The 82267-nt window shown below is 66.8% G+C and carries 69 protein-coding genes and 2 pseudogenes (1 of these 71 only partly in view); 48 read left to right on the forward strand and 23 right to left on the reverse strand.

Translation table 11 applies throughout. The features are described 5' to 3' along the window. The 5 genes in view from QX051_RS18755 to QX051_RS18775 are tightly spaced (at most 30 nt apart) and all read left to right on the forward strand, a layout consistent with a single transcriptional unit that may run on beyond the window. On the forward strand, positions 1–1724 hold the 3' portion of the coding sequence (locus tag QX051_RS18755; RefSeq protein WP_315777147.1) for an amidohydrolase. The gene continues 154 nt to the left of window position 1, outside the view; the window shows 1724 of its 1878 coding nt (coding positions 155–1878); the start codon falls outside the window, past its left edge; it ends in the stop codon at positions 1722–1724. Between the two features lies 1 nt (position 1725). After that, positions 1726–2151 (forward strand): DoxX family protein, encoded by a 426-nt coding sequence (locus QX051_RS18760; protein WP_315738866.1) that lies wholly within the window; start codon positions 1726–1728, stop codon positions 2149–2151. A 26-nt stretch (positions 2152–2177) separates the two neighbouring features. Then, positions 2178–3068, forward strand: a complete 891-nt coding sequence (locus QX051_RS18765; RefSeq protein WP_315738865.1) for a glyoxalase — start codon at positions 2178–2180, stop codon at positions 3066–3068. A 30-nt stretch (positions 3069–3098) separates the two neighbouring features. Further along, entirely contained in the window at positions 3099–4502 is a 1404-nt protein-coding gene (locus tag QX051_RS18770; protein WP_315777148.1) for an alginate export family protein, read from the forward strand. Between the two features lie 19 nt (positions 4503–4521). Then, positions 4522–5214 (forward strand): YoaK family protein, encoded by a 693-nt coding sequence (locus tag QX051_RS18775; protein WP_315777149.1) that lies wholly within the window; start codon positions 4522–4524, stop codon positions 5212–5214. 8 nt (positions 5215–5222) lie between these two features. Here the strand turns inward: QX051_RS18775 and QX051_RS18780 are convergent, their stop codons facing one another. Further along, positions 5223–8546, reverse strand: coding sequence for a CHAT domain-containing protein (locus tag QX051_RS18780; RefSeq protein WP_315777150.1), 3324 nt, complete (start codon positions 8544–8546; stop codon positions 5223–5225). A gap of 314 nt (positions 8547–8860) precedes the next feature. Between QX051_RS18780 and QX051_RS18785 the strand changes: the two genes are divergently transcribed. Both QX051_RS18785 and QX051_RS18790 read left to right on the forward strand, forming a co-directional pair. Next, complete coding sequence (locus tag QX051_RS18785; RefSeq protein ID WP_315777151.1) at positions 8861–10126, forward strand: HlyD family secretion protein; 1266 nt, start codon at positions 8861–8863, stop codon at positions 10124–10126. Positions 10127–10139: 13 nt separating this feature from the next. After that, a complete protein-coding gene (locus QX051_RS18790) occupies positions 10140–11720 on the forward strand; it encodes a DHA2 family efflux MFS transporter permease subunit (protein WP_315777152.1) in 1581 nt (526 codons plus the stop codon). Positions 11721–11843: 123 nt separating this feature from the next. Here QX051_RS18790 and QX051_RS18795 read toward each other — a convergent pair whose 3' ends face one another. Genes QX051_RS18795 through QX051_RS18810 form a run of 4 tightly spaced genes read right to left on the reverse strand, consistent with a single transcriptional unit; the run spans position 11844 to position 16530 of the window. Beyond that, a complete protein-coding gene (locus tag QX051_RS18795; protein WP_315777153.1) occupies positions 11844–12695 on the reverse strand; it encodes a fumarylacetoacetate hydrolase family protein in 852 nt (283 codons plus the stop codon). A gap of 9 nt (positions 12696–12704) precedes the next feature. Continuing rightward, positions 12705–14027, reverse strand: coding sequence for an MFS transporter (locus QX051_RS18800; RefSeq protein ID WP_315777154.1), 1323 nt, complete (start codon positions 14025–14027; stop codon positions 12705–12707). Positions 14028–14061: 34 nt separating this feature from the next. After that, on the reverse strand, positions 14062–15612 hold the full coding sequence (locus QX051_RS18805; RefSeq protein WP_315777155.1) for a bifunctional 3-(3-hydroxy-phenyl)propionate/3-hydroxycinnamic acid hydroxylase: 1551 nt from the start codon (positions 15610–15612) through the stop codon (positions 14062–14064). Positions 15613–15636: 24 nt separating this feature from the next. Next, positions 15637–16530: a VOC family protein gene (locus QX051_RS18810; protein ID WP_315777156.1), complete on the reverse strand. Its 894-nt coding sequence runs from the start codon at positions 16528–16530 to the stop codon at positions 15637–15639. A 174-nt stretch (positions 16531–16704) separates the two neighbouring features. Between QX051_RS18810 and QX051_RS18815 the strand changes: the two genes are divergently transcribed. Further along, positions 16705–17421 carry a GntR family transcriptional regulator gene (locus QX051_RS18815; protein WP_315777157.1) on the forward strand — a complete coding sequence of 239 codons (717 nt, stop codon included), beginning with the start codon at positions 16705–16707 and terminating at the stop codon, positions 17419–17421. 2 nt (positions 17422–17423) lie between these two features. On the opposite strand, the gene QX051_RS18820 is transcribed toward QX051_RS18815, so the two are convergent. Next, positions 17424–18080, reverse strand: a complete 657-nt coding sequence (locus QX051_RS18820) for a TetR/AcrR family transcriptional regulator (RefSeq protein ID WP_315777158.1) — start codon at positions 18078–18080, stop codon at positions 17424–17426. A gap of 189 nt (positions 18081–18269) precedes the next feature. On the opposite strand from QX051_RS18820, the gene QX051_RS18825 reads away from it, so the two are divergent. Further along, positions 18270–18698 (forward strand): CHRD domain-containing protein, encoded by a 429-nt coding sequence (locus QX051_RS18825; RefSeq protein WP_315738854.1) that lies wholly within the window; start codon positions 18270–18272, stop codon positions 18696–18698. A 30-nt stretch (positions 18699–18728) separates the two neighbouring features. On the opposite strand, the gene QX051_RS18830 is transcribed toward QX051_RS18825, so the two are convergent. The 5 genes and pseudogenes from QX051_RS18830 to QX051_RS18850 all read right to left on the reverse strand — a co-directional run bounded on the left by QX051_RS18830 (position 18729) and on the right by QX051_RS18850 (position 22942). Then, complete coding sequence (locus tag QX051_RS18830) at positions 18729–20303, reverse strand: EAL domain-containing protein (protein WP_315777159.1); 1575 nt, start codon at positions 20301–20303, stop codon at positions 18729–18731. A gap of 161 nt (positions 20304–20464) precedes the next feature. Further along, complete coding sequence (locus QX051_RS18835) at positions 20465–21652, reverse strand: MFS transporter (protein WP_315777160.1); 1188 nt, start codon at positions 21650–21652, stop codon at positions 20465–20467. Positions 21653–21679: 27 nt separating this feature from the next. Continuing rightward, positions 21680–21989, reverse strand: a pseudogene (locus QX051_RS18840) (hypothetical protein); the annotation flags it as partial. A 59-nt stretch (positions 21990–22048) separates the two neighbouring features. Next, complete coding sequence (locus QX051_RS18845; RefSeq protein ID WP_315712726.1) at positions 22049–22366, reverse strand: metalloregulator ArsR/SmtB family transcription factor; 318 nt, start codon at positions 22364–22366, stop codon at positions 22049–22051. 96 nt (positions 22367–22462) lie between these two features. Further along, positions 22463–22942 carry a hypothetical protein gene (locus QX051_RS18850; RefSeq protein WP_315777161.1) on the reverse strand — a complete coding sequence of 160 codons (480 nt, stop codon included), beginning with the start codon at positions 22940–22942 and terminating at the stop codon, positions 22463–22465. 76 nt (positions 22943–23018) lie between these two features. Between QX051_RS18850 and QX051_RS18855 the strand changes: the two genes are divergently transcribed. The 4 genes from QX051_RS18855 to arsB all read left to right on the forward strand — a co-directional run bounded on the left by QX051_RS18855 (position 23019) and on the right by arsB (position 25676). Beyond that, positions 23019–23669, forward strand: a complete 651-nt coding sequence (locus tag QX051_RS18855) for a Crp/Fnr family transcriptional regulator (RefSeq protein WP_315777162.1) — start codon at positions 23019–23021, stop codon at positions 23667–23669. A 91-nt stretch (positions 23670–23760) separates the two neighbouring features. Next, a complete protein-coding gene (locus QX051_RS18860; RefSeq protein WP_315738847.1) occupies positions 23761–24123 on the forward strand; it encodes a metalloregulator ArsR/SmtB family transcription factor in 363 nt (120 codons plus the stop codon). Continuing rightward, positions 24116–24643, forward strand: coding sequence for an arsenate reductase ArsC (locus tag QX051_RS18865; RefSeq protein WP_315773333.1), 528 nt, complete (start codon positions 24116–24118; stop codon positions 24641–24643). The genes QX051_RS18860 and QX051_RS18865 overlap by 8 nt, the downstream gene beginning before the upstream one ends. 4 nt (positions 24644–24647) lie before the next feature. Continuing rightward, complete coding sequence (gene arsB / locus QX051_RS18870) at positions 24648–25676, forward strand: ACR3 family arsenite efflux transporter (RefSeq protein ID WP_315777163.1); 1029 nt, start codon at positions 24648–24650, stop codon at positions 25674–25676. A 34-nt stretch (positions 25677–25710) separates the two neighbouring features. Here the strand turns inward: arsB and QX051_RS18875 are convergent, their stop codons facing one another. After that, positions 25711–25992 carry a hypothetical protein gene (locus QX051_RS18875; RefSeq protein ID WP_315777164.1) on the reverse strand — a complete coding sequence of 94 codons (282 nt, stop codon included), beginning with the start codon at positions 25990–25992 and terminating at the stop codon, positions 25711–25713. A gap of 344 nt (positions 25993–26336) precedes the next feature. Here QX051_RS18875 and QX051_RS18880 point away from each other — a divergent pair, with 344 nt between their 5' ends. The 8 genes from QX051_RS18880 (at position 26337) to glgX (ending at position 33909) form a co-directional block, all read left to right on the forward strand. Then, the gene (locus tag QX051_RS18880) at positions 26337–26642 is read left to right on the forward strand and encodes a PepSY domain-containing protein (protein WP_315738841.1); all 306 of its coding nucleotides are present in this window, start codon (positions 26337–26339) and stop codon (positions 26640–26642) included. Beyond that, on the forward strand, positions 26643–27308 hold the full coding sequence (locus QX051_RS18885) for a response regulator transcription factor (RefSeq protein ID WP_315773329.1): 666 nt from the start codon (positions 26643–26645) through the stop codon (positions 27306–27308). It begins immediately after the preceding gene. Continuing rightward, positions 27305–28723, forward strand: a complete 1419-nt coding sequence (locus QX051_RS18890; RefSeq protein WP_315777165.1) for a HAMP domain-containing sensor histidine kinase — start codon at positions 27305–27307, stop codon at positions 28721–28723. The genes QX051_RS18885 and QX051_RS18890 overlap by 4 nt, the downstream gene beginning before the upstream one ends. Before the next feature lie 107 nt (positions 28724–28830). Next, positions 28831–29379 carry a cytochrome b gene (locus QX051_RS18895; RefSeq protein WP_315738837.1) on the forward strand — a complete coding sequence of 183 codons (549 nt, stop codon included), beginning with the start codon at positions 28831–28833 and terminating at the stop codon, positions 29377–29379. Positions 29380–29439: 60 nt separating this feature from the next. Further along, on the forward strand, positions 29440–30135 hold the full coding sequence (locus tag QX051_RS18900; RefSeq protein ID WP_315758349.1) for a VIT1/CCC1 transporter family protein: 696 nt from the start codon (positions 29440–29442) through the stop codon (positions 30133–30135). 300 nt (positions 30136–30435) lie between these two features. After that, positions 30436–30684: a DUF3551 domain-containing protein gene (locus QX051_RS18905; RefSeq protein ID WP_409998115.1), complete on the forward strand. Its 249-nt coding sequence runs from the start codon at positions 30436–30438 to the stop codon at positions 30682–30684. A gap of 649 nt (positions 30685–31333) precedes the next feature. Continuing rightward, on the forward strand, positions 31334–31606 hold the full coding sequence (locus QX051_RS18910; RefSeq protein WP_315738834.1) for a DUF3606 domain-containing protein: 273 nt from the start codon (positions 31334–31336) through the stop codon (positions 31604–31606). A 65-nt stretch (positions 31607–31671) separates the two neighbouring features. Further along, complete coding sequence (gene glgX, locus QX051_RS18915; RefSeq protein ID WP_315777166.1) at positions 31672–33909, forward strand: glycogen debranching protein GlgX; 2238 nt, start codon at positions 31672–31674, stop codon at positions 33907–33909. Between the two features lie 264 nt (positions 33910–34173). Here the strand turns inward: glgX and QX051_RS18920 are convergent, their stop codons facing one another. Continuing rightward, the gene (locus tag QX051_RS18920; RefSeq protein ID WP_315777167.1) at positions 34174–35091 is read right to left on the reverse strand and encodes a LysR family transcriptional regulator; all 918 of its coding nucleotides are present in this window, start codon (positions 35089–35091) and stop codon (positions 34174–34176) included. 125 nt (positions 35092–35216) lie between these two features. Here QX051_RS18920 and QX051_RS18925 point away from each other — a divergent pair, with 125 nt between their 5' ends. The 5 genes from QX051_RS18925 to QX051_RS18945 all read left to right on the forward strand — a co-directional run bounded on the left by QX051_RS18925 (position 35217) and on the right by QX051_RS18945 (position 41223). Next, on the forward strand, positions 35217–36512 hold the full coding sequence (locus QX051_RS18925) for a D-galactonate transporter (RefSeq protein WP_315738831.1): 1296 nt from the start codon (positions 35217–35219) through the stop codon (positions 36510–36512). A 21-nt stretch (positions 36513–36533) separates the two neighbouring features. After that, the gene (locus QX051_RS18930; RefSeq protein ID WP_315777168.1) at positions 36534–37607 is read left to right on the forward strand and encodes a tartrate dehydrogenase; all 1074 of its coding nucleotides are present in this window, start codon (positions 36534–36536) and stop codon (positions 37605–37607) included. Between the two features lie 155 nt (positions 37608–37762). Beyond that, the gene (pyk, locus tag QX051_RS18935) at positions 37763–39181 is read left to right on the forward strand and encodes a pyruvate kinase (protein ID WP_315738829.1); all 1419 of its coding nucleotides are present in this window, start codon (positions 37763–37765) and stop codon (positions 39179–39181) included. Between the two features lie 192 nt (positions 39182–39373). Next, positions 39374–40186 (forward strand): UDP-2,3-diacylglucosamine diphosphatase, encoded by an 813-nt coding sequence (locus tag QX051_RS18940; protein WP_315777169.1) that lies wholly within the window; start codon positions 39374–39376, stop codon positions 40184–40186. A gap of 47 nt (positions 40187–40233) precedes the next feature. Beyond that, on the forward strand, positions 40234–41223 hold the full coding sequence (locus QX051_RS18945; RefSeq protein ID WP_315777170.1) for a threonine/serine dehydratase: 990 nt from the start codon (positions 40234–40236) through the stop codon (positions 41221–41223). Between the two features lie 10 nt (positions 41224–41233). Here the strand turns inward: QX051_RS18945 and QX051_RS18950 are convergent, their stop codons facing one another. Together QX051_RS18950 and QX051_RS18955 are read right to left on the reverse strand one after the other, a co-directional pair. Beyond that, positions 41234–42967 (reverse strand): caspase family protein, encoded by a 1734-nt coding sequence (locus QX051_RS18950; protein WP_409998112.1) that lies wholly within the window; start codon positions 42965–42967, stop codon positions 41234–41236. Positions 42968–43121: 154 nt separating this feature from the next. Beyond that, complete coding sequence (locus QX051_RS18955) at positions 43122–44729, reverse strand: hypothetical protein (protein ID WP_315777172.1); 1608 nt, start codon at positions 44727–44729, stop codon at positions 43122–43124. A 75-nt stretch (positions 44730–44804) separates the two neighbouring features. On the opposite strand from QX051_RS18955, the gene QX051_RS18960 reads away from it, so the two are divergent. Continuing rightward, positions 44805–45992, forward strand: a complete 1188-nt coding sequence (locus QX051_RS18960) for an MFS transporter (RefSeq protein WP_315777173.1) — start codon at positions 44805–44807, stop codon at positions 45990–45992. On the opposite strand, the gene dgcA is transcribed toward QX051_RS18960, so the two are convergent. Further along, positions 45974–46969 carry an N-acetyl-D-Glu racemase DgcA gene (gene dgcA, locus QX051_RS18965; RefSeq protein ID WP_315777174.1) on the reverse strand — a complete coding sequence of 332 codons (996 nt, stop codon included), beginning with the start codon at positions 46967–46969 and terminating at the stop codon, positions 45974–45976. The genes QX051_RS18960 and dgcA overlap by 19 nt on opposite strands. Before the next feature lie 158 nt (positions 46970–47127). Between dgcA and QX051_RS18970 the strand changes: the two genes are divergently transcribed. The 3 genes from QX051_RS18970 (at position 47128) to QX051_RS18980 (ending at position 50065) form a co-directional block, all read left to right on the forward strand. Next, positions 47128–48261, forward strand: coding sequence for an ABC transporter permease (locus QX051_RS18970; RefSeq protein ID WP_315777194.1), 1134 nt, complete (start codon positions 47128–47130; stop codon positions 48259–48261). Position 48262: 1 nt separating this feature from the next. Further along, a complete protein-coding gene (locus QX051_RS18975) occupies positions 48263–49033 on the forward strand; it encodes an ABC transporter ATP-binding protein (RefSeq protein ID WP_315738822.1) in 771 nt (256 codons plus the stop codon). Positions 49034–49189: 156 nt separating this feature from the next. Beyond that, positions 49190–50065 carry an MlaD family protein gene (locus QX051_RS18980; RefSeq protein WP_315738821.1) on the forward strand — a complete coding sequence of 292 codons (876 nt, stop codon included), beginning with the start codon at positions 49190–49192 and terminating at the stop codon, positions 50063–50065. Positions 50066–50355: 290 nt separating this feature from the next. Here the strand turns inward: QX051_RS18980 and QX051_RS18985 are convergent, their stop codons facing one another. Continuing rightward, positions 50356–55836: a methyl-accepting chemotaxis protein gene (locus QX051_RS18985; protein WP_315777175.1), complete on the reverse strand. Its 5481-nt coding sequence runs from the start codon at positions 55834–55836 to the stop codon at positions 50356–50358. Between the two features lie 384 nt (positions 55837–56220). Between QX051_RS18985 and QX051_RS18990 the strand changes: the two genes are divergently transcribed. Together QX051_RS18990 and QX051_RS18995 are read left to right on the forward strand one after the other, a co-directional pair. Beyond that, on the forward strand, positions 56221–56595 hold the full coding sequence (locus QX051_RS18990; protein ID WP_315774086.1) for an Hpt domain-containing protein: 375 nt from the start codon (positions 56221–56223) through the stop codon (positions 56593–56595). 83 nt (positions 56596–56678) lie between these two features. Beyond that, entirely contained in the window at positions 56679–56999 is a 321-nt protein-coding gene (locus QX051_RS18995; protein WP_315707114.1) for a 2Fe-2S iron-sulfur cluster-binding protein, read from the forward strand. A gap of 50 nt (positions 57000–57049) precedes the next feature. On the opposite strand, the gene QX051_RS19000 is transcribed toward QX051_RS18995, so the two are convergent. Then, on the reverse strand, positions 57050–57514 hold the full coding sequence (locus tag QX051_RS19000) for a thioesterase family protein (protein WP_315738818.1): 465 nt from the start codon (positions 57512–57514) through the stop codon (positions 57050–57052). Between the two features lie 174 nt (positions 57515–57688). Between QX051_RS19000 and QX051_RS19005 the strand changes: the two genes are divergently transcribed. Both QX051_RS19005 and QX051_RS19010 read left to right on the forward strand, forming a co-directional pair. Next, the gene (locus QX051_RS19005) at positions 57689–58717 is read left to right on the forward strand and encodes an NAD(P)/FAD-dependent oxidoreductase (protein WP_315777176.1); all 1029 of its coding nucleotides are present in this window, start codon (positions 57689–57691) and stop codon (positions 58715–58717) included. Positions 58718–58888: 171 nt separating this feature from the next. Next, positions 58889–59500, forward strand: a complete 612-nt coding sequence (locus tag QX051_RS19010; RefSeq protein WP_315738816.1) for a DUF2147 domain-containing protein — start codon at positions 58889–58891, stop codon at positions 59498–59500. Between the two features lie 666 nt (positions 59501–60166). Here QX051_RS19010 and QX051_RS19015 read toward each other — a convergent pair. Next, positions 60167–62113 (reverse strand): hypothetical protein, encoded by a 1947-nt coding sequence (locus QX051_RS19015; RefSeq protein WP_315777177.1) that lies wholly within the window; start codon positions 62111–62113, stop codon positions 60167–60169. Between the two features lie 103 nt (positions 62114–62216). Next, positions 62217–63308 carry a YbhN family protein gene (locus QX051_RS19020; protein ID WP_315758329.1) on the reverse strand — a complete coding sequence of 364 codons (1092 nt, stop codon included), beginning with the start codon at positions 63306–63308 and terminating at the stop codon, positions 62217–62219. A 384-nt stretch (positions 63309–63692) separates the two neighbouring features. Here QX051_RS19020 and QX051_RS19025 point away from each other — a divergent pair, with 384 nt between their 5' ends. Continuing rightward, a complete protein-coding gene (locus QX051_RS19025) occupies positions 63693–64199 on the forward strand; it encodes a ferritin-like domain-containing protein (protein WP_315777178.1) in 507 nt (168 codons plus the stop codon). Positions 64200–64273: 74 nt separating this feature from the next. On the opposite strand, the gene QX051_RS19030 is transcribed toward QX051_RS19025, so the two are convergent. After that, positions 64274–64708: a hypothetical protein gene (locus QX051_RS19030; protein WP_315738812.1), complete on the reverse strand. Its 435-nt coding sequence runs from the start codon at positions 64706–64708 to the stop codon at positions 64274–64276. Positions 64709–64816: 108 nt separating this feature from the next. Between QX051_RS19030 and QX051_RS19035 the strand changes: the two genes are divergently transcribed. The 3 genes from QX051_RS19035 (at position 64817) to QX051_RS19045 (ending at position 66754) form a co-directional block, all read left to right on the forward strand. Then, a complete protein-coding gene (locus QX051_RS19035) occupies positions 64817–65347 on the forward strand; it encodes a hypothetical protein (protein WP_315777179.1) in 531 nt (176 codons plus the stop codon). An 86-nt stretch (positions 65348–65433) separates the two neighbouring features. Then, complete coding sequence (locus QX051_RS19040; protein WP_315777180.1) at positions 65434–66021, forward strand: YdcF family protein; 588 nt, start codon at positions 65434–65436, stop codon at positions 66019–66021. A gap of 109 nt (positions 66022–66130) precedes the next feature. Then, on the forward strand, positions 66131–66754 hold the full coding sequence (locus tag QX051_RS19045; protein WP_315777181.1) for a class I SAM-dependent methyltransferase: 624 nt from the start codon (positions 66131–66133) through the stop codon (positions 66752–66754). Positions 66755–66807: 53 nt separating this feature from the next. Here the strand turns inward: QX051_RS19045 and QX051_RS19050 are convergent, their stop codons facing one another. Both QX051_RS19050 and QX051_RS19055 read right to left on the reverse strand, forming a co-directional pair. Next, on the reverse strand, positions 66808–67233 hold the full coding sequence (locus tag QX051_RS19050; RefSeq protein ID WP_315777182.1) for a universal stress protein: 426 nt from the start codon (positions 67231–67233) through the stop codon (positions 66808–66810). Between the two features lie 53 nt (positions 67234–67286). Further along, a complete protein-coding gene (locus tag QX051_RS19055) occupies positions 67287–67829 on the reverse strand; it encodes a histidine phosphatase family protein (RefSeq protein ID WP_315777183.1) in 543 nt (180 codons plus the stop codon). Between the two features lie 105 nt (positions 67830–67934). Between QX051_RS19055 and QX051_RS19060 the strand changes: the two genes are divergently transcribed. From QX051_RS19060 to QX051_RS19105, 10 genes and pseudogenes are all read left to right on the forward strand, one after another. After that, complete coding sequence (locus tag QX051_RS19060) at positions 67935–69365, forward strand: FAD-binding oxidoreductase (protein ID WP_315758325.1); 1431 nt, start codon at positions 67935–67937, stop codon at positions 69363–69365. 97 nt (positions 69366–69462) lie between these two features. Continuing rightward, positions 69463–69966: a peptide-methionine (R)-S-oxide reductase MsrB gene (msrB, locus tag QX051_RS19065; RefSeq protein ID WP_315758324.1), complete on the forward strand. Its 504-nt coding sequence runs from the start codon at positions 69463–69465 to the stop codon at positions 69964–69966. Between the two features lie 296 nt (positions 69967–70262). Further along, entirely contained in the window at positions 70263–72065 is a 1803-nt protein-coding gene (locus tag QX051_RS19070) for a flagellar hook-basal body complex protein (protein WP_315777184.1), read from the forward strand. Positions 72066–72109: 44 nt separating this feature from the next. Continuing rightward, positions 72110–73972 (forward strand): flagellar hook-associated protein FlgK, encoded by a 1863-nt coding sequence (gene flgK / locus QX051_RS19075; protein ID WP_315774081.1) that lies wholly within the window; start codon positions 72110–72112, stop codon positions 73970–73972. Positions 73973–73987: 15 nt separating this feature from the next. Next, positions 73988–75859, forward strand: a complete 1872-nt coding sequence (locus QX051_RS19080) for a flagellar protein (protein WP_315774079.1) — start codon at positions 73988–73990, stop codon at positions 75857–75859. Positions 75860–75951: 92 nt separating this feature from the next. Beyond that, positions 75952–76758, forward strand: a complete 807-nt coding sequence (locus tag QX051_RS19085; protein WP_315777185.1) for a hypothetical protein — start codon at positions 75952–75954, stop codon at positions 76756–76758. Between the two features lie 11 nt (positions 76759–76769). Continuing rightward, entirely contained in the window at positions 76770–78398 is a 1629-nt protein-coding gene (locus QX051_RS19090; protein ID WP_315777186.1) for a hypothetical protein, read from the forward strand. A 52-nt stretch (positions 78399–78450) separates the two neighbouring features. Beyond that, positions 78451–79641, forward strand: coding sequence for a hypothetical protein (locus QX051_RS19095; protein ID WP_315777195.1), 1191 nt, complete (start codon positions 78451–78453; stop codon positions 79639–79641). 68 nt (positions 79642–79709) lie between these two features. Continuing rightward, positions 79710–81146, forward strand: a complete 1437-nt coding sequence (locus QX051_RS19100; RefSeq protein WP_315777196.1) for an aspartate aminotransferase family protein — start codon at positions 79710–79712, stop codon at positions 81144–81146. A 347-nt stretch (positions 81147–81493) separates the two neighbouring features. Next, positions 81494–82267: pseudogene (locus QX051_RS19105) on the forward strand (flagellar protein); the annotation flags it as partial.

The raw sequence follows: 82267 nt of genomic DNA on the forward strand, positions 1-82267 counted from the left end.
AGATCATCGACCTGAAGGGCCGGCGCGCGCTGCCGGGCCTGATCGACAATCACCTGCACATCATCCGCGGCGGTCTCAACTTCAACATGGAGCTGCGCTGGGACGGCGTGCGGTCGCTCGCTGACGCAATGGCGATGCTGAAGGCGCAGGTCGCGATCACGCCGCCGCCGCAATGGGTGCGCGTGGTCGGCGGCTTCACCGAGCACCAGTTCGCCGAGAAGCGCTTGCCGACCATCGACGAGCTCAACGCGGTCGCGCCGGACACGCCGGTGTTCCTGCTGCATCTGTATGATCGCGCCATTCTCAACGGCGCCGCGCTACGCGCCGTCGGCTACGACAAGGACACGCCAGAGCCGCCCGGCGGCGAGATCGCGCGCGATGTCCAGGGCAATCCGACCGGATTGCTGCTCGCGAAGCCGAACGCCGCGATCCTCTATGCGACGCTCGCAAAGGGCCCCAAGCTGCCGTTCGACTATCAGCTCAACTCCACGCGCCATTTCATGCGCGAGCTGAATCGGCTCGGCGTCACCGGCGCCATCGATGCCGGCGGCGGCTTCCAGAACTATCCGGACGACTATGCCGTGATCCAGAAGCTCGCCGATGACGGCCAGCTCACGATCCGGCTCGCCTACAATCTGTTCACGCAGAAGCCGAAGGGCGAGAAGGACGACTTCCTGCGTTGGACGCAGAGCTCGTCCTACAAGCAGGGCAACGACTATTTCCGCCACAACGGCGCCGGCGAGATGCTGGTGTTCTCTGCCGCGGATTTCGAGGATTTTCGCGTACCGCGGCCGGACATGCCGGCCGAGATGGAAGGCGAGCTCGAGGAGGTCGTGCGCATCCTGGTCCAGAACAGGTGGCCGTGGCGGCTGCACGCGACCTATGACGAGACCATCTCGCGCGCGCTCGACGTGTTCGAGAAGGTGAATCAGGATACCCCGCTCGACGGGCTGCACTGGTTCTTCGATCATGCCGAGACCATCTCGGACCAGTCGATCGACCGTATCGCCGCGCTCGGCGGTGGCATCGCCGTGCAGCACCGCATGGCCTATCAGGGCGAGTATTTCGTCGAGCGCTACGGCTTTGGCGCGGCGGAGGCGACGCCACCGGTGAAGACGATGCTCGACAAGGGCGTCAAGGTCTCCGCCGGCACCGATGCGACGCGCGTCGCCTCCTACAATCCGTGGGTCTCGCTGTCCTGGCTGGTGACCGGCCGCACCGTCGGCGGCCTGCGACTGTATCCGCAGCGCAACTGCCTCGATCGCGAGACGGCGCTTCGGATGTGGACCGAGAACGTCACCTGGTTCTCCAACGAAGAAGGCAGGAAGGGCCGCATTGCGGTCGGGCAGTTCGCCGATTTGATCGTGCCGGATCGCGACTTCTTCTCCTGTGCGGAGGCCGAGATCGCCGACATCACCAGCGACCTCACCATGGTCGGTGGCCGCATCGTCTACGCAGCCGCCGCGTTCAAGCCGCTGGATGACGCCGCTCCGCCGCCGGCGATGCCCGAATGGTCGCCGGTGCGCCGCTTCGGCGGCTATGGCGCCTGGCTGGAAAAGGGCGACGATGGCACCGTCCGCGCCCAGGCGATGCAGATGTGCGGCTGCACCAGCGCGTGCGGCATGCATGGCCACGACCACGCGCGGGCATGGTCCTCCAGCCTGCCGGTCTCCGATCTCAAGAGCTTCTGGGGCGCGCTCGGCTGCGCCTGCTGGGCGGTCTGAGATGGCGGGGATGTCCGACACGCCGCGGCCGATCGCCGCGGTGCTCGACTGGCGCTGGCTGTGGCCCGCGGCGCGGGTCGCGCTGGTTTCAGCCTATCTGATCGGCGGCGTCCAGAAGTTCATGGACTTCCCAAGCGCCATCGCTGAGCAGGCGCATTTCGGCCTGCAGCCGGCGGCGCTGTGGGCGTCGGCCGCGATCGCCGTCGAGCTGATCGGCTCGGTGCTCGTCATCGCGAACAGGTTCGTCTGGCTCGGCTCCGGCGCGCTCGGTGTGCTCACGCTCGTTGCGATGCTCACCGCCAATGATTTCTGGCACATGGCCGGCCATGAGCGCTTCATGGCGCTGAACGCCTTCTTCGAGCATCTCGGCCTGATCGCCGGCCTCGTGCTCGTCTCGATCATCTCCTGGCGCGCGCGCCGCGCTTGATCCACATCTGCTCATTCGAGGTCGTCATGGTCCGTTCCCGTCATCTGCTCGGTGCCGTCATTGCCACCACGCTGCTCGCCGCGCCCGCTCTCGCCAAGGACGCGGCGCCGCTGATCGGCGTGGGCGCGCAATACGACACCACGCATGTCTATGTCGCGCCCGACGACGTCGAGAAGTTCGCTACCTCTTTCCTCGCCACCTTCGGCGGCCTGAGCACCAAGCAGGTGGTTGCGACGGTGACGCCTGCTCCGAGCAGCACGACCTCGCAGCTGCTGCAGACGCCGGTCGGGACCGTCTCGCTGTTCGGCTTCAAGACACCAATCCCGTACCCATTCGGCGCCGAGCGCACCGGTTATCTCGTCACCGATCTGGACGCGGCGATCAAGGCGGCCAGGACCGCCGGCGCCGACGTGGTGGTTGCGCCGTTTCCCGATCCGATCGGCCGTGATGCGGTGATCCAGTGGCCGGGCGGCGTCAACATGCAATTGTATTGGCACACGACGAAGCCGTCCTACGCGGCGTTCCAGACCGTTCCCGACAACCGCGTCTATGTTTCGCCCGATCGCGTCGAGGCCTTCACGCGCGCCTTCCTGCGCTTCTCCAAGGGCAAGGTCGTCTCTGAGGACCCCAAGGCGCCTGGGGTCGAGATCGGTCGTCCCAACGATCACTATCGGCGCCTCCGCATCGAGTCGGTGTTCGGGCGGATGACCGTGCTCGTGACCGACGGCCATCTGCCATATCCGTTCGGGCGCGAGATGACCGGCTACGAGGTCGCCGATCTCAAGGCGACCCTCGACAAGGCGAAAGCAACAGGCGCGACCGTGCTGGTCGAACCCTTCACCTCGGATAAGCGCGAACAGGCGGTGGTGCAGTTTCCCGGCGGCTATGTCGCGGAGATTCATGCGCCGTCGAAGTAGGGTATTGCTGCGATTCCCGAGAGGTGACGGATGGCGCGGGTCCTGAGAAAGACGGTGGTCGCGAGCGCGCTGCTCGGCGCGCTATGTGCGGCCACGTCAGCTCTCGCCGAGGACAACGCCTCACGTCCGGCGATCCGTACCAACCGCTGGCAGGAGGACTGGTCGGTGCTCGCCGATCCCGCGCTGCGCACGGCGCCATCAGATCCGATCAAGTACATCCCGCTGCAGCAGGATCATCCGCAGAGCTACGTCTCGTTCGGCATGAACCTGCGCGAGCGGTTCGAGAGCCTGGATGCCGCGAGCTTCGGCATCGGTGGAACGAAACCCGATCAGCATGTCCTGCAACGGCTGCAGATCCATGCCGACGCACATCTCAACGAGCACTGGCAGCTGTTCGTCCAGCTGGAGGACGACCGTGCCTTCGGCAAGGCCAAGATCACGTCCGTCGACCAGGACCCGCTCGACCTCCGGCTCGCCTTCCTCGCCTATGTCAATGCGACGGAGAAGGGCACCTTCAAGGCCCGGGTCGGGCGCCAGGATTTCGACTTCGACCTGCAGCGCTTCGTCTCGTCGCGCGACGGGCCGAACGTGCGCCAGTCCTTCGACGCGCTGTGGGCCGACTGGGAAAGCGGCCCATGGCGCTTCATCGGGTTCGTCAGCCAGCCGGTGCAATACAATCTGGTGCGCCCGTTCGACGATACGTCGAACGGATCGTTCCTGTTCCACACCTTCCGAATCGAGCGCCAGGTGCTCGGCACCAACGAGCTGTCGTCGTATTATTCCTACTATCAGCGTGACAATGCGCGCTTCCTCGACGCAGCGGGTGCCGAGCAGCGCCACGTGCTCGACATCCGCTTCGCCGGCAAGCTGGCGGGCTTCGACTGGGATCTCGAGGCGATGGGGCAGGCGGGCTCGGTCGGGACGAAGCAGATCCGCGCCTGGGGCGCCGGGGCGCGCGCCGGCTACACCTTCGCCGATTTGGCTTGGCAGCCGCGCATCGGCCTTCAGCTCGACGGCGCCTCCGGCGACCGCCATCCCGGCGACAGCAGGATCGAGACCTTCAATCCGCTGTTCCCGAACGGCTATTACTTCACGCTCGCGGGCTTCACCGGCTACACCAACCTGGTCCACCTCAAGCCGTCGCTGACGGTGAAACCCGCGACCGATCTGTCGTTCATGGCGGCCATCGGCCTGCAATGGCGCGCGACGACGGCGGACGCGATCTACGTCCAGCCCAATGTCGCAGTGGTCGGCACGGCCGGGCGGGGCAGCGCATGGTCCGGCGTCTACGCGCAGCTGCGCGCCGACTATCGCTTCAGCGCCAATCTCACCGGCGCGCTGGAAGCCGTGCACTACAAGATCGGTGATGCGCTGCGCCGCGCCGGCGGCCACGATAGCGATTACATCGGCATCGAGCTGAAATACGCGCTCTGAACAACGAAGGTAGGACCACATGTCGCAATTCGTGTCACGCAACGTTGTGCCGCTGCTGCTCAGCGTCAATGCCGGCTATGTCGACACGGCCGGCTTCCTGGCGCTGCAGGGCCTGTTCACGGCGCACGTCACCGGCAACTTCGTGACGCTCGGCGCGGCGCTGGCGCTCGGGACCTCGGGCGCGGTCGCCAAGCTGCTGGCGCTTCCGGTGTTCTGCGTGGTCGTGATCGCGACACGCCTGACCGGCACCTTGCTGTCGCGGCGGGGGGCGCGCGCCTTCGAGATCCTTGTCGCGGTCAAGCTCGTGCTGCTGATCCTCGGCGCCGCGCTCGCGGTGCATTTCGGCGCGTTCCATGATGGCGACAGCCGCGAGGCGATCATCACCGGCATGGTGCTGGTCGCGGCGATGGCGATCCAGAACGCCGTGCACCGGATCCATCTGCCGACCGCGCCGCCCTCGACCCTGATGACCGGCACCACGACGCAGGTGATGATCGATCTCGCCGACAGGATCTATGTCGGTGACAAGGGCCAGGCGCCGCCGCCCGCGCGGCTCATGCAGATGGCCATCAACGTGCTCGCCTTTGCGCTCGGCTGCGGCGGCGCCGCGCTGCTGTTCGTGCGCCTGGGCAGCTGGTGCTTCGTCGTGCCACCGGTCGTTGCCGCGCTGGCTCTCGTCGTGCGTCTCGCCGGGCCGGAGCCGGCGCGCTGAGGACGCTGTCAGGTGCCGGTGCCGAGCGCCGGCTGCACGTTCGGCGCGGGGGTCGTCGGCGGCAACCGCGGCAGTGATGGCGCGACCTGGGTGTCGCCGTCGCAATGGACCGCGTAGAGCAGTCCGAGCGGGTTGCCGTGCTCGCGGAGAAATTCCCGGCGCAGGCTGAGGAACGTCTCACCCAGCGGTACGCCGTCGAGAAAGCTTTCGAAGAAGCGCTTCGCCCAGGCCGTGGCGAAGATCGCCGGCGTCTTGCATTCCGTTCCAACCACGCCGCGCGCGCCCTTGGCCATGAAATACGGCACGAAGCCGTCGTAGAACGCCGGCGACAATTCGGCCGACTCGCAGGCGTTGATGAAGACGAGGGGATTGCCGGGAAGCAGCTTGCTGGTCGGGGCGTCCAAGCTGAGCTCGCCCAGCGTGATGCCGGCATCGGTCAGCACCAGGCTGGAGCCGTCGGGACCGCCGGGATCGTCGAGGCCGGTCGCCCGGGCGTGACAATAGAGGTAGAGGATCTGGTCGTTGGTGGTCTCGTCGGCCAGCGCCTTGACCAGCTCCTTGCTGGTCGTGCGCGAGACCACGTGGACGTTGCGGCGTGCCGCCTTCTCCGCGACCCAGAAGCGCTGCTGCTGGGCGACGAGGTCGGCGCCCATCTGCCGGTCGATGTTGTCGTTGACGTTGACGCTGATGCTGAGTTCGGGCTTGTCGCTGGGGATCAGGCAGTCGGAGATGCGCGGCGTGTTCTGCATCGGGATCTGCTCGATCACGTGGCGCATGCCGATGAAATTGTCCCAGTCGAGCTTGGCGCCGGCCGAAGCATCGCCGACATAGAGCAGGCCCCACGGCACCGTGGTCGCCTCCGCCACGATCTGCAGCTTCAGCCGCCTGGAGCGGTCGCTGGTCAGCTTGCGCAGGAATTCGCCGATGTCCTTGGAATCCTGCGCGGCGGCGGGGCCGAAGAACAGCTTCGTGAACAGCGCCGCTCCCGCGCGCGCCATGATCTTGAGCGCGGCGTCGCGGTCGGCATCGGCGATGTCGATCCCGCTCTGGAAGACGAAGCTGCCGGCCGCGTTCTGATAGGTCACGACCTTCATGAACTCCTGACGCGCGATCTCGATCGACTTGGCGAGGTAGTCCGGCAGCAACGGCAGCCGGGCGCGCACCGTGACGGGCTTCCAGACGAGACAGTCGTAACCGCCCGCGATCGGCATGATCGACAGGCCGACGTCGCGGGGATTGAGCACGCTGGCGGAGGAATAGGGCCGGCCATGCGCGCCCTCGACGCGGGGCGAGGGCGCTGCGCCGACATCGATGACGAGGTCCATCTGCTGGACGAAATTGCCGTCCTTGTGGACCGTCGCCCGCAGCGCCGACGGGCCGAATTTCTTCGGCGACAGGTCGAACCGCGCCTTGTTGCGCGACTTGCCTGTGCGCGGCAGCCGCAGCGGGCGGCTCTTGTCCGACAGCTCGAAATCGTCGCTGTCGAGCTGGATGGTCAAGGTGACATCGGACGTCCCTTCCGGGAACAGTTGCTCGTCGGCGAGCGGCACCGACGAGACGCCGCTCTGCTGGATGTCGACGTCGAAAGCAAAGGTGTACCACTGGCCCGGCTTCAACGGCGCATCGAGATCCTCGAAGCCGGCGTTGATCCAGCGCCGCTCGCCGGGCGGATAGGCTTTGCGGTTCTCGAACGGGGGTGGCTGCGCGACCGGCGGCGCCGGCACCCATTGCGGATATTGCAGCTGAACCTGCTGCTGCTGGTCTTCCTGCTGCCGTTGCTGCTGCTGATGCTGACCCTGACCCTGCTCCCGCTGCTGCTGCTCGCGTTGCTGCCGCTGGGCCGGCTCGACCTGCTGCTGATCCTGCTTCTGCACCTGCTCCGAAGTCCGCTCGAACGTCCGCTGCCGCCAGAGCTGCTGATCGAAGTGGCGGATGTCGCTGCCGAGCAGCCCGCCGCCCAGGCCGGGTTGCGGCTTGACGGCTGCGGGTGCAGCCAGGATCGCAGCCCAGAAAGCGTGCGCCACTTCGGGGTGGGCGATGTCGCTGTGAGCGCCGGCCGCGCCGCCGCCGTTCCGGATGATGCGGCTCGCCTCGATGTTGTAGACCCGGCCGCTGCCGAAATTGTAGCTGAAACCGACATCCTGGATCGGCATGTCGACGATCCCCAGGGGATGCGTGCCGCGGACGCCGAAGCTGCCGATGGCGCCGTACAGCGGATAGTCGGTATCGAGCAGGTATTGCTGCTTGAGCCGCGCTCCGAGCGGGTAGAACCATCCGTTGGCCCGGTCGTAGCTCGAGCGGGTGGTCACGAAGGCGCCGCGCACGAGCCCCTTGAGCAACGTGCGCCGGAAGTAGCCCTGCGCCGGCGCGGCCTGCGGAATGCTCTCGGCATAGCACCACAGCGACAGCGCACCCTGGACCAGGAACATCGTCTCGACCGGTCGCGGCAGCGCGCGGCCGTCGGGCGTGCCGGCGACGGCCGCCGACACGACGATGCAGCCGAAGCTGTGGCCCATCAGGTGAACCCGGGCCGTGGGCGCCGCCTGCTGCAGTCTGACGAGGACATCATGAGCGCCGGCCTCGCCGAACTGACGCGCGCGATCCTTCATCTTCCAGAACGACAGGATGCGGAGCGGCGCCAGCAGCGCGTCGCGCAGATCATCGCCGAGGCCCAGCGTCCCGGCGGTTGCGTCGGCCGGCGCGCTCCGCACCTCGCTCACGATCACGGACGGATCGAACCGGTCCTGCTCGGCGCCGGGGCGTCCGCTCGCATCGCCCATCGCAAGGCCGGCCGCGGCGAACAGCCTGAGATAGGCATCGCGCATCGCGTCCGGCAACGTGGCCGCCGCCGGCGCAATGCGCGCCTGCTCGAGGATCGAGCGGATGTCGGCGCGTGCCGCCGGGGTGTCGGCAATGCGGGCCGCATAGCGTTCCACCTCCGCCTCGAGCGATGCCGCCGACGTGTCGGCGGACAGCAACCCGCCGCCGCCCGATGGCAGCGTCTCGTCTCCGAACGGCAGGCTCGGCCAGTGCAGTCCGATGATGACGGGGGCAAAGCCGGGACGCTGCCGCGCGGCGGCGAGCCGATCCGCTTCGAGCGCCGCCATGGCGGCAAGCCAGCGATCATACTGTTCGATCGCCGCAGGGACATCGCCCATCCAGCCATGGCTCAGCAGAAGAATATCGGTGACCGCCCCGCCCAGCGTCTGGAGGCGGTTCACCACCATCTCGCTCGCGAGCGAACCGTCGGCCTCTCGCCGCTCCTGCCCCGTCGCGTCGAAGGCGATGAGCACGTATTGCAGGTCTGAGCCTGGTACCTGACGGACGGGCATGCGCGCCTCGCAATATGACCATGTCGGCACCTGCTGTGGTGCTTGGTTGCCGACCCTAACAATTTCTTATTATGCGTGTGTTGTATTTAGCCGAGTTCATCGAGTCAACGCGATGACGTGAGGCTGCAACCCCGGCTGCGTCACGCAGTTGGTCCTGCTGACGGCGGACCGCGGTGAAGGTGCAGGGGATCGCGCGCCGGCGGCCTCCGATGACGAAAAGTTTAGCTGTCCGCATCGCGGTCCGCCATTGCATCCCATCTGCATAACCCCCAATTCTAGAAACGAAACGGTTCCGTTCTATTCAAGGAGACGTGATGACACAGCAAGCTCTGTCATCGGCTGAGGTCCCATCGGCGGCCAACGACGGTCCGGCGGTCTCGGCGCGCGATCGTGCCGTGCGGCAATGGCGCGGGGATGCCTCCGGCGAGACTCCGCAGCAGATCGAGGCCAAGGCGCCGGCTGCGGAGCCCGGCCCGTCGCCGACGGAGCACGGGCAGCGCCAGGAGGGGTCCCGGAGGAGCCTGATCCGGCGGCATCCGCTTGGGGCAGCGCTGGGTCTCGTGCTGCTGCTCGCCGTCGGCGCCGGCGGCTACGTCTACTACGATGCGGCCGGTCACTATGAGACCACCGACGACGCCTTCATCGCGGCCCGCCAGTTCTCCATTGCGCCGAAGGTCTCCGGCTACATCACCGCCGTCCCGGTCACCGACAACCAGCACGTCAAGGCCGGCGACGTGATCGCGCGCATCGACGATCGCGACTACAAGACCGCGCTGGCGCAGGCCGATGCGCAGGTGAAGTCGGCGCAGGCGGCGATCCGCAACATCGATGCGCAGATCGAGGTGCAGCAGGCGCAGATCACCGCGGGCCAGGCCCAGGTCGAGCAGGCCCAGGCCGGGCTGACCTTCGCCGAGCAGCAGGCCAAGCGCTATCAGGACCTCGCCCGCACCGGCTCCGGCACGGTGCAGAGCGAGCAGCAATACACATCGCAGCTCCAGCAGCAGAAGGCGGCGCTGACCTCGGCGCAGGCCAACCTCTCGGTCGCGCAACGCCAGTTGGAGTCGCTGAAGGCGCAGCGCGAGAGCGCCGACGCCAATCTTGCCCAGGCGCAGGCCCAGCGCGACCAGGCCCAGCTCAATCTGTCCTACACGACCGTGACCGCGGCGCAGTCCGGCCGCGTCGTCAATCTCAGCGCCGCCGATGGTCAGTTCGCGGCCCAAGGGACGGCGCTTTCGATGTTCGTGCCCGATGAGGTCTGGGTCAGCGCCAATTTCAAGGAAACCAAGCTCGACCAGATGCGCCCCGGCGAGCCCGTGACTCTGGAAATCGATGCCTATCCTGAGCGCGAGATCCGTGGCCATGTCGCTAGCGTGCAGTCCGGCTCGGGCCCGGCCTTCTCGTTGCTGCCGCCGCAGAATGCGACCGGCAACTATGTCAAGATCGTGCAGCGTGTGCCCGTGAAGATCGAGATGGACGATCCGCCGACCGACGTCGCACTCGGGCCGGGCATGTCGGTGGTGCCGACCGTGCGCGTCGATCCCAAGCCGTCGCTCTATGAGCGGCTTAAGGCTGCGCTGTGAGAAGGCTGATGCCATGAGCGAGGCCGCCGCTCTCTCCGTGCCGCGCGCCGGCAGTCCCTGGATCATCGCCGTGCTGGTTGCGCTCGCGACCTTCATGGAGGTGCTCGACACCACCATCGCCAACGTCGCGCTGCCCTATATCGCCGGCGGCATGGGCGTCAGCCAGGACGAATCCTCCTGGGTGGTGACGACCTATCTCGTCTCCAACGCGATCATCCTGACGGCGTCGAGCTATCTCGCCAAGCGTTTCGGCCGCAAGACCTTCTTCCTGCTCTGCCTCGGCCTGTTCACCGTGAGCTCGGTGCTGTGCGGCTTCGCCTGGAATCTGCAGGTGCTGCTGCTGTTCCGGATCATGCAGGGCCTCGGCGGCGGCGGCATGGTGCCGGTGGCGCAATCGATCCTGGCCGACTCATTCCCGCCGGAAAAGCGCGGCCAGGCCTTCGCGCTGTTCGGCGTCGCCGTCGTCGTGGCGCCGGTGGTCGGCCCGACGCTCGGCGGCTATCTCTCCGACAACGCGTCGTGGCACTGGTGCTTCCTGATCAACGGCCCTGTCGGTGTCGCGGCAATGATCCTGATCGGACTGATCCTGAAGGAGCCGGCCGCAGTCACAGCCGAGCGTCGCAAGCAGGCGCACGGCTTCGACCTCGTCGGCTTCGTGCTGGTGGCGACGTTTCTCGGTGCGCTCGAACTGATGCTCGATCGCGGCCTGGAGGACGACTGGTTCGACTCGCGCTTCATCATGGTCACCGCCGCGGTCTGCGTCGCGGCCTTCATCGCCATGATCCCGTGGGAGATGAACCGGAAGAATCCGACCGTGGACGTCCGCATGCTGGCCTCGCGCCAGTTCGGCGCCAGCTTCCTGGTGATGCTGGCGACCGGTGCGATCCTGCTCGGCACCACGCAGATGCTGCCGCAGATGGTGCAGCAGGATTTCGGCTACACCGCCACCTGGGCCGGCCTCGTGCTGTCGCCGGGCGGCCTCGTGACGATGGCGATGATGTTCGTCGTCGGACGCCTCTCGGGCAAGGTGCAGCCGAAATACATGATCATGACGGGCGCGGCCGTCGTGGCGTTCGCGATGTACGACCTCACCCGGGTCTACGCCAATGTGGATTTCTGGTTCTTCGCCGAATCCCGCATGCTGATCGGAATTGGCCTGCCGCTGATCTTCCTGTCGATCACGACCGCGTCCTACAACGGCATTCCGCCTGAGAAGACCGACCAGGCCTCGGCGCTGATCAACGCCGCGCGCAATACCGGCGGCTCGATCGGCGTGTCCTTGGCGGCCAACATCCTGGCGCACCGCGCGCAGTTCCACCAGAGCCGGCTGGTGGAGAATGCGATTCCGTCCTATCCGACCTATCAGGACACGCTGCACCAGGTGACCAACTACTTCACCGCGCATGGCAGCTCGCTGGTCCAGGCGCAGCAGCAGGCGCTCGCCTGGATCGGCCAGACCGTGCAGATGCAGTCGTCGCTGCTCGCTTATGTCGACGTCTATTGGGCCTTGATGCTGATTTCGCTGTCAGCCATTCCGCTGGCGCTGACGCTCCGCAACGTCAAGCTCGGCGGCGGGCCGGCGATGGCGCATTGAGTAGGCACTGTGGTTCGGCTGTCATTCCGGGGCGATGCGCAAGCATCGAACCCGGAATCTCGAGATTCCGGGTTCAGCCCTGGCGGGCTGCCCCGGAATGACGGTCAAGAACATCAGGGGCGCTCACACCGTCTCGTCCGCGATCCCGTTCCGCAGCAGACCGATCCGGTCGATCTCGACCTCGACGACGTCGCCGGGCTTCATCCACAGCGGGGGCGTGCGGCGGGAGCCGACGCCGCCAGGGGTGCCCGTGGCGATCACGTCGCCGGGCTCGAGCCGGGTGAACGACGAGCAATATTCGATCTGGCGCGGGATATCGAAGATCATCTGGCTGATCGTCGCGTCCTGCACCACCTCGCCGTTCAACCGCGTCTGCAGCCGAAGCGGACCGAGATCGTCGATCTCGTCCGGCGTGACCAGCCACGGGCCGAACGCGCCGGTCGCGGGAAAATTCTTCCCCGGCGTGAACTGGTGGGTGTGGCGCTGGAAGTCGCGGACGCTGCCCTCATTGTAGCAGGCATAGCCGGCGATGTGCTGCCAAGCCTCGCCGCGCGGGATGTAGCGGCCGGGCTTGCCGATGACGATGGCGAGCTCGCCCTCGAAATCGAGATCGGTCGAGACGCGCGGGCGGATGATGTCGGTGAGATGCCCGGTCTGGCTGTTGGCGAAGCGGCCGAACACCGTGGGGTTCTCGACCTCGGAGCGGCCGGTCTCCTTGCGGTGCGTCTCGTAGTTCAGGCCGATGCAGAGGATCTTGTCCGGGTTCGGGATCACCGGCAGGAAGCTGATGGCGGAGAGCGGATACCGCCTCGCGCCCGAGGCCGCTGCGGCCGCCTCCTTCAGCGCGTCCGCTGCGATCGCCGATTTCAGGTCGGGGAAGCGGTCGCGCAGGATAGCACCGAGATCGGCGATCTCAGTGCCCTCGACCAGTCCCCAGGTTGACGCATTGTCGATGGTGAAGCTTGCAAATCTCATCCGATGTCCTCAGGTCGAAACCGCCGCTACGGCGGAGGGAGAAGCCGGTTCTTGCGCCGATTTCGCGAAGCGCGCGATGGTGCGCTCCGGGAAGATCAGCGCGAAGGCCGAGATGGCGCCGACGATCAGCACGCCGGCGGTGAATGTCATGGCGTGGGCGTAACCGAGTGGCGCGTTGCTGCCGGCCTCGCCGACGATCCAGCCGGTGAGCGCATTCGACACCAGCGCGGATGCCGCGTTGCCGGAGTAGATCACGACGATGAGCCGGCCGCGCTGGATCGCCGGCGCCACGGCGCCGAGCGCGACGGGGCCGAAGATCGTGGTGAGGCTCGGTGCGGCGAAGGCGATCGCGATGCAGGCGAGCTGCAGCGGGCCCGTCGTGACGATGCTGAGCAGCAGCGCACAGCCGGCGGCGAGCAGCGCGAGGCCGGAGGCGTGGCCGAGGCAGGCGCGCAGGCTGAAGCCCTTGCGCTGCAGAACTTGCGTCAGCCAGGAGCCGCCGAGCAGCAGCGGCGACTGGAACAGGTAGATCCCTGAGATGATCCAGCCGACATCGACCTGCTTGTAGCCGAGCCCGAGCTGCAGATAAGGCGGCAGCCAGGTCGCGGACATGCCGACGATCCAGTACGACGCGGTCGACATGATGATGACGCCGATCACGGTCGGATCGGCCCACAGCACGCGCGCCGGCAACGCCTTGTCCTTCGCCGCCGAAGCCTCCGGCGCAAGGGCGGAGTAGGGTCCTTCGCCGCCGACCAAGAACCAGCCGAGCATCCAGGCCAGCCCGAGCAGGCCGCAGAACAGGAAGCCGGTGCGCCAGCCATAGCTCACGATGACATAGGTCAGGATCGGACCGCCGGCCAAGAGACCGACGCTGATGCCCTGCAGCACCACGGCGCTCGGCACGCTGCGCCGGTCGGCGGGAAACCAGTTGTGGCAGGCGTGCAGCGCGGTCGGCAGTCCCGGCCCTTCGCCGGCGCCGAGGATGATGCGGCAGATCACCAGCACCGCGATCGAGCCGGAGAAGAAGATCGGGATCTGCGTCGCCGACCAGACGCCGGCCATGATCAGGAGCAGCCATTTCACCGGGAAGCGGCCGACGACGAACATGCCGACCGCCATGCCCGACAGCGAGAACAGCAGGAAGAAGCTGCTGCCGATCAGGCCGAACTCCTTCGGGCTCAGACCCAGCTCCTTCATCATCGGCACGGCCGAGAGGCCGAACACCAGCTTGTCGAAGAAGTTCAGCGTCTGGAACAGGAACAGCATGACGAGGACGGCGATCGCGCGTCCTCCCACACTGGGTCTGGCGGTGTCGGATGATGTCGTCATGGCGTTTCCCCGTTTTGATAGTCTCTTGTTTTGATTAGTGCAGTCGTTCGTTCAACTCGCTCAGCAGCGCGGCGAGCTCCGGCGCGTCCGTCGCGACGCCGTAGACATAATGGTCGGGTCGCACCAGCGCGGCGCTGCAGCCGTGGCGTTCGAACCAGCGTGCGACGACGGCGCTCTCCTCGTGCAAGCCGTGACCGCCGATGGCGATCACACTGATCCCGGCGTCGCGGGTGGCAGCGTCGATCGAGCTCGAGTTCAGCGCACCCCGCCCGTCGAGGACGAGCCGCCATCCGGTGCCGGCGACGGTATCGAGCAGGGCACGCCCGCCATCACCGACGATCCAGGGCTGCGGAAACAGCGTGCCATTGGCCGCGTTTGCCTTGGTCGCGAGCAATCCCTGCGTCAGCGGCGGCACGATCTCCTGCCGGGTGATGGTGCGCGGCACGCCGCCGCCTTCGGCAAGGATACGCGCATCGCGTGCCGCTGCGGCCTCCGGATCCTGCTCGCAGATGACGCGGCCGATCGCCTTGATGCGCGTGGTCAGCTCGCGCACATGCGTGCTGCGCTCGATCTCGTAGCTGTCGAGCAGGGCCGCGGTCGATTGTCCGCGCAACACGCGCGCGAGCTTCCAGCACAGATTGGCGGCATCGCGCAGGCCCTGGCACATGCCCTGGCCGATGAAGGGCGGCTGCTGATGCGCGGCGTCGCCGGCGAGCAGGACACGACCCTGGCGCCAGCGGCGCGCGACCAGCGCATGGAAGCGGTAGCTCGCCGCGCGCCACAGCTCGCCATCATCCGGAGAGAGCCAGGGGGAAAGCAGCTGCCAGACCTGCTCCGGCTGCTCCATCGCCTGGCGGTCTTCCCCCGCTCGCAGCATGATCTCGAAGCGACGATGGTCGCCGGGACCGATGATGTAGGTGGTCGGACGCGCGGGATTGCAGAATTGGGCTGCGGTGGCCGGGAGCTTGCTGACGCCGCCGTCATTCACGAGAAGATCGACCACCAGCCACGGCTCGTCGAAGTCGAGATCGTCGAAGCTGATGCCGAGCTGCTGGCGCACGGTGCTCGAGGCACCGTCGCAGGCGATGACATAGTCCGCGGTGACCTCGCGCATCGTGCCGTCCGCCCGGTGCAGCGTGATGGTCGCCGCCGTTGCATCCTGCCGGATTGCGACGAAGGTCGTGCCAAGCTCGACCGTGACGGAAGGACAGCGGTGAACACGATCGCGCATCACCTGTTCGACCGGCGGCTGCGTGAACACCATGCTCGGCGTGTAGCCGAGGGGATAGGGCTCGCCGACCATGTCGATGCGGCGGATCAACTGCCCTTGCGCGCCGAAATGCTCGGACGCGGGGAACGGCGCGACGTAGCGGCTGACTTGTTCGGCGATGCCGAGATTGTCGAACAGCCGCATGATCTCGTGATCGAGCGCGATCGCGCGCGGCTTGTCATAGATGTCGATAGCGCGGTCGATCGCGAGCGTTTTGATGCCCTGCGTGCCGAGCAGGCTCGCGGCGATGGCGCCGGTCGGACCGAAGCCGATGATGACGGCCTCGAAATGCTTGTGATCTGACGTGGCGGACATGGAAACTCGGAGTTGGAGAATGAGTCAGGCGGCGTAGCCGACCGCGAGCTGCGCGGACTTGACGTGCTCGGCCTTGGGCGGAGCGATGCCCCATTGATCGGTGCGGCCGGGCGGCCAGACCCAATGCTCCGGCCCGCGCACGACGTAGTCGTCGTCGACCTGCAGCACCTCGGCGGTGTATTCGATCACGGTGCCGACAGGATCGATGAAGTAGGCGAAGACATTGTCGCCGGGGCCGTGGCGTCCGACACCCCAGGCGATCGGATGACCGGCATCGATCATGCGGCCCGCGCCGCGCATCACGCCCTCCCAGGTCGGCATCAGGAAGGCGACGTGGTTGAGCCCGTTGACCTTCGCCGCAGCGATCACGACGGCATGGTGGTCCGAATTGCAGCGAACGAAGGCCATCGCCGCGGAGCGGTCGGTCAGGCGGAAGCCGAGCGCCTTCTGGTAGAATGCCGCCGAACGATCGACATCGGTGCTGTTGAGGTTGACGTGGGCGAGCCGCTCCGGGAGCTCGGGCCGCGGCGGCTTGGCGTCGTGCCTGATGTCGCCATGCACGAAGCGCAGCACGCCGCCTTCGGGGCCGCGCAGGCTCATGATCACGCCGCCGTCGGGGCCGAGGTTCGGCGCTGGCGCTGCGATCAGCGTCGCGCCTTCATGGATGGCGTTGCGGCCGACGGCATCGAATTCACTGGAATCGGCGAGGCGGAATGTCACCGCCTGCAGCTCGGTGCGCTCGCTCCGGTGCAGCGCCACGACGTGATGGTCGCTGCCGGTTGCACGGAGGTAGACGATGCCGTGGGCCTCAGCGACGCGCTCCAGCCCCCAGGTCTGTCGATAGAACGCTTCCGAACGCGCGAGATCTGGCGTGCCCAGATCGACGCTGCGGAGAGCCGCGACCGGAAACCGGGTCATGAGCGTGTCCTCCTGCGCGATGCCCGGGTGAGGACGCGCGACGTTTCTGTCCCTGGCCGGCGAAACCGGCTCGTCCCTTTTATTACAGAAAAAATCGAAATCAATCAGAATTTATAAATTTTATGTTCTGTGGCCCGGCTCTATATATGTCGTCTGATTCAGAGGAGATCGGACGTGGATGCGGTTTTGGAGGCCGAGGGGCAGGGCCCGTCGACCCAGGCGAGTCATGTGTATGACCGGCTGCGCGAGGACCTGCTGTCCGGCCGGCTGGCGCCGTCGCGCAAGCTGCAGATGCGGTTCTTGACCGAGACCTATGAGACCGGGCAGACGCCGCTGCGCGAGGCGCTCAACCGCCTGACTGCCGACGGACTGGTCGAGGTGCGCGAGCAGCGCGGCTTCTACGTCAAGGACATCAGCCGCGCCGAGCTCGCCGAGCTGACCAAGACGCGCTGCTGGGTCGAGGCGCTGGCGCTGCGCGAGTCGATGGCGGCGGCGACGCCTGATTGGGAGGAGCAACTGGTGCTGGCGCAGCATCGGCTCAGCCGCGCGCCGCGCTCGCTCAGCGCGACGACGTTCGAGGACAATCCGGAGTGGGAGAGGCTGCACCGGATCTATCATCGGGTCCTGATCTCGAACTGCGGCTCGCAGTCGCTGATCGCGTTCTGCGGCCAGCTTGCCGACCAGCTCTATCGCTACCGCCGGCTGTCGATCCGCAAGGCGTTTCCGTCACGCCCCGTCGGCGACGAGCACGCCGACATCGTGAGCGCCGTGCTCGACGCCGACACCGAACGCGCGGTTGCGCTGCTCACGGCGCACTATCAGCGCACCGCGGACGTGATCCTGCAGGACGAGACGATCTTTCCGGAGCTGCGCAAGGACAAAAAGATTTAGGATCACGTTGTCGCGGCGAGGAAGAAGTCGACGCGCTTCTCGACATGCGCCTGGGCTTCCTTCTTCAGGGCGCGCATGTCCTCGCCGAGCAGACTGCGGATCAGCACGGCGAACACGACGAGATCGAGGAAGATCCGTGCGCTGTCCTCGATGCGGTCGGCCGAGAAGGCGCCCTTGCCGGCGAGACCTTCGGCGCGCGCCAGCTCGCCGATCGCGTGGCTCACATTGCAGGTGGCGCGCTTGCGCGCCGTGTCCTGGATCTCGAGCGTCAGCTCGGGAAAGCGCGGACTCTCCGCAATCGCGGTGCGCATCAGGCCGATCGTGTCCTCGACGAAGGCGCGCTCGATCAAGGTGAGCCCGAGGCTGATCAGCCGGGCGCGGAAGGTGCGGCCCTGCGGCGCCAGGTTCTCATACTGCGTGTTGCGCGCGGCCTGGCGGCCGATGACGGCCGCGAACAGCGCGGCCTTGCTGGGAAATCGCGCGTAGATGGTCGGCTTGCCGGCGCGCGCGGTCTGCGCGATCTCGTCGACGCTCGCGCCTTCGAAGCCGTTTGCGAGGAACACCGTCTTTGCCGCGTCGAGAATGCGCTCCTCGACCTCGCCGGCACGTTCGAGCGGAGGCCGCCCCACCTTGCCGCGCGCCGTCTTGGAAGCAACCATTCGATCCGCCATGGCTTTCTTTCGAGGCCTTTGTGTTCCCGTCCTGTTTGGCACAGGGGTCGGGATTGTTCAATCAACGCGGCCTGGGCCGCTGCCCATGCCTGGGCTGTTAACGCGTTCCACGGAATATCGGCTTGCCCCTGGGGTCTCGAACACCGAGACTGCACAAAACGATTTAGGAGGAAAACCATGGGACGGACATTCGTTCATTTGGCGTTGCTCGCCGTCGCCTGCGTCGCGGCCGCGCCACTCGCTCATGCTGAAACCGTCGTTCTGAAGTCTGAACTCAAGGCCGCCAACGAGGTGCCGCCGAACGCGTCCGCCGCGTCGGGCGCGGCCGAAGCGAGCTTCGATACCGCAACCAAGACGCTGAGCTGGAAGGTTACCTTCTCCGGCCTCAGCGGCCCGCCGATCGGCGCGCATTTCCACGGGCCCAGCGAGCCCGGCAAGAACGCCGGCATCGTGCTGCCGTTCAAGAGCCCGGAGCCGCCGATCACGGGCTCCGCCGTGATCACCGATGCGCAGGCGGCCGATCTGCTGGCCGGCAAATGGTACGCCAACGTCCACACTCAGGCGAACCCGGGCGGCGAGATCCGCGGACAGATGACCAGGCAGTGAGGCGTGTGCCCGACGCGCGCGGGCTCCCCGTCACGCGGCCAGTTCCGGCTCGCCGGCCTGGCCGGGAAAGGCCGAGGCCCGGCGCACGTCGAGAAACTGCTTGAAACGGCCGAGCGACAGCGGCGGCGCGACCAGATAGCCCTGGCCCTCCTCGACGCCGCAGGCGATCAGCGCGTCGACCTGCTCCTGATGCTCGATGCCCTCGGCGACCACGGACATGTCGAGCTCGCGCGCCAGCGCCACCAGCATCTGCACCACCACGATGGCGGACTGGTCGCGGGTGATCGCGTCGACGAAGAACTTGTCGATCTTCAGGATACGCGCGCCCAGCCGCTGGATATAGGACAGGCCGCTATGGCCGATGCCGACGTCGTCGAGCGCGACGCGGAAGCCGAGCTCGCTGAGCTCCTTCACGACATCAGTCGCCTTGGCGAGATCGGCGAGCTCCTCGCGCTCGGTGACCTCGAGCACGACCTGGCGGGGGGAGACCGATGACGACGCGACCGTGTTACGCAGATCGTCGATGAAGCGGTCGCCGAGCAGATGGCGCGGGGTGATGTTGACGGACAGCTTGAACAGTTTGTCCTGCTTCATCTCCGGCTGCAGCTCGCGCAAGGCGGTCTTGAGAAGCTGCCAGGTCAGCTTCTCGATGCGGCCGGTGCTCTCGGCGAGCGGGATGAAGCTCATCGGCGGGATCAGCCGGCCGTCCGGCTTCTCCCAGCGCGCCAGGATCTCGCAGCCGACGATGTCGCCGGTCTTCAGTCGGAAGGTCGGCTGCACATAGGGCTTGAACTCGTTGGCCGCGAGCGCGCGATCGAGCTCGGCGACCGGGTCCACCGGACGGCTGAGATAGCTCGCCAGCAGCAGGCCGAACATGCCGCCCAGCGTGCCGGCGGCGAGCATCGTCAGGAGATAAGCGAGGTCGCGGCGCGCGCTCAGGCTCTGCGGTCGCACATGGATCGTGGCCTGCAGCGGATAGCGGTCAGACACGGTGGTGAAGGCGACGGTCTGCGCCGGCGTCTTGGCTAATGTATCGGGTTGATAGCCGGCCACCTGCTCGCCATCGGGCAGGGTCAGGGTGACATTGCTCTCGGCGCGCAGGCCGACCGGCATCACGTCCAGCAGGTTGCCGTCGATGCGCAGGATCGCCGCCAGCGACCGTTGCGCGTCGATGTCGCGCATCACGCCGAACGCGGCGCCGGTGAACTGCTCGACGCGGAACAGCCGCAGCTCGCCGTCGGCGGACTTGAACATCTCGTCGCGCCGCGCCCAGCCATTGTCGAATTCGAGCGTTTCGGAATAGGCGGCGCACTCGACCGCACCGTCGCGATCGACGGTGCGGATGTCCTTGATGATGGTGCCTTGATAGACGTGAAGGCGCAGCGCCTGTAACGCGACGGCGCTGCAATCCATCGGTCCTTTCGCGATGAGACGGTTCAGGATCGATCCGGCCGAGTCGATCGCGGTCTCGGAACGGCGCAGCGCCACCTTGCTGAGCTCGCTGAGCTGCCGCGCGGTCTGGTTGCCGATCAGCGCGGTCACGGCGAAATCGGCGCCGGCCAGGAAGATCCCGACGCAGGCGGCCACCGCCCCGACACGAAGCATGTGTTTGCGCTGCAATGCCATCGTGTGGTGAACACCCCCGTATGACCACGGGTATCCTTCAATCCAACCTTCAACTTTCCGTATATGCGCCCCAGGATGCCCGTCCGCAGCGGCAAGGTGGGCTGTGCGCGCAGCAAGCTGGTTAAGGAAGTGCTACCGGCTCAGGCCGCCTTGTCGGTCGTGCTGCGTGGCACCGCCGCCTCGGCGCGCCCGGCCGGGAGCAGCATCAAGGCGGCGAGCGCCGACAGGCTGAGGCTCGCCGACACGATCAGCACGCCGCGGCCGAGCCCGTCGATCAGCAGGCCGAACAGCAGCGGCGCGAAGGCCTGGCAGATCCGTGACGGCGCCCCGATCAGGCCGAGCCGGTAGGCGTAGTTGACGGGGCCGAAGATCGCGAGCGGCAGGGTGCCGCGAGCGATCGTCAGGATGCCGTTGCCGGAGCCGTGCAGCAGCGCGAAGGCCGCCGCGGCGCCGCCGCCGAACAGACCGATCGTCACGGCGGCGATCGGATGGGTGATGCAGGCGAGCCGCGCCGAGGCGAGCGGATGGAAGCGGCTGAGGAAGCCGGCCTCGAACACCCGCGCGGCGACCTGCGCCGGCCCGATCATCATGCCTGCGAACAGCGCCTGCGCCGGCGTCGCGCCGAACGCCTGCATCAGCCGCGGCAGATGCACCGCCATCGCCGCGGTCACCGTCCAGGCCGCCGCCATCGCGAACGCGATCAGCACCATCGGGCGGTCGAGCGGGATGTTGGGCTTGCCCGTCGGCACCTCGCCGGGTGCCATCTGCGTTGCACGCGGCAGCGACAAATTGAGCGGCAGGCCGATCACGAGGTGCGCGATCGCCCAGGCGAAACAGGTCTCGCGCCAGCCGATCGTCGCGAGCCCCAGCGTGCTCAGCGGCCAGCCGACGGTGGAGGCGAAGCCCGCGATCAGGGTGATGCCGGTGATCGCGCCGCGTGCATCCTTGCCATAGATGCGCCCGAGCGCGCCGAACGCGGCGTCATAGAGGCCGAGCCCCATGCCGACGCCGAGCCACAGCCACGCCAGCGCCATCACCCACAGCGAATGCGACAGGCCGAGCAGCGCCAGCCCGATCGCCAGCACGATGTTGGAGGCGCACAGCACCTGACGGCCGCCGACGCGGTCGATCTGGCGGCCGATGCGCGGACCCAACAGGCCGGAGATGATCAGCGAGGCCGAGAACGCGCCGAAGAACCAGTTGTTGGACAGGCCGAGATCCCTGGCGATCGGGTCGGCGAGGATCGCGGGAAGATAGTAGCTCGATCCCCAGGCCAGCGTCTGGGCGGTGCCGAGAGCGATGACCACGCCCAGCCGTCGTGCCTGCATTCCGTTAGACCTCTGCTTGGCTCTACGTCACGAACAGCCGCAGCCGCTGCGGCCAGCCTCCTTGGCCTTGGCATCATCGGCACAGCAACTGTCTACGCCGGACGGCGCCGGTCCGCCACAGCAGCCGGACAGGGCTGCAATGCTCTCCAGTCCGCCGCGGGTGCAGACGCCGGTCTCCGGCAGCTTCAGCGGCGCTGCCGCCGCCGAACGCCTTCGCCGGATCGTCGCTGCGCAACAGCCAGATCGCCTGCGTGCCCGGCGCGTCCTCGGCCAATGCGGCCAGGTCGATCAAGGTGCCGATCGCCGAGTGGCCGGCGCCGATGATCGCGACCGTCTTGGCGTCCGTCATTTACTCCTCCTATATTTCTAGAAGTATCGAATTAAAAGGCGAGATCATCAAGCGGCCGGCCTCGCGGTGCCGCAGTCGCGCTCCTCGACGCAGCATTCGGAAACCAGAAAGCCGAGCAGGGACCGCATCACGTCGTATTCGGCATGGCAGACCAGCGTCGTGCCCTCGCGCATCTGCGAGATCAGCCCGACCGCGACCAGCGTCTTGACGTGGTGCGACAGCGTGGACGCCGGGACCTTCAGCCGCTCCTGCAGCCGGCCGACCGGCATCCCGGCATGCCCGGCGCGCACCAGCGCGCGGTAGATCTTCAGGCGCGTGGTGTTGCCAAGGGCTTCCAGGCGGGCAGCGGCGTCATCGAGCTTCATGGCGTGAAGGATGCGGCCCGCCGGAGTCAAACGATATTTCTAGAATATTGGAAATATATATGAGCGCGCGCCGCGCGCGGTCGGTTGTCCGGCGCGCTATCTCAGCCGGTAGCCGGCATGGCAGCCGACGCAGGCGGCCATCGTCTCGCCGAGCGCCTTCAGCGCCGGCTTGAGGTCTCCGGTCACGCCCGCGTTCTGCGCTTCGATGGCGAACCGGCTCGCCGCCTTGTGCATCGTCGTTCCGGCCTCCTGCATGCCCTGCGGCATGAACCCGGCGACCTCAGCGGCACCGTGCAGCCGCAGCGAGCTCATCCCCAGGCGTTGCTCAGCGATCTGGCCGGCCTTGTCCGGCTCGCCCGCCGCCAGCGCGTCGTTGATCTGCTGCAGCGCCAGCAAATGGTCGCGCATGTTGGCGAGGGTGTGCTCGGCGAGATCGGGCGGAAACGCCACCCGCTCGCGCGGGTCTGGCGGAAGCGCCCCGTGGCTGCCGTGGTCGTGATGGCCGTGGTGCTGCGCCGTGGCGATGCCGGCGGACGCAACGAAGGCCAGCACAATGGCGGCAAGACGCAGGCGCATGAGGACCTCCATTTGAGCGAACGCGGTGACGTCTTCCCTAGACCGCGCAGCCGGCGGCACATATGATCCTGATCATATGCCGAGGATCATCCATCTCCCGCCCGAGGGCACGCGCCCGCCGCTCGACTGGCGCGCCCTTGCACGGCTGTCGCCATTGCTTGCCGCTCTGCCGGCGGCCGCGCGGTTGCAGACCCGGCGCGTCCAGGTGCCGCGCCAGGGCACGGTGTTCTGTCGGGGCGATCGACCGCGGGCGATGTTCTTCGTGCTGACCGGCGAGGTGCGATTGCTGCGCCGCTCGCGCGCCGGCGACGACATCATCCTGCAGCGTGCGCGGCGGGGCTTTCTCGCCGAGGCCAGCCTCGATCAGGCGTCGTATCATTGCGACGCCGTCGCGGCGCAGGATTCAGCGCTGCTCGCGATCGACCGCAAGGCCTTCGCCGAGGTGCTGCGCCGTCCCGAGATCAGGGACCGATGGTACGACCATCTCGCCCGCGAGTTGCGCACGGTCCGGGCACAGTCGGAGCGGCTCAGCCTGAAGACGGCGCGCGAGCGGATCGTCCACTTCATCGAGACCGAAGGGGAGGGCGGCGAGGTCGAGCTCGGCCGGTCGAAGAAGGACTGGGCCGCCGAGCTCGGCGTCACCCATGAGGCGCTCTATCGCGCCCTGGCGCGCATGGAACGGGACGGCGAGCTCATCGTCGACGGCACCCGCCTGCGCTTGCGATGAGCCTTCGGGCGCGTCGTCTCCGTTCGTCGACAACGACCATTCGAGCTCGTCGGCCTTGACGCCGACTCTATATATCGATAATTCTGGATATATGGAAAACGAACAAGCCGTTCTGGCCTTGGCGGCGCTGGCGCAACCGACGCGCCTGCAGGCCTTTCGCACCCTGGTGCAGCACGAGCCCGACGGTCTGCCGGCCGGCGAGCTCGCACGTCTGCTGGAGGTGCCGCAGAACACGCTGTCGGCGCATCTGTCCGTGTTGGCGCGCGCCGGCCTCGTCAGCTCGATCAGGCACAGCCGATCGATCGTCTACCGCATCGACCTCGCGCAATTTCAGAAGGTCGCGCTGTTTCTGCTGCAGGACTGTTGCGGCGGCCGACCGGAGGTCTGCGCGCCCGTCGTCGCAAGCCTTACCCCCTGCTGTCCGCCCAAGCGCAAGGAGAAGAATCGTGTCTGACTGCGTCTACAATGTGCTGTTCCTCTGCACCGGAAATTCGGCGCGCTCGGTGCTGGCGGAGTCGATCCTGCGCAAGGACGGCGCCGGCCGCTTCCGCGCCTTCTCGGCCGGCAGCACGCCGAAAGGCGCGGTGCATCCGTTGGCGCTCGAGACGCTCGTGCGCATGGACTATCCGACCGACGATCTGCGCTCGAAGAGCTGGAGCGAGTTCGCCGTCGCCGGCGCGCCGGCGATGGATTTCGTCTTCACCGTCTGCGACAACGCCGCCGGCGAGGCGTGTCCGATCTGGCCGGGGCAACCGATGACCGCGCATTGGGGCATCGAGGATCCGGCGGTGGCCGAAGGCACGGAGCTGGAGAAGCTCGCGGCGTTCACGACCGCCTTCCGCTATCTGAAGAACAGGATCGACGCCTTCATCAATCTGCCGCTCGGTCGCATCGATTCGATGTCGCTCGGCACGCGGCTGCGCGAGATCGGGACGGGCGAGGGGGCAACGTCGTTCCGCTCCGACGTGGCCTGATCTGATGACGATCTTCGAGCGCTATCTGACGGTCTGGGTCCTGCTCTGCATCGTCGCAGGCATCGGTCTCGGCCATCTCATGCCGGGGCTGTTCGCGGCTGTCGCGTCGGCGGAGGTGGCACGGGTCAATCTGCCGGTCGCGGCCCTGATCTGGCTGATGATCATTCCGATGCTGCTGAAGATCGATTTCGCCGCACTCGGCAACGTGAAGGAGCATTGGCGCGGCATCGGCGTCACCCTGGTCGTGAACTGGGCCATCAAGCCGTTTTCGATGGCTCTGCTCGGCAGCGTCTTCATCGGCCATGTGTTCGCGCCGATGCTCCCCGCAAGCCAGTTGTCGTCCTACGTGGCGGGTCTGATCCTGCTGGCCGCGGCGCCGTGCACGGCGATGGTGTTCGTCTGGTCGAATCTGTGCGAGGGCGAGCCGCACTACACGCTGAGCCAGGTCGCGCTCAACGACGTCATCATGGTGTTCCTGTTCGCGCCGCTGGTGGGCTTGCTGCTCGGCGTCGCCTCGATCTCGGTGCCATGGGCCACCCTGCTGCTGTCGGTGCTGCTCTACATCGTTGTGCCCGTCATCATCTCGCAACTCTGGCGTCGCTCTTTGTTGCGGACGAAGGGCGGGGCATTGGAGCGCACCTTGCGGGTGCTGCAACCGGTCTCCCTCGCGGCGCTGCTCGGTACGCTCGTGCTGCTGTTCGGCTTCCAGGGCGAGCAGATCCTGAAGCAGCCGGTCGTCATCGCGATCCTTGCCGTGCCGATCCTGATCCAGGTCTATCTGAACGCGGGGATCGCCTATTGGCTGAGCCGCCGGCTCGGCGTGGCCTGGTGCGTCGCGGCTCCGGCCGCCTTGATCGGCGCCAGCAATTTCTTCGAGCTGGCGGTTGCCGCCGCGATCAGCCTGTTCGGGCTCGACTCGGGGGCCGCGCTCGCGACCGTCGTCGGGGTTCTCGTCGAAGTCCCCGTGATGCTCTCGGTCGTGCGCATCGTCAGGGCGACGCGTCGCTGGTACGAAGCGGGACTGCCGGCCTAGCTCCGGTCGGTGCTTCGCCAGGGGCCGGTTCGCCTCACCGCCGCGGCTCGTCCTGATCGTCGTCGTCGCCTTCGCGCTCGCGGCGGGCCGGCTCGTAGCTCAGCGGCGGGCTTTCGGCCCGCGCATGCAGCGCCGCAAGATGCGGGTAGGCCCCAAGACCAGCTCCAAGACCGGCTCCAAGATCAGCTTCAAGACCGCCGTCCACGGCACGGGCTACCGGCACCAGCGTGGGCGCCGTCTCCCGGCTGGCTTGTGACATGGCCAAGATGCCGCCCAGCCCCGCCAGCACGGCTGCCAATGTCATCGTCTTACGCATGCTCGTCTCCGAACTCACCGCCCCCGGCTCGCTCCGTCCTGAAGCGATCATGCTGCAACGAGACTGACGGCATCCCGTCGGGTCGTGTCAGCGGGGAGTCAGCTTGCCTCGGGCAGGATGCCGATCCTGTGCGAGTTTCCACCCCCGCATCTGTCTGATGCGCAATTCCGACATCGGAAGTTCAAACTATCATCCGCACCACCTCGGTAGCATTTGCGAATGCTCCGCAATTCGTGCCCCGCAATTCGAACCAGTGGCGAGAGCGCAACGAATGACGACGATCTCTGAAGATGACGGCGTCAGGCCCCGGAAGGATCATGCATTTGCCTCAAATTGGACGGTTCATGCGCATCACGGCATCTGCGATGCTGATCTCTACGGCTGCGTCCGCGGCGACGGTGGCGCGCGAGGATGATCGTGAGCGCCGTGATGCCATGCGTCATGCCGTGGAGGCGGGCGACGTCTTGCCGCTGTCGCAGATCCTGCCGAGATTGCGTGGCCGGGTCGCCGGCGACGTGATGGGGATCGATGTCGAGCGCCTGCGTGGCCGTTGGCGCTATGAGTTTCGGGTGATCGGCCGCGATGGCCGCGTGCGTGAGGTCTATGTCGATGCGCGCAGCGGCGAGATCGAACGGATCGAGGAAAAGTAGATGCGTGTGCTGCTGGTCGAGGATGATCCGCGGCTGGCGTCCGACCTGGTGCGGACGCTGCAGGCGGCGGGCTATCTGGTCGAAACGTCCGACAACGGCGAGCAGGCCTGGTTTCTCGGCGACACCGAGGATTATGGCGCCGTGATCCTCGATCTCGGCCTCCCCGGCATGGACGGCCTGTCGGTGCTGAAGCGCTGGCGCGGCGCGGGGCGACACATGCCGGTGCTGATCCTGACGGCGCGCGCGAGCTGGGCGGAGCGGGTCGACGGCATCGATGCCGGCGCCGACGACTATCTGCCGAAGCCGTTTCGCAACGAGGAGCTGCTGGCGCGATTGCGCGCGATCGTGCGGCGGTCCGCCGGCCGTGCGGCGCCGGTGCTCTCGTCCGGCGACCTGACGCTCGACGAGCGCCAGATGAAGGTCAGCCTGTCCGGCGTGCCGGTGACGCTGTCGCAGCTCGAATACCGGCTGATCGCCTATCTGCTGCGGCAGAGCGGCCGCGTCGTGCCGCAGCATGAGCTGGAGGAGAACGTCTACGGCCTCGGCCACGAGCACGATTCCAACGCGCTCGAGGTGCTGATCCGGCGCGTCCGCAAGAAGCTCGGCGCCGACATCATCGAGACCCGCCGCGGCTTCGGGTACATGATCCCGGAGACGGCGGAATGAGGCTCGGCTCGCTGCGGCTGCGGCTGGTGGCGGCGGGCACCATCGCGCTGCTGGTCGCGCTCGGCGTCGCCGGCTTCGGCATGGTCGTGCTGTTCAAGCGCCACGTCGCGCGGACGCTCGCCTCCGATCTCGACATTCACCTGCGCCAATTGCTGAACGGCCTCGAGGTCGATGCGGAAGGGCGCATCGTGGTCGCGCGGCCGCCGGCCGATCCGCGCTTCGTGGTGCCGCTGTCGGGGCTGTACTGGCAGATCTCGGACGATCATGGCCAGTTGCTGCGCTCGCGCTCGCTGTGGGACACCATCCTGCCGCTGCCGATCGACGAGCCCGGACCGAGCGACGTGCATCAGCATGAGCTCGCCGGGCCGGATGGCGAACACGTGCTGGTCGCCGAGCGCGGCATCCTGATGAATCCGGAAAGCCAGATCCGCGTGCGCGCGGCCGTGGCCTACGGCCTCGACGGTGCCACCAGCGCGGTGCTGACCTTCGCCAAGGATCTGTCGATCGCGCTCGCCGTGCTGGCCGTCATCCTCGCCGTCGGCACGTCGGTTCAGGTCACTCTCGGCCTGCGTCCGCTCGGCGTGCTGCGCCGTGGCGTCGCCGAGATCCGCAGCGGTCGGCGCCAGCATCTTCCCGTGGACGTGCCGACCGAGGTGGCGCCGCTGGTCGAGGAGGTCAACGCGTTGCTCGATGCGCAGCAGCGCGAGATCATGCGCTCGCGCAGCCGTGCGGCCGATCTCGCTCACGGCTTCAAGACGCCGCTCGCCGCCCTCACGGCCGACGCCGCGCGCTTGTGGGAGCTCGGCCAGCTCGAGCTGGCGCGCAACATCGAGGATGTCGCCGAGGCGATGAGCCGGCAGGTTGATCGCGAGCTGGCGCTGGCGCGGCTGCGCGGCAAGGCCCGCGGCGGGCCGGAGGCCGCGACCGAGCTCGCGCCTTTGGTGAATGCGCTGCTCGGGACGCTCGGCCGCACGCCGGCGGCCGCCCATGTCAGCTTCGATGGCGAGGTGCCCCCGGGCCTGAGCGTCGCCATGGATCGGACGGATCTCGCCGAGGTGCTCGGCAATCTGCTGGAGAACGCCGCGCGTCATGCGGCGAGCACGGTTCGCATCGTCGCGAATGCGACCCCTCTGATCGTCATCGTCGAGGATGACGGTCCGGGCATTCCGGACGCGAAGATCGGCCGCGTGCTCGAGCGCGGCGGCCGCCTCGACGAGCAGGGGCCGGGCAGCGGGCTGGGGCTCGCGATCGTGCAGGACGTGCTCGAAGCCTATGGCTGGCGGCTGCAGATCGGCCGTTCCGAGCTGGGCGGCGCCAGGATCACGATCGCGCCGGCCATCGTCTCGGCGCTCCGCTGGCCGCAGCCCGCGATGTCCCAGGCGACCCCGGCGCCGTCCATTCTGACAGCAGGCTGACATCCCGCGTCAGCGGCGCGACGCCCCCGGTCAGCTATTGCCTCAGGTCATGACGCCCCACGCGGCTTGCCACCGCGGGGGTGCCCAATGGTCGAAGGAAGCTGATCATGCGTATTCGAAATTCCGCCAAGGCGTATGGGTCCGTCGCGATCGGGCTGCACTGGATCGTCGCCGTGCTGGTGCCGGCGGCCTGGATCTCGGGTCATCTCGGCGACATCCTGCCACGCGGCTCTCATGACACGGGCCTGTTCATGCACGTCTCGCTCGGGCTGGCGATGCTGGGCTTTGCGCTCGCGCGCTTGGCCTGGCGTCTGGCCGATCCGCCGCCGGCGCCTGAAGCGACCAAATTCGGCGCGTGGACCGTTCACGTCGGCGAGATCACGCATCTGCTGATCTACGGCATCATGTTCGCCATTCCGGTCCTCGGCATCGTCACCCAGTTTGCCCGCGGCTACGGCTTGCCGGTGTTCGGCCTGTTCGAGATCGCCTCACCCTGGGTCGGCGACCGCGGCTTCGCCCACGACTTGAAGGAGATGCACGAGGCGCTGGCCAATGGCCTGATGATCCTGATCGGCCTGCACGCCGGTGCGGCGCTGCTGCATCATTACTGGCTGCACGATCGCACCCTGCGGCGGATGGTGCCGGGACTGCGGTGATCGGTCCTGTCATCCGGGCCTGCTAAGAGGCTTCCGTCGATCACGCCATCGGAGGCCGTCATGCCGGCAACGCCGCACATCGAAAAGCACTTCACCGCGTCGGAAGTCGTCCGCGACGTCGTGATCGGCATGGCCGACGGGCTCACCGTGCCGTTCGCGCTCGCCGCCGGTCTCTCGGCTGCGGTCGCCAAGACCGACGTGATCGTCACCGCCGGCCTTGCCGAGGTCGTCGCCGGCGCGATCGCGATGGGGCTCGGCGGCTATCTCGCCGCCCGCTCCGACGCCGAGCATTATGCCGCCGAGGAGAAGCGGGAGCACGACGAGATCGAGCACCTTCGCGGCCGCGAGGTCGAGGAGGTTGCGGCGATCTTCCGCGGCTATGGTCTCGAAGGCCAGGCCTTGACCACCGTGGTCGACGCCATCGCGTCCGATCGCAAGCGCTGGGTCGACTTCATGATGCGCTTCGAGCTCGGTCTCGAACGCCCGGATCCGAAGCGCGCGCCGGTCAGCGCCGTGACCATCGGCGGCTCCTACGTGATCGGCGGCCTGATCCCGCTGATCCCCTACATGCTGGCGCCTGACATCTCGTCCGCACTCCGGATCTCCGTGGTCGCAACCGGCATCGCGCTCTTGATCTTCGGCGCCATCAAAGGCCACTTCACCGGCGTCAACAAGATCAAGTCGGCGCTGCAGACTGCGCTGGTCGGCGGCCTCGCCGCCGGCGCGGCATTCTGGCTGGCGCATCTGTTCGGGTAGGGCGGGACAGGATTGCGGTCGAGGCCATTCGGAAGAAGGTCACCGGGCCGGTCATGATTGACGAGGGACCGTAGGGTGGGCAAAGGCGCGCCGGGGCGAGGCCTTGTCGGGCGAGCTTTCGCGCGCGCCGTGCCCACCGCCCGCACCCAGCGCCGCCGATGGTGGGCACGCGCCGCCTTTGGCGTCGCTTTGCCCAGCCTACGGCAGCGTCGTCCGCGGCAAAGGGCTTTACCCGAGTTCGAGATCGCCGCGCCGGCAGACCCTTTCGGATTGATCAGCCTCGTGCCATGATGTGTGATGATGCGCGCGCTTCTCCTCATGACTTCGATCACAGTGCTTGCAACCGCTCCGGCCGCAGCTCAACGGTTCGATGGCATTGATCCGGTGTGCCTCCAGACATGGGAGTGGGGCGGTTCCAGCACAATCTCGTGCCAGTACAGGTCGTGGGAGGCGTGTAGAGCGGGGGCTGCGGGCATTTCGGCCATGTGCTTGCCGAACCCCTATGCACAACGCCCGTCTGAGCCAAGCCGCCGTCGGCCTCCCCGGTAGGCGCCGATTGCGATCTGACAAGACCCCAATCGTCAACGGAGCGGGCACGCGCCGCCCGATGCTTGCTCGGGCTGATCGGAACTAGTCTGTATTTCTGAGAAAAATAAATCTGTTGCCATTTTTCGGAAATCGTGCTTGATTGTCTCCATCCCGTGCTCCTCGAGAGGGGCGCTTCGCGATCGTCACGGAACGTTGGGCGCGGGATGCGGTGGCTGCAGGGTGCCGCAGCGTGGGGCGACTCGCGCGGACGAACGGCAGCTTGCGGACGCGAAGTCGCGTGGTCCTGGCGCCCCGATGCTGGCGCCAAGTCTTCGGGCGATGATCCCGAGGGCGACGGTGACTAACAAGCCGGTACACCGGGGAGATCGCGAAGTAAGCGTGAAAACCATCGCGCGGGGAATGCCGGGATGTCTCGGCTGAACCTGTGGTGACTGCCGCCTGCTTTTTTTCTGCAGGCGGGCCATGGGGGCGGCCAGCTCCCGGCATTCCCTGCGCCCTCTGCCTGATCGGGGGGCAACACCGATGACATCACTTGGGCGCCTAGCGCCGCGAGAGCAGTGACGCACGTCTTCACGGCGATGCCCAGGGGGAGGGAGCGCGGGAACCAAATTCCGCACTCAAGGTTAGCTGGCATGCAGGAGGACTCCCGATGCGCCGTCCGAAGATTCAGCCGTCCCGCAACAAGCTCGACATGACCGATCAGGCCCAGGTCCGCGTGGTGACCAAGCGGCTGAAGATGTCGCCCGGGGAATTGTCCGAGATGGTCGAACGCATCGGCAACTCCATCGCTGCCATCACCAAGGAAGTCGCGCAGCAGCGAGCCGCGAAGGCAGCGCCGGAAGGAGCTGTGATCGCGTCGGTGACGGTGACCGAGACCAAGGCGGAAGTGATCGTGCCGGACGAGACGCCAGCGGCAACCTAGCAATCGACGCTGATCATCGAGACCCCCGGCAATCGATCTGGGGAATCGGACGAAGGGGGCAAAGGATGGACCAACGCACCGACCTCGGTGACGCGTTGACGCGGGCCGCATTCAACCTGCGCAGGACCAAGATCAGCGAAGGCCGGCCGTTTCCGCTCGGCGCCACCTGGGACGGGCTCGGCGTCAACTTTGCGATCTTTTCCGCCCATGCGACCAAGATCGAGCTGTGCCTGTTCGACGACACCGGCGAGTTCGAGCTCGAGCGCATCGAGCTGCCCGAATACACCGACGAGGTCTGGCACGGCTACCTGCCGGCCGCGCGGCCCGGCACGGTGTATGGCTATCGCGTGCATGGACCCTACGAGCCGGACGCCGGTCACAGGTTCAATCCGAACAAGCTCGTGATCGACCCCTATGCCAAGCAGCTCGTCGGCAACCTGCGCTGGGGGCCGGAGCTGTTCGGCTATCGGCTCGATCATGCCGACAAGGACCTGTCGTTCGACGACCGCGACAGTGCGCCCTTGATGCTGAAGTGCCGGGTCATCGATCCCGCCTTCACCTGGGGCACCTCACGTAAGCCGGAAATTCCGTGGGAGCGGACGATCTTCTACGAGATGCACGTCAAGGGCTTCACCAAGCTGCATCCGCTGGTGCCCGAGGCCGACCGCGGCACCTTCGCCGGTCTCGCGCATCAGGACATTCCGGCCTATCTGCGCTCCCTGGGCATCACCTCGGCCGAGCTGTTGCCGATCCACGCCTTCATCGACGACAGCTATCTGGTCGAGAAGGGGCTGCGCAACTACTGGGGCTACAATTCGATCGGCTTCTTCGCACCGGAGCCGCGCTATCTGAAGACGCCGTTCGCGACCGAATTCAAGACCATGGTCAACCAGTTCCACGCCAACGGCATCGAGGTGATCCTCGACGTGGTTTACAACCACACCGCCGAAGGCAACGAGCTCGGGCCGACCTTGTCTTTCAAAGGCATCGACAATGCCAGCTACTACCGGCTGATGCCGGACCAGAAACGCTACTACATCAACGACACCGGCACCGGCAATACGGTGAACCTGTCGCACCAGCGCGTGCTGCAGCTCGTCGCGGACTCCTTGCGCTATTGGGCGACCGAGATGCGGGTCGACGGCTTCCGCTTCGATCTCGCCACCATCCTGGCGCGCGAGCCCTATGGCTTCGACGAGGGCGGCAGCTTCCTGGATGCCTGTCGTCAGGACCCTGTGCTGTCGAGCGTCAAGCTGATCGCCGAGCCCTGGGACATCGGTCCGGGCGGCTATCAGGTCGGCCAGTTTCCACCGGGCTGGGCGGAATGGAACGACAAGTTCCGCGACACCGCGCGTGCGTTCTGGAAGGGCGATGGCGGCACGCTCGCCGATTTCGCCAAGCGCATCTCCGGCTCGGGCGATCTGTTCAACAAGCGCGGCCGCCGCCCCTGGGCGAGCGTGAACTTCATCACCGCGCATGACGGCTTCAACCTCAACGACCTCGTCTCCTACAACGACAAGCACAACGAGGCCAATGGCGAGGATAATCGCGACGGCCACAGCAACAACCACTCCTGGAATTGCGGCGTCGAGGGACCGACCGACGACCCCGAGATCACCGCGTTGCGCGAGCGCCAGAAGCGCAATCTGCTGGCCACGATGCTGCTGTCGCATGGCACGCCGATGCTGCTCGCCGGCGACGAGTTCGGCCATACCCAGAACGGCACCAACAACGCCTATGCGCAGGACAATGAGACGACCTGGCTCGACTGGATGGGCATCACGCCGCAGGGGCGGGCGTTGCGCGAATTCACGCGCAAGCTGATCGCCATGCGCAAGGCGTTTCCGATCCTCTATCGCAGCCGCTTCCTGATCGGCTCGCACAATGAGGACCTCGGCGTCAACGACGTGACCTGGCTCGATCCGTCGGGCGAGGAGATGGCGACCGAGCAGTGGACCGACGACAACGCGCGCTGCTTCGGCATGCTGCTCGACGGCCGCGCCCAGGAGACCGGCGTCAAGCGCCGCGGCTCGGACGCGACGCTGCTGCTGATCTACAATGCGCATTTCGACGTCGTGAACTTCACGCTGCCCTCGGTTCCGGAGGGGCACAATTGGCTCGCGCTGCTCGACACCAACCAGCCGGACGCCCAGCTCCAGTCGCTGCCGTTCGGCCATGTCTACGAGGTCACGGGCCGCTCGCTGCTGGCGCTCGGCCTGTCCTCGGAGCAGCAGCCGATGCGCAGCCTGCGCCACGGACTGGGCGCGCTGCTCGACATCGCGGAGGCGCCGCTGCCGGGGTAGGGGGAAATCGCAGTTGAGCAAGAAGTGGGGCAACCACGCGTGCCGCCCGTCCTTCGAGACGCGCGCCAAGCGGCGCGCTCCTCAGGACGAGGGCTGTCGTTGCGGAACGAGGGGTGTGAGCGTGGCCCAAGCTCCATTCCTCTCTGCAACCCTCTCGGCGAAAAGGCTCAACCCTCATGGTGAGGAGCGCGCCGCTTGGCGCGCGTCTCGAACCATGAGGCCGAGATGTCGCGGCATCGTCTGCTCTCCGCGGATCGCCGCAGTTCAAGCGCCGCGCGCATATTTCCCGAGCCGCGCATCGAGCACGCCGAGCATGGCCTCGCGCGCCGGATCGCGCGAGCCGCGCAGCCAGGCCGCGGCCAGCGGCAGCCGTCCGGCGCTGCTGCCGCGCTTCAGGCGCAGCGGCACGAAGCGCACGCCGGACACCGCCAGCCGTGCGGTCCAGCGCGGCACGATGGCGATGCCGAGCCGCGCGCCGACGAGATGGACGATGGTCTGCTTCTCGTCGGCGACCTGCGCCACGTCGGGCGACAGCCCGGCCTGGGCGAACAGCTTCATGGTGAGGTCGTGGCTGTGCGGCCGCGATCTCCTGTCCGGCACGATCAGCGGCTGGTCCGCAATGTCGGCCAGCGAGACCGAGGCGCGCGACGCCAGCCGATGCCGCTGCGGCAGCGCCACCACGGCGCTCTCGCTGAGCAGGGCGCGGAATTCGAGCCGCGGGTCGGCGCGCTCGGGCGGCCTGACGAAGGCGAGGTCGAGTGCGCCGGAGAGGATCTTCGGCAGCAGCCGGATCGTCTTCTCCTCCATGATCTGCACCGCGATCCCCGGATGCCTGTCACGAAAATCATGCAGCAGCTGCGGCAGCAGGCCGGCGGCTGCGCTGTCGATGGCCCCGACGCGCAGTCGCTGCGCTCCGGTGCCGCGCGCGCGGCGGCGGAAGCCGGTCTCGACCGCCTCGACCCGCGCCAGGATGGCGCGGGCGTCGCGCAGCAGCGTCGCGCCATGCTCGGTCAGCGACACCGCGCGCGTGGTTCTCGCGAACAGCGGCGTTGCGAGATCTTCTTCCAGCAGCTTGATCTGGCGTCCCAGCGCCGACGGCAGCATCTGCAGCCGTTGCGCGGCTTTTCCAAAATGCAGTTCCTCGGCGGCGGCGACGAAGCAGCGGAGCTGGTGCAATTCCATCGAGAGGGTGCCTTACGACGCGCGATTATATCATTTTTTTGTATAATACCGCCGGCATTGAAGCCAGTCCCTTTCGCCGCCTACGGTGGTCGGATCAACGACAACAGGGCGACAGGGAGGTGACGATGGCCGGAGAGCTGGAGATGCGCGTGCTGCGCAGGATCACGTTGCGCATCGTGCCCTTCATCATGCTGCTCTACTTCGTAGCCTTCATCGACCGCGTCAACGTCGGCTTCGCTGCGCTGACCATGAACAAGGATATCGGGCTTTCAGCCTCGGCCTATGGCTTCGGTGCCGGCATCTTCTTCTGGGGCTATTTCCTGTTCGAGGTCCCCTCCAACCTCGCGCTGGACAAGTTCGGCGCCCGCATCTGGATCGCGCGGGTCATGATCACCTGGGGCATCGTCTCCGGCGCGATGGCGTTCGTGCAGGGACCGACGAGCTTCTATGTGTTGCGCTTCCTGCTTGGTGCTGCGGAAGCAGGCTTCTTCCCCGGAATCATCCTCTATCTCTCCTACTGGTTCCCGGCCCGCCAGCGCGCAGCCGTCACCGCGCTGTTCATGGCCGCCGCGCCGCTCTCCACGGTTCTCGGCTCTCCGGTTTCAGGCGCGCTGCTGGAGATGGACGGCATTCTCGGCTTCAAGGGCTGGCAGTGGCTGTTCCTGATCGAGGCGCTGCCGGCGGTGCTACTCGGCTTCGTCGTGCTCGCCTACATGACCGATCGTCCGGAGCAGGCGCGCTGGCTCGCCGACGACGAGCGCGACTGGCTGGTGCGCACGATGAATGCCGAGCTGGCGAGCAAGGCCGCCACCGCCAGCCACAGCATCTGGCGCGGGTTGGCCGACATCCGCGTGCTCGCGCTCGCGCTGGTCTATTTCGGCACCTCGGCCGGCCTCTACACGCTCGGCGTCTGGGCGCCGCAGATCATCAAGCAGTTCGGCCTGTCGTCGTTCGCCGTCGGCTTCCTCAACGCGGTGCCACCGACCGTGGCCGTGGTCGTCATGATCCTGTGGGCGCGCCATTCCGACCGCACCGCCGAGCGCACCTGGCACGTCGTGCTGGCCTGCGTCGTCGCCGCCGTCGGGCTCTGGCTGGCCGGGCTGTCGACCAGTGTCGCCGCCGTGCTCGCCGCGCTCACGCTCGTCAATGTCGGCATCTCCTCCTCGAAGCCGCCGCTGTGGAGCATGCCCACCATGTTCCTGTCCGGCTCGGCCGCCGCGGCGGGCATCGCGACCATCAACTCGATCGGCAATCTCGGCGGCTTCGTCGGTCCAGCGATGATCGGCTGGATCAAGGACCAGACCGGCAGCTTCAACGGCGGGCTCTATTTCGTCGCCGGGCTGCTGGTGGTATCGGCGGTGCTGACCCTGTTGCTGTCACGTTCTCAACGTGCAAAGGCCGCTGCGGCCACGCAATCCTGACCCATCACACGGAGCCCTTTCATGCGCACCCATTCCATCGCCGCGATTCCCGCCGACGGCATCGGCCCCGAGGTCATCTCCGAAGGTGTCCGTGTGCTCGAGGCGCTCGCCAAGCGCTCGGGCGACATCAGCTTCAACGTCAAGACCTTCGACTGGGGCTCGGACTACTACAAGAAGCACGGCGTGATGATGCCGGCCGACGGCCTCGCCGAGCTGAAGAAGTTCGACGCGATCTATTTCGGCGCGGTCGGCGCTCCCGACGTGCCCGACCACATCACGCTGTGGGGGTTACGACTGCCGATCTGCCAGGGCTTCGATCAGTACGCCAATGTGCGGCCGACCAAGATCCTGCCCGGTGTGGCCTCGCCCTTGCGCAATGTCGGCGTCGGCGATCTCGACTGGGTGATCGTGCGCGAGAATTCCGAGGGCGAATATGCCGGCATGGGCGGCCGCGCGCACCGCGGCCTGCCGGAGGAGGTGGGCACCGAGGTCGCCGTCTTCACCCGCGTCGGCGTCACCCGCATCATGCGCTACGCGTTCAAGCTGGCGCAGTCGCGGCCGCGCAAGTTCCTCACCGTCGTCACCAAGTCGAATGCGCAGCGGCACGGCATGGTGATGTGGGACGAGATCGCCGCCGAAGTGGCGCGCGAATTCCCCGACGTGACCTGGGACAAGATGCTGGTCGATGCGATGACCGTGCGCATGACCTTGCAGCCGAAGAGCCTCGACACCATCGTGGCGACCAATCTGCATGCCGACATTCTGTCCGATCTCGCCGGCGCGCTGGCCGGCAGCCTCGGCGTGGCGCCGACCGGCAACATCGATCCGGAGCGGCGCTTCCCGTCGATGTTCGAGCCGATCCATGGTTCGGCGTTCGATATCACCGGAAAGGGCATCGCCAACCCGGTCGCGACGTTCTGGACCGGCGCGCAAATGCTCGAGCATCTCGGCGAGACGGACGCGGCCGCGCGGCTGATGGCTGCGGTCGAGAAAGTCTGTGCAGCCGGCATCCTGACCCCCGATGTTGGCGGCACGGCGACGACCAAGCAGGTGACCGACGCCGTCATCGACGCGATCCACGGCTCCAACGCCTGAGGCGTGCCGTTCTCTTGCACAATTCTGGCGTGTTCCGTGTCGCGCTTGCAATGGACGCTGCGGGGCGTATATCAGCGCTTCCGCTGCGTCCGCGCATGCCAATCACATGCGTGTCATAGAGACGCGAGACACGGCTTAAGGAGAAAGGACACATCATGCGTCGTCACCGTCGAGCCAAGATCGTTGCGACTGTCGGTCCCGCGAGCAATTCTCCGGAGATGCTGAAAGCGCTGTTCCTCGCCGGTGTGGACACCTTTCGTCTCAACTTCAGCCACGGCACCCAGGCCGATCACGCCAAGGTCCATGCCGCGATCCGCGCGCTCGAGAAGGAAGTGCAGCGGCCGATCGGCATCTTGATGGATCTGCAGGGTCCTAAGATTCGCGTCGGCACTCTGCGCGACAAGAAGATCCAGGTCGAAGTCGGCGAGACGATTCGATTTGTCCTCAACGGCACCGAGGGCGACAAGACATCGATTCCGTTGCCGCATCCGGAAATCTTTGCGGCGGTCTCGCCCGGTCACGATCTTCTGATCGATGACGGCCGCGTGCGCGTCCGCGTCACCGGCCTTGGCGACGACTGGATCGAGGCCAAGGTGATCGTCAGCGGCGCGATTTCCAATCACAAGGGCGTCAATCTGCCGGGCACCATTCTGGAGCTGTCGCCGCTGACGGCCAAGGACCGCTCCGATCTCGCCTTCGGGCTCGAGCTCGGCGTCGACTGGGTGGCGCTGTCGTTCGTGCAGAAGCCGTCGGACGTGCTTGAGGCGAGGGGCCTCATCAACGGCCGCGCCGGCATCATGTCCAAGATCGAGAAGCCGGCGGCGCTGGAGCGGATCGACGACATCATCCAGTTGTCGGACGCGATCATGGTCGCGCGCGGCGATCTCGGCGTCGAGATTCCCAACGAGGACGTGCCGGGCAAGCAGAAGGAGCTGGTGCGTGCCTGCCGGCTCGCCGTGAAGCCGGTGATCGTCGCGACGCAGATGCTGGATTCGATGGTGGCGACGCCGACGCCGACGCGCGCCGAGGTCTCGGACGTCGCCACTGCGATCTATGACGGCGCCGACGCGGTGATGCTGTCGGCGGAGTCTGCCAGCGGCCAATACCCGCGCGAGGCGGTGGCGATGATGGACAGCATCATCAAGGCCACCGAAGGCCACAAGATGTATCGCTCGATCGTCGAGGCGACGCAGCCGGGCGAGGAGCAGACGCCGCCGCATGCGGTGGCAACCGCGGCGGCCGATCTCGCCTCGGCGATCCACGCCAGGGCGATCGTGGCCTATACGTCGAGCGGAACCTCGGCCTCGCGCGTTGCGCGCAAGCGGCCGAGCCTGCCGATTCTGGCGATCACGCCGAACGAGGACACCTCGCGGCGCATGTGCCTGCTGTGGGGCGCGCACAGCGTGCTGTCGCAGGACGTGCAGAGTTACGAGGAGATGGTCGAGCGCGCGACCTTCTTCGCCGTGCAGGAGGAGTTCGCTGAAGCCGGCGACCTGCTCGTCGTCGTCGCCGGCATCCCGTTCGCGCGGGCCGGCACCACCAACAATCTGCGCGTCGTCACCGTGCCGAGATAGGAGGCTGATTTTCCCTGTTCGCGCCGCCCGCCTGTCGCCTGATTGTCGCACCCCGCTGGTATCGCGGGGCAGTGACGAAGGACGTCGCGAGTCGTCGAACGAGCGGTGTCCGGTCGCGGTCCGGCAGGATGGGTTCTGCCGGTGCGGCGTTTCGTCATCGCGGTGTCATCAGGGACTGTTAGGTGGGCGCGCATGGGACTTGAGACTGCTGGTGAAGAAAGCCCGGCTCGGCGCTTTCGGACGTTGTTCATCTCGGACGTTCATCTCGGAGCCCGCGGCTCGCAGGCCAATCTCCTCGTCGATTTCCTGCGCCACCATGATGCAGATACGATCTATCTGGTCGGCGACATCATCGACGGCTGGGCGCTCAAATCGAGCTGGCATTGGCCGCAGTCGCATAACGACCTGGTGCAGAAGATGCTGCGCAAGGCGCGCAAGGGCGCCAAGATCGTCTATATCCCCGGCAATCACGACGAGTTCCTGCGCGGTTATTACGGCACGCATTTCGGCGGCATCGATGTCGTCGAGAACATCGTCCACACCGGCGCTGACGGCAAACGCTATCTGGTGATCCACGGCGACATCTTTGATCTGGTCGTGCAGAACGCGCGCTGGCTCGCCCATCTCGGCGACAAGGCCTATGACTTCGCGATCCAGATGAACCGTCTGGTCAACTTCTTCCGTCGCATGTTCGGCGTTCCCTATTGGTCGCTGTCGCAATGGGCCAAGCAGAAGGTCAAGAACGCGGTGAACTACATCGGCGCGTTCGAGACGGCGCTGGCCTCCGAGGCGCGAAGGCATGGCGCTGACGGCGTGATCTGCGGCCACATCCATTGCGCTGTCATCCGCGATCAGGACGACATTCGCTACATGAATTGCGGCGACTGGGTCGAGAGCTGCACGGCGCTGGTCGAGCACGAGGACGGCCGCTTCGAGATCCTCACCTGGACCGATCCGCTGCGGCAGCGCGCGCCGGTTCCCCAACTGGCCGCCCGCGCCGCCTGACACCGGCTCCCTTGCCTCTCGGCAATCGGGCGCGGTAAAATAGGGGCATGACAGCTCATTCCCCAATCCTGCCCGTGACCGCCGCCGACATCGATGCGGCGGCACGCGTCCTCGCGCCCGTGGCAGTGCGGACTCCGCTGCTGCCGGCTCCCGTGCTGAGCGAGCAGTTCAAGGCGAACGTCTTCGTGAAGCCGGAGGTGCTGCAACGGACCGGCTCGTTCAAGTTCCGCGGCGCCTACAACAAACTGGCGTCGATCCCGCAAGCAGCGCGCGGCAACGGCGTCGTCGCATTCTCCTCCGGCAATCATGCGCAGGGCGTCGCCCATGCCGCCACATTGCTGGGCATGGACGCCACGATCGTGATGCCCTCGGATGCGCCGGCGGCCAAGCGCGAGCGCACCAAGGCGTTCGGTGCCGAGGTCGTGCTCTATGATCGCGATCGCGAGGACCGCGAAGCGATCGCGCGCGACATCGCAGCAAAGCGCGGCTCGACGGTGGTGCCGCCCTATGACGATCCCCACGTCATCGCAGGGCAGGGCACCGTCGGTCGTGAAATCGCCGAGGACCTTGCGGCGCTCGGCCTGTCGCCGGATCTGGTGATCGTCCCGGCTTCGGGCGGTGGCCTGCTTGCCGGCGTCTCGACCGCGGTGAAGGCGCATTTTCCGAGCACCCGGATGGTCGTGGCTGAGCCCAAGGGCTTTGACGACCATGCGCGCTCGCTGCGGGCCGGCCACCGCGAGGCCCATGATGCGAAGGGACGCACCATCTGCGACGCGCTGATGGCGGCGATTCCGGGCGAGATCACCTTCGCGATCAACAGCCAACTGCTATCGGCTGCGGTCGAGGCCTCGGATGAGGAGGTGGGGCGCGCGGTCGGCTTTGCCTTCCGGGAGCTGAAGCTCGTGGTCGAGCCCGGTGGTTCGGTCGGGCTTGCGGCATTGCTGGCCGGCCGGCTGGATGTGGCGGGCAAGACGGTGGTGATCGTTTTGTCCGGCGGCAATGTCGATGCTGAGCTCTACGCCAGGCTGATCGCCTGACGATCAAGCCTCAGTGAAAGCTGAGGCCGCCTTTTGCAGATCCCCCACCGCCGATCCGCAGTCCGGACTGCGCGACGTGCGGCGTGCCCCGCGTCGGGCCGCCCTGCATCCCTCCTTGGCCACGCGCCATCGACGGACGCGACGCGTTGATGTTCGGCTTGAACGGTCCGGAATTGCCGGGGAAGGGATGCCGGACCTCGCGGGTGTCGAATGGCCGCCCAGGACTGCGCTTCAGTGAATCGCGCTGGATCTTCGCGGCGACAGGCGGATTTGCCGGCGGCATGATCCTGTCCCGCAACTTGGTCTGAGCGACTGGCCTGGGATCGACGGCCTTGTTGGGACCCGCGTTGTTGATGGCATTGCCTCTCGTGACGACCGTTGGCGGCAGCGGTCCGCGCGGCGGCACGGTGGTGGCCGGCAGCTTCGGTTGCGGGCCTGGATGGCTCTGGATCTGGGCGCCGGGATTGAACGGTCGCGCAATCGGCGCCAGTTGCGGTGGCATGATGAGACGGCCCGGTTGCAGCACGGGGATGGGCCGAGGCTGTCCCTGCAGCCGCAGCGCGACTGGCGCATATGGGCTGTCGGCGTAGGATTCGCGGAAGCTCTGATAGGCGGCCGGCGAGTTCGCCAGCACGGCCTGGTGCCACGCTGCGGCCTGCACGAGGCCAGCGAGCAGTGCGCGGATGCGGTCGGCGAGCGGATCGCGTGGGTACATCTCGATGAATTCGCGATAATATTGCGGACGGTTCTCCGACAGCACGTAGTCATAGGCCTGCCGCACGGAACGGCTCGGCAGGTCGGCGGCCATCTGCACCACCGGCGCGTTCTCCGGGGCGCGCGCTGCGGCAACCAGGGATTCGCCGAAGAAGGTGAAATCACTGGTCAACGACGAGCTTTCCCACGGCGTCTGCCGGCCGTCGGTGGTCTGGTTCACCTGCAGGCGGATGCGCTTGAACAATTGCTCGATCGGCAGGTTCGGCTGCCGCGCCAGGTTGAGGAAAGCCTGCGCGTACGGGCTGTGCTCGCCACGCCCGTCGAGCGCCTCCTCGCCAGGCGAGGTCGAATATCCGAGGATGGAGCCGTTCGGTGCGTCGACGATGGCAAGTCCGCGTCCGGCATCGTTGATGGCAGGGAATGGATTGTTGCGGCAGGCGTCCAGCACGACGATCCGCATGCGGCTCGGGATGGCGTCGAGCGTTGCCATCAGGTCCACCAGACGGATCGTCCCCGTCGTCAGGTCGGAGGGCGCTGAGATACGGGCATCGATCGGGATCAGATAGTTCTCGCCCGCGAGCTGAACCCCGTGGCCGGCGTAGTAGACCATTGCCACGGTGTTCGGGCCGTTTGCTGCCACCCGGCTCGAAAAATCCTGGACGACCTTGAGCATCTCGTTCTGCGTCAGGTCGGTCGCCGTGATCACCTCGAAGCCGGCCGAGTTCAACAGCTTGGCGACAGCATGGGCGTCGTTGTCCGGGTTCTCCAGCGGTGGCGCGTTCTGATAGCTCGCATTGCCGATCACGAGTGCGACGCGTGGCTCGGCTCCTTGAGGGATCGCTGCGGGGGTGTTGCTCTCCTTTGCAGGTGAGGGAGCTGCCAGCGCGCGCGGTGGCGTGTGAAGGTCGTCGATCTCACTGCCGGCAGCGAACGCCGAGTTCGGGCCGATCCAGGCCATCAGGCCCAGCAGCGCGGACATGAGCAGGGATTTCCAGGCGGATGTTACAGCGCGAAATTTCGGAACGGACACGGCGTTCTCCTCGAGCATGCGCCAAGCGAATGGCTTGAGGATCAGGCTACGCAGATCACGCAGCAGCGTACGTGATCCGCGTCACCTATCAACGCGTCACCTTTCGGTGCTCAGTAATCGAGGTTCGACAGGAGGTGGCCGAGACGCTCTCGCCCTACGAGAAGAATGCGATCTTCTCAGGCTGGGTCATGCGACGGATCGGCGCCAGCAAGTCATTGGCGGGCGCCTGTGGCCGCTGCAGAAGGCCGTTCGACAGGAGCGTCGATCCCAGCGACGGCTCGTAGGCAGGCCTGGGCATCGCGGATGCGCTGGTGCTGTGAGCCGCGGCGGCGGTCGGGCGGACCTGCTGGCTCGGCGCAACGTCGGCCTGCGCCGCTGCGGGAGATTGAGCTGCGACCGCAGCCGCCACGGCGGCCAGGGTCTCGATGGTGATCGCCTCCGGAAGCGGTGCCGATACAGGCACGCTGGGGACTGGCGCCGGGGCTGGAGGCGAGGCCATGCGCGGGGCCGCCGCGGGCGGGGCCGGCATCGGCGGGGCATACATTGGCGGGGCAGACATCGTGGGCGCAGCGGGAGTCGGCGCCGCCGTGGCAACCGGGGCTTCTGCCGTGGTCAGCGCGAGATCCGGCTCCGACGGCGCTGGCTCGCTGAAGCTCGCGACGATGTCGTCGTCGACCGAGGTTGGCTCCTCAATGTCGAAGCCGAGCGTCCTGGTCCGGCTGAACTCCTCATCGTCGATCGGATCGGGGGCACCCATCTCCGCCGCGACCAATTTCAGGATGGCGTCGTCGTGGGCTTCTGCGGCGACGGCGTCATCCAGGGCTGCCGCGGCGTGCTGCTCGATTTCGAGAAGGGCTTCGTCCACCGATGGCTCGGTTGCGACCTTGGGGGGCTGCACCGCCGCCACAGCTTCGGCGTCGACCATCCTGGCTTCAACCGCTGCGGCCGCCATGATCACGGTGTCAGCGCCGGAGGATGTCTCGACCGATTCGATCGCGGCCACCGCTGCAACGAGCGGAATGGTCATCTCGGGCCCGGCTTGGGCCGCCTCCGTCTGTTCCGGCACGGGCAACGGCCCCGAAGCCACCTGCGGCTCAGCCGAGACCGTCGCCTCCGCAGCCGGACCCGATGCGACATCAGGTACTGGCGGGGTGGCGGACTCGGTCGCCGGCTTGATCTCGTCAGCCGCGGCCGGAACGCTTGCTTCCGCCGCGTCGAGCTCCTTCAGCTGCGTCTTGATGATCTCGAAGGCCGCAAGCAGTGCGACCTTGGGGTCGGCACTCGCAAGCTGGTCGCACGCGGCCTCGATCGATGTGACCTGTGAATCGATCAGGTCGCAGATCCGGGAATCGGCGCCGATCTCGCGCCAGCGCCAGGAAATTTCCTTGATGATTCGGATGCCCTTGCGCACCGGCGCCAGGTTCTGCTCAAGGGCCATGCTGTCGACCGCAGAGGCTGCGGCGAGTGCGGCGTCTTCGACCGTGGCGCGGATCGCGGCCAGCGCCTCGGGCAGCGCCTTGCTGTCGGCCTGCTCGAACTCCTGCTGCTGCTGACGCTGCGAGGCCAGCGCATGCTCGATGCGGGCCACGGCGTCGAGCACCATGCTGGTGTCGGCATTGCGGTTGCGTTTGGCGTATTCGCCGAGGAACCAGCGGCCTCGGGACGTCTCCATGAAGGCGTCGCGGATCGCCTCGTAATCGGCCTCGTTCGGCTGAGCCGCGCGGGCGGATATCGGCGAGAGGGCGAAGACTTCATCGACCATGGCAAACCTATCGCGCACATTGCTGCGCGTTGGCATAACGATCACCATGATATTGATCGAATCGCAATTGAATTGATGCCACTGTCCCGACAAATCTCCACCACATCGCCGGTATTGTCGCGCCGATTCGCGGACAGGTTGGGGCTGTTCTATGGCGCGGTGTTCATGCTGTCGGGGACGCATCTGCCGTTTTTCCCCGTGTGGCTACGGGCGATCGGGCTGGACGCCTCGTGGATCGGTGTGATCATCGCGGTTCCCGCCGTGACCCGCTTCACCGTCCTGCCGTTGATCACCGCGGTTGCCGAGCGCCGGCAGGCCCTGCGCGCCGCGATGCGGCTGACCACCTTCGCAACGGCATCGGGCTTTGTGGTTCTCGCCTTCCAGCGCGAACCTTGGCTGGTATTCCTGGTCTACGTGGCAACCTGCTGTCTATGGACACCCGTTGTCCCGCTGACGGACGCTTATGCGCTCCGTGGCGTGATGAGCTATGGCCTGAACTACGGTCGCCTGCGGCTGTGGGGATCGGCCGCATTCATCGCCGGAACGCTGCTGTGCGGCGGGGTGGCCGACCTCGCGCCGTCGTCCGAGCTGATCTGGATCATCCTCTTGGTCGCGCTATGCGGTGCGGCAAGCAGCCTGCTGCTGCAGGCGCTGCCGCCCCTGCCGCATGGCGCCGGCCTGGCCCGGGACGGGCGCAGTCTGCTGGGCCATCCGAGCTTCCTCTGCATCATCGCGGCTTCGGCGCTGATCCAGGCCAGCCACGCGGCCTACTACACGTTCTCCGCCATCGCGTGGAAGGCGCAGGGCTTCAGCGGGCTGACCATCGCTTGGCTCTGGACCATGGGCGTGCTGGCCGAGATCGTCGTGTTCGCCCTGTCACCACGCTTCACGTTGGCGCCCGCCAACCTGGTCATGATCGGTGCAGCGGCGGCCGTGCTGCGCTGGAGCCTCACGGCTCAGGAGCCGCATGCAGCCGGGCTCGCCGCGGTCCAGATCAGTCACGGCTTCACCTTCGGGCTGACCCTGGTCGGAACCATGGGGCTGCTGGTCCGCCATGTGCCGGCGCAACTGACGGCGCGCGGGCAGGGCTATTATGCGGCTGCGAGCGGCGTGGTCGGCTCGGCGGCATCGGCCCTCTCGGGGCCGGTCTATGCGGCCTATGGACCCGGTGTCTACTACGTGATGGCCGCGATGGCCGGAGCGGGTGGCGTCCTGATGTGGATCGCGCACCGAAGCCTGTCGCTTCAGCCCCACAACGCCTGATCGGGCGGATAGACCAGGCTGTCCTCGTAGTGCAGGCCGTGCTCGCAATCCGCGGCGAGCAGCAACGGTCCGTCCAGATCGACGAAACGGGCGAGCGGCGTCAGCAGCATGGCCGGTGCCATCGAGAGCGATGTCGCCACCATGCAGCCGACCATGATGTCGAAGCCGAGCGCGCGCGCGGCATCGGCCATGGCAAGCGCCTCGGTGAGCCCTCCGGCCTTGTCGAGCTTGATGTTGACGGCGTCGTAGCGTCCGCGCAGCGCTTCGAGCGAGTTGCGGTCGTGCACGCTCTCGTCGGCGCACACCGCGAGCGGGCGCGCAATGTTGGCGAGCGCTTCGTCGTTTCCTGCGGGAAGCGGCTGCTCGACCAGCGTGACGCCGGCGGCGGCGCAGGCCGCGAGATTGGACTCCAAATTCGCCTCGGTCCAGGCCTCATTGGCGTCGACGATCAGTTGTGACTGCGGAGCTGCCTCGCGCACGGCTGCAATCCGCGCTGGATCGCCGTCGCCGCCGAGCTTGATCTTGAGCAGCGGGCGGTGCGCGGCCTTGGCCGCAGCTTTGGCCATCACGTCGGGGGTCCCGAGCGAAATCGTGTAGGCGGTCACGCATGGCCCCGGCGCGCGGCGTCCGAGCAGGTCCCAGATGCGCCGGCCGCTCCGCTTGGCTTCAAGGTCGAGCAGCGCGCAGTCGAGCGCATTGCGCGCCGCCCCCGGTGGCATCGCCGTCTGCAGGGCGTTGCGGTCGAGACCAGAGGCGATCGCATCGCGCATCGCGAGCAGCGCGCTCAACGATGCCTCGGGGGTCTCGCCATAGCGCGCATAGGGCACGCATTCGCCGCGGCCGACGATCGTGCCGTGTCGCACTTCCGCGATCACCGTGACCGCTTCGGTCTTGGCGCCGCGGCTGATCGTGAAGCTGCCGGCGATCGGCCAGTGGCCGATCCGGGCGTCCAGTATTGGAAAACCGTTGGAAGTCATTTGAAAGTCTGGCGATTTGTGAACCGGAATGAGGCGCTTGGGGCTTGCGCGATCTGACCGACTATGGCTGTTGATAGTGGTCTCCGGCAAGGTGGTAGCGACGCGGTGGGATTTTTCTCGTCAAGGAGCGGACGTCCGAGGCTCCGAGGATGGCCGTCGTGAAGGGCGGCCCTGATTTGCAGCGCAGTGGCGATGGCAACGCGCTGTCGCTGCGCGCGACCGGCGCCTGGACTGCGCCCTTTGCGCCGTCGCTCGAACGGCTTGTCGCCGATGCCGAAAAGCTCGCCGGCAAGAAGATCGATGTCTCGATCGACGTCTCCCAGGTGTCCAAGCTCGACACGTTCGGCGCTTGGCTGATCGAGCGGCTGCGCCGCAGCTTCACGACGGGAACCGTCGAGGTCCGGATCGATGGGCTCTCTGCGAACTACGCCAGCCTGGTCGATGAGGTTCGCCGCGTCAGCACCGCGCCCAATGGCGACGCGACGATGGTGACCATCACCGGCATGCTCGGCCAGATCGGCCTCAGTGTCGCCGGCATCTTCGGCACGGTCGCCGCGCTGATCGATATGCTCGGCGCCGTGATCGTCGCCAGCGGCCGGGTGCTCATCCATCCCCGCAGCTTCCGGCTGACCTCGACCATCCATCATCTCGAGCAGGTGTGCTGGCGCGCGGTGCCGATCATCGTGCTGATCACCTTCCTGATCGGCTGCATCATCGCCCAGCAGGGTATTTTCCATTTCCGCAGGTTCGGCGCCGACATCTTCGTGGTCGACATGCTCGGCGTGCTGGTGCTGCGCGAGATCGGCGTGCTGCTTGTGGCGATCATGATCGCCGGACGCTCGGGCAGCGCCTACACGGCCGAGCTCGGCTCGATGAAGATGCGCGAGGAGATCGATGCGCTGCGCACCATGGGCTTCGATCCGATCGAGGTCCTGATCCTGCCGCGCATGCTCGCGCTGGTGATCGCGCTGCCGATCCTGGCCTTCCTCGGCGACATCGCCGCGCTCTATGGCGGCGGGCTGGTGGCGTGGTTCTATGGCGGCGTCGATCCCGAGGCCTTCCTGCTGCGCCTGCGCGATGCGATCTCGATCGATCATTTCACGGTCGGGCTGCTCAAGGCGCCGGTGATGGCGGCGGTGATCGGGATCGTCGCCTGCGTCGAAGGACTGGCCGTGCAGGGCAGCGCCGAGTCGCTGGGGCGCCACACCACCTCATCGGTGGTGAAGGGTATCTTCTTCGTCATCGTGATGGACGGCGTGTTCGCGATCTTCTTCGCCGCGGTCGGGATGTGACATGACGCAGGAGATGTCCGATCCGATCATCCGCGTGCGTGACGTCACCGTGCAGTTCGGCAAGACGCGCGTGCTCGACGGGCTTGACCTCGATGTCAAGCGCGGCGAGATCCTGGGCTTCGTCGGTCCCTCCGGTGCGGGCAAGTCGGTGCTGACGCGCACCATCATCGGCCTGGTGCCCAAGCTGTCGGGCAACATCGAGGTGTTCGGCGTCGATCTCGACGCCGCCGATCGTGCCGGCCGCCGCGCCGTCGAGCGGCGCTGGGGCGTGCTGTTCCAGCAGGGCGCGTTGTTCTCCTCGCTCACGGTGCGGCAGAACATCCAGTTCCCGGTCCGGGAATATCTCAAGGTCTCGCAGCGTTTGCTCGACGAGATCATGGTCGCCAAGCTGGTGATGGTCGGATTGCGGCCCGATGTTGCTGATCGTTTCCCGAGCGAGCTGTCGGGGGGCATGATCAAGCGCGTCGCGCTGGCCCGCGCGCTCGCGCTCGATCCGGAGCTGGTGTTCCTCGATGAGCCGACCTCGGGGCTCGACCCGATCGGCGCCGGCGATTTCGACGAGCTTGTCCGTACCCTGCAGCGCACTTTGGGACTGACCGTTTTCATGGTAACCCATGATCTCGACAGCCTGTATACGGCGTGCGACCGCATCGCCGTGTTGGGCAACGGCAAGATTATCGCTGCGGGATCGATGGCCGATATGCAGGCCTCGGAACATCCGTGGCTCCGGCAGTATTTCCACGGCAAGCGTGCACGGGCCGTGATGGGTTAGTGCGTAGCGCCCCTCGGGGCGATTATTTTTGTGAGCGGGAGTGGGGACTCCTGCGACATAGCTGATGGGGTGGGTGCCGCAGTCCGGCGCCAACCGAGAGCGCATGGGAGCGGCGGCTGGGATCTCCGCTGCGACGTGCCGGTACCGGAGTTGGTAATGGAAACGCGGGCGAATTACGTCCTGATCGGATCGTTCACGCTGGCAGTGATTGCCGCGGCGGTCGGGTTTGTCCTCTGGTTTCAGAGCCTGCACACGACCAAGCAGCGCAGCCCGCTGCGGGTCGTGTTCGAGGGGCCGGCCGCGGGTCTGCGCAACGGCGGCAGCGTCAACTTCAATGGTATCCGGGTCGGTGAGGTCATCTCGGTCAAGCTCGACAATCCGCGCCGCGTCGTGGCGCTGGCGATGGTCGAGAACAACGCGCCGATCCGCAAGGACACCCTGGTCGGGCTCGAGTTCCAGGGACTGACCGGCGTCGCCGCGATCTCGCTGAAGGGCGGCGAGGAGGCTGCGCCGCCGCCGCCGCTCGACGAGGATGGCGTGCCGGTGCTGCGTGCCGATCCGACCCGGCTGCAGGACGTGACCGAAGCGATCCGCGCCACCCTGCAGAACATCAACAAGGTGGTCGCCGACAACCAGGACGCCGTGAAGAACTCGATCAAGAACCTCGAGGTCTTCACCCAGTCGCTGGCCCGCAATTCCGAGCGCATCGATGGCGTCATGAGCCGTGTCGACGGCATCATGGGCAAGGCCGATACCCTGATGCTCGGTCTCAACACGCTGGCCGGCGGCAAGGATGGCGGCGAGCTGTTCCTGACGGTGAAATCGATCCGCGAGCTCGCCGAGGATCTGGACAAGCGCTCCGGCGCGCTGATGGCCGATGGACGGCGCACGCTGTCCGACATCAGCCGCGCCGTGAACAATTTCGATCGCAATCCGACCCGGGTCCTGTTCGGGGCCAGCAACGCCAGCCCGAGCAACGCCCAGGCCTCGCAGCCCGCGCCCGCACCGCCGGCGGCGACGGGACGGCGGTGACGCGAGCGAGTTGCGAATAGGGAGTAGCGAATAGGGGCGCGCGGCAGCGGACTGCGCTCGGACTGCGCTCCATCGCTGTCGCTATCCACCGCTGCTGGCTGGCTACGGAGCACGTCGCACACCGTGGTGCCGGCGATGCGGGGCCCGAACGGCCAAAGCCGAAAGCGCCTTCATTGCATCTCCAAACGCGAAGCGGAGGCCTCGTGGCCTCCGCTTGTTCTTCTTGTCGCAGCGCTGGTTCTACTGAACCCTTCGCTACTCGCTACTCGCTACTCGCCCATTCGCTCCCATCACGCCAGCCGGCCGGCGGCGTGGGCGAGCAGGGTGTAGACCAGCCCGGTCTCCGAGGTGAGCTGGGCGCGCAGCGCCTGCGGGTTGCGGTCGTCGCGGGCGACCTCGTCGAGCAGCCGTTCGAACTCGGTGATGTAGCGGTCCACCGTCTGCTTGAAGGTGCGGTCGGCGCGGTACTTGCGGGCGACCTCGTCGAACGCCTTCTGGCCGGCCGGGGTGTAGAGACGCTTGGAGAACGCCTTGGTCTCGCCGCGCTGGTAACGGTCCCACATCTCGGCCGCGAGATTGCGGTCCATCAGCCGTGCAATGTCGAGCGACAGCGACTCCAGCGGATTGCCCGGCTGCTGCTGGGCCGGTCCGCGGCCGCGCGGCGCAGTCTGGCCGGCGGTGCTGTTGTCGGCCCGGTTGAGCAGGTCGGACAGCCAGTTGTCGCTGCGCTGATCGGCGACCGGACCCATCGGCGGCGCCTCGACCCGGCGTGGCTGCGGCGGCGGGGCCGGCGGCTGCATGCCGAGATCCGGCGGCGGCAGGTTGGCGACGCTGGTCGCAGCCGGCTCGCGCAGGCGCATGTCCGGCCGGCCGCCGACGGCTGCGGCGACGATCGGCTCTTCCTGACGGATCACGGCTGCGGGCGCGGCGACCGCGGCGGGACGCGACGCGCTGACCACGTCGAGACCGCGGCCGTGATGCGCGACGATCCGGTTGAGCTCGGCCAGCGCCTCGATCTGGTCGACGATGACCTTGCGCATCTGCGCCGTGCTCTCGGCGGCCTCCTGCGGCATCTCCAGCACGCCGCGGCGCAGCTCGTTGCGCGTCGCTTCGAGCTCGCGATGCATCTCGGCGGTCATCTGCTTCATGCTCGACACCAGCGTGGCGAACTTCTCCGCCGACTGCTTGAACATCGCATCGGCTTCCTGCGTGCTCTGCTGGTAGATCTCCTGCATCTGCGACGTGGTGAGGCGGCGTTCCTCCTCGGCGTTGGCGCGGATGGCCTCGAACTGCCGGCTGAGCGCGGTGGAGCCGGCACCCGCCGTTTCCGCCACGACCCGGGCGATGTCGCGGGCGCGCTCCTCGGCGGCCGCCAAGGACTCGTCGAGCAGGGTGGTGAAGCGCGTCAGACGCTGGTCGAGATCGGCGGTGCGCAGATCGATGGTGGTGACCAGCGATTCCAGCGTCGTCTTGCGATCCGAGATCGAGACGGTCGCATCGCGGTTGCTCTGCTCGACAATGGCCGCCGCCTCGATCAGCGCCTTGCCATGCGCGTCGAACTGGCCGGACAGCGAGTTGAGATCCTCCAGCGCCCGCGACGTCTTGGAGTTGAACACGTTGAGCTGGTCCTCGAGCGTCTGCGTCGCGGTGCCGTTGCGTGCGGTGACGTCGTTCATCGCGGTGACGAAGTCGGCCACCCGGGTGACCAGCGCCCGCTCCAGCGAGTTGAGGTTGTCGTGGGCGCCGGTCAGGACCTCCTGCAGCAGGATGTTGCCCTCGCGCAGACGTTCAAACAGGGCGACCGTGTCGGTGCGCAGGATCTTGCTCGTCTCCTGCATCTCGGTGACCGCAGCCACCGAGACCTGGCGCGATTGCTCGATCGCCGCGCGCGAGGCCTGCTCCAGCTCCTTGAGCGACTTGGTGATCGCGGTGGTCGCGAGCTCGCCCGCTGAGGTGATGGTGCGGGCGACCTCGGAGCCGTTGCCATTGACGCTCTGGGCGAAGTTCTGGCCGCGGACCTCGATCGCCTTCAGCGCATCGGTGGTGACGCGATCGATCTCGATCGTGAGCTGGTTGGTCTTCGAGTTCAGCGTCTCGACCAGCGTGCCGCGCTTGCCGTCGAGCATCTGCGACAGTCGTTCGCTCTGCTGCTGCACATAGGTGACGATCTCGTCGGTCTTGCCGGTCATGGCCGAGCCGAACGAGTTGCCGGCGGCAAGCACCGAGCGCTCGATCTCGGTCGAGGTCGATTTGACCCGCGTGGAGACCTCGTTGGAGGCGGCGACGAGTGCGCTCTGCGCATTGAGCGCGCTGCTCTGGATCGCATCGGTGGTGTTCGCCGCGACGGAATTGATGACGCGCTCGATCTCCGACGACATCGCCTTGAGCTGGCCCGCGGTGTCGGTGGAGGTGGCCGTCAGCAGGTTCTGTGCCTCGCGCGCGCCGCCGACGATCACCGCGACCGTCTCGGTCGTGGTCGTCGTCAGCACCGCCTGGGCTTCGCGTGCGCTGCCGACCAGGGTGGCCGCGGTGTCGGCCGACGTGGCGGTCAGCGACATCTGCGCCTGGCGCGCGCTGTTGAGGATCGAGGCCGCGGTATCGGCGCCGACCGACGACAGCGTCCGCTCGACGTCGACGGCCAGCGACTTGACGTGCTCGGTTGCTTCCGTCGAGGCGGTGACGAGCTTCGTCTGGACGTCGCGGGCGCTGTCGACGATTGCCGCAGCCGTGCTGGTTCCGACCGCGGCGAGCGTCCGCTCGACGTCGGCTGCCAGCGACTTGACGTGATTGGCCGCTTCGGACGACGCGCTGATCAGCGTGGTCTGCGCTTCCCGGGCGCCGCCGGTGATCGCTTCCGCGGTCGTGGTTCCTGCGATCGACAGCGAGCGCTGGACGTCGACGGTCAGCGCCTTGACCTGTTCGGCCGCTTCGCTCGATGCCGCGAGCAGGGCATGCTGGGCATCGCGAGCGCTCGCCGTGATGGCTTCGGCGGTTCCCGTCCCGGCACTGGTCAGCGAGCGCTGCACATCGGCTGCGAGCGACTTCACGTGCTCGGCCGCGTTGGAGGAGGCGGACACCAGCGTGTTCTGAACCTCGCGCGCACCGGCGAGGATCGAGGCTGCCGTGGCCGAGCCGGCGGCCGTCAGCGCCTGCTCGACGTCGACGGCGAGCGACTTGACGTGGGTGGCGGCATCGGAGGAGGCGGACACCAGCGTGTTCTGGGCCTCGCGCGCACTGGTCAGGACGGCCTCGGCCGCGCCGCTGCCCGCGTTCGACAGGGCGCGCTCGACCTCGGCGGACGTGTTCTTCAACTGCGAGCCGACGTCGGTCGAGACGTTGAGCAGCGCCTGCTGTGCCGAGCGGGCCCCGGTCTGGATGGTCTCGCTGGTGTTGACCACGAGATTGGTCAGCGCCCGCTCCGCGTCTTCCACGTGCGACTTGATGCTGGCGGACAGCAGCTCGGCGCGGGTCATCAGCTCGTCGCTCGCCTGACGGCCGCTGCTCTCGATGCGGCCGGCCACGGCCTCGACGCGCGAGCCGAGCAGGTCTTCGAACTGCGAGACGCGCTGGTCGATGTCCTTGGCGATCGAGCCGACGCGGGTCTCGATGCCCTGATGGATGTCCTGGAAGCGCGCGGTGACGGCTTCGGTCAGCTCGTAGCTGCGGCCGTCGATGATGTTCGACAGGCTGTGGATGCGCTGATCGATCGCTTCGAGCGCCTTGTCGGTGCCGTCGGTCAGCGAGGAGGTCAGAATGTTGAGGCGGGAATCGATCGACTGGATCGCCTGGGCCGAGCCATCGGTCAGCGAGGAGGTCAGCACGGTCAGCCGCGAGTCGATCGCGTGCAGCACCTGGGCAGCGCCGTCGGTCAGCGAGTTGGACAGAGTGCCGAGGCGGCCTTCGATCGTCGAAGTGACCGAGGTCGCGCGGTTGTCGAAGTTCTCCTCGAGCGACTTGAGGCGGCCCTCGACGCTGTCGTCGAAGGTCTTGATCTTCGCATCGAGCGAGGTGTCGAGGGTGGTGATGCGGGCCTGCAGATTGGTCTCGAACTGGTTCAGCCGCTGATCCAGCGTCGCCGTGATCTCACCGCTGTTGGACGACAGCCGCGTATCGAACGTATCGACATAGGACTTGAGATTGTCGGAGATTTCCTGGGTCCGCTGGCCCATGCGCTCGACGATCTCGCCGCCATAGGTCTTCACCGTGCGGTCGAACTCGGTGATGTGCCGGGTGATCAGCGCGCCCAGCGTCGAGCTGTCGCGTGCGAAGCGCTCGGCGAGCTCGGTGCCCTGGTTCTTCACCAGCTCGTCGAAGGCGCTGATCTGGATCGACAGCGTGTCGTGGGTGCTCTCGGTCTGGCTGACGACCTTGGCGACCAGCGAATTGACGGTCGCATCGAGCGACTCGCTCGCCTTCTCGCCTGACGTGACGATGTGGCCGGACATGCGCTGGCTCGCCTCGTCGATCTTGGTCACGAGATCGCCGCTGCGCAGCTCGAGCTCCAGCAGGAGGGACTCGCCGGACGCCTTGAGCTGGTCGTGAACCTGCTCGGTTCGCACCGAGATGCCGTCGACGATGGCCGCCGTGCGCTGCTCGAACTCGCTGGTGATGCGGTCGATGCGCTCGTTCAGCATCTCGTGGACGCGGTCCGACAGGTCGGCGAACTCGTCGTGGACGTGGCCGGTCTTGAAATTGAGGCTGGTGGTGAGCCGCTCCGAGGCGTCGAGCACGGCGCGGGTGGTCTCGGCGCTGGCCTCTTCGAGCCGGTCGAGCAGATCGCCGCCGCGCTCGCCGAGCGCGAGGATCATGTTGTCGCCGGCGTTGCCGAGCGCGGCCGTGATGTGGGCGCCGCGCTCTTCCAGCGCGCCGGTGATGCTCTTGGCGACCTCGTCGACCCGCGAGGCGATCGCGTCCGAGATCAGCGCGATGTCGTGGCGAAGGTCGATCTGTACGCCCGAGATGGCGCTGCGGACCTGCTCGGCCTGGCCGACGAGGTTATCGCGCTGATGGGCGATGTCCTGCAGCAGGGCGCGGATGCGGACCTCGTTGTCGCTGTAGGCGCGCTCAAGGGCTGCAACCTCGTTGGCGACCAGCATCTCGAGCTCGCCTGCGCGCGCGATCGCGCGCTCGACGCCGTCGCCCATCGCCGCGACCTCGCGGCGGATGGCCTGGCCGACGGTCACGATGGAATCGCTGACGGCGCCTTCCGGCTCGGAGAAGCGGATCGCGACCTGCGCCATCGACTGCGCGATCATGCGCAGCTCCTGGCCGCGCCAGGCGAGACTGGCCAGGAAGTAGAACAGCAGAACCGGTGCGAAGAACACGGCGGCGAGACCGGCGAGCACCAGCACGCCGCCGCTCTGGCCGATCAGGGCCTGCAAAGCGGGCAGGAAACCGATGGTCAGCAGGACGCAGCCGACGATCCAGATGCCTGCAAAGGCGGTTGCCAGCGTGTAGACGCCGCGTGACGGGCGGCCCTTCTGGATCGCCTGCAGCAACTGGCCGATGGTCTCGCGGTCGTCATTGGCCGGGCGGCGCGCGGCGAGCGGCGGCGGCTCGATCTCGTCAAGGCTGCTGCGGTCGATGCCCGGACGCGAGTCGAACGAATCCAGACTGGATACGCCGTTCGGCATGACGGGCGGGGCCCCCTCAGCGTGGACCGAGCTCTGCGAGTCCGTGGGCGCGGACGAATCGCTGATGTTCAAAGCCTCCTGAATGGCGGACAGCGCAACTTCAGTCGGGTCTTTGACCTTTTTCGGAGTGTTCGCCATGTTGAGTCCGAGCCCTCGTCTTAATTTCGATCCGGCGAGCCGCGTACGAGTGCCCTCTCGCAACGCTCGAACCGGACGTCATCCCTCGCAGGCACCAGGGGTGGCAAATTCCGCCAGGTGACCCACTCCATCCGGGCATCATCCTATTGGCAGTGCCTGTTGAAAGAAATGGCCGTGGTTAAGAGATTCTTAATCATCGTTAACAGCACCCGCCGTTAACACTTTAGAAGTTCTGCGAATTCCCGTTTCTGCCGCGATTGGGGCAGAGCCGGGCCCAAATCGCGGCAAACCCGCGGCAATTGGGCCGGTAACAATGCATTAACCATTGTCGTGCTTGACTTACCACAGGCGCGCGCGGCGCGCCCGCCGGACCGGATTGCCGCCATGATTCCCGACCTTTCACGGATCGAATGGATGCCCTCGCCCCCGCTGGTTCCCGACGACGGGCCGATCAGCCTGGACCTGCTGCGGCGGATGACTCTCGGCGACAGCGCGCTCGAGCGCGAGGTGCTCGCCATGTTTGCGGACCAGGCTGTCCGCCTGCTGGAGCGGTTGCAGGTGATGCCCGAGGATGCGGCCACCGTCGCCCACACGCTGAAGGGCTCGGCCCGCGCCGTCGGCGCGCTCGATGTCGCCGACGCGGCGGAAGGGCTCGAAGCGGCGCTGCGGGCGGGCGACCCGGCCGATGCGCTGGCCTGGCTGGGCACGGCGATCGCGCAGGCCCGCGCGGCGATTTCGGAGATGCTCGGCGCGGCCTGAGCGGCCGGCGGCAGCACTAGCGCGGAGCGGAGCGGTCCGTTATAGGACAGCCCGACCTCATTCCCTGCGCAGCACGAGCACACATGGCCAAGATCACCTTTGTCGACCATACCGGCGAATCCAGAACCGTTGAGATCGAGAACGGCGCGACCGTGATGGAAGCGGCGATCCGCAACGCCATTCCCGGCATCGAGGCCGAATGTGGCGGCGCCTGTGCCTGCGCGACCTGCCATGTCTATGTCGACGAAGCCTGGCGCGAGAAGGTCGGCCCGCCGACCCCGATGGAAGAGGACATGCTCGATTTCGGCTACGATGTCCGGCCGAATTCCCGTCTCTCCTGCCAGATCAAGGTCTCCGACGAGCTCGACGGCCTCGTCGTCTCCACCCCCGAGCGTCAGGCCTGACCGTTCGCCTCGCGTCCTCATCGCCGCGCCCCCGGTGATCGCCGCCAGGCCTATGCCGGCAGCGCGATCGTCACGCCGCGGCGGACCCACGGCTGGAGCGCAGCAATGAGCTTCGGCGTCAGCGGCGCCGGCTTGCGCGTCGCTTCGTCGATCAGAACCATGACCGCGGTGGCCGACGCCACGCAGCGCCCGTCCGAGAACACGACCTGCTCGCAGGTCACCGACGTGCGCCCCAGCCTCACGACCCCCAGTCCCAGCTCGATCATGCCCGGCCAGCGCAGCTCGGCCCGGAAATGCATGTCGAGCCGCACCATGATCCAGGCCAGCCCCTCTTGTCCGAGGCCATGGCGCGGGTCCTTCATCAAGGTCACCCGGCCGGTCTCGAAATAGGTCGCATAGACCGCATTGTTGACGTGCTGGTTGGGATCGAGGTCGCCGAAGCGGACATTGTCCGTCAGCCGATAGGGAAAGTCCTCCAGGCGTGGCGCGTGGTCGCGGCGGGCCGTCTCTGTCACCGATTGATCTCCATCATTCATGTCCCCTTCAAACCCGGCTAAGCCCGCCGCTGCAAGCCGCGCGCGAGCGAGGGGCGGCTTTTGTGCCTTCCCTGCGACCACCCCGTTGGCTACAAATTCGGAACCGCCATCTGCCGCCATCCGTCGAGCGGCGCCTCCAACGAGAAGAGCGACATGAGCGAAGCGATCAAGACCGATGTGCTGATCATTGGCGCGGGCCCTTGCGGACTGTTTGCCGTTTTTGAACTGGGGCTGCTCGACATCAAGGCGCATCTGATCGACATCCTCGATAAGGTCGGCGGCCAATGCGCCGAGCTGTATCCGGAGAAGCCGATCTACGACATTCCCGGCGTGCCGATGGTGACGGGGCAGGGCCTCACTGAGCAGCTGATGGAGCAGATCAAGCCGTTCAGCCCGACCTTCCATCTCGGCGAGATGGTCGAGAAGGTCGAGAAGATCGGCGATCCCGGTTTTCGCATCACCACCGACGCCGGCAAGGTGTTCGAGTGCAAGGTCGTGGTGATCGCGGCCGGCGGCGGCTCGTTCCAGCCGAAGCGTCCGCCGGTGCCGGGCATCGAGGCATACGAAGGCACCTCGGTGTTTTATGCCGTGCGCAAGATGGAGCAGTTCCGCGACAAGAATGTCGTCATCGTCGGCGGCGGCGATTCCGCGCTCGACTGGACTCTCAATCTGCATCCCCTCGCCAAGCGCATCACGCTGGTGCATCGGCGCGACGATTTCCGCGCGGCGCCGCACAGCGTCGAGCAGATGCGCGCGCTCGTGGCGAGCGGCAAGATGGATCTGCGCATCGGTCAGGTGACGGCGCTCGAAGGTGCGAACGGTCAGCTTTCCGCGGCCACCATCAAGGGCAACGACAATGCGGTCGAGACCGTGCCGTGCGAGATGATGCTGCCGTTCTTCGGCTTGACGATGAAGCTCGGCCCCGTTGCCGAGTGGGGCATCGCGCTCGAGCACAATCTCATTCCGGTCGAGACCTCGGCGTTCGAGACCTCGGTGCCCGGCATCTTCGCGATCGGCGACATCAATACCTATCCCGGCAAGATCAAGCTGATCCTGTGCGGCTTCCACGAGGGCGCGCTGATGGCGCAGAAGGCGCACCGCTACGTGTATCCGGAGAAGCGGCTGGTGTTCCAGTACACGACGTCGTCGTCGAGCCTGCAGAAGAAGCTCGGCGTCAACTAATTGCTCGGAAGCGTGGAACCCGGCGCCGCCGGACCAACTCAAATGTGAAGAAATGTTTCCTGCGCGTGCCGGTTTCACCGGCGCGCCAGACCTGTTATGGGCTGGAACGATGCACGAAACGGCCGTACTGTGCGGCCATTCATTTTGTGACTTGGTCAAGGTGAGATGATGATGCGCAATGCGTTTCCCCGACTTCGGCTGGCGCCTGGTGTGACGAAGCTCGCGATCGGCGCGCTCGTCGTTGCCGGTGCTCTGCTGACGCGGCCTGCGCTCGCGGCTGAGCCGACCGCGGCCGGTCTGTGGCAGAAGGTCGAGGATGGCAGGCCCGTCGGCTGGTTCCTCTTCATCGACCACGACGGCGTGTTCGAGGGCGTGATCGCCAAGACGTTTCCGCGCCCCGGCGACAATCCGAACGAGGTCTGTTCGAAGTGCAGCGATGACCGCAAGAATGCGCCGGTGCTCGGCATCTCCTTCGTGCGCGACATGAAGCGTGAGGGCCTGAAATACGAAGGCGGCAACGTGCTCAATCCGCGCGACGGCAACATCTGGAAGGCCAATATGCGGGTCAGTCCGGACGGGCAGACGCTGATCCTGCACGGCTATCTCGGCATCTCGCTGTTTGGCAAGGACGAGACCTGGACCCGTCTTCCAGATACCAACATGGCCCAGATCGACCCCGCGATCCTCGCCAAATATCTGCCGGCCCAGGCGACCACGGCAACCGGCCCCGCGACCAAGCAGGCGCCGCCGCCGATGATGAAGAAGCCGGCGCCGACTAAGTAGTTCGCCGCCGAACTGCAGCATGGTGGTCGTTGTTAAGCGACACACCGTCGTGATCTCGCGGCGCATGGCGTCCGAGTTTTCAAGCTGAACGCGACCCTCTCGAGCGAGAGGGCGCAGGGAATGCCGGGTGAGGGCCTCACCCATGGCCCGCCTGCTAAAAAATGCAGGCGGCAGGAACCACAGGTAAAGCCGATCAACCGGCATTCCCTGCGCGATGTTTGACGGCTTATACGTCCTCTCCCCGGGGACCGGCTGTCTTGCCCCCGTCACGAGCGGATCATCACCACCGCTCGCTTGGCATCAGCATCGGGATGCCAGGACCCTACGACTTCACCGTGCGCCGCCGCTCGTTCGTCGGCATGATCGGATCACGCTGCGACCGGTGGCGCCCACCGCGTCCCGCACTCCACGTTCGTGACGACCGCGAACCGCCCCTCTCATGAGCACGGGATGCGCTCATCAAAGCATGATTTCTGGAAAAAAGAAACAGGAAATTTTGTCACGAGGCGGCCGGACGCAGTCATCGACCTGGAATGGCGGGCGAATTTCGTCCTTTTGCGGCAGGCCGTTTCGGCGCAATCGACGGACTCCGCTCGCGACCGGGACGCAACGTCGGGCCGACGGGCGACTCGGTGCATCGGCGGTGAGCCGATCGTTGGCCGCGCGCTACTGCCGCACGACTCCCGCCGGCGGCAGCGGCTGGCTCGTGACGTTGGGCTCGGCCGCATCGAGGTTCAGCACCTCTGCTGCGGCCGGAAACGCGGCATCGGCCATGGCGGCGTGGCCCTCGGCGGTCGGATGCACGGCGCCGCCATAGACGGCCGAGAGCACGCCCCAGCTCGCATCGTGGATGTCGGAAGGCTGCATCGCCGCCGGCAGCCCTTGCGGATAGGTCATCGCCGAGAAGTAGCTGTCATTGGCGTCGCGGATCCAGCGGGAGCGCGGCAAATAGGGGCGATATTCGCTGGCGCCGCGGCCGCACAGCAGCGGCTCGTTGGCGGCGCTGACGATGTTCGGATCGAAGCTGGTGCCGTCGGCCGAAAAGCATTCGCGGTCGAACGGCGGATCCTGCGTCGAGCGGGCGCAGAAGCCGTGATCGGCAAACGCGGCCTGATGAGCATCGACGAAGGTCATGCGGTCGGCCTGCGGATCGCGGCACAGAACTCCCGCGGTGCATTGCGCCAGCCCGCGCAGCGACGGCAGGAACTCGTTCTCGACGAAGCCCGCGACCTTGGCGAGCCGCTGCGGATTGGCATTGAACGACGGATGGACCTCGAAGCCGGCGGGGCCGCCCGGGCAGGGCGTGCCGGCACGGCTCAGCGCCGGATTGCCGTAGGAGGTGTAGATGACGTGCGAGAGGTCGCCGACCAGCGGCTTCAGCGCCTCGCGCAGCTTGGCAAAGCCCTGCGGCAGGTCGCTCGCCAGCTCGCTGCGCGATTCCTCCACCGAGCCGATCACGCCGGAGCGCTTGAACAGGGTGCGCTCGGTCGGCGTGTCGACGATGACGTCGGCGACGAGGCCGGAGAAGTTGATGTCGTTGGCGCCGATCGACAGCAGAATCAGGTCGAGCTTGCGGTCCGGCTGGCGGCGCTTGGCCGCGGTCAGCGCCTCGCGGAGTTCGCCGAGCTGGCCGTTGACGCCGCCGGCGCAGGTCGCGACCGAGCGGCCGGGCGTGCATTCGCGCGCGCGCTGGCTGCCGAACAGGCCGTCGGCGATGGTGGCGCCGGTGCAGGCGAGCGGCAGGTAGGTGACCGCGACGTGCGGATAGCGCACCGCAAGCGCCAGCGCCGTGCGGGTCTGGTAGCTGTAGAGCGAGCGGTGGCAGGCAGCGTTGAGCCAGACCGCGCTGTGCTTCTGCCAGTTCTGCAGCGTGTCCGGCGCCTCACAGGCGCGGCCGCCTTTGAAGCCGGCGCGGCTCGGCCGATAATATTGCGCGGTCGGGCCGCCGAGATAGGAGCGGAAGCAGAAGCCGTCGTCGGCGAGCGCGATCGGGCGGTCCGGATTGCCCTCGCCGGAGGCGATGCTGTCGCCGAGGCCGGCGATCAGGACGTCACGGACCTGGATTCCGGTCGAGACCTGCCGCGTGCCTTCGGGACTGGCGACATCGACGGATGCCACGGTCTGGCGGCCGTAGCGGACGCGCAAATTGACCGGCTCGGCGCAGTCGAAGGTCGAGGTCTGCGGCCCGTCGCCGTCGTCGAACGACCAGGCGCAGGTGGCGCCGACCGGCACCGGGCCGGTCAGGCGCACGGTGACCGGATGGTCGATGGGGGTGAGATAGCTTTCCTTGACGTTGTCGCGCGTGCACGGCTCGTTGACGCGGCCGGCGAGGTCGATGCAGAGCCGGTTGACGACGTTGCGCGCCCAGCCGCGGCCGTCGCTCTGCACTCCCAGCGCCTGCTCGGCGGCGAGGATCGAGCGGTCGCGTGTGCTCTCGGTATGCAGCAGGAAGTCGCGCTCCTCGCGGAAGAGACGGAAGCGGTTGCGCACCTCCCAGCTGATCTGCAGCGGCGCTGCGCCGAACTGCGCGGCCGCCTCGGTGGCGGCGAGAGGGGCGAGCAGGCCGGCCAGGACGCAGGCGGCGAGCAGCGGACGAGGGGGAATTCGGGTCATGCGCAAGGATTCACGTCAGCGATGGGGCGGAAATAAGAGGACCGCACGCGAGTTCAACCGGTCGAGGATCGAACCGTCGCATCGTCCGCGAGAGAATTGCTGCTCAGCGCTGGGAGTGGCGCTTGATGCGCTGGGGAACCGCGGCAGGGGCCGTGGCGGCGGCGCGCTTGGCGGCGACCTCGTCCTCGCAGGCGGCGTTCAGCCGGCGCCGCTCCTGCCACGGCTTGACGACGTTCATCCAGAGCTCCCTGATGCCCATGATCGAGATCGCGATGGCGAAGGGGATCACGAAATAGAGCACGCGGAAGACGAGCAGGGTGGCCAAGAGCTGCTCGCGGCCGAACTGCGGCAGCGCCACCAGCATGGCGGCATCGAACACGCCGATGCTGCCAGGCGCATGGCTGGCAAAGCCGAGCAGGGTGGCGAGGATGAACACCACCGACAGCGACAGGAAGTCGATCGGAGGATCGGCGGGGACGAGCAGGTACATCGCCAGCGCGCAGAAGCCGAGGTCGACGACGCCGATCAGGATCTGCACCAGCGTGAGCTGCGCGGAAGGCAGCACCACCTTCCAGCCGTTCTGGCCGAGCTGCCGGCGGTTCTTGCCGGCGGTCAGCCAGCCGAGATAGGCGAAGATCGCCCCGAGGATGCCGATCGCGATCAACTGGTTCATCGCCGGGGGCAACTGGTCCATCGCGGTGGCGGCGGCCGGATGCAGGGTCATGCCGATGCCGAGCACGAACAGGTTGCCGAGCCAGAAGGTCAGGCCCGACAGGAAGCAGATCTTGGCGACGTCGATCGCGGACAGGCCGTAGTCCGAATAGATCCGGAACCGGATCGCGCCCCCGGTGAAGACGGTGGCGCCGATGTTGTGGCCGATCGAATAGCTGGTGAAGGCGCTCATCGCTGCGATGCGATAGGGGACGTGTTTCTTGCCAATCGTTCGCAGTGCAAAATAGTCATAGAAGGTCAGCGTGCAGAACGCGCCGATCACACACAAGGCCGCGAGCGCGATGTGACCGAGCGGGATTTCGGTGAGCGCCGTCAGGATGACGCCGGCATCGACGCCCTTGAGTGTGCGCACGAGCGTCGTGATCGCGAAGGCGATGATCGCAAGGCTCGCTGCAATCCCCAGCCGCTTCCAGCCGATCCATTTCTTGAAGCCACGCGAGAGCGTGGTCAGCAGGCGCTGCATTCATCCTCCCGGCGGGGCGGTACTAGTTCTTGGAAAAGAGGCGAAACCATTGGTCGATGGAGGCGGGCAATTCGTGACAGCCTGTTCCTTATGCTAAAATGCGCGCCTTGTGCAGTCCTTGACACAGCTCAGCTCCGACCCATGCGGCGCGGGTCTGTCACACTTCAGTCACATGGCTGGCGGCCGCCTCAGTTCGGTCCAATTGGTTACGCGCGCGGTTCACGAGCAAACTTGGCCCTCTGCGACCGGTTCCGGCCGGCAGGGCCGGTTGCGCCGGAACAACCGCCGTGGCCGCCGGTTAGCGCCCCGCGGGCACAGCGAACATGGCGACGATCGGTCGGGGAGGGACCTGCCATATTCCCGAACCAAGAGGACATGAGGCAAATGGGACTGTTCACCAAGGACATCAAGACGATGAACGATCTGTTCGTTCATCAGCTGCAGGACATCTATTACGCCGAGAACCAGCTCGTCAAAGCGCTGCCGAAGATGGCGGACAAGGCGACGGATCGGAAGCTCAAGCAGGGCTTTCTGACCCATCTCGATGAGACGAAGACGCATGTGACGCGTCTCGAGCAGGTGTTCAAGATGCACGGCATCGCGGCCAAGGCGGTCGACTGTCCGGCGATCGACGGCATCATCGAGGAGGCCGAGGAGGTCGCCGGCGAGGTCGACGACAAGGCGGTGCTGGACGCAGCGCTGATCAACGCCGCCCAGGCGGCCGAGCACTACGAGATCACGCGCTACGGCAGTCTGATCGCCTGGGCCAAGCAGCTCGGCCGCAGCGATTGCGCCGCCGTGCTGCAGAAGACGCTCGACGAGGAGAAGGCGACCGACATGAAGCTGACCAAGCTCGCCGAGAGCGGCGTCAACCTGCGCGCCGCGAGCTGATCGCGTCACCAGTCGATGAGACAAAACGCCGCGCGGACATCCCGCGCGGCGTCGTCGCATCCGGATGCCGCGCGTCAGCTCTTACGCAACGCGAAATTGGCGCCGCAGAACGCCATCAGGGCGCCGAGGCAGAGCGCGGCGAGGCCGGCCAGCACACCTGAGGCCGACGGCACCGGGCTCGGGCCGGAGATCGCCTGGCCGATGCCGGCCAACATCAGCACGCCGACCACGACCAGGAAGTTGCGCATCCGCTGCGGGATCTCGCCCGACACCGCGCTGTGCATGATGTTGGCGATGAAATAGCCCGAGGAGAAGCCGACGGTGGCGATCAGCCACCAGGCGATCGCCGACCCGGCCGGCATGAAGGCGCCGCTCTCGGTCTGCCACAGGCCGCCGAGATCGAGCCCGTAGCGGGCGCCGAGCATGTGCACGGCCAGCGCCAGCAGCACGCCGGCGGCCATAGCTCCGGCCAGGATCAGGTGCCGCGGAAAATAGATCGTTTCGCTCATGCTCCGTTTGTAGGATAAGGCGCGCGCCACACGCAACAGGACCGATCCATTTCCCAGGACATCACCACAGAAGGCCATGACGCGATCCGCTACGCCTACAAGGCGTCGTTGATCGGCGCCGCGCAGCAGTTCGAGCTCACGGGGCAGGGCCTGTCGTGGCGGTTCGCCGGCCGCACCGGCCTGTGGCCGTACGCCGACATCGCCGCGATCCGGCTGTCCTACCGGCCGGTGTCGATGCAGGCGAAGCGTTTTCGTGCCGACATCACCCATCGCGATGGCCGCAGGCTGAGCATCATCTCGACTTCCTGGCAGACGGCGGCGCTGATGGCGCCGCAGAGCGAGGCCTATCGTGCTTTCATCCTCGGCCTGCATGCGCGGCTCGCCTCCAGCGGCAGCAACGCGCGGCTCACGGCCGGCCTCGGCCGCTTCACCTACGGCGCGGCGCTCGCCGCGATCGCGCTGTTCGCGGTGGCGATGACCGGGCTTCTGGTGCGTGCGCTCGTCATCGCCGAATGGTCGGGCGCGTTGTTCCTGATCGGTTTCGCCGCGCTGTTCGCCTGGTATGTCGGCGGCTTCATCTCCCGCAACAGGCCGCGCAGCTACACGCTCACGGATATTCCCGGCTCGCTGCTGCCGTGATCACGCGGCGTCATCGCCGGTCATCGAATGTGAGCGCGCGACAGCGCCGCGTCATGCCAGGATGAGCCGACGTTGGGAGAGGACCGATGCAGGATCGCGCGCTGCGCAGACCGGATGACGCCGAGATCGCCGCGGTCAACGCGCGGCATTTCGCCGATACGCCGCTGCGGCCGGCCGATCTCCTGTTCGTGTTCGGGACCCGCGTCGACGAGGAGCTGCGTGCCGAGACGGCGGTGAAGCTGTGGCAGCAGGGCTACTTCCGCCACGCCATCGTCAGCGGCGGGATCACGCCGGGCGCTGATCTTTCGGAGTGTACGCTGATCAAGGCCGCCATGGTGAGGCGCGGCATTCCGGCCGAGCGCATCCTCGAAGAGCACCACGCCACGAATACCGGCGAGAACGTCGCGCTCGCGCTGCCGGTGATCGACGCCGCGCTCGGCCTCGCCAATGTCGGCAGCGTGATCTGTCTCGGCAACAGCTGGACCGCGCGGCGCTACGCGATGACCCTGCAGCGGCACTGGCCCGAAGTGGAGAAGATGCTGCTGACGGTCGATAGCTTCGGCGTACCGCGGCAGTCGTGGCACACCCATCCGGAGTTCCGCCGCCGCGTGCTGAGCGAATGGGACAAGATCGAACCTTATAAGGCGAAGGGCTTCATCGCGGAGTGGCCGTGATCGACTCGGCGCGTGCTCGCACTTCGATGACAACAGCGTCCATCGGGTCTCATGGCAGACTTTGATGGTCATTCCAGATGGGGCATCTGGCCCCTGCTACGGAGTTTCCATGAACCAAGGTGCAGGCCGTATTGTCGCCCACTACGAGCACCATGCGCTGTCGTGGGACGCCGACCGTCGCGCGGCTGCCTGGACTGACAAGCCTCCCATCGAACGCTTCCTTGCGTGTCTCCGACCGGGCGCGGCCGTGCTCGATCTGGGCTGCGGGGGCGGTGCGCCCGTCGCAGCGCACATTTCCGGACAGGGGTTTTCCGTCACCGGCGTGGACAGCTCGCCGACGATGATCGCACTTTGCCGAACGAGGATGCCGGATCAGGAATGGATCGTCGCCGACATGCGGTCGTTGACCTCAGGGCGGCGATTTGACGGGGTGCTGGCGTGGGACAGCTTCTTCCATCTTGGGCACGATGACCAGCGACGAATGTTTCCAATCTTCGCGGCCTGCACGGCTTCGGGCGGCATTCTGATGTTCAACGCAGGCCCCGCGCATGGTGAAGCCATCGGGTGCTATCGCGGCGATCCGCTTTATCATGCGTCTCTCGATCCATCCGAGTACGCGGCGCTGCTTCGCGACAATGGTTTCGAATTGATCGCACATTCGGTTGGTGAGCCAGCGAACGGCGAGCGTAGCTTCTGGCTTGCTCGCGCGGCTGAGGCTGGTCCGACCGTCTGACTCACGGCTCGGTCAAAGCGGTCCGACATGCGAAGATGCGGTGATCTGCCGCCTCACGGCCTCACCACCAGCACCGAGCACTTGGCATAGCGTACCACGTGCCCCGCGTTGCTGCCGAGGAAGTAGGTGCGCATCGCCGGGCGGTGCGAGGTCATCACGATCAGGTCGGCGTTGACCTTGGCCGCCTCCTCGAGGATCTCGTGATAGATGCCGCCCTGGCGTACCGTGTAGCTGATGCGATCGGCCGGGATGCCGGATTCGCGCGCCACGATCGACAGCGCTTCCTCGGCGGTCTCGCGCTGCTGCGCATCGAAATCGGCTGGGACGTATTCGGCGAGCATCACCGGCGTCATCGGCATCACGTTGAGCAGATGCACCGTGCCGCTCCAGGTCTGCGCCAGCGTGGCCGCGGTGGCGATGGCCGGCTTGGCGAGGTCGGTGTCGGCCAGATCGATCGGCACCAGAATCGAGTTGAACATCGAAGGTCCTCCTCTCTCTCCGCCGGCATTACGCGCCGGCCCCGACCTGCCTGTCAATCGACCGAGCCGTGTTTGAGCAGTTTCGGCGTGATGAACCTCAGCAGGTTGCCGCGGGCGAAGCTCACATCGCCCCAATCGTCGGTGTCGAAATCGAGCACCGCGAGTCCCGCGGTCGGCATGTTGCGCATCAGCTCGTGGCGGGCCTCGGAATCGCCCTCGCCGGTCAGCGCCAGCGCCAGCTCGTGCATGCCGGGATTGTGCCCGACGAGCAGGAGCTGCTTCGGATCATGCGCTGCCGCAAGGCGGATGTGATACAGGATCTGCATCGGCTCGGCGCCGTAGAGCTCGGGAATGGACTCGACCTGCGGGGCCGGGACACGGTCCTTCATCGCCGCAAGCGCGAGATCCCAGGTCTGCTGCGCCCGAACCGCGGTCGAGACCAGCACCAGCTCCGGCACCGGCGGGTGGCTGGCGATGAAATCGCCGATCATGGCGGCATCCTGGTGCCCGCGCTCGTCGAGACGGCGGTCCTGGTCGCGGCCGGTCGGCGCGTCAGTCTCGGTCTTGGCGTGGCGCAGCAGCATCAATCGGCGCATGGAATTCCGTCTCGAATCGTTCAGGCTGGGTCAGCCTCTACCACGTCTCTTTATCGCCATTAAAAGCGTCATGACGTCCGGCGCAGGGTTCGCTAAGAAAACGCCATGAGCGAGACTTCCACAAGCATGAACGATGACGCCGATGCCGCAGGTGCACACGGCCGCACCAGGTTGAATTTCGACCTCGATGTCGACGTCTGTGTGGTCGGGGCGGGATTGGCCGGCTTGACGGTGGCGTTGTGCGCGGCCCGGCAGGGGGCGAGCGTCGCGGTGCTGGAAGGTCGCCAAGTCGGATGGAACGCATCCGGTCACATGATCGGCACGGTCATGCCCGGGTTCGACCTGCCGCTGCCGGACCTGATCGAGCGCGTCGGGCTCGCGCATGCGCGGGCGCTGTGGGCGTTGTCCTGGTCCGGCGCCGAGTTCATCCGCGCCCAGGCCACCGAGGCGGCGATGCCGGGCATCGGGCTCAGCGAAGGCGCGCTCGAAGTCTCCAATGTCGATGCCGGCGACGCCTTGATCCGCCGCCTGCAGATGCTGCACGAGGATTTCGACACCGAGGTCGAGGGCTGGCAGGTCGAGCGTGTCAGGACCAAGCTCAAGACCGACCGCTACTTCCATGGCGTCCATTACCCCCGGGCGTTCCAGCTCGATGGCCGGAAGTATGTTCATGCCCTGGCGCGGCTCGCGCACAGGGCCGGGGCGCGGATCTTCGAGGATACGCCGGTGGTCAGCATCGACGCGTCAGGCGTGCGCAAGCGCATCGTGACGCCGTCGGCGCGGATGCGGGCCTCGCACATCGTGCTGGCCGGCAACATCCATCTCGGCGCGCCGCTGCAGAAACTGTCCGATACGCTGTTGCCGGTGTGGCGCTATGGTGGCGTCACCGCGCCGCTCGGCGAGCGGCTCGCCGAGGCGGTCGCCTTCCAGGGATCAGTCAGCGATACCGACGGCATCGATCATTTTCGCATCGTCGACGGTGACCGGCTGATGTGGGCGAGCCCGGAGACGACCTGGGACGCCCGGCCCAGCGGATTTGCCGCGGCGTTGCAGCGCCGGATCCGGACGGTGTTCCCGCAGCTCGGCCGCGTCGAGATCGCCGAGACCTTCGGCGGCGTGACCGGCCAGACCGTGCACGGCATGCCGCAGATCGGCCAGCTTCGCAAAGGGCTGTGGGTCGCGAGCGGCTTCGGCCGGCAGGGGCTCAACACCTCGGCGATGGCCGGGCAGCTGATCGCGCAAGCGATCCTCGCCGGCGACGACCGCTGGAAGCTGTTCTCGCCGTTCGAGCTGGTCTGGGCCGGCGGCGTCAGCGGCCGGGTCGCCGGCCATGTGGTCAATCTCTGGATTCGCGGCCGCGCCGCCGCGGCCGGGACGCTGGCGCGGCACCGCGAGCGCGTACGCGCGCAGGAGCGTGTGCGCGAGATCAGGGCGGCCGAAGCGCGGCGCCGGGCAGCCGAGCGTCCCGGCTCGCGGCTGCCGTTGCGGCCGCAGCCATCCGATCTGAACCGCCGTCCCGACGCCGGGGAGGGCTGACCCCTCGCAAGAAAGTGAGCCGTCGCGCCGGCGCCTGACGTAACTTCGCGGGATCCCATCCGTAGATCCGGTAACCCATCGCCGCACGGAGACGTCCATGATCGACCGCCGTCTGATGTTCACCACCGCCGCCGGCCTGTTCGGCTTCGCTGCCCTGCGCTGGCTCGGCGGCTCCGCGCCGGCCCGCGCCGCCGAGAAGTTCGAGATCGAGAAGACCGAGGCCGAGTGGCGCGCGCAATTGACGCCGCAGCAATACGAGATCCTGCGCGAGGAGGGCACCGAGCGGCCCTGGACCAGCCCGCTGCTGAAGGAGCATCGCAAGGGCACCTTCGCCTGCGCCGGCTGCGACCTGCCGCTGTTCTCCTCCGAGACCAAGTTCGACAGCGGCACCGGCTGGCCGAGCTTTTTCAAGCCGCTCGACAATGCCGTGGCGACGCGCCAGGACAAGACCTACGGCATGGTCCGCACCGAGGTGCATTGCCGCCGCTGCGGCGGCCATCTCGGCCACGTGTTCGACGACGGCCCCAAGCCGACCGGCCTGCGCTACTGCATGGACGGGCTGTCGCTCACGTTCCATCCGGCAAATCCGTCATCGACCTGACAGGAATTTGCGCCCGGATTGTCCGGCCCGTCCGTTCAAGGCTCAGATGGGGTTCTTGAGGACGCGCCGGCAGCCGCGACGAGCGGTCGAGCCGGAGCGCGATTTGGCGCGTCCGGCCCGGCAAGAACTGCCGGCTCGGCAATTGTTCACCAGTTTTGACGCCGCTCTTTTTACGTTGCTATTTTCCAACCTGCTGATTTCGCAGCATTTTCACATCTGGCACAGCGATTGCGACAGCTCTCCACGAAACGCGGTGCGGGCCGACCCGCCACCGGCATCACAGTGGAGAGATTGGTATGGGTATCTTCGACGCGATGAACACTTCGGTGAGCGGTCTGTCCGCTCAATCATTCGCGCTGCAGAACATTTCCGGTAACATCGCGAACGCGTCGACCGTCGGCTACAAGGGCATCGGCACCAGCTTCGAAGACCTCATCCCCAACGCCACCAACCCGACCCGGCAAAACGCCGGCGGTGTCACCGCCTTCGCCAAGGCCACCATCACCACCCAGGGCACCGTCTCGACGTCCTCCGTCGCCACCAACATGGCGATCAACGGCGATGGCTTCTTCAACGTGCAGAAGGCCTCCTCGGTCGTCGACAACGTGCCGGTCTTCACCGGCGTCACCAACTACACCCGCCGCGGCGACTTCCAGCTCAACGCCAACGGCAACCTGATCAACGGCGCCGGCTATTACCTGATGGGCGTCGCGGTCGATCCGAAGACCGGCAACGCCACCGGCAACGTGCCGACCGTGCTGCAGTTCGCCAACAACTTCGTGCCGGCGCAGGCGACCACCGCGATCCAGTACGCCGCCAACCTGCCGACGCAGCCGAAGACCGCCGCGAGCGGCAACGCTGCGACCGGCACGCTGGTCGCGGCCGGCGGCCTCAACTCGGCCGATCTCTCCAACGTGCCGCTGCCGGTCGGCACCAACTTCTATGCCGACTCCACCGTGACCGGTGCCACCGCCATGAACAAGGTCCCGGCGCAGATCACGACCTCGACATTGTTGAGCGGAGCCAGCGGCGACTCGATCTCGAGCAACTTCACCGCCGGCGACACCATCACCCTGACCGGCAGCGCCGGCGACGTCGTCACCTTCACCTTCGTCGCCTCCGGCGCCTCGGGTACCCAGATCAATGTCGGCGACTCCGTCGGCACGCTGTTGGCGAAGATCGCGACCGTCACCGGCGTGCAGCCGACCATCACCGCCGGCAAGATCACGCTGCATTCCGGCAGCGGCGAGGACTGGAACTTGAGCAGTGCCTCCCCGGGTTTCACCGCGCTCGGCCTCACGTCACCTGTGGCGCTGACGCGCACGGCGAGTCCCGGCACCGGCATCGTGATCGGCAACGATCTCACCAACTTCAACAACGAGACGATCTCGGGCGGCGCGGTCACGGCCTACAACTCGTCGGGCACGCCGGTGAACGTGCAGCTGCGCTGGGGCAAGGTCGACAGCTCGACGCTCGGCACGGGCCACAAGGACACCTGGAACCTGTTCTACCAGACCGACTCGAACGCGACCGGCTCGACGGTGGCGTGGCAGAACGTCGGCACCAATTTCGTGTTCGCCTCCGACGGCTCGCTGGTGTCGCCGACGACCTCCAACATCTCCATTCCCAACGTCGTGGTCGACGGCACCACGCTCGGCACCGTCAGCCTCAACATCTCCTCGGGCGCGCTGACACAATATGCGAGCACGATCGGCTCGGCGACCATCAACCAGATCAATCAGAACGGCTTCGCCGCCGGCCAGCTGCAGTCGGTCGCCGTCAACAACAGCGGCGTCGTCACCGGCACCTTCTCCAACGGCCAGACCATCAACCTGGCGCAGGTCACGCTGTCGCACTTCAACGGCACCAACTACCTGAAGGCGCTCGACGGCGGCGCCTATGAGGCGACCGACCAGTCCGGCCAGGCCATCATCGGCGCGACCGGCAAGATCTCGGGCGGCTCGCTGGAAGGCTCCAACACCGACATCGCCGACGAGTTCACCAAGCTGATCGTGACCCAGCAGGCCTATTCGGCCAACACCAAGGTGATCACGACGGCCAATTCGATGGTGCAGGATCTTCTGAACGTGCTGCGCTGATCGCGCTGAGACGTGGCAGTTGAATTGACACAAGGCTACCGAACATGGGTTTGAGTTCTGCCCTCGCCACCGCGATGTCCGGCCTGCGTTCGACGCAGGCCGCGCTCTCGATCATCTCCTCGAACGTCGCCAACGCGAACACGCCCGGCTATGTCGCGCAGAACCCGAACCAGATCGAGGTCGCCAGCGGCGGCTTCGGCTCGACGGTGACGACGACGGGCGTCAACCGTCAGCTCGACTTGTTCGTCCAGAACCAGCTCCGCACCGAGACCTCGGGCGGGACCTATGCCAATCAGATGGCCAACATCCTGGGTCAGCTGCAAACCGTGTACGGTACGCCCGGCGGCAGCGGCACGCTCGAGACGGCGCTGAACAATTTCACGACGGCGCTGCAGTCGCTGTCGAACAATCCGAGCAACCAGTCGGCGCAGTCGGTGGCGCTGTCGGCGGCGCAGGGCGTGGCGCTGCAGCTCAACGCGACGACCAAGGGCATCCAGACCCTGCGCACCAATGTGGAGCAGGACATCGGCAATTCGGTCACGCAGGCGAATGCCGCGATCAAGCAGATCGCGACGCTGAACATGCAGTTGCAGGGGCTCAGCCCCTCCGACCCGCTGTCGGCGACGTTGCAGGATCAGCGTGACAACGCCATCGACACGCTGTCCAAATACGTCGACATCCGTGTCGTCTCGGATGCGACCAACGGCACGAGCGTGTTCACCAATTCCGGCATCCAGCTGGTCGGCGCAGGCCTCAGCTCGGAGTTCACCTTCTCGTCGCCGGGGACGCTCGACGCCACCTCGCTCTACAGCAGCGATCCGACCAAGACCGGCGTCGGGCAGCTCAACATCAAGCTGTCGAACGGCGTATCGCTCGACGTCGTGTCGAACAATCTCCTGAACTCGGGGCAGATCGCGGCCGATCTCAAGCTGCGCGACCAGACCCTGGTGCAGGCGCAGACCCAGGTCGACCAGCTCGCGGCGACGATGGCCTCGGCGCTGTCCGACAAGACCACGGCGGGCACCGCGGTGACCGGTCCGCCGGCCGGCTTCGACGTCTCGACCACCGGGCTGCTGGCGGGCAATACCATCAATCTGACCTACACGGATTCGAGCAACGTCCAGCGCCAGGTCAAGATCGTCAACGTCAACGATCCAGCGGCGCTGCCGCTGCGGAATGCCACCGGTGCCAACCCGTCCTATGTCGGCGTCGACTTCTCGCTCGGCATGGCCTCGGTGGTGTCGCAGCTCAACAGCGCGCTCGGTGGCGCGCATCTGCAGTTTGCCAATCCATCCGGCACCACGCTGCGCATCACCGATGACGGCACCAGCCAGGCGACGGTCAAGGCGGCCTCGGCCACCACCACGATGCAGACGCTCGCCAGCGGCAACGCGCAACTGCCGGTCTTCACCGATGGCGGCGCGCTGTACACCGGCGCGATCACCTCGACCGGCTCGCAGATGACGGGGCTCGCCGGGCGGCTCAACGTCAATCCGGCGCTGCTCAACGATCCGACCAAGCTGTCGACCTATTCGACCTCGCCGCAGACCGCGGCCGGCGACCCGACGCGGCCGGACTTCCTGTTCGCGCAGCTGACCTCGGCGACCTTCAGCTACTCGCCAACCACCGGCCTTGGCTCGGCGGCGCAGCCGTTCCAGGGCACGGTGTCCGGCTATCTGCAGCAGTTCGTCAGCCAGCAGGGCAGTGCCTCGACGCTGGCGACCCAGCTCAGCCAGGGCCAGAGCGTCGTGGTCAGCACGCTGAAGGAGAAGTTCCAGAGCACGGCGGGGGTCAACATGGACAGCGAGATGTCCAACCTGATCCAGGTCCAGAACACCTATGCGGCCAACGCCCATATCATGTCGGTCGTGCAAAGCATGATGCAGAGCCTGCTCCAGGCATTTTAGTGAGGCGCGTGTAAGATGTCGATCAGCAGTGTCAATTACGGAAATTCCCTGCTCGGCCGGTCCGTGCGGAACATCTCCAACCAGCTCGCGGACCTTTCCACGCAGCTCTCGAGCGGTGTCAAGGCGAACAACTACGCCGGCATGGGGCCCGACGAGGGGTTCGCGATCGCGGCGCGAGCGCAGCTCTCGAACATCTCGGCCTTCACGCTGACGATGACCCACGTCAATACCGTGATCGGCGCGGTCAATACCTCGCTGCAGTCGCTGTCCAAGATTCATGACCAGGTCCAGAGCGGCGCCTCGGCGACGCCGCAGAACCTGACCAGCACGGGCCAGACCACGGGACAGTTGACGGCGCTGTCCAACCTGTCGGCCATCACTGGCATCCTCAACACCCAGGTCGGCGATCGCTACATTTTCTCCGGCAGCGCCACCGACCGGCCGGCGATCGCGTCGGCCGACGACATCCTGAACGGCACCACGACGCAGGCAGGCCTGAAGCAGGTCATCGCCGAGCGGCAGCAGGCCGATCTCGGGCTCAACGGTCTCGGGCGTCTCAACCTTTCGGCGTCGGCCACGATGCCGATCACGCTGGCGGAGGACGTCGCCGGCTCGCCGTTCGGTTTCAAGCTGAGCGGCGTGACTTCGTCGCTCACCAACGCCACGGTGACCGGGCCGTCCGGCTCGCCTGCGGGCATTTCGGTCGACCTCACGGCGGGCAATCCGAATGCGGGCGACCAGATCAGCTTCACCTTCAAGCTGCCCGACGGCACCTCGGAATCGATCAAGCTGACGGCGTCGACCACGACGCCGGCGCCGACCAATACGTTCGCCATCGGTGCGACGCCGGCGGCCACCTCCGCCAATCTCAACGCGGCGCTCAACACGGCGCTGTCGACCCTGGCCAACACCTCGCTGACCGCCGCCTCGGCAATCGTCGCCGGCGACAACTTCTTCAACACGGCGAGCTCCGTGTCGGGAACGGCCGTCAACAACAAGGCTACGACGCCCGCGCCGATCACCGGGGCGACGCTGCTGTCGGGCCCGGCAAATAGCGACTCGCTCGCGACCAATTTCACCGCCGGCGATACCATCACCGTCAACGGGCAGACGCTGACCTTCGTCGCCTCCGGCGCCAACGGCAACAACCAGATCAACGTCGGCGACAGCGTGCAGACGCTGCTGTCTAAGATCGACACGCTCAGCGGCACGTCGAAGCCGTCGACGATCAGCGGCGGCGTGATCACCTTGCGCACCGACGCCGCCGCCAGCTTCTCGGTGTCGAGCTCGAACGCGGGTGCCTTCGCGGCGCTGGGCTTCTCCGGCACGGTGACGGCGGCGACGCCGCCGTTGCGTGTCTCCGGCTCGCCGCTGGGGTCGGCGACCAGCCTCGTCAACGGGTCGGCCAACACCGTCGCCTGGTACACGGGCAACAGCGGTCCCGGCTCGGCGCGGTCGAGCGCGACCATCCGGATCGACACCGCGCAGAGCATTCAGTTCGGCGCCCAGGGCAACGAGTTCGCGATCCGCAACCTCGTGCAGCAGACCGCGGTCTACGCCGCCGTCAACACGCCGCCGGCGGGAGCGAATGCGCCGCAGCAGATCGGCGCGCTCAGCCAGCGCATCGCCGCCAACCTGACGCCGCAGCTCGGTCAGCAGTCGATCTCGGACATCCAGACCGATTTCGCCAACGCCCAGACCACGATGAAAGACGCCACGGCGCGTCAGACCCAGGCCAAGGCCGCGATGCAGAGCATGGTCGACCAGACCGAGGGCATCTCGCAGCAGGAGGTGGCGAGCCAGATCCTGCAGCTGCAGACCAACCTCCAGGCGTCCTACCAGACGACGGCGATGCTGGCCCAGCTCACGCTCGTGAAATATCTGTAGCGCCCCGGGGGCGGCGGTTAGGTTTTCGTTAACCACGGCTCTTTAGCTTTTGTTCAGATCTGGGGCGAGAGCCTCTTTGTCTGGAGGCGGACGTGAGTGACGGAACCGACGAGCGCATTCACCTGGTGATCGCGACACCATGCTTCGGCGGCCAGGTGTCGAGCATCTATGCGAGCTCGATCTTCGCCCTGCAGCGCGAGTTGCGCGCCACCTCGAACGTCGACCTGACCGTCCACATGCGCGACGGTGATGCGCTGATCACCCGGGCGAGGGCGAATCTGGTCACCCTGTTCCTCAATGATCCCTCGGCCACGCATCTGTTGTTCGTCGATGCGGACATCGGCTTCACGCCAAGGCAGGTGTTCCGGCTGATCGAGTCCGGCGGCGACATGGTCGCCGGTGTCTATCCGGTCAAGAAGGTCAATTGGAACAAGGCGCGCCGCGCCATCAACGACAACCGGATGGACGTGCCGGCGGCGTCGCTCGATTACGTGCTGGAGATCGACAATCCGGACCACGTCGCGGTGGTCAACGGCTTCACCCGCGTGCGCTATGCCGGCACCGGCTTCCTGATGATCCGCCGCCGCGTCGTCGAGGCAATGATCGCGCACCCGGCCTACGCGCCGCTGCAGTTCTTCCGCGAGCATTCGCAGGACGCGCTGGCCGGCTGCCCGAACCGCTTCGCGCTGTTCGAATGCATGATCGATCCTGAGACCGGCACCTATCTCAGCGAGGATTTTGCGTTCTGCAGGCGATGGACCGATCTCGGCGGCGAGATATGGGCCGATCTCGACAGCCGGCTCGATCATGTCGGTCCGTCCGTGTTCCACGGCAATGTCGCCTCGCAATTCGCGTCGGCGGTGGCGGTTCCTACCGTTGCCGCGGCCGACGCAGCCTGATGATCCGCACGATGACCCCGGCGGCAACCCAGTCGCACATCTCTCAGCCATCCCCGATCGACCGGCGCGAGCAGGGCGCCGCGACCGGACTGCGTGATCTGTTTGCCTTGCTCGGCGATCTCCTGATCGACGGCGGCGACACCCGCCTGGCGCTCGATCGCCCCTGGGGTCGCAACGTCTATGGCTGCGGGCCGTCGCCCGAACCCGATGTGCTGTGCTTCGCATCGAGCACGGCCTCGCCGATTTCGGAACGCGCCTATGCGCGTGTCGAGCTGGCGCGCGAGCAACTGATGCATGCGGCGATCTCGCTCGGCCTCGACGCGGCGCTCGACCGGCGCACCGAGGAGATGCGCTGCGAATTGCGTGGATATCTCGGCCTTGTCGACGAGGTCGACATCGTGTTCTCGCCGTCCGGCACCGACTCGCAACTGCATGCGCTGGCGCTGGTGCGGGCGGTGCTGGGTGAGGCCGTCACGAGCATCGTCGTCGGCGGCGACCAGACCGGCAGCGGCACCGCCACGAGCGCCCGGGGACACCATTTCAGCACGCGGACGGCCAACGGCCCGACGGTGCGAATGAACACTCCGATCGACGGGCTTTCGGGCGACGCCGTGTCGCTGCCGCTGCTCGACGGCGCATCGATGCAGCCGCGCGCTGATATCGACGCCGAGGTGCTCGACAGCGTCGAGGCGCTGGTGCGGAACGGCCGTAGCGTCCTGCTGCAGGTCATGGATTCCTCCAAGCTCGGCTGGCGCGCGCCGGACATGGCCTGCCTGGACGAGGTGGCGCGGCGCTGGCCGGGGCGCGTCCAGGTCGTCGTCGATGCCTGCCAGATGCGGCTCGGCGCGGCGCGGCTGCGCGATCATCTCGAGCGCGGCCACTTGGTGCTCGTCACAGGCTCGAAGTTCTTCGGCGGCCCCGCCTTCAGCGGCGCGCTGCTGGTGCCCGCGGCCGCAGCGGCTGCGCTGCGCAGCGGGCATCCGATCGCGCCCGGCTTGTTCGACTACGTCAATCGCAGCGATTGGCCGCTCGCCTGGACGGATCTGCGCGCGCGCACCGCGCCGCGCGCCAATATTGGCCAATGGCTGCGCTGGGAAGCCGCGCTGGCGGAGATCGCGGCGTATCACGCCGTGCCCGAGACATTCCGTCGGATGGCGATCCGGCAGCTCGGCGAGTCGATCGAAAGCCTGCTGATGCTGTCGCCGGTGCTGCGTCCGATCATCACCCGCGCCCCCGCGCAGGGTGGGAGCGATGGCGAATTCGGCTTTCCCACCATCTTCCCGTTCGCGCTCCAGCGCGATGGCGGACCGCTCGGCCTCGGTGAGACGCAGGCGGTGTATCGCGCGCTGCAGCGCGACCTCGGCAGCCGCTTCACTGGACGCGCGGCCGAGGTTGCCGCGCGCCAGTGCCTGATCGGCCAGCCGGTGCGGATCGAACGCGCGGGCGAGGCGCCGACGGCCGCGCTGCGGCTGTGCATCGGCGCGCGCCAGGTGACGGACGCGTGGTGCGCTGACGTCACCGCCGCCCGGGTCAATCTCGAATCCGACATCGACCGCATCGCCGACATCGTCGCCAAAACAGAGCTGCTCGTATCGGATCTGAGCAGCCAGGATCTCAGGGACATCTGCAATGCCGACTGATTTGCTCGCGCTGGCCGAGGCCAGCGGCGCAGGATATGCCGACCGGATCGGCATGGCCAAGCTCGCCAAGGCCGCCTTCGACGGCCAGGACCTGAAACCGATGTGGGCCGCCTTGCTCGCCAAGCTGCTCGACGGCAGCGCGGAGCCGGGCGAGGGGCTCGATCTCGCGCTGATCGCGCAGCTCATCGGCGAGAAATCGTCCGGGCTCGCGATCCAGTACGACGTTCTGCAGTCGCAGCAGCTCTACCGCGTTGCCTGCAACAGTGCGACGCCGCGGCTGCGCGTGCTCGCGCTCGCTGCGGCCACCGACATGGGCAGCAACACGCCGATCGAGTTCCTGCTCGAGGACACCGACATCGAGCTGCTGCTGCTCTACGTCGTTCCGGGCGCGGACCTGCTGGCGCCTTTGCCCGCTCATGACGTCGCCATCGTCATCGCCTCCGATTCCGAGGATTGTCAGCACGCGCTGCGCGAGATCGATGCCGTCGCGGCGCGCTGGCCGCGTCCGCTGCTGAATCCGCCGGAGCGGATCTGGCATCTCGATCGCGACAAGCTGCATGCGCTGCTGGCCGGCATCGACGGGCTCACCATTCCGGCGACCATCCCCGTCGACCGCGAGCGTCTGATCGAGATCGCCGACGAGCGCGAATGGATCACGGACGTCGACCACTCGCTCGCCTTCCCGGTCATTGTCCGGCCGCGCGGCTCGCATGCCGGCGTCGGCCTCGAGAAGATCGATGAGCCGCTCGAGCTGTCGCTCTATCTCGACGAGCGCGACGAGCAGGAGTTCTTCGTCTCGCGCTTCGTCGACTATGCCAGCGAGGACGGCCAGTTCCGCAAGTACCGCATCGTGTTCGTCGACGGCACGGCCTACGCCTGCCACATGGCGATCGCGCGGCGCTGGGACATCTGGTACCTCAACGCCAACATGGCCGGCAGCGAGAGCAAGCGCCTCGAAGAGGCGACCTTCATGCAGACCTTCGATATCGGCTTCGGCCGCCGTCACCGCAGCGTGCTCGATGCGATCGCCGCGCGCGTCGGCCTCGATTATTTCATCATCGACTGCGCCGAGACCAGGGACGGCGCGCTGCTGGTGTTCGAGGCCGACAACACGGCCGTCGTCCACAACATGGATTCGCCGGAGGTCTTCCCCTACAAGCCGCCGCAGATGCAGAAGATCTTTGCGGCCTTCGCGGCCATGATCGACAAGCGCGCCGCGTCGCGGGCGGAGCAGGCGGCGTGACCGCCGGGCTGCGCATCGATCCTGCATCGCGGACGGCGGAGACGCTCGATCCGCAACATTGGGACGAGATGCGCGCGCTCGGTCATCGCATGCTCGATGACATGATCGACTATGTCGCTGATATTCGCAACCGGCCGGTCTGGCAGCCGATGTCGCAGGCGACGCGGCAGAGCTTTCGCAGCGCGCTGCCGCATGCGCCGACCGATCTCGCCGATGTCTATCGCGACTTCAGCGAGCTCGTCGTTCCCCATGCGACCGGCAACGTGCATCCCGGATTCATGGGCTGGGTGCATGGCGGCGGCACCGTGGTCGGCATGCTCGCCGAGATGCTCGCAGCCGGACTGAACGCCAATCTCGGCGGCCGCGACCACGCGCCGATCGAGATCGAGCGGCAGGTCGTCGACTGGATGCGCCAGTTGTTCGGCTTTCCGGCAAGCGCGAGCGGCATCTTCGTCACCGGCACGTCGATGGCGAACCTGATGGCGGTGCTGGTGGCGCGCCGCTCCGCGCTCGGCGCGTCGGTTCGCACGCTGGGCCTCGGTGACGACGGCCGGCGCTTGCGCGCCTACACCTCGAGGGCCGCGCATGGCTGCATCGCCAAGGCGATGGACATTTGCGGACTGGGCAGCGACGCGCTCGGCTGCATCGCGGTGGATGCCGCACATCGCGTCGACGTCGGCGAGCTGCGGACCGCGATCGCGCGCGATCGCGCCGCGGGACTGCATCCGTTTCTTGTCGTCGCCTCCGCTGGCACCGTCGATATCGGCGCCATCGACGACCTCGCTGATATTGCCGAGCTCTGTCGTGCCGAGGGGCTCTGGTTTCACGTCGACGGCGCCTTCGGTGCGCTCGCGATGCTGTCCCCGGAGCTCGCACCGAAGCTCGCTGGCATCGAGCAGGCGGATTCGATTGCGCTGGATTTTCACAAATGGGGGCAGGTGCCCTACGATGCGGGCTTCCTGCTGGTGCGCGATGGCACCAAGCATCGCGACGCCTTCGCCTCGCCGGCCGCCTATCTGCGCCGCGAAACCCGTGGTCTCGCGGCGGGCACCGAGTGGCCCTGCGATCTCGGTCCTGATCTGTCGCGCGGCTTCCGGGCGCTGAAGACCTGGTTCACGCTGAGGACGTTCGGCACGGACGCGCTCGGCGCCGTGATCGCGCGAAGCTGCGAGCTCGCGCGCCATCTGGAGGCGCGGGTGCGCGCCGAGCCCGAGCTCGAGCTGCTGGCGCCGGTCAATCTCAACATCGTCTGCTTCCGCTATCGCGCCGAGGATGCCGATGCGCTCAACGGCGAGATCGTCGCCGACATCCACGAATCCGGCCTCGCCGCGCCGTCGACCACGATGCTCGACGGACGGCTGGCGATCCGTGCCGCGATCGTCAATCATCGTACCGGGACGAGCGACATCGACCGGCTGATTGCGGCGGTCCTCATGTTCGGCCGCCAGCGCGCGGCCGGTCTCACGCCGTTGATCGAGGTCGATGCGCCGCCGCTGGCGCTCTGAGCGCAAACCGCATCTCGGCGTCGTCCGCTGGTCGATGACGACCGCCGGCAGAATGTCGCCGCGCGTGTCGAAACCTTTCCAAAGGTGGTTGACGCGTTGTGAACGACGGGCGCGTTTGTTGAATCAACGAGCCTTTTCAAAGGGCGTTCTTGCGCGATGACGCGGCAATGAGCCGCGCCGATGCGCCTGTTCCGCTGATTGAGGCGGCTGCGCACCACAACCCTTCAGCGTTTGTTAGCCACTGCCATTCACCGTGACGCCCGTCGTCCGGGGTCGTTCAAATCGACCTGGGCTGCACCCTGATCTCGAAGGGATCGGGGTTTATTTCACACCAGAAGGGTATGAAAATGTCAGGTATCGTCCTCTCGGCGTCGGTGCGCCAGAATTTGCTGTCGCTCCAGTCGACGGCTCAGCTCCTCGCCACCACGCAGAACAACCTCTCCACGGGCAAGAAGGTCAACTCGGCGCTCGACAATCCGACCAACTTCTTCACCGCCCAGGGTCTCGACAACCGCGCTTCCGACATCTCCAATCTGCTCGACGGCATCGGCAACGGCGTGCAGGTGCTGCAAGCCGCCAACACCGGCATCACCTCGCTGCAGAAGCTCGTCGACAGTGCCAAGTCGATCGCCAACCAGGTGCTGCAGAGCGCGGTGGGTTACTCCACCAAGTCGAATGTCACCTCGGCGGCGCTGACCGGGGCGAGCGCCACCGACCTGCTCGGCTCCAGCTCGACGGCTGTGACCGGTTCGGTCGTGCAGAACGACAACACCACCCCGGCGGCGATCACCGGCTCGACCAAGCTGTCGGGCACGGCGGGCACCGCGTCGAACAACCTCGCCACCGGCATCACCTCCGGTGAGACGCTGGTCGTCAACGGCACCACCTTCACCTTCGTCACCGGCACGTCCTCGTCCGGCACCAGCATCGGCATCGGCGACAGCGTCAGCAACCTGCTGTCGGCGATCCAGACCCAGACCGGCGTCACCGCGTCGATCACCGCGGGTGCGATCACCTTGACGCCGCCGGCGGCGGGATTGACGCTCTCGGGCAGCACCGGCACCTTGGGCAAGCTCGGGCTGACTGCTGTCGGCGACGGCTTGTCAGGTCAGACCTTGACG

This window comes from Bradyrhizobium sp. SZCCHNR1053, from assembly GCF_032381235.1.
Classification (GTDB): Bacteria; Pseudomonadota; Alphaproteobacteria; order Rhizobiales; family Xanthobacteraceae; genus Bradyrhizobium.

What these genes read in the sequence shown, in the direction of transcription:
- QX051_RS18955 (WP_315777172.1), bottom strand. Translation starts at nt 44,729, where the DNA reads ATGGTCGATGAAGTCTTCGCCCTCTCGCCGATATCCGCCCGCGCGGCT.
- QX051_RS18830 (WP_315777159.1), bottom strand. Translation starts at nt 20,303, where the DNA reads ATGCTTCGTGTCGGGGCGGTGGCCGCCTGCGTCGGGATCTTCCTGGCC.
- arsB (WP_315777163.1), top strand. Translation starts at nt 24,648, where the DNA reads ATGACGATCTTCGAGCGCTATCTGACGGTCTGGGTCCTGCTCTGCATC.
- QX051_RS18810 (WP_315777156.1), bottom strand. Translation starts at nt 16,530, where the DNA reads ATGACCCGGTTTCCGGTCGCGGCTCTCCGCAGCGTCGATCTGGGCACG.
- QX051_RS18905 (WP_409998115.1), top strand. Translation starts at nt 30,436, where the DNA reads ATGCGCGCGCTTCTCCTCATGACTTCGATCACAGTGCTTGCAACCGCT.
- QX051_RS19055 (WP_315777183.1), bottom strand. Translation starts at nt 67,829, where the DNA reads ATGCGCCGATTGATGCTGCTGCGCCACGCCAAGACCGAGACTGACGCG.
- QX051_RS19010 (WP_315738816.1), top strand. Translation starts at nt 58,889, where the DNA reads ATGCGCAATGCGTTTCCCCGACTTCGGCTGGCGCCTGGTGTGACGAAG.
- msrB (WP_315758324.1), top strand. Translation starts at nt 69,463, where the DNA reads ATGATCGACCGCCGTCTGATGTTCACCACCGCCGCCGGCCTGTTCGGC.
- QX051_RS18885 (WP_315773329.1), top strand. Translation starts at nt 26,643, where the DNA reads ATGCGTGTGCTGCTGGTCGAGGATGATCCGCGGCTGGCGTCCGACCTG.
- QX051_RS18990 (WP_315774086.1), top strand. Translation starts at nt 56,221, where the DNA reads ATGATTCCCGACCTTTCACGGATCGAATGGATGCCCTCGCCCCCGCTG.
- QX051_RS18930 (WP_315777168.1), top strand. Translation starts at nt 36,534, where the DNA reads ATGCGCACCCATTCCATCGCCGCGATTCCCGCCGACGGCATCGGCCCC.
- QX051_RS19050 (WP_315777182.1), bottom strand. Translation starts at nt 67,233, where the DNA reads ATGTTCAACTCGATTCTGGTGCCGATCGATCTGGCCGACACCGACCTC.
- QX051_RS19040 (WP_315777180.1), top strand. Translation starts at nt 65,434, where the DNA reads ATGCAGGATCGCGCGCTGCGCAGACCGGATGACGCCGAGATCGCCGCG.
- QX051_RS19095 (WP_315777195.1), top strand. Translation starts at nt 78,451, where the DNA reads ATGGCCAAGCTCGCCAAGGCCGCCTTCGACGGCCAGGACCTGAAACCG.
- QX051_RS19045 (WP_315777181.1), top strand. Translation starts at nt 66,131, where the DNA reads ATGAACCAAGGTGCAGGCCGTATTGTCGCCCACTACGAGCACCATGCG.
- QX051_RS18835 (WP_315777160.1), bottom strand. Translation starts at nt 21,652, where the DNA reads ATGCAGGCACGACGGCTGGGCGTGGTCATCGCTCTCGGCACCGCCCAG.
- QX051_RS18825 (WP_315738854.1), top strand. Translation starts at nt 18,270, where the DNA reads ATGGGACGGACATTCGTTCATTTGGCGTTGCTCGCCGTCGCCTGCGTC.
- QX051_RS18820 (WP_315777158.1), bottom strand. Translation starts at nt 18,080, where the DNA reads ATGGTTGCTTCCAAGACGGCGCGCGGCAAGGTGGGGCGGCCTCCGCTC.
- QX051_RS18910 (WP_315738834.1), top strand. Translation starts at nt 31,334, where the DNA reads ATGCGCCGTCCGAAGATTCAGCCGTCCCGCAACAAGCTCGACATGACC.
- QX051_RS18995 (WP_315707114.1), top strand. Translation starts at nt 56,679, where the DNA reads ATGGCCAAGATCACCTTTGTCGACCATACCGGCGAATCCAGAACCGTT.
- QX051_RS19080 (WP_315774079.1), top strand. Translation starts at nt 73,988, where the DNA reads ATGTCGATCAGCAGTGTCAATTACGGAAATTCCCTGCTCGGCCGGTCC.
- flgK (WP_315774081.1), top strand. Translation starts at nt 72,110, where the DNA reads ATGGGTTTGAGTTCTGCCCTCGCCACCGCGATGTCCGGCCTGCGTTCG.
- QX051_RS18805 (WP_315777155.1), bottom strand. Translation starts at nt 15,612, where the DNA reads ATGTCCGCCACGTCAGATCACAAGCATTTCGAGGCCGTCATCATCGGC.
- QX051_RS18795 (WP_315777153.1), bottom strand. Translation starts at nt 12,695, where the DNA reads ATGAGATTTGCAAGCTTCACCATCGACAATGCGTCAACCTGGGGACTG.
- QX051_RS18770 (WP_315777148.1), top strand. Translation starts at nt 3,099, where the DNA reads ATGGCGCGGGTCCTGAGAAAGACGGTGGTCGCGAGCGCGCTGCTCGGC.
- QX051_RS18980 (WP_315738821.1), top strand. Translation starts at nt 49,190, where the DNA reads ATGGAAACGCGGGCGAATTACGTCCTGATCGGATCGTTCACGCTGGCA.
- QX051_RS18790 (WP_315777152.1), top strand. Translation starts at nt 10,140, where the DNA reads ATGAGCGAGGCCGCCGCTCTCTCCGTGCCGCGCGCCGGCAGTCCCTGG.
- QX051_RS18845 (WP_315712726.1), bottom strand. Translation starts at nt 22,366, where the DNA reads ATGAAGCTCGATGACGCCGCTGCCCGCCTGGAAGCCCTTGGCAACACC.
- QX051_RS19015 (WP_315777177.1), bottom strand. Translation starts at nt 62,113, where the DNA reads ATGACCCGAATTCCCCCTCGTCCGCTGCTCGCCGCCTGCGTCCTGGCC.
- QX051_RS18940 (WP_315777169.1), top strand. Translation starts at nt 39,374, where the DNA reads ATGGGACTTGAGACTGCTGGTGAAGAAAGCCCGGCTCGGCGCTTTCGG.
- QX051_RS18780 (WP_315777150.1), bottom strand. Translation starts at nt 8,546, where the DNA reads ATGCCCGTCCGTCAGGTACCAGGCTCAGACCTGCAATACGTGCTCATC.
- QX051_RS18895 (WP_315738837.1), top strand. Translation starts at nt 28,831, where the DNA reads ATGCGTATTCGAAATTCCGCCAAGGCGTATGGGTCCGTCGCGATCGGG.
- QX051_RS19070 (WP_315777184.1), top strand. Translation starts at nt 70,263, where the DNA reads ATGGGTATCTTCGACGCGATGAACACTTCGGTGAGCGGTCTGTCCGCT.
- QX051_RS18875 (WP_315777164.1), bottom strand. Translation starts at nt 25,992, where the DNA reads ATGCGTAAGACGATGACATTGGCAGCCGTGCTGGCGGGGCTGGGCGGC.
- QX051_RS18975 (WP_315738822.1), top strand. Translation starts at nt 48,263, where the DNA reads ATGACGCAGGAGATGTCCGATCCGATCATCCGCGTGCGTGACGTCACC.
- QX051_RS18880 (WP_315738841.1), top strand. Translation starts at nt 26,337, where the DNA reads ATGCGCATCACGGCATCTGCGATGCTGATCTCTACGGCTGCGTCCGCG.
- QX051_RS19060 (WP_315758325.1), top strand. Translation starts at nt 67,935, where the DNA reads ATGAGCGAGACTTCCACAAGCATGAACGATGACGCCGATGCCGCAGGT.
- QX051_RS18890 (WP_315777165.1), top strand. Translation starts at nt 27,305, where the DNA reads ATGAGGCTCGGCTCGCTGCGGCTGCGGCTGGTGGCGGCGGGCACCATC.
- QX051_RS19090 (WP_315777186.1), top strand. Translation starts at nt 76,770, where the DNA reads ATGACCCCGGCGGCAACCCAGTCGCACATCTCTCAGCCATCCCCGATC.
- QX051_RS18945 (WP_315777170.1), top strand. Translation starts at nt 40,234, where the DNA reads ATGACAGCTCATTCCCCAATCCTGCCCGTGACCGCCGCCGACATCGAT.
- QX051_RS18920 (WP_315777167.1), bottom strand. Translation starts at nt 35,091, where the DNA reads ATGGAATTGCACCAGCTCCGCTGCTTCGTCGCCGCCGCCGAGGAACTG.
- QX051_RS19020 (WP_315758329.1), bottom strand. Translation starts at nt 63,308, where the DNA reads ATGCAGCGCCTGCTGACCACGCTCTCGCGTGGCTTCAAGAAATGGATC.
- QX051_RS19100 (WP_315777196.1), top strand. Translation starts at nt 79,710, where the DNA reads ATGCGCGCGCTCGGTCATCGCATGCTCGATGACATGATCGACTATGTC.
- QX051_RS19030 (WP_315738812.1), bottom strand. Translation starts at nt 64,708, where the DNA reads ATGAGCGAAACGATCTATTTTCCGCGGCACCTGATCCTGGCCGGAGCT.
- QX051_RS18855 (WP_315777162.1), top strand. Translation starts at nt 23,019, where the DNA reads ATGCCGAGGATCATCCATCTCCCGCCCGAGGGCACGCGCCCGCCGCTC.
- pyk (WP_315738829.1), top strand. Translation starts at nt 37,763, where the DNA reads ATGCGTCGTCACCGTCGAGCCAAGATCGTTGCGACTGTCGGTCCCGCG.
- QX051_RS18960 (WP_315777173.1), top strand. Translation starts at nt 44,805, where the DNA reads ATGCCACTGTCCCGACAAATCTCCACCACATCGCCGGTATTGTCGCGC.
- QX051_RS18765 (WP_315738865.1), top strand. Translation starts at nt 2,178, where the DNA reads ATGGTCCGTTCCCGTCATCTGCTCGGTGCCGTCATTGCCACCACGCTG.
- dgcA (WP_315777174.1), bottom strand. Translation starts at nt 46,969, where the DNA reads ATGACTTCCAACGGTTTTCCAATACTGGACGCCCGGATCGGCCACTGG.
- QX051_RS18760 (WP_315738866.1), top strand. Translation starts at nt 1,726, where the DNA reads ATGGCGGGGATGTCCGACACGCCGCGGCCGATCGCCGCGGTGCTCGAC.
- QX051_RS18800 (WP_315777154.1), bottom strand. Translation starts at nt 14,027, where the DNA reads ATGACGACATCATCCGACACCGCCAGACCCAGTGTGGGAGGACGCGCG.
- glgX (WP_315777166.1), top strand. Translation starts at nt 31,672, where the DNA reads ATGGACCAACGCACCGACCTCGGTGACGCGTTGACGCGGGCCGCATTC.
- QX051_RS18985 (WP_315777175.1), bottom strand. Translation starts at nt 55,836, where the DNA reads ATGGCGAACACTCCGAAAAAGGTCAAAGACCCGACTGAAGTTGCGCTG.
- QX051_RS18900 (WP_315758349.1), top strand. Translation starts at nt 29,440, where the DNA reads ATGCCGGCAACGCCGCACATCGAAAAGCACTTCACCGCGTCGGAAGTC.
- QX051_RS18850 (WP_315777161.1), bottom strand. Translation starts at nt 22,942, where the DNA reads ATGCGCCTGCGTCTTGCCGCCATTGTGCTGGCCTTCGTTGCGTCCGCC.
- QX051_RS18785 (WP_315777151.1), top strand. Translation starts at nt 8,861, where the DNA reads ATGACACAGCAAGCTCTGTCATCGGCTGAGGTCCCATCGGCGGCCAAC.
- QX051_RS19005 (WP_315777176.1), top strand. Translation starts at nt 57,689, where the DNA reads ATGAGCGAAGCGATCAAGACCGATGTGCTGATCATTGGCGCGGGCCCT.
- QX051_RS18925 (WP_315738831.1), top strand. Translation starts at nt 35,217, where the DNA reads ATGGCCGGAGAGCTGGAGATGCGCGTGCTGCGCAGGATCACGTTGCGC.
- QX051_RS18860 (WP_315738847.1), top strand. Translation starts at nt 23,761, where the DNA reads ATGGAAAACGAACAAGCCGTTCTGGCCTTGGCGGCGCTGGCGCAACCG.
- QX051_RS19025 (WP_315777178.1), top strand. Translation starts at nt 63,693, where the DNA reads ATGGGACTGTTCACCAAGGACATCAAGACGATGAACGATCTGTTCGTT.
- QX051_RS18775 (WP_315777149.1), top strand. Translation starts at nt 4,522, where the DNA reads ATGTCGCAATTCGTGTCACGCAACGTTGTGCCGCTGCTGCTCAGCGTC.